Source organism: Pseudoduganella sp. RAF19, assembly GCF_052114165.1.
In the GTDB taxonomy this organism is placed as follows: Bacteria; Pseudomonadota; Gammaproteobacteria; order Burkholderiales; family Burkholderiaceae_D; genus Rugamonas.
Genome location: NZ_JBFREF010000005.1, coordinates 455883 through 565336, shown reverse-complemented (window position 1 = coordinate 565336; position 109454 = coordinate 455883). Strand labels below are relative to the sequence as shown.

General features: G+C 60.1%; 126 protein-coding genes, 2 tRNA genes and 1 pseudogene (2 of these 129 cut by a window edge). 42 read left to right on the top strand and 87 right to left on the bottom strand.

The genetic code is table 11. The annotated features are described in order from the left end of the window. The 26 genes from AB4Z19_RS15840 to AB4Z19_RS15715 all read right to left on the bottom strand — a co-directional run. Nucleotides 1–169 carry the 5' portion of a phage baseplate assembly protein V gene (locus AB4Z19_RS15840; RefSeq protein ID WP_442035585.1) on the bottom strand. It extends 449 nt beyond the left edge of the window, so the window shows 169 of its 618 coding nt (coding positions 1–169); its start codon is at nt 167–169; its stop codon lies beyond the left edge, outside the window. Continuing rightward, on the bottom strand, nt 166–1227 hold the full coding sequence (locus tag AB4Z19_RS15835; RefSeq protein WP_442025772.1) for a phage baseplate assembly protein: 1062 nt from the start codon (nt 1225–1227) through the stop codon (nt 166–168). The genes AB4Z19_RS15840 and AB4Z19_RS15835 overlap by 4 nt, the downstream gene beginning before the upstream one ends. Nucleotides 1228–1243: 16 nt before the next feature. Further along, complete coding sequence (locus tag AB4Z19_RS15830) at nt 1244–2746, bottom strand: DNA circularization protein (RefSeq protein ID WP_442025771.1); 1503 nt, start codon at nt 2744–2746, stop codon at nt 1244–1246. Further along, nucleotides 2743–5034: a hypothetical protein gene (locus AB4Z19_RS15825; protein WP_442035584.1), complete on the bottom strand. Its 2292-nt coding sequence runs from the start codon at nt 5032–5034 to the stop codon at nt 2743–2745. Before AB4Z19_RS15825 ends, AB4Z19_RS15830 begins: the two co-directional genes overlap by 4 nt. 120 nt (nt 5035–5154) lie before the next feature. After that, the gene (locus AB4Z19_RS15820) at nt 5155–5745 is read right to left on the bottom strand and encodes a phage tail assembly protein (protein ID WP_442025769.1); all 591 of its coding nucleotides are present in this window, start codon (nt 5743–5745) and stop codon (nt 5155–5157) included. A 1-nt stretch (nt 5746) separates the two neighbouring features. Continuing rightward, nucleotides 5747–6115 carry a phage tail tube protein gene (locus tag AB4Z19_RS15815; RefSeq protein ID WP_090189591.1) on the bottom strand — a complete coding sequence of 123 codons (369 nt, stop codon included), beginning with the start codon at nt 6113–6115 and terminating at the stop codon, nt 5747–5749. Between the two features lie 12 nt (nt 6116–6127). Beyond that, nucleotides 6128–7612, bottom strand: a complete 1485-nt coding sequence (locus AB4Z19_RS15810) for a phage tail sheath subtilisin-like domain-containing protein (protein WP_442025768.1) — start codon at nt 7610–7612, stop codon at nt 6128–6130. Next, complete coding sequence (locus tag AB4Z19_RS15805) at nt 7612–7797, bottom strand: DUF2635 domain-containing protein (protein ID WP_090189587.1); 186 nt, start codon at nt 7795–7797, stop codon at nt 7612–7614. The genes AB4Z19_RS15810 and AB4Z19_RS15805 overlap by 1 nt, the downstream gene beginning before the upstream one ends. 8 nt (nt 7798–7805) lie before the next feature. Continuing rightward, on the bottom strand, nt 7806–8441 hold the full coding sequence (locus AB4Z19_RS15800; protein WP_442025767.1) for a hypothetical protein: 636 nt from the start codon (nt 8439–8441) through the stop codon (nt 7806–7808). After that, nucleotides 8434–8763: a head-tail joining protein gene (locus AB4Z19_RS15795; protein WP_442025766.1), complete on the bottom strand. Its 330-nt coding sequence runs from the start codon at nt 8761–8763 to the stop codon at nt 8434–8436. The genes AB4Z19_RS15800 and AB4Z19_RS15795 overlap by 8 nt, the downstream gene beginning before the upstream one ends. After that, a complete protein-coding gene (locus AB4Z19_RS15790; RefSeq protein WP_090189581.1) occupies nt 8760–8963 on the bottom strand; it encodes a hypothetical protein in 204 nt (67 codons plus the stop codon). The genes AB4Z19_RS15795 and AB4Z19_RS15790 overlap by 4 nt, the downstream gene beginning before the upstream one ends. Then, on the bottom strand, nt 8964–10016 hold the full coding sequence (locus AB4Z19_RS15785; protein ID WP_090189579.1) for a major capsid protein: 1053 nt from the start codon (nt 10014–10016) through the stop codon (nt 8964–8966). A gap of 70 nt (nt 10017–10086) precedes the next feature. Continuing rightward, nucleotides 10087–10500 (bottom strand): head decoration protein, encoded by a 414-nt coding sequence (locus tag AB4Z19_RS15780; RefSeq protein WP_442026567.1) that lies wholly within the window; start codon nt 10498–10500, stop codon nt 10087–10089. Nucleotides 10501–10530: 30 nt separating this feature from the next. Further along, nucleotides 10531–11106 carry a hypothetical protein gene (locus AB4Z19_RS15775; RefSeq protein WP_090189575.1) on the bottom strand — a complete coding sequence of 192 codons (576 nt, stop codon included), beginning with the start codon at nt 11104–11106 and terminating at the stop codon, nt 10531–10533. A 20-nt stretch (nt 11107–11126) separates the two neighbouring features. Continuing rightward, nucleotides 11127–11987 (bottom strand): S49 family peptidase, encoded by an 861-nt coding sequence (locus tag AB4Z19_RS15770; protein WP_090189573.1) that lies wholly within the window; start codon nt 11985–11987, stop codon nt 11127–11129. Further along, nucleotides 11984–13612, bottom strand: coding sequence for a phage portal protein (locus AB4Z19_RS15765; protein WP_442035583.1), 1629 nt, complete (start codon nt 13610–13612; stop codon nt 11984–11986). Before AB4Z19_RS15765 ends, AB4Z19_RS15770 begins: the two co-directional genes overlap by 4 nt. Beyond that, nucleotides 13612–13875 (bottom strand): gpW family head-tail joining protein, encoded by a 264-nt coding sequence (gene gpW / locus AB4Z19_RS15760; protein ID WP_090189566.1) that lies wholly within the window; start codon nt 13873–13875, stop codon nt 13612–13614. The genes AB4Z19_RS15765 and gpW overlap by 1 nt, the downstream gene beginning before the upstream one ends. 10 nt (nt 13876–13885) lie before the next feature. Further along, the gene (locus tag AB4Z19_RS15755; RefSeq protein WP_442035582.1) at nt 13886–15961 is read right to left on the bottom strand and encodes a phage terminase large subunit family protein; all 2076 of its coding nucleotides are present in this window, start codon (nt 15959–15961) and stop codon (nt 13886–13888) included. Next, nucleotides 15909–16427 carry a terminase small subunit gene (locus tag AB4Z19_RS15750; protein WP_442035581.1) on the bottom strand — a complete coding sequence of 173 codons (519 nt, stop codon included), beginning with the start codon at nt 16425–16427 and terminating at the stop codon, nt 15909–15911. The genes AB4Z19_RS15755 and AB4Z19_RS15750 overlap by 53 nt, the downstream gene beginning before the upstream one ends. Nucleotides 16428–16518: 91 nt before the next feature. Beyond that, nucleotides 16519–17178, bottom strand: coding sequence for a hypothetical protein (locus AB4Z19_RS15745; protein ID WP_442035580.1), 660 nt, complete (start codon nt 17176–17178; stop codon nt 16519–16521). 312 nt (nt 17179–17490) lie between these two features. Beyond that, nucleotides 17491–18297: a hypothetical protein gene (locus AB4Z19_RS15740; protein ID WP_442029339.1), complete on the bottom strand. Its 807-nt coding sequence runs from the start codon at nt 18295–18297 to the stop codon at nt 17491–17493. A gap of 470 nt (nt 18298–18767) precedes the next feature. Next, complete coding sequence (locus tag AB4Z19_RS15735) at nt 18768–19226, bottom strand: hypothetical protein (RefSeq protein WP_442029340.1); 459 nt, start codon at nt 19224–19226, stop codon at nt 18768–18770. Between the two features lie 334 nt (nt 19227–19560). Beyond that, nucleotides 19561–22299: a DUF5906 domain-containing protein gene (locus AB4Z19_RS15730; protein WP_442035579.1), complete on the bottom strand. Its 2739-nt coding sequence runs from the start codon at nt 22297–22299 to the stop codon at nt 19561–19563. After that, complete coding sequence (locus AB4Z19_RS15725; protein WP_442028892.1) at nt 22300–22719, bottom strand: hypothetical protein; 420 nt, start codon at nt 22717–22719, stop codon at nt 22300–22302. Next, nucleotides 22719–23201, bottom strand: coding sequence for a YmfL family putative regulatory protein (locus tag AB4Z19_RS15720; RefSeq protein ID WP_442028891.1), 483 nt, complete (start codon nt 23199–23201; stop codon nt 22719–22721). Before AB4Z19_RS15720 ends, AB4Z19_RS15725 begins: the two co-directional genes overlap by 1 nt. Before the next feature lie 58 nt (nt 23202–23259). Then, nucleotides 23260–23502, bottom strand: coding sequence for a transcriptional regulator (locus AB4Z19_RS15715; protein ID WP_442028890.1), 243 nt, complete (start codon nt 23500–23502; stop codon nt 23260–23262). Between the two features lie 16 nt (nt 23503–23518). Between AB4Z19_RS15715 and AB4Z19_RS15710 the strand changes: the two genes are divergently transcribed. Next, nucleotides 23519–24010 carry a helix-turn-helix transcriptional regulator gene (locus tag AB4Z19_RS15710; RefSeq protein ID WP_442028889.1) on the top strand — a complete coding sequence of 164 codons (492 nt, stop codon included), beginning with the start codon at nt 23519–23521 and terminating at the stop codon, nt 24008–24010. A 4-nt stretch (nt 24011–24014) separates the two neighbouring features. Here AB4Z19_RS15710 and AB4Z19_RS15705 read toward each other — a convergent pair whose 3' ends face one another. Continuing rightward, nucleotides 24015–24263: an Arc family DNA-binding protein gene (locus AB4Z19_RS15705; RefSeq protein WP_442028893.1), complete on the bottom strand. Its 249-nt coding sequence runs from the start codon at nt 24261–24263 to the stop codon at nt 24015–24017. A 100-nt stretch (nt 24264–24363) separates the two neighbouring features. Here AB4Z19_RS15705 and AB4Z19_RS15700 point away from each other — a divergent pair, with 100 nt between their 5' ends. The 6 genes from AB4Z19_RS15700 (at nt 24364) to AB4Z19_RS15675 (ending at nt 29678) form a co-directional block, all read left to right on the top strand. Then, nucleotides 24364–24639 (top strand): hypothetical protein, encoded by a 276-nt coding sequence (locus AB4Z19_RS15700; RefSeq protein WP_442035578.1) that lies wholly within the window; start codon nt 24364–24366, stop codon nt 24637–24639. A 288-nt stretch (nt 24640–24927) separates the two neighbouring features. Next, a complete protein-coding gene (locus AB4Z19_RS15695; RefSeq protein WP_442026873.1) occupies nt 24928–25443 on the top strand; it encodes a hypothetical protein in 516 nt (171 codons plus the stop codon). 14 nt (nt 25444–25457) lie between these two features. Then, nucleotides 25458–27701 (top strand): ParB/RepB/Spo0J family partition protein, encoded by a 2244-nt coding sequence (locus tag AB4Z19_RS15690; RefSeq protein ID WP_442035577.1) that lies wholly within the window; start codon nt 25458–25460, stop codon nt 27699–27701. Nucleotides 27702–27817: 116 nt separating this feature from the next. Beyond that, nucleotides 27818–28327, top strand: a complete 510-nt coding sequence (locus AB4Z19_RS15685; RefSeq protein ID WP_442026871.1) for a hypothetical protein — start codon at nt 27818–27820, stop codon at nt 28325–28327. Beyond that, nucleotides 28324–28536 carry an excisionase gene (locus AB4Z19_RS15680; RefSeq protein ID WP_442026869.1) on the top strand — a complete coding sequence of 71 codons (213 nt, stop codon included), beginning with the start codon at nt 28324–28326 and terminating at the stop codon, nt 28534–28536. The genes AB4Z19_RS15685 and AB4Z19_RS15680 overlap by 4 nt, the downstream gene beginning before the upstream one ends. After that, on the top strand, nt 28515–29678 hold the full coding sequence (locus AB4Z19_RS15675; RefSeq protein ID WP_442026867.1) for an Arm DNA-binding domain-containing protein: 1164 nt from the start codon (nt 28515–28517) through the stop codon (nt 29676–29678). The genes AB4Z19_RS15680 and AB4Z19_RS15675 overlap by 22 nt, the downstream gene beginning before the upstream one ends. Nucleotides 29679–29728: 50 nt before the next feature. Here AB4Z19_RS15675 and AB4Z19_RS15670 read toward each other — a convergent pair whose 3' ends face one another. After that, on the bottom strand, nt 29729–31045 hold the full coding sequence (locus AB4Z19_RS15670) for a HEPN/Toprim-associated domain-containing protein (protein ID WP_442026866.1): 1317 nt from the start codon (nt 31043–31045) through the stop codon (nt 29729–29731). Nucleotides 31046–31153: 108 nt separating this feature from the next. Here AB4Z19_RS15670 and AB4Z19_RS15665 point away from each other — a divergent pair, with 108 nt between their 5' ends. The 3 genes from AB4Z19_RS15665 (at nt 31154) to AB4Z19_RS15655 (ending at nt 32935) form a co-directional block, all read left to right on the top strand. Beyond that, entirely contained in the window at nt 31154–31921 is a 768-nt protein-coding gene (locus AB4Z19_RS15665) for a hypothetical protein (RefSeq protein ID WP_442035576.1), read from the top strand. Next, nucleotides 31918–32169, top strand: coding sequence for a hypothetical protein (locus AB4Z19_RS15660; RefSeq protein WP_442030301.1), 252 nt, complete (start codon nt 31918–31920; stop codon nt 32167–32169). Before AB4Z19_RS15665 ends, AB4Z19_RS15660 begins: the two co-directional genes overlap by 4 nt. A 496-nt stretch (nt 32170–32665) precedes the next feature. Then, nucleotides 32666–32935 carry a hypothetical protein gene (locus AB4Z19_RS15655; protein WP_441928316.1) on the top strand — a complete coding sequence of 90 codons (270 nt, stop codon included), beginning with the start codon at nt 32666–32668 and terminating at the stop codon, nt 32933–32935. A gap of 12 nt (nt 32936–32947) precedes the next feature. Here the strand turns inward: AB4Z19_RS15655 and AB4Z19_RS15650 are convergent, their stop codons facing one another. From AB4Z19_RS15650 to AB4Z19_RS15455, 40 genes and pseudogenes are all read right to left on the bottom strand, one after another. Then, nucleotides 32948–33427, bottom strand: a complete 480-nt coding sequence (locus AB4Z19_RS15650; protein ID WP_441928315.1) for a hypothetical protein — start codon at nt 33425–33427, stop codon at nt 32948–32950. Further along, nucleotides 33424–33861 (bottom strand): D-Ala-D-Ala carboxypeptidase family metallohydrolase, encoded by a 438-nt coding sequence (locus tag AB4Z19_RS15645; RefSeq protein ID WP_441928313.1) that lies wholly within the window; start codon nt 33859–33861, stop codon nt 33424–33426. The genes AB4Z19_RS15650 and AB4Z19_RS15645 overlap by 4 nt, the downstream gene beginning before the upstream one ends. Beyond that, nucleotides 33858–34283 carry a hypothetical protein gene (locus tag AB4Z19_RS15640; protein ID WP_441928312.1) on the bottom strand — a complete coding sequence of 142 codons (426 nt, stop codon included), beginning with the start codon at nt 34281–34283 and terminating at the stop codon, nt 33858–33860. Before AB4Z19_RS15640 ends, AB4Z19_RS15645 begins: the two co-directional genes overlap by 4 nt. Before the next feature lie 8 nt (nt 34284–34291). Further along, entirely contained in the window at nt 34292–34774 is a 483-nt protein-coding gene (locus tag AB4Z19_RS15635) for a hypothetical protein (RefSeq protein ID WP_441928311.1), read from the bottom strand. Next, a complete protein-coding gene (locus tag AB4Z19_RS15630; protein ID WP_441928310.1) occupies nt 34774–35118 on the bottom strand; it encodes a hypothetical protein in 345 nt (114 codons plus the stop codon). The genes AB4Z19_RS15635 and AB4Z19_RS15630 overlap by 1 nt, the downstream gene beginning before the upstream one ends. Continuing rightward, on the bottom strand, nt 35115–37076 hold the full coding sequence (locus AB4Z19_RS15625; protein ID WP_441928308.1) for a hypothetical protein: 1962 nt from the start codon (nt 37074–37076) through the stop codon (nt 35115–35117). Before AB4Z19_RS15625 ends, AB4Z19_RS15630 begins: the two co-directional genes overlap by 4 nt. Then, on the bottom strand, nt 37076–38017 hold the full coding sequence (locus tag AB4Z19_RS15620; RefSeq protein ID WP_441928307.1) for a hypothetical protein: 942 nt from the start codon (nt 38015–38017) through the stop codon (nt 37076–37078). Before AB4Z19_RS15620 ends, AB4Z19_RS15625 begins: the two co-directional genes overlap by 1 nt. An 11-nt stretch (nt 38018–38028) precedes the next feature. Continuing rightward, nucleotides 38029–42735, bottom strand: a complete 4707-nt coding sequence (locus tag AB4Z19_RS15615; protein ID WP_441928305.1) for a phage tail length tape measure family protein — start codon at nt 42733–42735, stop codon at nt 38029–38031. A gap of 2 nt (nt 42736–42737) precedes the next feature. Then, complete coding sequence (locus AB4Z19_RS15610; RefSeq protein ID WP_441928303.1) at nt 42738–42989, bottom strand: DUF1799 domain-containing protein; 252 nt, start codon at nt 42987–42989, stop codon at nt 42738–42740. A 65-nt stretch (nt 42990–43054) separates the two neighbouring features. Continuing rightward, on the bottom strand, nt 43055–43495 hold the full coding sequence (locus tag AB4Z19_RS15605) for a phage tail assembly chaperone (RefSeq protein ID WP_441928302.1): 441 nt from the start codon (nt 43493–43495) through the stop codon (nt 43055–43057). A gap of 101 nt (nt 43496–43596) precedes the next feature. Then, a complete protein-coding gene (locus tag AB4Z19_RS15600) occupies nt 43597–44238 on the bottom strand; it encodes a phage tail tube protein (protein WP_441928300.1) in 642 nt (213 codons plus the stop codon). Between the two features lie 98 nt (nt 44239–44336). Next, nucleotides 44337–44696, bottom strand: a complete 360-nt coding sequence (gene gp17 / locus AB4Z19_RS15595; RefSeq protein WP_441928299.1) for a tail completion protein gp17 — start codon at nt 44694–44696, stop codon at nt 44337–44339. Next, nucleotides 44680–45216, bottom strand: a complete 537-nt coding sequence (locus AB4Z19_RS15590; RefSeq protein ID WP_441928297.1) for an HK97 gp10 family phage protein — start codon at nt 45214–45216, stop codon at nt 44680–44682. The genes gp17 and AB4Z19_RS15590 overlap by 17 nt, the downstream gene beginning before the upstream one ends. Further along, complete coding sequence (locus AB4Z19_RS15585) at nt 45213–45533, bottom strand: phage head closure protein (protein WP_441928295.1); 321 nt, start codon at nt 45531–45533, stop codon at nt 45213–45215. The genes AB4Z19_RS15590 and AB4Z19_RS15585 overlap by 4 nt, the downstream gene beginning before the upstream one ends. After that, entirely contained in the window at nt 45530–46090 is a 561-nt protein-coding gene (locus AB4Z19_RS15580; protein WP_441928294.1) for a head-tail connector protein, read from the bottom strand. The genes AB4Z19_RS15585 and AB4Z19_RS15580 overlap by 4 nt, the downstream gene beginning before the upstream one ends. Continuing rightward, nucleotides 46087–47376, bottom strand: coding sequence for a hypothetical protein (locus tag AB4Z19_RS15575; protein ID WP_441928292.1), 1290 nt, complete (start codon nt 47374–47376; stop codon nt 46087–46089). Before AB4Z19_RS15575 ends, AB4Z19_RS15580 begins: the two co-directional genes overlap by 4 nt. A gap of 2 nt (nt 47377–47378) precedes the next feature. Beyond that, a complete protein-coding gene (locus tag AB4Z19_RS15570) occupies nt 47379–47855 on the bottom strand; it encodes a hypothetical protein (RefSeq protein ID WP_441928290.1) in 477 nt (158 codons plus the stop codon). Next, nucleotides 47855–48304 (bottom strand): hypothetical protein, encoded by a 450-nt coding sequence (locus AB4Z19_RS15565; RefSeq protein ID WP_441928288.1) that lies wholly within the window; start codon nt 48302–48304, stop codon nt 47855–47857. Before AB4Z19_RS15565 ends, AB4Z19_RS15570 begins: the two co-directional genes overlap by 1 nt. Before the next feature lie 4 nt (nt 48305–48308). Beyond that, nucleotides 48309–48773 carry a hypothetical protein gene (locus AB4Z19_RS15560; RefSeq protein WP_441928286.1) on the bottom strand — a complete coding sequence of 155 codons (465 nt, stop codon included), beginning with the start codon at nt 48771–48773 and terminating at the stop codon, nt 48309–48311. Between the two features lie 15 nt (nt 48774–48788). Next, entirely contained in the window at nt 48789–48983 is a 195-nt protein-coding gene (locus tag AB4Z19_RS15555; protein ID WP_441928284.1) for a hypothetical protein, read from the bottom strand. 58 nt (nt 48984–49041) lie between these two features. Continuing rightward, on the bottom strand, nt 49042–50289 hold the full coding sequence (locus tag AB4Z19_RS15550) for a phage major capsid protein (protein ID WP_441928282.1): 1248 nt from the start codon (nt 50287–50289) through the stop codon (nt 49042–49044). A gap of 96 nt (nt 50290–50385) precedes the next feature. Next, nucleotides 50386–51150, bottom strand: coding sequence for a head maturation protease, ClpP-related (locus AB4Z19_RS15545; protein ID WP_441928280.1), 765 nt, complete (start codon nt 51148–51150; stop codon nt 50386–50388). After that, nucleotides 51119–52420 carry a phage portal protein gene (locus AB4Z19_RS15540; protein WP_441928278.1) on the bottom strand — a complete coding sequence of 434 codons (1302 nt, stop codon included), beginning with the start codon at nt 52418–52420 and terminating at the stop codon, nt 51119–51121. Before AB4Z19_RS15540 ends, AB4Z19_RS15545 begins: the two co-directional genes overlap by 32 nt. After that, a complete protein-coding gene (locus AB4Z19_RS15535) occupies nt 52421–54091 on the bottom strand; it encodes a terminase large subunit (RefSeq protein WP_441928276.1) in 1671 nt (556 codons plus the stop codon). It lies immediately after the preceding gene. Beyond that, a complete protein-coding gene (locus AB4Z19_RS15530) occupies nt 54088–54540 on the bottom strand; it encodes a terminase small subunit (RefSeq protein ID WP_441928275.1) in 453 nt (150 codons plus the stop codon). Before AB4Z19_RS15530 ends, AB4Z19_RS15535 begins: the two co-directional genes overlap by 4 nt. Before the next feature lie 144 nt (nt 54541–54684). Beyond that, entirely contained in the window at nt 54685–55005 is a 321-nt protein-coding gene (locus tag AB4Z19_RS15525; protein ID WP_442035575.1) for an HNH endonuclease, read from the bottom strand. Next, on the bottom strand, nt 55002–55202 hold the full coding sequence (locus tag AB4Z19_RS15520) for a hypothetical protein (protein WP_441928273.1): 201 nt from the start codon (nt 55200–55202) through the stop codon (nt 55002–55004). Before AB4Z19_RS15520 ends, AB4Z19_RS15525 begins: the two co-directional genes overlap by 4 nt. 94 nt (nt 55203–55296) lie before the next feature. Then, on the bottom strand, nt 55297–55590 hold the full coding sequence (locus tag AB4Z19_RS15515; RefSeq protein ID WP_441928271.1) for a hypothetical protein: 294 nt from the start codon (nt 55588–55590) through the stop codon (nt 55297–55299). A 17-nt stretch (nt 55591–55607) separates the two neighbouring features. Then, nucleotides 55608–55772: a hypothetical protein gene (locus AB4Z19_RS15510; RefSeq protein ID WP_442035574.1), complete on the bottom strand. Its 165-nt coding sequence runs from the start codon at nt 55770–55772 to the stop codon at nt 55608–55610. A 136-nt stretch (nt 55773–55908) separates the two neighbouring features. Then, the gene (locus AB4Z19_RS15505; RefSeq protein ID WP_441928269.1) at nt 55909–56403 is read right to left on the bottom strand and encodes a hypothetical protein; all 495 of its coding nucleotides are present in this window, start codon (nt 56401–56403) and stop codon (nt 55909–55911) included. A gap of 94 nt (nt 56404–56497) precedes the next feature. Further along, nucleotides 56498–57565, bottom strand: a complete 1068-nt coding sequence (locus AB4Z19_RS15500; RefSeq protein WP_441928267.1) for a tyrosine-type recombinase/integrase — start codon at nt 57563–57565, stop codon at nt 56498–56500. After that, nucleotides 57565–57939 (bottom strand): hypothetical protein, encoded by a 375-nt coding sequence (locus AB4Z19_RS15495; protein WP_441928265.1) that lies wholly within the window; start codon nt 57937–57939, stop codon nt 57565–57567. The genes AB4Z19_RS15500 and AB4Z19_RS15495 overlap by 1 nt, the downstream gene beginning before the upstream one ends. Continuing rightward, nucleotides 57936–58697 (bottom strand): ATP-binding protein, encoded by a 762-nt coding sequence (locus AB4Z19_RS15490; RefSeq protein ID WP_442035573.1) that lies wholly within the window; start codon nt 58695–58697, stop codon nt 57936–57938. The genes AB4Z19_RS15495 and AB4Z19_RS15490 overlap by 4 nt, the downstream gene beginning before the upstream one ends. 11 nt (nt 58698–58708) lie before the next feature. After that, entirely contained in the window at nt 58709–59575 is an 867-nt protein-coding gene (locus AB4Z19_RS15485) for a hypothetical protein (protein ID WP_441928261.1), read from the bottom strand. Continuing rightward, nucleotides 59575–60801: a phosphoadenosine phosphosulfate reductase domain-containing protein gene (locus AB4Z19_RS15480; RefSeq protein ID WP_441928259.1), complete on the bottom strand. Its 1227-nt coding sequence runs from the start codon at nt 60799–60801 to the stop codon at nt 59575–59577. Before AB4Z19_RS15480 ends, AB4Z19_RS15485 begins: the two co-directional genes overlap by 1 nt. Further along, nucleotides 60798–61187, bottom strand: a complete 390-nt coding sequence (locus AB4Z19_RS15475) for a hypothetical protein (protein WP_442035572.1) — start codon at nt 61185–61187, stop codon at nt 60798–60800. Before AB4Z19_RS15475 ends, AB4Z19_RS15480 begins: the two co-directional genes overlap by 4 nt. Nucleotides 61188–61239: 52 nt before the next feature. Beyond that, nucleotides 61240–61371 (bottom strand): hypothetical protein, encoded by a 132-nt coding sequence (locus tag AB4Z19_RS15470; protein WP_441928255.1) that lies wholly within the window; start codon nt 61369–61371, stop codon nt 61240–61242. 9 nt (nt 61372–61380) lie between these two features. After that, the gene (locus AB4Z19_RS15465; RefSeq protein WP_441928253.1) at nt 61381–61824 is read right to left on the bottom strand and encodes a phage regulatory CII family protein; all 444 of its coding nucleotides are present in this window, start codon (nt 61822–61824) and stop codon (nt 61381–61383) included. 552 nt (nt 61825–62376) lie between these two features. Next, on the bottom strand, nt 62377–62514 hold the full coding sequence (locus AB4Z19_RS15460; protein WP_442035664.1) for a hypothetical protein: 138 nt from the start codon (nt 62512–62514) through the stop codon (nt 62377–62379). A gap of 30 nt (nt 62515–62544) precedes the next feature. Next, nucleotides 62545–62730 (bottom strand): annotated as a pseudogene (locus tag AB4Z19_RS15455) (transcriptional regulator); the annotation flags it as partial. 70 nt (nt 62731–62800) lie between these two features. On the opposite strand from AB4Z19_RS15455, the gene AB4Z19_RS15450 reads away from it, so the two are divergent. After that, on the top strand, nt 62801–63484 hold the full coding sequence (locus AB4Z19_RS15450; protein ID WP_441928249.1) for a S24 family peptidase: 684 nt from the start codon (nt 62801–62803) through the stop codon (nt 63482–63484). A gap of 35 nt (nt 63485–63519) precedes the next feature. On the opposite strand, the gene AB4Z19_RS15445 is transcribed toward AB4Z19_RS15450, so the two are convergent. Continuing rightward, a complete protein-coding gene (locus AB4Z19_RS15445) occupies nt 63520–63891 on the bottom strand; it encodes a zinc ribbon domain-containing protein (protein WP_442035571.1) in 372 nt (123 codons plus the stop codon). 229 nt (nt 63892–64120) lie between these two features. Between AB4Z19_RS15445 and AB4Z19_RS15440 the strand changes: the two genes are divergently transcribed. From AB4Z19_RS15440 to AB4Z19_RS15425, 4 genes are all read left to right on the top strand, one after another. Next, nucleotides 64121–64522 carry a hypothetical protein gene (locus AB4Z19_RS15440; protein WP_441928245.1) on the top strand — a complete coding sequence of 134 codons (402 nt, stop codon included), beginning with the start codon at nt 64121–64123 and terminating at the stop codon, nt 64520–64522. 64 nt (nt 64523–64586) lie between these two features. Then, the gene (locus AB4Z19_RS15435; RefSeq protein WP_441928243.1) at nt 64587–65309 is read left to right on the top strand and encodes a hypothetical protein; all 723 of its coding nucleotides are present in this window, start codon (nt 64587–64589) and stop codon (nt 65307–65309) included. Then, on the top strand, nt 65306–65446 hold the full coding sequence (locus AB4Z19_RS15430; protein ID WP_441928241.1) for a hypothetical protein: 141 nt from the start codon (nt 65306–65308) through the stop codon (nt 65444–65446). The genes AB4Z19_RS15435 and AB4Z19_RS15430 overlap by 4 nt, the downstream gene beginning before the upstream one ends. Next, entirely contained in the window at nt 65443–65571 is a 129-nt protein-coding gene (locus tag AB4Z19_RS15425; RefSeq protein WP_441928240.1) for a hypothetical protein, read from the top strand. The genes AB4Z19_RS15430 and AB4Z19_RS15425 overlap by 4 nt, the downstream gene beginning before the upstream one ends. 2 nt (nt 65572–65573) lie before the next feature. On the opposite strand, the gene AB4Z19_RS15420 is transcribed toward AB4Z19_RS15425, so the two are convergent. Next, nucleotides 65574–65786, bottom strand: coding sequence for a hypothetical protein (locus tag AB4Z19_RS15420; RefSeq protein WP_441928238.1), 213 nt, complete (start codon nt 65784–65786; stop codon nt 65574–65576). Nucleotides 65787–65805: 19 nt separating this feature from the next. On the opposite strand from AB4Z19_RS15420, the gene AB4Z19_RS15415 reads away from it, so the two are divergent. The 9 genes from AB4Z19_RS15415 to AB4Z19_RS15375 all read left to right on the top strand — a co-directional run bounded on the left by AB4Z19_RS15415 (nt 65806) and on the right by AB4Z19_RS15375 (nt 71025). Next, complete coding sequence (locus AB4Z19_RS15415; RefSeq protein ID WP_441928236.1) at nt 65806–66390, top strand: hypothetical protein; 585 nt, start codon at nt 65806–65808, stop codon at nt 66388–66390. Nucleotides 66391–66519: 129 nt separating this feature from the next. Next, the gene (locus tag AB4Z19_RS15410) at nt 66520–67119 is read left to right on the top strand and encodes a DUF1566 domain-containing protein (protein WP_441928234.1); all 600 of its coding nucleotides are present in this window, start codon (nt 66520–66522) and stop codon (nt 67117–67119) included. 30 nt (nt 67120–67149) lie between these two features. Further along, nucleotides 67150–67518 carry a DUF1566 domain-containing protein gene (locus AB4Z19_RS15405; RefSeq protein ID WP_442035570.1) on the top strand — a complete coding sequence of 123 codons (369 nt, stop codon included), beginning with the start codon at nt 67150–67152 and terminating at the stop codon, nt 67516–67518. 15 nt (nt 67519–67533) lie between these two features. Then, the gene (locus tag AB4Z19_RS15400; protein WP_441928230.1) at nt 67534–67908 is read left to right on the top strand and encodes a four helix bundle protein; all 375 of its coding nucleotides are present in this window, start codon (nt 67534–67536) and stop codon (nt 67906–67908) included. Further along, nucleotides 67901–69271, top strand: coding sequence for an RNA-directed DNA polymerase (locus tag AB4Z19_RS15395; protein WP_442035569.1), 1371 nt, complete (start codon nt 67901–67903; stop codon nt 69269–69271). Before AB4Z19_RS15400 ends, AB4Z19_RS15395 begins: the two co-directional genes overlap by 8 nt. Then, nucleotides 69268–69567 (top strand): hypothetical protein, encoded by a 300-nt coding sequence (locus tag AB4Z19_RS15390; RefSeq protein ID WP_441928226.1) that lies wholly within the window; start codon nt 69268–69270, stop codon nt 69565–69567. Before AB4Z19_RS15395 ends, AB4Z19_RS15390 begins: the two co-directional genes overlap by 4 nt. Next, nucleotides 69564–69887 carry a hypothetical protein gene (locus AB4Z19_RS15385; RefSeq protein ID WP_441928224.1) on the top strand — a complete coding sequence of 108 codons (324 nt, stop codon included), beginning with the start codon at nt 69564–69566 and terminating at the stop codon, nt 69885–69887. Before AB4Z19_RS15390 ends, AB4Z19_RS15385 begins: the two co-directional genes overlap by 4 nt. Before the next feature lie 27 nt (nt 69888–69914). Continuing rightward, nucleotides 69915–70472, top strand: a complete 558-nt coding sequence (locus AB4Z19_RS15380) for a hypothetical protein (protein WP_441928222.1) — start codon at nt 69915–69917, stop codon at nt 70470–70472. A gap of 13 nt (nt 70473–70485) precedes the next feature. Then, nucleotides 70486–71025 (top strand): hypothetical protein, encoded by a 540-nt coding sequence (locus AB4Z19_RS15375; RefSeq protein WP_442035568.1) that lies wholly within the window; start codon nt 70486–70488, stop codon nt 71023–71025. A 5-nt stretch (nt 71026–71030) separates the two neighbouring features. Here AB4Z19_RS15375 and AB4Z19_RS15370 read toward each other — a convergent pair whose 3' ends face one another. Next, the gene (locus tag AB4Z19_RS15370; RefSeq protein ID WP_441928326.1) at nt 71031–71366 is read right to left on the bottom strand and encodes a hypothetical protein; all 336 of its coding nucleotides are present in this window, start codon (nt 71364–71366) and stop codon (nt 71031–71033) included. An 80-nt stretch (nt 71367–71446) separates the two neighbouring features. Here AB4Z19_RS15370 and AB4Z19_RS15365 point away from each other — a divergent pair, with 80 nt between their 5' ends. Both AB4Z19_RS15365 and AB4Z19_RS15360 read left to right on the top strand, forming a co-directional pair. Further along, a complete protein-coding gene (locus tag AB4Z19_RS15365; RefSeq protein ID WP_441928324.1) occupies nt 71447–71680 on the top strand; it encodes a DUF4224 domain-containing protein in 234 nt (77 codons plus the stop codon). A gap of 37 nt (nt 71681–71717) precedes the next feature. Further along, a complete protein-coding gene (locus AB4Z19_RS15360) occupies nt 71718–72716 on the top strand; it encodes a tyrosine-type recombinase/integrase (protein ID WP_441928322.1) in 999 nt (332 codons plus the stop codon). 21 nt (nt 72717–72737) lie between these two features. Here the strand turns inward: AB4Z19_RS15360 and AB4Z19_RS15355 are convergent, their stop codons facing one another. The 6 genes from AB4Z19_RS15355 to acs all read right to left on the bottom strand — a co-directional run bounded on the left by AB4Z19_RS15355 (nt 72738) and on the right by acs (nt 79767). After that, entirely contained in the window at nt 72738–73439 is a 702-nt protein-coding gene (locus tag AB4Z19_RS15355; RefSeq protein ID WP_441928320.1) for a Fic family protein, read from the bottom strand. Continuing rightward, nucleotides 73436–73633, bottom strand: coding sequence for a hypothetical protein (locus tag AB4Z19_RS15350; RefSeq protein WP_441928318.1), 198 nt, complete (start codon nt 73631–73633; stop codon nt 73436–73438). Before AB4Z19_RS15350 ends, AB4Z19_RS15355 begins: the two co-directional genes overlap by 4 nt. Nucleotides 73634–73845: 212 nt before the next feature. Next, nucleotides 73846–73936 (bottom strand) — tRNA-Ser (locus AB4Z19_RS15345). Between the two features lie 80 nt (nt 73937–74016). Beyond that, a complete protein-coding gene (locus AB4Z19_RS15340) occupies nt 74017–75375 on the bottom strand; it encodes a metallophosphoesterase family protein (RefSeq protein ID WP_442027189.1) in 1359 nt (452 codons plus the stop codon). A 3-nt stretch (nt 75376–75378) separates the two neighbouring features. Further along, on the bottom strand, nt 75379–77637 hold the full coding sequence (locus AB4Z19_RS15335) for a TonB-dependent receptor (RefSeq protein WP_442027190.1): 2259 nt from the start codon (nt 77635–77637) through the stop codon (nt 75379–75381). A gap of 138 nt (nt 77638–77775) precedes the next feature. Next, nucleotides 77776–79767 (bottom strand): acetate--CoA ligase, encoded by a 1992-nt coding sequence (gene acs, locus AB4Z19_RS15330; protein ID WP_442035567.1) that lies wholly within the window; start codon nt 79765–79767, stop codon nt 77776–77778. Nucleotides 79768–79969: 202 nt separating this feature from the next. Here acs and AB4Z19_RS15325 point away from each other — a divergent pair, with 202 nt between their 5' ends. From AB4Z19_RS15325 to AB4Z19_RS15290, 8 genes are all read left to right on the top strand, one after another. Beyond that, nucleotides 79970–80575 carry a YqhA family protein gene (locus AB4Z19_RS15325; protein WP_442035661.1) on the top strand — a complete coding sequence of 202 codons (606 nt, stop codon included), beginning with the start codon at nt 79970–79972 and terminating at the stop codon, nt 80573–80575. 21 nt (nt 80576–80596) lie between these two features. After that, the gene (locus AB4Z19_RS15320; RefSeq protein WP_442025569.1) at nt 80597–82123 is read left to right on the top strand and encodes a fumarate hydratase; all 1527 of its coding nucleotides are present in this window, start codon (nt 80597–80599) and stop codon (nt 82121–82123) included. Beyond that, nucleotides 82123–82968 (top strand): glutamate racemase, encoded by an 846-nt coding sequence (murI, locus tag AB4Z19_RS15315; protein WP_442025568.1) that lies wholly within the window; start codon nt 82123–82125, stop codon nt 82966–82968. Before AB4Z19_RS15320 ends, murI begins: the two co-directional genes overlap by 1 nt. A 93-nt stretch (nt 82969–83061) precedes the next feature. Beyond that, a tRNA-His gene (locus AB4Z19_RS15310) sits at nt 83062–83137 on the top strand. A 165-nt stretch (nt 83138–83302) separates the two neighbouring features. Next, nucleotides 83303–84187, top strand: a complete 885-nt coding sequence (locus tag AB4Z19_RS15305; protein ID WP_442035566.1) for a protein kinase family protein — start codon at nt 83303–83305, stop codon at nt 84185–84187. 18 nt (nt 84188–84205) lie between these two features. After that, entirely contained in the window at nt 84206–85177 is a 972-nt protein-coding gene (locus AB4Z19_RS15300; RefSeq protein ID WP_442025566.1) for a VWA domain-containing protein, read from the top strand. Beyond that, complete coding sequence (locus tag AB4Z19_RS15295) at nt 85170–86477, top strand: adenylosuccinate synthetase (RefSeq protein WP_442025565.1); 1308 nt, start codon at nt 85170–85172, stop codon at nt 86475–86477. Before AB4Z19_RS15300 ends, AB4Z19_RS15295 begins: the two co-directional genes overlap by 8 nt. A gap of 88 nt (nt 86478–86565) precedes the next feature. Continuing rightward, entirely contained in the window at nt 86566–87354 is a 789-nt protein-coding gene (locus tag AB4Z19_RS15290; protein WP_442025564.1) for a sterol desaturase family protein, read from the top strand. A gap of 6 nt (nt 87355–87360) precedes the next feature. Here AB4Z19_RS15290 and AB4Z19_RS15285 read toward each other — a convergent pair whose 3' ends face one another. Continuing rightward, a complete protein-coding gene (locus tag AB4Z19_RS15285) occupies nt 87361–87666 on the bottom strand; it encodes a hypothetical protein (protein ID WP_442035565.1) in 306 nt (101 codons plus the stop codon). 147 nt (nt 87667–87813) lie between these two features. Between AB4Z19_RS15285 and AB4Z19_RS15280 the strand changes: the two genes are divergently transcribed. Beyond that, on the top strand, nt 87814–88515 hold the full coding sequence (locus AB4Z19_RS15280; protein WP_442025562.1) for a hypothetical protein: 702 nt from the start codon (nt 87814–87816) through the stop codon (nt 88513–88515). Here AB4Z19_RS15280 and AB4Z19_RS15275 read toward each other — a convergent pair. Further along, the gene (locus AB4Z19_RS15275; RefSeq protein ID WP_442025561.1) at nt 88469–89407 is read right to left on the bottom strand and encodes a LysR family transcriptional regulator; all 939 of its coding nucleotides are present in this window, start codon (nt 89405–89407) and stop codon (nt 88469–88471) included. The two genes, AB4Z19_RS15280 and AB4Z19_RS15275, sit on opposite strands and share 47 nt — an antisense overlap. Nucleotides 89408–89499: 92 nt before the next feature. Here AB4Z19_RS15275 and AB4Z19_RS15270 point away from each other — a divergent pair, with 92 nt between their 5' ends. Both AB4Z19_RS15270 and AB4Z19_RS15265 read left to right on the top strand, forming a co-directional pair. Continuing rightward, nucleotides 89500–90576, top strand: coding sequence for a quinone oxidoreductase family protein (locus AB4Z19_RS15270; RefSeq protein ID WP_442035564.1), 1077 nt, complete (start codon nt 89500–89502; stop codon nt 90574–90576). A gap of 71 nt (nt 90577–90647) precedes the next feature. Then, nucleotides 90648–91097, top strand: a complete 450-nt coding sequence (locus AB4Z19_RS15265) for a hypothetical protein (RefSeq protein ID WP_442029346.1) — start codon at nt 90648–90650, stop codon at nt 91095–91097. 231 nt (nt 91098–91328) lie between these two features. Here the strand turns inward: AB4Z19_RS15265 and AB4Z19_RS15260 are convergent, their stop codons facing one another. The 7 genes from AB4Z19_RS15260 to AB4Z19_RS15230 form a co-directional block, all read right to left on the bottom strand. Further along, a complete protein-coding gene (locus AB4Z19_RS15260; RefSeq protein WP_442029345.1) occupies nt 91329–91706 on the bottom strand; it encodes a hypothetical protein in 378 nt (125 codons plus the stop codon). Nucleotides 91707–91788: 82 nt separating this feature from the next. After that, nucleotides 91789–92352, bottom strand: coding sequence for a hypothetical protein (locus AB4Z19_RS15255; RefSeq protein WP_442035563.1), 564 nt, complete (start codon nt 92350–92352; stop codon nt 91789–91791). 108 nt (nt 92353–92460) lie between these two features. Beyond that, a complete protein-coding gene (locus tag AB4Z19_RS15250; RefSeq protein WP_442035562.1) occupies nt 92461–92760 on the bottom strand; it encodes an energy transducer TonB in 300 nt (99 codons plus the stop codon). Nucleotides 92761–92838: 78 nt separating this feature from the next. After that, nucleotides 92839–93171 carry an energy transducer TonB gene (locus tag AB4Z19_RS15245; protein ID WP_442035561.1) on the bottom strand — a complete coding sequence of 111 codons (333 nt, stop codon included), beginning with the start codon at nt 93169–93171 and terminating at the stop codon, nt 92839–92841. A gap of 82 nt (nt 93172–93253) precedes the next feature. Then, a complete protein-coding gene (locus AB4Z19_RS15240) occupies nt 93254–95020 on the bottom strand; it encodes a methyl-accepting chemotaxis protein (protein ID WP_442035560.1) in 1767 nt (588 codons plus the stop codon). Nucleotides 95021–95335: 315 nt separating this feature from the next. Further along, the gene (gene dusA, locus AB4Z19_RS15235; protein ID WP_442025637.1) at nt 95336–96340 is read right to left on the bottom strand and encodes a tRNA dihydrouridine(20/20a) synthase DusA; all 1005 of its coding nucleotides are present in this window, start codon (nt 96338–96340) and stop codon (nt 95336–95338) included. A gap of 20 nt (nt 96341–96360) precedes the next feature. Continuing rightward, nucleotides 96361–96963, bottom strand: a complete 603-nt coding sequence (locus AB4Z19_RS15230) for a hypothetical protein (RefSeq protein WP_442025638.1) — start codon at nt 96961–96963, stop codon at nt 96361–96363. 163 nt (nt 96964–97126) lie between these two features. Between AB4Z19_RS15230 and AB4Z19_RS15225 the strand changes: the two genes are divergently transcribed. The 5 genes from AB4Z19_RS15225 to AB4Z19_RS15205 are packed head-to-tail and all read left to right on the top strand — an operon-like array spanning nt 97127 to nt 108949. Beyond that, nucleotides 97127–98320, top strand: a complete 1194-nt coding sequence (locus tag AB4Z19_RS15225) for a DUF4861 family protein (RefSeq protein ID WP_442025639.1) — start codon at nt 97127–97129, stop codon at nt 98318–98320. A gap of 3 nt (nt 98321–98323) precedes the next feature. Continuing rightward, nucleotides 98324–100648: a glycoside hydrolase family 2 TIM barrel-domain containing protein gene (locus tag AB4Z19_RS15220; protein ID WP_442035559.1), complete on the top strand. Its 2325-nt coding sequence runs from the start codon at nt 98324–98326 to the stop codon at nt 100646–100648. Next, nucleotides 100645–103707 carry a GDSL-type esterase/lipase family protein gene (locus AB4Z19_RS15215; protein WP_442025641.1) on the top strand — a complete coding sequence of 1021 codons (3063 nt, stop codon included), beginning with the start codon at nt 100645–100647 and terminating at the stop codon, nt 103705–103707. Before AB4Z19_RS15220 ends, AB4Z19_RS15215 begins: the two co-directional genes overlap by 4 nt. 2 nt (nt 103708–103709) lie before the next feature. Next, entirely contained in the window at nt 103710–106667 is a 2958-nt protein-coding gene (locus AB4Z19_RS15210) for a DUF4982 domain-containing protein (protein WP_442035558.1), read from the top strand. A gap of 2 nt (nt 106668–106669) precedes the next feature. Further along, complete coding sequence (locus AB4Z19_RS15205) at nt 106670–108949, top strand: TonB-dependent receptor domain-containing protein (RefSeq protein WP_442027178.1); 2280 nt, start codon at nt 106670–106672, stop codon at nt 108947–108949. 69 nt (nt 108950–109018) lie between these two features. Here AB4Z19_RS15205 and AB4Z19_RS15200 read toward each other — a convergent pair whose 3' ends face one another. Beyond that, nucleotides 109019–109454: the end of a glycosyl hydrolase 115 family protein gene (locus tag AB4Z19_RS15200; protein WP_442035557.1), read on the bottom strand. It continues 2036 nt past the right edge of the window; the window shows 436 of its 2472 coding nt (coding positions 2037–2472); its start codon lies off the right edge, out of view; it ends in the stop codon at nt 109019–109021.

The window sequence follows — 109454 nt, the reverse complement described above, 5'->3', positions numbered from 1 at the left end:
AGCCGTACTCGGCCAGGCGTGGCACGTTGTCCACGGTGTCCATCCGCCCGAGGCGCACTTGCTGCAGCTGGACAGCGCCGTCGTCGGACCCGGTTTGTGTGCGGCCACGCCCGACGATCAGCAGAATGCGGCGGTACATGCGCTCGATGGCGCCACTAACGTCGCTCATTGACCACCTCCAATCGGGATATCCGCCGGCCCCTGCTGCAGCAGGATCGGCTGCGGCCGGAAGGCATCCGGGTGCATGATCACCAGGTCGGCGCCCGTCCCGCGCATATCGCGCCGGAACGTCACCTCACTAATCAGCCAGGTCTTGCCGGTAGCCTTCAGCGTGGGCAGCTCAAGGTCCACCAACTTGTTAGGCCAATACAGCAGGCCAGCACTATCACGCCAGCCATCCGTAGACAGGCGCAGCTGGGCCGATCGACCGAAGCGACGATTGGCCTCCCAGACCGCGCGCTGCTCGGCAACCTGCGAGCCTGCGTCCCCCCCTTCGGCGACAATGATCCGGCGCCGGTGACGCTTCACGTTCGGGTTCACGACCTTGGCCACGACGTTGCCACCGTCGCCCAGATCCTGCAGCACGTCCATCGCCATCCGGACGACCAGGTATTCCGAGAATTGCTGGTCCGCCGTGTAGGCGATCGCCGCGCGCTCGACATTCACGCCCTCCTTGAAGCCGCTTGCGGTCTTGTCCGTTCCGACACGGGACAACACCAGATTGCCATCCGGCCCCTCGTAGGCCAGCAGGGCAGCAAAACGGCACACACGCTCGATGACTTCGAACGCCGTCTCGCCACTGTTCAGGATCAGTTGCGGAATTGGCTGGCCGGGGTCCGTGGCGCAGGACGCCGACAGACCGTAGGGCTCGCACAGCTTCTGCGCGATCGACAGCGCCGAGGCGGAACTGATCTGTCCACCCGGCCACTCGGCGGCGCAATCGACCAGGTCGGCACACCGGCCGCGTCCGGACACCTGAATACTGTGCTCTTCCGGGCCGATGGCCGGGTCGAATCGGTCGATATAGCCCTTAATGACTGGATCAGGCCCCAGATACACCTCGCACGGATCACCAGGGAACACTGCGAAGTCGGCGGCGCCGGGATAGCGCTCCGTCAACGTCAGGTCGAAATCGTTGGGACAGCGCTCCATGCCCGCCGTCACGCGGATCGTGTCCCAGCCGGACAAGCGCTGCCCTCTCACGACCAGCGTAAGATCATCATTCATTGCGTTCCTTGAAAAGCTATCGCGCCAGGGCGCTGAAATTGCGAGGCATAAACGCAGGGTGAACAGGATCTGCTGCCGTGATTAGCTCGTCCGACCGCCCCGCATCGCGGTAGATGCGCTGCGCGATCGCCGGCGCCGGCAACGGTCCCGCCAGCTGCACGGTGACGATGGCGGCCAGGCTTTCGGAGCGCGCGGCCATGTCCTGCACCATCGCACTGCGAAGGGTGCGCAGCGTGTTGAACGATTCGTCCTCTCCACGGTCGCCCGCGACGACAATCTCTTCGTCCAGATCCGCCAGCACCAGAGCCTGCACGCTTTGCGCATCCTCGCGCGAGGACGGTTGATACTGCGCGGCCAGCTGCACCTGGGCGATGGCACACGCGCGGCGCAACAGCGACGACGTGCTGACCTCTATCAGCTGCAGCGCCTGCACCGCCGTGGGAGCCGCCGCCGGGTACGGCTGCGGGACGATCCCGGCAGTGGGCGCAGGCACCGTCGCCGCCCTGCGTAGTTGAGCCAACAGCCGCAGGCCATCGGCCGGCGTGGGTGCCACCGCTGCCATCGCCGCAGGCAGCGCGTGCACCGCCTGAGCGAACGACGTCATGCTGGCAGTGGCCACGGGCTCAGAGACAGCCAGCCCTGCTGCGCGCTGCAGCGCGACGCCGGATTGCGCTACGGCCGTCGATGCCACGGCCACCTTGGTGCGCGCTACAGCACCCTGTGCAAGCATCGCTTGCACAGGCGTGGCTGCACCGCTGGAGCGCACCGTGCCATGCCCGAACAGCCGCCCGAAGTCGCCGCGCAGGGATTGCACGTAGTGGTGCAGGTTGGTTGCATCGTTCACCAGCCCCTGAGCTTTCGCCGCCCATCCCTGGACGAGCGAAGTGGCTTTCAGCGCCGTGGCGACGCCCGACTTGATGGATTCGGCAGCACCTTGCAGGAAGCTCTTGGTGGACGCCGATTTCGCAGCGTCCGCAGCCGCCCCGACCGCGTCCTTGGTGGACAGGTCGGACGACGGGAATTTTCGCTCGCCCTGCTCGATGAAGGAGAACCCGATCTCGAACATGCGCCCGCGATCCCAGCGCTCCGTGCACGTCACTTCCTCGGCCAGGCTGACCTTGATGCGCCCCAGCGTCGGGTGCACCAACTCCCCGCCCTCGATGGCAGCAGCCTCTTCGCACGCCTTCAGCAGCTTTTCGCGCTGGGCAATGCAGTCAGCCCCCACCAGGAAGCCCGAGAAGCTGTAGCGCCGTGCTGAGCGCCCCAGATCCTCGACCCACACGGTATCCCGATACGGATACTGGTGAATCGAAATCTTGCGCCCGAATCGCATTTGCGACTCCAGCACGCCGAAGCCCACGCCCCGGAAAGACGCCGGCCGCAGCTGGTCGATCCAATACGCGGCCTTCTGGCCCGAGCCCACGCCCAGATCGGAGAACACGCGGTTGGTTGCGTTGGACAGGCCCGAAACGCTGTTGCCCAGCGTTCGGGTCCCGCCCGATAGGTTGGAAAGGCTCATGGTGTCAATCCTGTTGGCATGGTGTAAGCCACTCGCACCGGCATGTTCTCGCCGCCGCGCGTGCGCGCCGTGGCGGACGTGCCGGCTGGAAGGCCGTGCAGCGTGAGCGCCACTTCCATCTTTTGGGCGCCGCCCTGGCCACCCTGACCGCCACTCAACTGCGCGGCCACAACACGGTTGATCATTTCCTCGGTGACGCCGCTGCTGTTACCCTCATGGCGCACGATGCCCGAAATCAGCGGCGCCACCACTTTCGGATCGTCCAGGTTCAGCGCCTGGTTCGGCGCATACCCTGTACGGCGCGACAGATCGGAGATGTATGCCGTCGTGTTGTTTTCACTCGGCGGCGCCCATTTGCCGATAATCCCGGAGATCGTGTTCAGCCCATGCACCTTCTGCTGCGCCACCAGGTTGCGCACCGCAGCGTTCAGCCCCGCCTCCATCGTCGGGAATACCGCATAACCACCCGCGTCCCTAGGCGTATTGCCCCAGCTGCGCAGATTGCCGGGATTATTGTTGCGCACCCCAAGCGGCTGTGCAGACGTCTGCACAGCCCCCGCCGCCGCTGCAGTTGGTACAGACACCGCCTGAGACCGGGGCACGGCAGCCGCAGCAGCCGGAGCCGCAGTAGCCACCGACGCCTGCGCCCAGCCGTCGATCCCCAACGTGCGCTGCAACGACTTCGGCAGCAGCGACGCCACTGACTTGATGCCACGCACCAGGCCAGCGACGACGCGCTTGCCGGCATCGTACAGGTCGAAGTCGAACAGCCACTTGGACAGGCCGTTCATGGCGTCGCCGATGATCTTCACCGGACTGAACTCCCACAGCGCTTTGACCACCCCGCCGATCCAATCCTCCTCGAACACGTTACGCACGGCCTGGATCTTCTTGCTGAAATAGGCGCCGATAGCATCCCAGTTCTTGTAGATCGCGTACACGCCGAAGGCAATGGCCGCGATGCCTGCAATGAGCCAGCCAATAGGCGTGGCAGCGATTGCCGCGCCGGTAGCCAGGAACGCCGCCGACAAACCGCTCAGCACCGTGCTGAGGACCGGCACGCCCGCCGTGGCCACCGCAAGACTCTCCATGTACAGCCCCATCTTCAGCGTTGCCTTGAGGATGGCCGGAACCAGCGTTGCATCCGCCGCCGCAGCCAGCAGCGCGAACGACCGGATAGCCAGCGGAACCGCGCTCGCACCCAGCGACCCCATCGCCAGACCGAGATTGATCACGCTGGCGATCAGGCTGCCGTTCATCACCACCACCAGGCCGATGGCGGCATTCTTCCAGCCGCCCACCGACTCCACCGCATCATCCACGGCGGTAACGAAGCCGTGCACATCGTCGCTGATGCGCTGGAAGTCCAGCTCGTTCAGACGCTGTACCAGACCGCCGACGAAGTCCCCGACCTTGGTAGCGATCAGCTCGCGGTTGGCCGCGATCCAGACCGTGAAGCGCTCGATCAGCGGTTGCAGGACTGGCAGCAGCTGCGCGCCGATGCTGTTCTTCACGCCCTGAGTGGCCACCGACAGATAGTTCAGGGAAAGCTCGAAGTCTTCGGCGGCGTGCAGGGCGCTTCCGCCCATGACGCCACCCAGCTCAGCGACCTTACGCTCGTATGCCGCGATTGCGACTGGCCCTTGCCGTAGCAGCGGCAGGACCGATTCAAGCCCGAAGGTGCGGGCAATAACCCCTTGCACCTGGACATTCTTGATTCCTACGATCGAAGCCGATAGGTCGCGCATGGCGCGTGCGGCGTCGATCGAGCCGTCCCTGGTGTGATGGATGCCCACACCAAGGCGGTTAAGCACCACCAGGGCCTGCTGGTTGCGCCCGAACAGCGCGTCCTCCAGCGTATCGCCCAGGCTCTTCAGCCCGCCCGAAAGCTCCTGCGAACCGACGCCGGCCGCAGCCGCCGCCCCGCGCAGGGATTGCAGCTCGGTGGCGGAGATATCGAGCGATCGCGCGGTACGGTCAACTTCCGCGCCAAGCCGGCCCCATTCCAGCGTCAGGGCTACGATGCCGGCGAGGATGCTGCCACCCACCAGGATTCCCAGCGGACCAGCGATCCCCCCGAGCTTGCCCGTCACATCGACAGCAGCCCGGCCAACGCCCATCAGGCGCTGGCCGAACTTGTCGATGCCCGCTTCGCGCACCAGGTTGCGCACCGACTTGCCGACCTCAACCACAGGCCGCGTCAGGCGCGACATCGACGCATTGACGCGCCGGACAACGCCGGTAGCGCGGTCAACCGCCGAGATCGTGATTTGAAACTTATTTGCCATTGGCAGCCCTCTCCTGATTGGTCATGCGGATGGCCTGGTCGTTCCACCAACGCATCTGCGTCCAGGTGAGCGCCCAGATTTCATCGGGCGACCACCTGTAGAAGCGCGTCAGTTCTGCCGCTACATCGCGCCAGTTTTCGGGCCAACCACGTTGCAGCTGCCCAAAAAATTGCACGCCTCCTCGAAGTCGCGGCGGCACAGGCGGCCCACCACAGCACGCGGCACCTTGGCCACCAGCGAGATCAGCACGATGGCCGCACGCGTGTCGTTCGGCTCGCGTGCAGCCTGCTCCTTCTGCCCGCCGGTCGGCTCCGCCATCGCCAGCGTCTCGTAGGTCGTCGCCGCGTCAGCCTTGCCCAGTGATACCGGCTTGCGGAGGCTGATTTCCAGCTGGTCCACGAAGTCGTCACCGTCGCCCGTCTCTTGAGGCGGGACGGTAAAGCCATTGAAGAAGGCGTCCGCCTCGGCCAGGTCGCGGCTGCACATGGCCTTGGCCACGCCCGCTGGTACTTGCGCGGTGCTGGCGATCAGCGACATCAAGGCGCCGACGCCCGACACAGCGCGGGATGCAGCTTCCAGTTCATCTGCGATAGGCTCGCGCAGCGTGACGGCCGAGTAGTCCTTGCCGGCGAAGGACACCGGCTTGCGCAGGGTCAGCACCAGCGTATCGGCCACCGAGGCGGCCTGTTCGTTTTGTTGATTGACTTGCATATCACACCTCCTCGACGCTAAAGCCGTTCCACTTCACTTCGAAGGTGGCTTCGGTCGTTTCTACAGTTTGGTCATCGACGGTCCACATGTTGCGGCCAACAACGGTCTTACCGTTGGCCAGCTCCAGGGTGACGGTCACGTTGGTCATGGCGTTGAAGTCCGCCACGGTCAGGCCGCCGGCATCGCGCAACTTTGCCGTGATTTCGCCAGCGACGGGCTTCTCGGAGTAGCCGTGGACACGGTCTTGGCCGGTCAGCGTCTCGCGGGCAACCTTGGATACCTTGTAGCCGAGGTCGCCGGCGAGCATGTAAGTCTTGCCGTCCACGTTCAGGTACGCGATACCGGCGAGGCGATTGGTAGTGTCTGCCATTGAAGTTGCTCCTTATTGCAGGCGGAACTGGGCCAGCAGCGCGAAGATGCGCAGCTGGTTGATCAGGGTGCCGGGCCACAGAATGTCCACGCGGTTCGGGTTCTGCGTGTTCTTCTGCACAATCAGGCCGTCTTTGAACGCATCACCGTTTTGCACCAGGCCGGCGTCCTCCAAGGTGCGGTAGGCGGCGATCAGGTCGGCGCGGATCATGTTCGGCGTGACGACGTTGGCACCAGGGCCGAAGCGCGTGCCGTTGGCGGCCAGCTTCACGCGCGCATACTTCGACGTGATTACGCCTTTCAGCGAGCGCAGTACCAGCGCCAGGGTGAACAGCGTCTCGATCTGCAGATAGCTGTTGTCCGGGGCGCCGGCCGCATTCTTCTGGTACGTCGTAATCAGGTTCTCGATCGCCACGGCGCCATCGTCGGCGACGGTGAAGGTCGAGATACCGTCGAACAGCAGCGTGTTGCGGTCGGTCAGCTGGAAGCGCGAAGCCAGCGGCGGCGCCAGCACGCCGGCCACGCGCACGGTCTGCAGCGGCATTGCCGGGTCCACGCGCACGCTCGAAGCCGCCGCGCCAGCAACCGCAGCGGCCCACTGCCAGCTCGGCGTCGGGCTGTCATTGAAACCCATCACAGAGACGTGCTGGTCGTTGCGGCCGACGCCGAAGGTCGTCAGCGAGCCTACGGTGCCACGCTGCGCGGCGAAGGCGTGGCCGTACAGCTGCGAAGCCCACGACCAGCGGCCGTTTACATCGTTCAGCAGCGCGCCGACGGCGTTCAGGCTTGCCGCGTCGGTGTACGGGCAGACGATAAAGTCAAACATGGTGTCGCCCAGGTTGGCCAACGCCGCCGCCAGTGCCGGCACGCCAGTGCCATTTGCCATCGGAACGATCGTCACGGCCAAGCCGGTCGGCGTGGCCTCGCTACCGCGCGTGCCCAGGTAGTTCAGGCGCACGTCGATGTCGTTGCCCACCGTACCCTTGTTCAGCGCGGTCAGGGTAACAACGCCTGCAGCAGCAGCGGCGGACACCGGCAGGTTTGGCGTAGCGGTAATCGCCGCGACCAGCGCGGTGGCCAGCTGYGCGACGGTCTGCGTCGGCAGCACGGCCATCTGCACCAGCGCGCCTGCCACGTACAGCGACAGCGTGCCTGCGACCGTGGCGGCGGCAGTGAACGTCACCGTGCCAGTTGCAGCCGTGGCGCCGCCGGCATCCTGCACCGGCAGGCACCATACTTCGCCGAACGTGTCGTTCTGGCGATATGCCTGCACCGCCAGGTGCAGCATCGAACCCGCACCGCCCAAGGCAGCAGCATCGGCCGGGCTCTGGCAGATGACAGGCACGTTCGGCTGGGCAACGCCAGCAGCGAGCATCTGGCCGATGACCAGGGCGCGCTGATTGAACTCGCCGCTGTTGGCCAGCGAGTTGTCAACCTCGGCGTAGAACAGCGGCACGCGCACGTTGGCCGGCAGCTGCTTGAATGGAATTTTGCTCATCAGTCAGTGCTCCCCTTTGCGGATTGTTTGACGGGTGCAGCGGCCGGTTCGACCAGGACGACGTCCTTGTCGCGCAAGCGGCGCATCCAGTAGTCGGTTTCCGGCACTTCGCGGCCAGTCTCCGGGATCAGGTCCAGCAGGTCCGGGTCACGAATGACCAGGCCGTTGGCAGGCTTTACGAGCATGTGCTCTCCTATGAATTGAGGGTTATTTCGAGGCCACCTTCATCGCGGCCGTCTGGGCCGCTCGTGCGGGGCGCGGCAGGTACGGCGCCAGCGAACTGGGATTCGTACACGCCGTTGGCGTCGAATGGCGCAGCCAGGTCGACGTGCAGCGCCACACCTTCCAGCGGCGGTGCGACCGGCTGCAGCGCGTCCGGCGCGTCGTAGATCGGATCAAAGGCTTCGAACGCCTCGCAGCGCAGCTGCATCCGCGTTCCGCCCACGTGGTTACGGCCTTCGGAGTTGATCTCGCTTTCCGCTTCCATGCCGAAGCGCTGCACCAGCCGGATCAGCTCCGTATTGGTGAACAGCGCTTGCTCGACTTTGGCGTCCAACTCGTCCAGCTCGTCCTGCGCCGTGGCCGCCGAATTGGCGGACACGCGCGTTTCCAGCTCAACCAGCACCACCGTGGTGAAGTTCGTCGGGCCGGTCGCTTGTGGCTCCTTGGTGGCTTTCGTGACGCGCACCAGGATCGCCGGCACGCGTTCAGGCTGTGTCACCCAGTCACCAGGCGACGACAGGCTCTTCGCCGGGACGACGCCCGCGCCTTGCAGCGCAGCGATGACGGCCTGGCGGATCTGGCGCCGGGCGAGAATCGGATTAGTCATCGCTGACCTCCGCCTCGTTCAGGGACAGCGTTAAGCCGCCCTTGCCGTCGTCGTTGATGTCCTTGACTTCGAAGAGGTCGCCCGTTCGGGTGATCCGCAGCAGGTCACCCTGCAGCGGATACGCCTTCATTTCAGCGACGCGCACGCCGACGATCGGGTTCGAGGAATTAAAGCCCGTGCCGCCCCCCAGATGCAGGTCGCGGTTACCTTCGTCATACACGCCGGTGATGGGATAAGCCTCGCCCTCCGCCGGCATGTAAATGACTTCCTCGCCGAAGACGCCGACAGTCGGCGCCAGGACCATCTTGTCCCAGTCGATCATTCGGACTTGACGCCCGGCCCCTCGACGGCTTCTGGCTCATCTTTCGGATCGACCACGAAGCCCTTTTCAAACAGATCCTTCGCATCTTCCAGCGACAGCTCGATCACGCTGTCGGGGCCGTACAGCTTGCCCTCCACGTCGACAGATTTGCGCTTTGCCACCTTAACGGTGACGATCTCGTTTTTGTCGTTCTTTGCCATTTAGATCACCTGTGCGGACATGCACGCGTTGGCGCGTGCGGGAATTACGATCGGGGAGGATTGGAGCAGCAGCAGGCGCTGCGCGGGGTCTTTCTCAACCCAGGTCTTCGGCGCATACGGCAGCGCCTGGTAGTTGTGCTCCGGGTCGAGGACCTGGCCGAAGGCACGAGTGCCTTGCAGCTCGCCGCCGGTCATGATCAGCGCACCGTCCGGGATCATCGGCTGTTCGACGTTGTTATCGTCCACGTACCAGTCGTTGTAGACCCACAGGTCATACTGGCCCCAGCGACCTTGGTACTGCGCACCGGGCTTGATCATTGCCGCCGGGTTGATAGCATTGCCCGAATCGCTCAGCTTCGGATACACGATCGCGCCCTGCAGGGCCGGGTCCAGCTTGAAGCCGTTCCACGCGCTGGTGGAGAACACGATATCGGTTGGCGCCGCCCCCGACTTCTTCAGCATCTGCTGGGCCCATGCAGACACGTCGTTGGTAGGCGATGCCGTACCGGCATCGATGTTCGCCTTGATCCAACGGCCGGTGCCGGACTTGGCCACGGTCAGCGAGGCGTCGCGGCCGAAGTCAACGACCACAGTTGGGAAGCCTTCGCCGGTGATCGTTACGGTGCCATTGATCAGCGCGGACGCGGCCATCCATTCCAGACGGCGGTCCAGCATGTCCAACTGGTCGGTCAGCTCCAGCTCCAGATTTGCGGCCTCGCGCTCAGCACCCGTCAGGGAGCCGCCGATCTGTTCGCCGATCGCGCGGCGCACTGGCTTACGCAAGTCGGGTGCGCGCTTGTCCTTGATGTAGGCAGGCTTGAACATATTGGTCTGGGTGCGGCGGCTTTCCACCAGCTTGCCACCGACCAGCGGCGAGACGAAGGGCGACATGCGGCGCTTGCCGACGTCCACGTCGATCGAGACGTACTCGCTATCGCTCATCTCGACATTCGGGAAGAAGCGGTCCAGCAGGAACTTCTGCGGACGCTTCAGGTTGGGCACCACCGCAATCAGCGTATTGGTGTCGAAAACAAAGTTGGTATTCAACGACATTGCGATTCCTTCACGGAAGTAGGAAAAAAAAATCCCGCCAGAAGCGGGATCTCATGTGCATCAGGTGCGGTTAAGTAGGATCAGCCGCGCCAACCACGTTCTTGACGAAAATCGACAGCGAGCGAGCTGCGGCCTTGACCTGCGCGGCAGTCCACGACGCGTCGAAGATCAGCGCGTTGACGTTGAACTCGCCGGTCAGGTAGGCGCCCGCTGGCACGGCACCGCCGGAAGCATCAGCAGCGTCGGCCAGGATCGCGCTCGGGATCTGGCTGCCGTCGTTGGCCGTCTTCACGCACAGGATGTAGTTGCCGGTGGCGGTCACTTGCCCCAGCACGGCGCCGCGCTGCAGATTGCCAGCACCCAGGACGATGGCGTCCGTGACGGGCTTCAGGTGGCCGGCGAACAGCTGGTCCGGCACGTAGACCTGGGCGACCGCGCCGGGGGCTTGGGGGTTTGCACCCACGTTGGTAGTTGCGAGAGGCATGATGTCCCTTTCTGTTGATGAAACTGTGGATTACTGCTCGCCGCGGCGCTTTTTGCCGGCGGCGAGGATCATGGCGGCAGCCGCATTGGCGCCGGTCGGAGCTGCGGCGCCGGCGCCGGTGCCAGTGTTCACCTGCTTGACACCCGACATACGCGATGCCAGCGAGCTGCGCTTCGGTGCGCCAGCCGCAAAGGTCGTCAGCATGCCGATCGCTTCGCTGGCCTTCATGCCAGTCTGGAACGCCAGGTGAGCCGCAAAGTCCGGGCGGGAAGCGGCGGCCGGGCTGGAGAAGATCGCCGCGCAACGGGCGCGCTCGCGTTCACGCGCGGCCTTCTCGCCTTCGGTTTCGTCTTCTGCGTCCGCGTCGTCGTCCTGCTCGTCGTCGCCTTCTTTCTTGTCCAGCTCTTCCATGCGCTTGGCGTAGTCCTCGTCGGACTCGTCATCGCGCTGCTTGCGCTCTTCCTCTTCCATGCGCTTGGCGTAGTCCTCGTCGGACTCATCCTCGCGCTGCTTGTTCGGGTCTTCGCCGCCATCTGCTGCGGCCATGCCGATCAGGTGAGCGAAGGAGAATGCCTTGGCAAGGCCGCCTGCTTTTGCTTTCTTCATTTAGGTTCTTCCTTGGGTGATTAATCAAGCTCGGCCAGCAGCGCCCTGAAAGCCGCGTCTGGAGCCATAACGCTGTCAGCCAGGCCCTGGGCAACGCCTGCCGCGCCCAGGAAGGTGCCAGCCTGTGTATCCCGCACCTTGGCGGCGGGGATATTCCGGTTGCGGGCGACCGTTTCGACAAACAGTTCGCCCATCGTGTTGATGTCCGCCTGGAAGCGCGCACGCGCCTCGTCGGATAGTTCAATTTCTGGCCGGCCCTCAGCCTTCAAGTCGCCGTAGGTGATAAAGGTAACTTTGAATCCAGCCTCGGTCAGCGCCTTGGACCAGTCCATGTGCGCCCAGATGACACCAACGCTGCCCACGCCACCTGTACGCGGCACCAGTACCTTGTCGGCGGCGCTGGCGATCGCGTAACCGGCGCTATAGGCCGACTCGTTCAGAATCGACCAGATCGGCTTGGTGCCGCGTGCACGGTAGATCGTGTCAACCAGGTCGAAGCAGCCGGCCACCTCGCCGCCAGGACTGTCGATATCGAGCACGATGGCCTTCACGCTGGAGTCGGCCAGGGCGGTCAGCACGTTCTGCCGAATCCCGTCATAGCCCGTCATGCCCGAGTACGGGCGCAACGTGCCGAGTTTCTGCACCAGCGTTCCCTGAATCGGAATCACCGCCACGCCGGCGACAGTGTCGTAACCGCTGCGCGGGTTCTGGCCGGGATCGGCATAGCCGTACTCGTCGTCGTCCATCATCTGCGCGCCGGAGCGGGCGATGTGGGAGACCCCCATGCGCTCGGCCAGCGCCGCCATGACCACTTCGGCCTTGCGCGGCGTGATTGCCAGCGGCGTGTTGAACAGCCGCTGGGCCAGGAATGCGAATTTCATTCGACACCATCCTTTTCGTTTGTTTCTGGTTGATCACCGCCAGCTGCCCACTGCGGCAGCGGCACTCCCAGCTCCTGGAATCGCTTGATCTCGATCGCACGCTGCGCGACCGTTTCTCGCCAATCCTTGCCGTCCAGCTCGGCCGCCTCGTCTTCCAGCGTCGAGAGCGCCGCATCCATCCCGAGCACTGAGCCCTGGCGCTCTTTCAGCGGATCGACAATCCCGCGCCCCGGCCCCATCCACTTCGCCCGCGCATATGCCGCGCGATACTCGGCAAACTCCGGTGCACCGGCTGGCAAAGGCAGGTCGTCTACTTCCATCGCTTCTTCGGCAAAGCCACACACGATGGGCTGTGCAAAGCCGATGGCAAAGTCATTTCGCCGCCGCGAAAGGGTCTTCCACGCTTCGAGCATGGCGCCGCGCGCCGAGCTGTAGTTCACATCCGACCAGTTGTTGCTGATCTGCTGTGCCGATAGGCCGGTCGCCGATGCCACATTGCGCAGCACCGCCGCCTCGAAGGCATCAAAGTTGGCGTTCGGCCGGGTGGCCATCACCGTGTTCAGCTTCTCCCCTGGATAGAGGATCGGCATGCGCGCGCCGTTCAGTTTCAGGCGCTGCTCGCCGTGGTAGGCCATCCGATCCTTCTGGTAGGCACCAACGTCGTCGTCACCGGCCAGCGCGCCTTCGACCATCGAGTGGTCATATGGCGATTCGATATAGGCTGCAAAGATCGCATTTAGCAGCGCCGCGTCCAGCTCGGCGCTGTCGTACTTGATCAGCATTTTGAGGCGCTGAATTACAGGGGTAAAAATGCCCGCACCGCCTCGGTGCTGACCAGCACGCTCCTGCTCGAAGTCGTGCACGATGATCGGGCGGCCCCACTCAGTTTCCCGCTCGATGCGGTCCCAGGTGTACGCACGCCCTGCAGCAAAGTAGTCGCCCTGGTGCGCGCGCCGGATGTGGTACGCCAGCGCCGCGCCGTACTGATCGATCTCGACGCCACCGCGCAGCTGTTCGGTGTCGATTTGCAACTGCGGGTTGGACAGCCGATCAGGGTCAATCAGTTGTACCGCCGTGGCATATCGCGCCCGCCCTACGCCCACTCGTTCTGGCAGCCAATGCAGCTGCGCGATCGCATCGCCATCGATCAACTTGTGGCGGAAGCCGACACGGATCATTTGCGCCATCGTCAGGTTGCGCTGGGTGTCGCAATAGCGCCCGATGTCGGTTGCCCACAAGCGATAGCTCGCCTCCAGGCCCCGACCGAATTCGTCAGCCCAAACGTGGTCGAAAGCCTTGATGCCCGTGTGGGCTTGCAGGGCCTGCCAATCCGGCTTGAAGATCGGCCGGAAATTGGCTCCGATCGCATTGTCGAGAATCCGCGTGACAGTGCCCGAGGCCCAGCCATCATTGCGCACCAGGTCGCGGACGCGGGCGACGATGGTGTCGCGGAAACCGTTCAGCTCACCGTCCGGTGACGGCAAGGTGGGCGACCAGCTCGCCATGTGGTCGCTGCTACGGTCGGCGGCGTCGTAAGGCACGCCAGGACTGCCGTGCAGCATGGATGTACGCGCCGGCGCCAGTGGTTGGCCGTTCGCGCCCAGGATCGTGACTGGAGTATTCATCAGAATCGGAACCTCACGGCGCGGCGCGGACGGGGCACGATGCCCAGCTGCGCTTGCAGGGTTTGAATAAGAACGGCCAGGTCGGCGATGTTCGCCTTGCTGTACGTCACCGAGCGCGATCCGTCGCCTTGGGTGTACGAGTAGGACTCGCCTTTGGCGCCAGTGGACAGGTCGATATATGCCTGCTGCGCATTGGTCAGCGCCGTGCGCAGTGCAGACGTCTGCATACCTGCCAGCAGGCTGGCATTGGGATTGAATCGCATTGGAACTCCTCTATTTCTGTATCAACGCCGCCAACCGGCTGCGCGGGGCCTGACCGCCTTGGCCGAGTGTGGTGACCTTGACAGCAGGTTCGGCCTTGGCGGCCTCCCTCAGCTGCTTCAGCGATTCGCCGAGCTTGACCGCGAGTTCGCCAACGGCCAGCCCTTGCACGCCCGCTTCCTCGGGCTCCACTGGCGCATCGAACAGATCGGCCATTGGCGGATTGACCGCAGCTTCCAGCTTTGCCCAAAGCCGGTCGGTGTACTTATGCAGATCCAGCGACTGGGCCGAGAACAGCGCGTACACACTGCAGTCCAGCACCTCGTTGCGGCGTCCGCCGACCTTGACCCAGCGATGTTGCTCACCAGTCGCCGTTTTCTGCAGCACCCGCACCTCAGCGGTAAGCTGCTGGTAGAACTCCACCGGCATCGCCTTGGGGAAGTGGACGTAGCCGGGGCCGGGTTGCGTGACCTGCAGGCGACCGTGGATCAAGTCCTTGGCCGTATCGGTCCCGACCATCCACAGCTTTACGCCACGCTTGATCACCTTGCCCTGGTGATTCACGTCCTGCATGCTGCTGCGGCCTTTGACCGGCTGGCCCTGGCGGCTATCACCCTTGACCGCATAAATGCGGCGACGGGCGCGAACGCGGCAGAAGTTGTACGCCTGGTGCGTAAAGTGGCCGCCGGTGTCGATCGCAGCCGCCTCAATCGGGAGGTACTGTCCACCGACGTGCTTGAACCGCATTTGCAGGTATGGGTCGAGCTTTTCTTCCCACTCCCGCTCATCGGCCGGGTTGGCATCGATCACCTGGTAGTCCACGGCCCACATTTCCTCGCCGCGCCCGATGGCCCAGACCACGACCTCGAAGCGGTTGGCCTGTACGTCCACGCCGGCCACCAACACCAGGCCACCCCTCGGCACCTCGCGCAGCGGGTAATCCTCCGCGCGCTGGATCAGTGCGTCCGCCTCGGTCTTCTCGACCTCTTCCTCCCAGGTTTCACCCAGCGTCGTATTGACGAAGGTTTTCAGCTCGCTGGTGTCGCCCGCGCGGGCCTTATCAACCGCCGCCAGGTAGTCGCGCACGATTTGCGCCCATGTCGCCTGCGGGCTGTACGCCGTCCACACATGGAAGGCGATCGAGCGCGGCGCCGGGACCAGCTCGTCGGCAGCGTTTCGGAAGCGGGACTCACCATCGATCCAGGTTCCGTCCGGAGCCTCCCAGCGCCCCTGCGTCCACACCGACAGGTATTCGGCCTGCGTGTACAGCGTCGCGCAGTGTGGACAAACATGGCCGACCGTTTCCGGGTCGCGGTTGATCCACTTGAAGCCGTGCCGCTTATCCTTACCGCCAAACGTGATTTCGTGCCGGTCGCCGCAATGCGGGCATGGCACTTTGAACCGCATCTGCAGGTCGCACTGTTCTTCGCGCGCCTCGGTGCGGCTGAAGCCTTTCAGCTTCGGCGTAGAGCCAAGGATCTCTTTCGGGAACAGCGCGCCCTCAACCCGCTTACCCGCCAGCTTGTCAGGACTGCCTTCCTTCTCGATGTCGAGGTCGAATCCGTCCAGCTCATCAAGAATGGAGTAGTCAACCGAAATACGGCGGTAGCTGCGGGCGGCCTTGCCGCCTTTGGTGTACAGCCGAGATCCCAAGAACTGCTTGCCTTTGAGCGTGTCGTTCTTGCCTTTGCCTTTACCCTGGCGGAACACCTCGCGCATGACCTTTACGTCACGCAGCATGCTGTCCAACTCGGTTTTCACAAACTCGTCTGAGTCCTCATCCGTGGGTTGCCACACCGCCTGGTTGCGGCGCTTGTGATGGGCCACGTAGGCGATCAAAGCCACCAGCATCTTGGTGTAGCCGACGCGCGCCGATTTCTTGACTACAACGACCTGAATGTCGTCGTTGGAGAAGGCGTCCATGATGGCTGGCTGGAACGGATATGCGCTCCATGCGCCCTCGACATAGGATGACTCCGCCGACAGGTAAAAATGCTTCTCAGCCCACTGCGACAACCGCATGGGCTCAGGCACCTCAAGCGTCTTCAGGCCACTCCTGATCGCCTTCTGAATCTCCGATAGATCCATCCTCGTCCTCGTCTTCCAGCTGCGCGGACGCCGCTATGTTTCGCGCCTTCGCAATTTCCGTCGTGATGATTTCGAAGTCGGCTGCGGTCAGGCCGGGCGACCGGCGCTTGATGCTGACGGGAATCGACTCCAGAACCCTGGCGATCTTCCGCCCCATCGTTGCCATCGCCATCTCCAGCGTGGCGACCGGAGCGCTTTCCTTCCGGGTGAGGGCATTCGCCATTTCAAGGCGGATGCGCTGTTCGCGCGCCAACGCAGCGCGCTCGGTTGCGAGATCCAGGTCGCCAGCAGCGGCACGGCCAGCGGCGTGCTCTCGCAGATGCGCGCAGTACCGTTGCAGCCACATTCCCGCAGGCTCGCCGGCAATCAGCACCTCGCGCTTGACCAGGTCGCTGACCGCCTGCTGGCTGACTCCCACCAGGTCGCCGAACTCAGCCTGTTTCATGGGCGAGGTAAGGTCCACCATACAACCCCCTAGCAAAAATTTTGGAAGTAGCGAACGATCGCGGCGCGCAATGCCCGTGGGTCCCGAATCCCCAGGAGGGACCCGTTGGCATTTATGGGCGAGCGTTCGCCAGGGCTTTCGCCATCGCTGCGCTGAACTCCCGGTCAAACTGCGCAGCTATCAGGCGTTTTGCACGCTCCCTGTAGTTCAAGCGCTGCGTGACCGGCTCGGGATCAGTGAAGCGAATCAGCAGCTTCAGCCGTCCCGTGTCATTCGAGCCACGCGCCAACCGGCGCCCCCTCATCGCGACGGGCACTGATGGTCGTTGCCACACGCCGTTTATGGTTTCACCGCTTTTTGTCTTTACGGCGCCGATGAAGACGTCGCCCCTGCTCTTTAGACGCGCAATCATCGTTCTTGGCAGATTGCCGTACTGATTGACCCCTGCGGCCTTTGGATTCGCCAAGCCTCGCGCGCTCAACTTGTGAGTGCCACCGAACTCGAAGGGCTCCAGGTACGTGGCCGCAACATCTTTGATGAAGACTGTCGCCGTGGGGTCGGTCTTCCTGGCCGCCCTCACGCCGACCGAATTGATCGTGAACGGTGTCGGCCGGTCCAGCACCCTACGCATCCCGGTCTGCTCTGCCGCCTTCACTCGCTTTGCCAAGGATGTCAACGCGCTAGCCGTGGCAAATGGAACCTGCCGCCGAGCGACTGCGTCGAATGAACGCTGTAACTCCCTCAAGTTGGAGCGGATTGAAATACCCAGCATGGACTGACCTCAAGTGCAGACGTCTGCACGGAATAAAAAAGCCCGGGCGTACCGGGCCAAGAACGAAACGCCAACCTGTATCCCCCGCTCTTCAGCGGATCGAGACAAGATCACCCACCTTTCGTCGTTGATAATTGGACGCGCTTTACGTTATCGCCCAACGCCGCCATGCTATGCAATGGCCGAAAATTGAAACGCCCAGCTCTACTTGCATAGGCTGGGCGTCAAAAGAAAAGGGCCTGCATTTCGCAGGCCCAATTACACAATGCTCTGTCAAACAATCGCGCACAATTAGCGCTTTTTGCCAGCCAACTATAGCTGTCTGTTCCATACCCCCATAAGCGGCAACCAAAACAGTCGAGGTTGGCAGTAGTGCTTCGTAATGTACTCGCCGCCGTGGTCGGTAACCTGAAGCCGGCTTCTACATTCAGCACCTATGAGGTCTAATTCAAACTGAATAGTCTGCTGCGGGGTGAACTTTTCTAGCACCTTTTGGTCGAACTGGAGTTCTGCGACCAGTCTGTATGTCACTTGCTCCGTTGCCTGCGACTTCACCGCAAATGGCTGTTGCCCAGAGGGCTTATATCGGAGCGGCATTATCGTGTTTGACTGTTGACCTTTCGCGTCGGTTATGTCCGCGATCACCCAAACTGTCAGGTCCGAAACGAGCCCCATCTCTGGTCCGTAATTCGTAACCAACAGCGTCACGGTGTCGAACGTGGACGACGTCATCGTATAGCTGATCTGGGAGTGACTCGACTGAAAAGCACTTTTGATGTTCGGGGCCACTGCGCCAAGCACCGCCACGAACGCCGTGACGAGCGCAAGTGACGTCTGGCCAATCTGTAGATGGCGGCGCCAGCTCAAGTCGGTTTTACAATGCTTGCAAATCAGCGCGCCTGGCTTAATTTCCTCTTTACAAGCGAGGCATACGATTTCGCCAGCACTGCTGTCCAGGCCACCAATAGCCGCTGCAAAACGACGGGACAGGATCTTGCCCGCAATGCCGATGAATAAATCGGCCATCGCGGCAATTCCTGCCGCGCCAATGATGACCCAACTGATGTCGAGAACCAGCGCACCGGCTTTAGCTGTGAATAGTACGCGGTACTTGATCACGCCTATCCAAGAATACAGAAGTATGTGAAGTGCTGGTGCCGTAGCAACAGACATCCAAACAAGTCTTAGTACCTTTCGATTCGCAGAGCTCCGGTGCGAGCCGCACCACAGCTTCGGAAAGGCGAGCAAGAGATCCGCTGTAGCCGCCATGCTTGCTATCGTGAGCACAAGGGCACACCCAACGTGAACAGACTTCCAAACCTCCCAAGAGAACCAGACGTGATACCTTCCGACGTAAGGCCCGTAGTACAACTGAAAGTGAACAATGGCCATCGCTGCGACAGTAATCCAGAACCCTCGTAAGGCCCTTCTAAATCGCGTGGCAAATTTGAAGCTCACCGTCCATATCCCTTTATAACTAGCAGGGTGATCGATTACTAATCCACTTCCGGCGCTTCAGCAATACAAAAAAGCCCCGCATATTGCGAGGCTTCGAGATGGTATGGACGAGCGCCGTCCTGAACGAGATTCTACGCAAAGAAAACGCGCGTTGCAAGATTCTTTCGCAGCAAGGTCGTCAGGGCCGCCTCCGCCTCGGGCAGCACATCGGCGAATACCAGGGACGGGAAGCGCCACACGGTCGCCAAGCGGCAGCGTTGACGGATCGCCCAATCGAGATGGCGTGGCATGCTGACTACCATCGCCTCAACGGCCTCGGCAACGCGGTCGTCCATGTTTCCGTACAGGGCATCCGAGTCCGCCTCGTTTTCACTTTCGATAATCGCGCAACGGCCCCGGAAGCCAAGACGCAGATCATCACGGCGCTGCCAATCCGTCCACAGGTCCAGGCAGTAGTCCAGCGGCCCCACTTCCTGCTTGTCAGCCACCGGGATCACCCGCATGGCTGGCGCCGCCACAGCCGCCGCACGTCGCTCTTCCACAAAGACCACACCGTCCACTTCGATTTTCGCCACCGCTGTCATCTGCATATCCCTATCGTTTTCCATTTGCCCTGAAACCCTGCCCGGTTTCTACCCTGAACCAACCCTGTAATTCTTCGATCAGACCCTTTACACGCTTTTCGTTGACCCTGTTACGCTGAAACCCGCATGAATGCTTGCTTACACAGGGTTAACAGGGTTAACAGGGTATGACTACACACACATATAGATTTCTTCGATGCCTTCTAATTCATCAAACACACACGCGCACGCGGAAGCGGCCCTGCAAACCCTGTTAACCCTGTTAACACCGCATGAACACTGGCTTTGCGCGTAGCAGGGTATGTGCAAGCCCTGTTCATAACCTTGAAATTGTCCACATTCATATCGGGGCCTTGATGTCAGCCAGATCGCGGAAGCGTTCACACCGCTTGCTCAGGCTTTCCTTCGCGTCGTCACCCTCCTGATCCGGCACGTGCAGCACGGTTAAGAGCTTCTTCTTCGTGCCGATCGTGACCCACTGGCGGTCTTTCTTGAGGCGATTCCCCATCAGCTCGGCAAATTTGGTGAGGGACTGGCCGCGCAAGCCGAAGCGGGAGCAGTAGCGGTCATAGACCAGGTACAGGTCATTCGACAGGCAGGAGCAATACGGCGCATCCAGCTCGCCTGCAGCCCAAGCCAGGTAAAACGCCTCCCAGTCCGGCCGGCCAAAGCTGATTACGCGCTCTTTGGCCGCAGTCATCGGCGGCCAGGTGTGCGGGTTGAAGTCGCCCAGCGGATACTCCAGCAGGAATGCGTAGAACGCCTCGATCAGACCGTCATCCAACACGGCCTTGATCTTCTTCAGCAGCTCGGGGTCCAGCTCGGCGCGCACATCGGCAACGCAGAACCGGCGGTCGTGAGGCTCCAGCGGCACAGCCTGGAACTCGTTGGACAGCATTACCGTGTTCATGTGGTTGGCCTCGTCGCGGTCGTCCTTGAACTTCTGGCTGATCGGCTGCGTGCGGCCAGTGATCATGTGCTTAATCAGGCCAATGGAGCTGTACTTGTCCTGGCGCGACAGGATTTCCTCGAAGAGGACGAACAGCTTCTGCGAACGCCACACCGTGTAGGTGGAATCCAGCTGGTTCTGGCCACCAGTCGCGCCATACTCGCCATAGATTGGCTTGACGATGCCTTCGAAGAACAGGCTCTTGCCGGTGCCCTGCTTCTCGCCGAAGAACAGGAGTGCCGTCTGCATCTTGGCGCCAGGATGCTGCAGCGGATAGGCCAGCCAGCGTAGCACCCACTGGAACAGCTCGTCGCGCCCCGGCTCCGATGCGCAAAGGCTGTACAGCAGCTCCAGGGCCAACTGCGCTTTCTCCTCGTCCTTTTTCGGCTTGAGCGGGAAGCCTTCGAACATGTTGATGTGCGTTTTCAGGTCCACCGTCTGGGTCGGATCGAACACCAGGTTCTCCAGGTCGATCTCGCGCCGCATTGAATGCTCCAGCCAACGCTCCGCCAAGTTCGAGCCGCGCGAGAGTGCCATTGCGTCGTATCCAATGATCTTGCGCCGGTCGTGATCCCACACCGTCTTCGTCCCGTACAGCAGCGTGTAGCGCTCCAGCATCATCAGCAGGGAGTCATCCCCCGCCCCCCCGCCAGTTGCTGCGACGCCGCGCACGGTAACCGGGAGATTGCGAGGACTGATCGAGCGGCGCTGTGGGCTGTTTTCCCATTGCTTCGCGCTTTCCTTACCGACCATTGTGACGAACGCCTTGCTCTTCATGCGCAGCTTGTTCACCGAGTCCCACACATCGGTCGAACCCTGGATCAGCGCGCAATGCGACAACGCCCACTCCAGCGGAACGAGGCCAATTGCCTCGGGCTCGGCATTCTCTACGGAGGGGGCCGGGGGAGCGTCGTCCGCCGCGACGGCTGGCGCCAGAGGCGCGCATTCCACATGAGAGGGTGCGGGAGACGGCAGGTCAGCGGCAGGCCGATTCTCAATGGCCGCCATCACCTGGGCGCGCGCCACGTCGAGCGATTCCTGAACGTGCAGATCGTTAAAGTCCGTCCACTTGTTCTCGCCGCGATCTGCGAACGCCGGCCATACCACACGGGCGTTCTCTACCTCACGGGCGGCGGCGCGAGCGCTGGCGATGCCGGCGTTCTCAAACTTCCAAATGTGGAAGCGACGACCGGAGCGGACATCTGCCTCGATGTAGTCCGTGCCAGTCGCATCCTTGCGCCAGGTTGCGCGCACGGTCACGTCGTGGCCAGCCGGGCTCTGCAGGACGTGGTCCACGCCGTCGATGGCCGGCGCCACCACGTCAAACTCCTCCAGGACGTCGCGGGCGTATCGCTGCACCAGTTGCCAGTCGTCGTCTGCGAAGAAGATCAGCTCAGCGTCGGGAAAATCGGCGCGGAGCTTGCGGGCGACCGGAAGCAGGTTCCCGGCGCTGAACGTGACCATTACGGGCAACGCACTGGCGCACCCCATACGGACGGACTGGCCGCTCGCATAGCCTTCTGCCACGCCGATCTGGCGAACAGCTGCCGACACGGAACCGAGCAGGCAGCTTGCACCAACCATATCGGCGCCCGTGTTGAACCGCTTCTCGCCATCCGGGGCAATCTTCTGCACGCAGGCCAGCTCCGCGCCGGATCGCGTGTAGTGCCGCGCAGGGACCAGCAGGCTGCCATCCTCATGCACGCGGGCATATTCACCGACGATTTGCTTGCGCACCAGATAGGCGTGGTCAGCGACAAGCGTGGCGTCCTTGGCCTGACGCCATTGACGGCGTGCACGGCCAGCGGCGAGGCCAGCGACGTGCTGGCGCCGTTCCTCCTCTTGCTTCTGCTTTTCTTCCTGTCGGCGCTTGATCGCCGCCAGGTCAGCATCGCTCAGGCTGGCCCGTCCAATCTCGACTTTGACGGTGCCGGGATCGCGCCCCTGGAAGCGACCAAACGCCCCCGCGACGACAAACCGGCCGTCGTCCAGCTTGATTTCGGAGAGCTTGTACCAGGACTTCTTACCCTCCCCAAACTTCTTGAACTTGGCATTGAGATCCAGTGGCGTCGGCGGCAGCGCGGGAAGGTGCGCAGCCATCTGTGCCAGTACGTCGTTGACTGTCGCCATTTACTCGCTTTCCGGGCGTACCGAAGACTTGTAGGGAACCTGCACACCACCCATCATCGAAGGGATGTCGCGGTAGTCCAAGGCGCCGGCGCGGATCACCATTGTGCTGCGGCTGCGCAGTGGGCGGAAACCCGAACCGACGCGCGGGGCTGCGGGGATTCCCTCGTACTCGGGCTCCGCATCTTTCGGCCCGACGAACTTGCTGCCCGCCCTGGTAATTTCGATGCCCTTTGGGGTAATGCTGGCCAGGCCAACCGCGCACAGGGCGCCGATCACTTCGTCCTCGAATTGGACAGCGCCACGCTTCCACCCGGAGCGTGCGGCCAGCGTGGCAGCCGAGAGAGGGGCTCCGGCCGCATAGAGCGTCACCAGTGCGTTGTATGCTGCCGTGCCGCGACGCGGCATATTGAAGGCCGCCATTACGCCACCTCGCGCAGCGGCTCGGCGCGAACAGCGTTGGCGCGCGGGCAGTACACGCTGAACATGACAGCCAGCAGGGTTTCGGTCTTGCGATGCAGTTGCGCACCCAGCGCTTCGAGCTTCTGGCGCTCGCTTGCGTCGATCTTGTTATCTTCGATCGCGCCGATGAACGTGTTGAACAGTTTGCCCAGCTCGGCGTAGTTCTCGTTAAACAGCAGCTGGATGGATTCATTTTCGATTTCGCCCACCTCAGGCAGCTTCACAAAGGTGCCGCCGCTGGCAACCGCAATCGCTTCGGCAAAATCAGTGGCACCGGTCAGCTGCTGCAGAGCAAGTGCGTGATCCGTCGAGAGCGATTGGCCCTTGGTTTCGTATGCCCGGTTACGGAGCGAATTTTCCGTCATGCCCAGGTGAGCTGCTGCCACGACCCATTTCCCAGGAATCGCGTTGATCAGGTTCAAGATAGCGCTGCGAACATCCATACAAACTCCTAAATATTATGGTTTTGCTACTGCTCTTTCGGCTCTACACTTCGAACCGTCAATGAAGGGGTTGCACCTGCCCGGTGCCCCTCAGATACGCCCAGTCCACGTCCGGTCGAAGTGCCTCACACCTGACCCTGCCCTGAACCAGTCTTTCGATCGTTGGGCAATGCTCTGCTGGGACACGACGACCAGGGAGTTTCCACTGCCCTGCCGCCCCCTTCGTGACACCCAAGTGCCTCGCCAGCGCTTGGAGCGAACCTAAAATCGCGACTACTTCGTCAATTGGAGAGGAGTTCATTGTGTTGAGAGAAAGTATGCCAAGCCCGAAGTCTAGTTTTTCTATACCTTTAAGTCAAGTTTTTCTATCCCATAAAGGTTTAGAAAACCTATACGATGACGGAATGGAAATTAAAGATGAAATCGCAGCTTGGGTTCGCACCGCGCGCAAGCACGCTGGCCTGTCCGGCGAAGCGCTCGGCGCCAAACTGGCGCTCGAACTCCGGACGACCCGAGGAAACACTAAGGGGAATATTTCGCACTGGGAGCTGGGCAAGCATCAACCCAGCCTGGCGCAAATGCTGGCCATCAGCAAGATTACCGGGTATCCCCTGCCGGCGTCAGTGGAGCAGAATGTGGATGCCACGCGCTCGGCGAATGCCGGCGACAAGGTACGACTTGCATCTGCACCTGGCTATGAGTTTTTTCTGAATCACATCAATACAGTGCTGGCAGAGCGCGAAGTCCCGCCACACATTCAAAGCGCCGTGATGGCGCTCCTGGACACTTGCCCGCCCAAGGCAAGGTAAGTAGCTACGCCCCGTCGTCTGGCCGTCCAATACGGATAGACACCATCCCCCGCTCATAGCGGTCAGTCAGCTCCCTAATCAATTCACCGTCCGAATAGCTGCGCAGCGGCCGTTGCGCAGCATCCACGCTTTCGTTTAAACGTCCTACGATCTCTGAATTTAGAGAACGGGCATTCCTACGGGCAAATTTTTCGAGAAGAGCCTTCAAATCGGCAGGCATACGAAGGCCAAATGGGGAAATGTCTCTACTCATAGAGGCGCAGTGTAGAGAATAGGCTAACGCTGTGATAGCTACACGGTGAAGCCATCCCACTATAATGGCGGACTCCGTAATTATTTCTTGGAAACTCTCAATGCAAAATGACAACACAATCCCCAGCCAACCCATAGCTTCCTTCACGATTTCCGTAATGCCAGGTGTTGATATTGTGGTCGCGAAGGAGAGCATCGGCGACTATCTGGAGACACGCGCGGCCCAGCTCGCAGCGCTAAACCATCTGCTTATGTCCGGCGACTTCGAAGGATGGGACGAAAACATCAAGTCCGATGCCAAATGGCTGGCCGCTTCGCTCGCGTCGGAGGTCGCGAAGCTCGCAAGTGTTGTGACAATTCGAGAGAATTTAGAGTAACTTTACATTAAAGTATAGTTTTTCTTTACTTCAAAGAATAGATTATCTATACTCCGCTCGTATCAATTCTTTGATAGGAGCAAACATGGTCTCACCCGAATCCCACCCACGCGGTTTCAACGAGCAAGCACTCGCCGAAAATCCAGTAGTTCGGATTCGCGCGAGCCGGCCCGATCCCTTCGCGGGACTCAAGGGCCATGACTACATCAAGGCGCGCAACCTTGCCCCATCGGTACAGCGTGTGCAGACGTCTGCACACGGCTCGCCCACGATGCAGGAGGTGTGCAAGTGAGCGCGCCTCTCCCATCTATCGCCGCCAACGACAACTTCAGCGATCATGCCGCAGCACTGGTCGCCAGCATGAAGAATTTGCAGATCGCCGCGGCGAACGCCACTGAGTTGCTGGTAGAAGCCGGCTTTGCAGGCATGCGCGGCGACACCGCCGACGACTTGCGCGTCGCCCTTGCAGCCCACGATCAGCTCGTGCATGAGTTCAACGTGAAAGTCCGCACCAGCGCCGGCATAACGATGTTCCAGACGCACGCATCCGACGCAGCCAGTGCAGCCGATGCCGCTGCGCAGCGCGCCGGGGACGCCCCTTGCGGCATCACGGTTATGCCAGCAGAACCCGACCGCCCCACCTTAGTCGCCGCTCACCGCGCTCTGCAGATAGCCAAGCCGCTGGACGCCGCCCTGGATGACCCGCGCCTTGGTCGAGCCTTGCGCTCGTATGCCCGCAAGCATCCAGTTCGCCGCATTGCAACCACTGATTTCAAATCCCTCGCGGCGAACGACCGCGATTAATCGAGAGCCCCACCATGTCTAAACTCGTCGCACTCGCACCACCCGTTGTCCCTATGCCCGCCGACCGCGTCATCGTGGTCGACGAGCTGGTTATCGAAGGCCACCAGGAAGTCGATACCTGGGACATTCGCATTTCGCTCACGAACCGGAAGCGCTTCAATGAGGAAGCTCTGCAGCGCCTGGCCGAGAACGTCAACCAATACGGCATTCTCCAGCACCTGCTGATCCGCCCTGTAAAGCCCACTGCCGATCAGCCACAGCGCTTCGAAATCGTCGCCGGCGAGCGCCGATATCGCGCGGCCGTCATAGCCGGCCTGTCCCGCGTTCCTGTGCGCGTCAAAGCGCTGTCGGACGAGCAGGCGGCCGTTATCCAGCTATTGGAGAACATCCAACGTGAAGACCCTCACCCACTGGAAGAAGCAGAGGGCTATCAGGGCCTGATGCACAACCACGGATACACCATCGATCAGTTGATCGAGCACACGAAGAAGAGCCGCACCTACATCTATAACCGGCTCAAGTTGTGCCGCCTTTCGCTCAAGCTCCGCGACATGTTCCTGGACGACAAATTCGAGGAATCCGTCGCTGAACAGCTGGCACGATTGCCAACGCCGGCAATGCAGCTCAAAGCTGCCGAGGAAGTCAGCAAGCCGGATTACTACGGCAACAGGATGTCCGTGCGAGCTGTCCGCGAACACCTGCGCACCAACTACACGGTTGAGTTGAAAGGCGCCGTGTTCTCGATCAAGGACTCCAACCTGGTCAACATCGCTGGATCGTGCGTTGAGTGCCCAAAGCGCTCCGGCAATCAACCTGATTTCGACGGCGGCGACAAGAATGCAAACGTCTGCACAGATCCGTCCTGCTTCCGTGAAAAGGAAGCAGCGCATGCAGCGAACGCACGCAAAAAAGCCGAGGACGCCGGCAAGACCGTAGTTACCGGCGACGCGGCGAAGAAGATCAAGACCAGCTCCTGGAACGACTCCCTCAGCGCTGGCTACAGCGCCCTGGATGCCAAGTTCTATGTTGGCGGAAAAGAGACCACCTACCGCAAGCTGCTGGGCAAGAACCTGCCGGAAACCGTGCTGGTGGAAGATCCAAACAAACCCGGCAAGCTGATCGAAGCTGCAAAGACGAAAGACCTTGAGGAACGCGCCCAGGAGTCCGACGCTGCAGGGAAGACGCCGGCAGCCGAGGCTGCCAAAGCGAAGGCCAAAGAAAAGCAGCAGGAGCGGGATGCAGCGATCGAACGCCAATACCGCCGCGACCTGTTTACCGCCCTGCGTGGCCACTACCAAGAGCACGGCCCAGCACCCTACGATAAGCACGAAATCGCCGTCCTTCTGTTCAGCGGCTGCCCGAATGAGGCCGATGGCTTCATCCGCAAAACCTATGGCTGGACCGGCAGCGAGTTCGAGAGCGGCTACTTCAACAAAAAGTGGGTGAACGGGTCGGACAAGATCAAGGACGTCATCCGCCAAATGCCGATCGACGACGTGCACCAGCTCATCATCGACCTGACCTTCGCCCGCGACTTGATCGTCAACACGTACAGCGGTCACGGGGAAAAGCCGACCCGCATGCTTAAGGCGGCCGTGGAAGCCGGCATTGACGCCCCAGCAATCCGCGCCGGCTTGGTGCAAGCTGCCAAGGAAAAGGAGGCGGCGAAATCTAAGCCGAAGGCGAAGAAGACAAAGGCGAAGGCACCAGCGCAGAAGGAGATCAACCTTGCGCCGGCGGCACCAGCGGCAAAGCGCGCCAAGGCCAAGCCGAAGAACGAGCCAGCACCTGCCGCCAGCAGTTCGACACAGGAGGGGGCGGAGGAATTGGTAGGCATCGACCTCACGACGCTGCAAACGGAAGATGCTCTCACGGCCTACATCAAGGCCAACCCTGGCCGCCTGGATGATCTGGCCGACCTGATTATCGATCAGGCTCCGCACCTGGTAGCAACGCTGGAAGCCGCAGGCGACCGCGCAGGCTATATGTACCGTGGCGGCTGGCATATCAAGCCGATCGAAGCGACCGCACTGCAAGCCGAGGATACCTCTGCGCCGGAAACAGCAGAAAGCGAAGCCCAGGAGCCAGCTGGCAACCGCAAGACCCTCTCACTCAAGCCAAAGGCAGTAGCAGGCGAGGACGCGGCATCCGACGCTAGCGGCCCCACCATCAAGGTGAGGAAGAACCGAGCAGCACAGATCGCGACTGACCTGAGGCCGGCAGCTGCGTGGCCGTTCCCGACTCCGAACCGCCCATGACCATGAAAGAAGGCTTCGTCCTCGACCTGGTGATGTTCGCCATTCTCGCCGCCGGCAGCACCTACCTGGTGTTGCTGGTGACCGCATAGCCCGCCAAGAACCAACACAGCCAAAACATGAACGCTTTTAAAAATCACACCAACGTATCGACCAGCTCGCTGTCTGCTCCACTGGTCATCCGCAACCTCATCGCTGAACTAACGGCCGGCGATCAAATCATCCGCACTCTGCATCGCTATATGCCAATGCACCAGCTAGTCCACGCCAAGCTCGATCTAAAGGAACGGGGCGTGGTTGATCAGAACCTGCAGCGAATTGATGAACGCGCGGCGGTCATTGCACTCGCTACTTCCTTTGCGGCGGACCTAACAGCGCCCCCTGCACCAAGCTCCACACTAGCGAACCATACGCCACCATGCGCTGACGAATTCATGCGCGGCGTGATTGCCGCACTCGGCGCACTGGCCCCGCACAGCGCGCATGGCGACGTCATGCACGACGAAATCGTCAAGTCAGTGGGCAAGGATGCGCTGTATCGCATAGCCGAAGTCGAGGACGTGGAATGGGCCGGGCTCGACCCCGTCCACTACGCTGCAGTTCACGCGAAGAACCAGGTGACCGCATGACCACCATGACACAAAACGCGGAATCGATCGGCCTGCAGTGGATGCTGATCCCAATGTTTTCCGCCCTCACCGGCTATACCGAGAAAGCCGTGCGCCGCAAAGTGGAAGACGGCGTATGGATCAACGGCAAGCACTACCGCAAGGCCCCTGACGGCCGCATCACCATGAACCTCCAGGAGTATTACAAGTGGGTCGAGCAGCAAAACTGAGCGGCGTTGAAGTCCGCGACAACAGCATCCGCGTGTACTTCACGTTCGACGGCAGACAGTGCAAGGAAACCGTACGCATGGACGGCTCCATGCTGGAGCCCACGCCGGCAAACGTGAAGTACGCTTCACGCCTGGTCGCCGAGGTGCGCGACCAGATCCGCTTGGGCACCTTCGATTACAGGGCCACGTTCCCAGACTCCACCACCGCGCCAGCACCGAAGGCGAAGACGGGGGACGAGCCGTTCTTCGATCTTATCGACCGTTGGTGCGACCTGCTCGAGCACAAGCCTTCCACGAAGAAGATGTACCGCCAGCAGAAGGACAACTTCTGGAAGAAGCATATCCCGAACAAGCCAATCAAGCTGATCGTCCATTCCGACATTAAGCACGCCCTGAAGCAAGGCACCTGGAAGAGCAACAAGAGTCGCAACAACCAGCTGTCGATCATCCGCAGCGTGTTTGACCTCGCCGTGCGCGACAAGCAGATCAAGGACAACCCGTGCAGTGGGCTAGAGTATGCGTTGGTGCAGGCCGCCGATCCCGATCCGTTCTCACTACGCGAGGTGCAGAAGATCCTGACCAGCATCGGCGAGCACTACAGCGTGCAAGTCCTGAACTATGTCCAGTTCCAATTCTTCTCGGGCTTGCGCACGTCAGAAGCGATCGCGCTGGACTGGTCGAACGTGGACCTGAACAAAGGCGAAGTTCTGGTCGAAGTAGTTGTCGTGTACGACGAGGAGCAGGACTCGACCAAGACATCGACGCGCCGCATCGTCAAGCTCACGCACGAAGCGCTGGCAGCATTGATCGCCCAGCGCAAGTTCACGACCAGCGGCAAGGTGTTCCACGACCCGTACTACAACGAGCCCTGGTTGTATCACCGCATCACCGGCGCCACTTGGTGGACGACCACGCTCAAGCGCCTCGGCATCCGCCATCGCCGCGCATACAACTCGCGCCACACCTACGCCACCATCGGGCTCATGGCCGGCGCCAACCCGGCATTCATGGCCCGCCAGCTGGGCCACAGCCTGGAGATGTTCTTCCGGGTCTACGCCAAGTGGATCGACGGCCAGAACGACGATCGGGAGATGGCAAAAATACAGGCTGCGATCAAGAGCGCCTTGCCGCTCGCCGCGTAACTTACGCCCCCGGCCGCCTACCAACTCAGCGGCCGGGGCAGTGTAGCGAATCAGCTGTAGCTCTGTACGACTGGCAGCATCTGCTCGGCTAGCTGTACGCACTGGCGCTCAAGTGCGCTCAGCACGACCCTCAGCTTGCCAACGTCGTATTCATTCGAGGCAATGGCCTCTGCTGTTGCAGCGTAGAACGCATCCGAGTAGCTTTCCTTGAAATCTAGCGCCCCGTGGTATCTGTCCAGCTTGTCTTTGTAGTTGGTCCAAGTCACCTGCGCTGGCTTGCGATTATGCAACCGCAGGTCCAAGTAGCACTCGATCGCAGCAGCCCGCCCGTTGATGTCGGCGTTCACAACACCTTCCGGCCCCCGCGCCGGAAAGAAGCGGAAGTCATCAATATCAGGAAGCACCATAGCGCGCATATTCGCGGGGAATGAGAAACGCTTTAGACTAAGGTAAGCATCAAGCCCCTCCGCATCATTATCGAAGAGAAACACGACACGATTGTGAACGTCGATCTTGACGAGCCCCTCTGCAAACTTAGCCAAGTTGCCGGTTCCCGAGAACGGGTGTCGGTCTTCAATATCCATAAATCGGAAGAAGTCCTGAATTTCCGGCCGGAGTAGCGCAATGGCCCGCTTCAAAATATGCGTGTCCGATTTACCTTCAGTCGCGATGAGGTACGTTTGAGTGCGACGCGCACCGGCGACGAAGTCGTCATTCTTAGCCCAGCCTGCGTCGACGAAGTTGCCATAGTCCCACACTACCTCCAGGTCTAAGTTGGCTGGGTTTTCGGCAAGGACCCGCAGTATTGAGTACGGATTCAGAAATCCGATCAGATTCCCGAAGTGACTGCGCTCTGAATATCCGCCGCGCTCACGAAAGACACTCCCGACTGGCAGCTGTTCAAGTTCAGGCTCGCTCGCGAAAACCCCACTCTTCGCGAGGTGCCCGACGTCGTAGTCCTCAATGTACTTGTCGCTAAGCTCACTTACCGCGTATTTCCGGATGAACGCCAAGAACCTGTCGAAATCCATAGGAACCGACCTAACCGGCCCACCCACCTCTTCGATTCCCGCGCTTTCTTCAAGATCGGTCGCCACGACGCGGTTGAAGTCGGCCCTAACTGCATCTAGCGTATACCCGAGCATTTCCAAACGCTGAACCATTAAGCGCAAAGGCCGACAGAAACACATTTCGCTTTGCGACACATCTAGGTCAGGATGTTGCTCGTAGTAGTCGTAGTTGATGCAGGGATGCGGTCTTCGCTGTCGATCCACCTCCTGGAAGAGCTCGCCATGATCCCAGCCGATGTAATGTGCGTTTTCCGTCAGCGTCATTTCGCCGACCGTCAATGTAATTGGGGTGCTCATAGCGCTCTATTATTCGGCATCTCGACCTCGACCGCTAGTCTGGACGATTGCCATTCTACAAGCTGCCTGTATGATTGCCATTTTCAACCCCAAGAATCCACGACATTGATGACGCCAGAGCAGACTGATTACTACGACCGCGTTGTTCGCCCCCTGGAAATGAAGCTGTTGGCCCTACCTTTGGGCGACCTATTCACCGGAGCGCTGTACGACTTGCAAGGCAACCCGATCGAAGGTCTGTTGCTGCCGGACATGGGCGAGAATGGTCTGCGGTTGTCCGCTGCCGAAGTGGGACGCCTGTTCATGGCGCCGGACTACTCAACCGTTTCGTTTGACAGACTCGCCGCGCGCCAAGATGGCACGCCGGCGGGCATGCACGTTCGATCGACCAATGACTTCGTCCAGCAGGACGAGCAAGTTGATGTAGTTGCCTATCGAGACGTGATGGGCGACGGCGTCCGCATCGACGCCCTGTATTTCAGCAGAATTATGCTGGCGCACGATGCGCCGGAGCGCTTGTGTACGGTTGGGTTTGCGCTGCTGGCCTGTACAGCCTACCGCTTGGGCTTCGCAGAGGTCACGCTCTTCGCCGCCGGCCGGGGCTATGGCCCAGCTGAACTGGATGAGGATGACTTAGTCGGCTACCAGGTGTGGCCGAAGTTTGGCTTTGACGCTCAGCTGGCCGAGGGGGACCTGAACCGCGATGCTCGCTTCCGCTATTGCCGCTCGGTCTTGGACGTCGTCGCTCTCGATCCGGCGTGGTGGGAAGCTCATGGGCGCCCAACCGAAATGCGCTTTGACTTGACGGCAAACAGCCGCAGCTGGCAGGTTCTGGTAGACTATTTGGACAACACGTTTGGCGAGGAGTGGCAATGAATGACAAAAACGCAAAAGATGCACGCTGGGTACTAAGGTACAAGAGCGATGCTGCGTCGCGCCGCGCCAAGAGCAGCGATGAGCTGAAAACTGCGGACTCGTCTGCTGCGCCAGTCAAAACCACCGGCCGCACGGTCGTCGTGCGCTTTGAAAAGGATGCCAAGCCCGTTTCCGAACTGGGAGGCGTAAGCAAAGTCTTCGGCCAATCGCGCATCCGCATTCCTGAATATAAGCTCCATCGACGCTGAGCAGCGACATCCTCAAAAAAGCCGGCGAAAGTCGGCTTTTTTATTGCCTGAGAAGCAAGGAGGGAACGAAGGGGAAGCGAGGGGAAAACGTGATTTATCCCCAAAGTATCCCTGCGCGAGAAAAGGTGGGGCGAAAAAGTAAAAAAGCCAGCTATCTAAGCTGGCTTTTTCTGTAAGCGAATCAATCACTTACGCGTATCTTGGCGGAGAGAGGGGGATTCGAACCCCCGATAGGCTATGAACCGGTACTCTTCTGAGACACAAAAGCCAAAGAAATCAAATGGTTATGTACATCTATGTGTACTATAGATCAGGCCACTGAAGCTCTGTAACCCGTTGATTTGATTGAGACAGGCAACTTTCAATAGTACATGTCATGAGACATATCGCCGTTCAATATCGACTTGGCTTCCGTATCTGTCGGCACTGCCGGTGCGCGGCCCTTGGCGCAACCCTTTACGGAAGATATACTGTGCATACATACAGTAAAACTACCATGAGCCAAACCTTCAAGCCATCCCTCACTCGCACCGAACTGAGTGAGATCAAAGCACGTCGCGACGCCGCTGACATTCCGCTGCTGTTGTGGGAAATCGCGAGGCTCCGCGCGGTCGCTTTACGTGCAGACCAGTTCTTGCGGGCTGTAGGGCCGCTTGGAGGTGGTCCCGGCATCATTGGCGACGCGATGCGGCGTGAATTGGATGAGTTGGCATGCATCAGGGAGTTTGATGCGATCAGGGTTGATATCGAGCGCCCTGGAGGCTAACCCGCACGCACTTCATTGCGGCCAAGCGTCATCTAAGGTTTTTGCGTCATTGGCGTGGCGATCAGCCTTTTCTGCCAGTCCTCGATATCTTGCTTGGCACTCGTTGAGTACGGTACTGAGGGTTGCGGTTGACTGACGGAGGGTTTCGATGGTGGCCGTGGGCACGCCGGTATTGATGGCGTTGAGGGTGTCGCGCAGGCTGAGAGAAGCAGCGCTAGAGCCAGCGGCCAGATTGCGGATAGTGATTTCACGTTCATCCCTTTTTGCGACAGCGTCGTCGCGTTGCTTGAGTAATTCGGTCTCGCGGATTCGGCTTGCCTCTTTTGCGGCAACTTCCTGCTCTTTCCACTCTTTGCGCACTTCCGCGCGGCCGATCTCGCGCTCATGTTCGAGAAATTCGTGGATACCCCAAACAACGCCGATTGCGAGTGCGCCGAAGACGATGATCTCGGCGACCAGCTTGTAACGTGACAACGTAGCCATGAACATCATGCAATCCCCCGCGAATAGACCACACCGCCAGGATTGAAGTTCGCCGTCAGCACCTCGCGGCGCGGCTTGTCTTCCGACAGGCCGATGTGCACCCAAGTGCCTTCATAGATCAGCTGGTCGAACAGGATATTGCTGGCCAGGATCATCTTGGCCAGCGCCTTCGGGGCCATGCCCGGCACATTGATGTCGGCGGCCAATCCCAGCAAGTGTGCGCTGTTCGCGGCGCCGCCCACAGCCTGGTTGACCGCTTTCGAGCGGAAGCCGCTGGAGACGGTGACCGGCGCCCCAACGAGTGCTCGCACCTCCTCAAGTACCACACACACGCGTTTCAGGTTGGCCAGCTCCTGTGGACCTGGGCGATTATCCAGGCGGCGGCGCGTCGCAATTTGCGAGGCGACCATCTCTTCGAGAGTGAAGTGTTCCGAGAGGTTCATAGCCCGCTCCGCACGTTTTTGACGACCGCGGCTGCATCCTCCGCCATTTCGCCGATATCCTTGCCGCGGCGCTTCTCAAGCCACAGCACAATGGCTCCCAGTACCCACCACGCTGGCAACCCTGCTAAAACCATGATCGGCGCGGAAACAAACAGCATGCCGAGAGCCTGATCGATGCCATACATCACGGCCATTTCCTTCGCGGACGTAAATAGCGTCGGCCACCAAGCATGCAACGCGATCACCAGCACCGGCCCGAGAATGGCCGATGTCAGGATCGTAGACAGGAAGCGCACGAATGCTTCGCGACGACTGTTCGGCCACATGAACAGGAACGTCAGCGCCACCGCCGCCGAGCCGGCCAAGACGGGTAGCCCAAAAATTTTGATCCCGGCTCCGACGCCGGCAGTTTCGATTGCCATATTTGCTTTCATGGTTTGGTGAATTGGACATTGACGAAAGTGGGACCGCACTGGACGAGCATGCGACTGGAAAGCATGGCGAATGCGTCCGCCGGGCTGAAGCGGAAGCCTTGACCAACTGCCACGCCGCACGCCTCTACGCCGCCTTCGGAGCAAAAGATCTTGCGCACCGCGCCACGAATCGGCGACCACACGAAATGTAGATTGCCAAACAGGTCATAGCCCCAGCCGACGCGATCTTCGAAATACTTGCGGGCGTCCGGCTCCATCCATTCAGGGAGATCAATAAAGTCCCAGTTGGTGTCCGTGGTGTAGTTGATTTGCTTGAACCTTACCCCACCGTCCATGTATGAGGCGGAGGCGGATAAACCATCGGAGAACTGAAGCTCCATGTGCGAATAAATGGAATTGGTCCACCACTGCACTACACGGTTATAGATGCCAGGGAGGCCTGCGTGCACCCCCTTGTAGAAGCAAGCGCGGAAGGCCATTACGGTCCCTTTGGCCTTTCTTCGTCTGCGATCGCTGCGTCTAGAATCTCCTGCGCGCGACCCATGGCGAGAATGCCTCCGTCCTCCAACGCTTGCACGCCAGCACGGGTATCCGTGCGGTTCAAGTCAATGTAACTGGCCGCCGCTGAATCCGCCAGGCTCGCACGGATCGCAGCGGACTGCTGGCGCGCTGGCAGAGAGGCTGATGGATCATCTAGAGCAGCCATCTCTATGGCTACTTTTTCAGCCTGGGTAAAGCGATTGCGAAACGCCAGCTTCGTGATATGGCGCGGCAGCGTCGAAGGATCGACGTAGCCTACCGGATAAATTATTTCATCGGTCATGAGTAATTCCCATAAGAGCGTAGTACGTTGGAGGAAACGTTCGCGAATTTGGTGGTGCTGATCGGGAAGAACAGTGCTGGCACGCCAGACCAGCTGTACCAGGTGCCGCCATAATTGACTGCCTTGTCCGATAATGAGTCGGAAAACACCGCAAGCGCTTGGGACGCCAAGGTGTACGCAGTCGAGATAGTTGTTCCTGTAATCGACAACTTGGAATAGGTTGCCGTTCCCGTTGAATATAGGTTCAGTCCAGTTGTGATATCGGTCAGAATTCCCTGCGGCGAGCCAGAGGAAAACACTGCGCCAAACGTCAGCGTCGTACCAGAGATGGACACCGCTATCAGCGATCCGCCAGTACCCAGCAAACCCAATACAGTGGTGCTGTTGACCAGTGCGCCGTAGAGCCAGTTCGATCCGCCAGCACCGATCGTCCCATGGCGATAGATGAAGGTGGAACGCTGATAGCGGGTCCAGAGAACACTGGTTTGCACTGATACAGTGCCGATCGTGACGGTTGTTCCTGACACCGTAATGCCGTACCAACTACCATCACTTGAGCTCGTGCTATTCGTGGCGCAGAAGATGTAACTCGCGCCAGCCGACACGGTAAACAAGCTTGCAAATGGGCTTGTGTTACCCTGAATTACGCTCGTTGCCGACACAGCCGCAGTGTTGAGCGTCAACGTGGTGCCGCTAATAGAAACTACTCGTGCAGTGAGCGAAGTAGGCGAAGTTCCAGCCGTGGCATACGCAATGATCGCAGCTGTTGGCGATATCGGCGCCAGCCGAACGCCGGCATTTGCTGCTGACTGCGCTGTGACTGCCGTACCGAGTGAAATAGTCGTGCCACTCACGGATAGAACAAACAGGTTGTTTGTCGCGGCACCGACCGATACCAGATATGTCGTTGCCGTAAGCTGTATTGGCGCGTCAGTCGGGTTCGCGCTAAGCGCTTGGCTTGCTCCCAGGGTGATGGTTGTTCCAGAGAGGCTTCCAGCTCGGGCGAACTGTCCGCCTGCCCCCACGTAAACGAACGACGTGGAAGAGACCGCATAAATCCAGCCCGATCCGCTAGTTGCGGCAAGCGTTACTGGAGCGCCCCACAATCCGGTCGTAGGATCGACCGCGATCGCATACATCCCTGGCGTGACAGACTCAAGCAGCACATAGACATGGCAGGTTGCCGACAGCGCAACAGACGCTATGACCGACAACGATCCAGAGCCGACCGCCGCCGATGTCCCGTTGAGAGGCGGCGTCATAGTCAGACTTCCCCACCACCCGTGAGGTGACCCGAACGCCAATGGTGCCGCTGTCTTGGTTGACCCGGCTGAGAATCCGAGATTAACCGTCCACCCATCCGAAGTGGTCGGGTTGTTGGTGAGCGTCGGGAGGTTGCTCGGCGTGGTCAACGAAAACTGCTTCGCCACCGAGAAATCTGGCATCGTTACCGACACATCGGCGCTGTAAATATAATGATTCTCCGCCAATGTACCTGTTGCAGTAATCAGCGTGGTACCAGGGACGGCTGGTGACCAATTAGTCGGATCGATAGCGGGATCGGTCGGACTGCTGCCTGCGGTGTTGCGACGATAGGTCCGAAGATTCAGCAAAGAGAGCGCCGCCCCATATTGGGCATAGTTCGTGGCAGCATTGAAAGGCAGCGCATTCGCGGTGGACGAGGCCGCGTTCGCTGCCGCCTGTGCCAATGCGACTTGTGCTGCTGCCGCCGTAACCGATGCCGCTGCGGCCGCCGCGCTTGCACTGGCAGCCCCTGCATCCGTGTTTGCGCCACCTGCCATCGCGTTCACCTGCCCGGCTAACACATTGAACTGGTCCTGTGCATTGCCTTCAGCGTCTACCCAGGCATCAGCCCGATCGGGGAAAGTAGCCGGATCGGTGCGCGATGGCTTGGTCAGGCCCGTAAAGGCGGTAACGGGGGTCAATGGGTAGGTCATCAAATCAGCCCTTGCACTTTAAGATTGAAGAAGGACCCCGCCGACGAATCGAGCACGTGATCGAAGTCATTTTTGAAGCCAAGTATGTTCATGGATGGGTACTTGTCGCCCTGGAACGACCAGGTGACAATCTGGCCAGTCAAATCGGCCATCTGCCGGTTCACATCGTCAAACGAGCCATTGAGGCGAGGCACAAAGACCTTTGCTTGCACCACCAGCGCTGGAACACGCGGCGTGATCTTGATGTTGCCGAACGTGTCCTGCTTGTAGGTGGAGAAGTCCAGATGCCGGACGCTCGGTTGCCATTGGACTTCGCCCATCTCGCGTGACAATCCGCACTGAACCGTCCCTACCGTCATCGTCCCGCCGCCGTGAAACGTCAGCGTCACCCTCGCGACACCAATCGGCGGAAGGTCGAACAAGGCCATGGAGTTCTGCATCAGGATCGGTTCGAACCAGTAGTCATACCAATCCACGACATTGGATGATGCGAGACTTACGGTGCGGCTATATACCGTAGTTGCTCCCTGCGACACGGCTACATCGATGCTGGTCACCCCATCGATATTTCCGATGAAGATGGAGTTGATGCGTCCCGGATCGAAAACAACGGATTTTGCGGATGGCCCAGTCGCAGTGCTCACACTGGAATTGACCGTATCGAACATCCGGTAGGGGTTCGTATAGGTCACCTCAGCCCAGTAAATTGTTCCTGTCGTAGCACCCGCAATAGTGCTCGGCGGATTCTGGTTCGTATTCGCGACCAGGCACTCATAAAGTTTGTGCACGCTCCCTGAAACATAGGCGCGCTGCCCTACCGCGTATGCAACGGCATTGCTCCACAGCGCGCCATCAAACGTCTCCACAAAATCCGACGAAACAAGTTTTGGAAATACAGCCTCCACGTTTGCGAAGGCTGGCCGGATAACGCGCAAAGTCATACTTGGGTTCCTTATCGCTCGGCAGGCAAGCCTTGCAGGTTGAACTGGTCGAGCGTATCGGCCGTGCTCTTCGTATGCGCGGCAATATTCATCATTCCGCTGGTCAGAGCTTGTTCCAACGAATCGAGGCGCTTCTCTACACCCTGCATCGTGTTCGACACTTCAGGACTAACCGCCCGCGACGGCGCACTGACAATCGCTCCTCCAATGGCGCCGTTGCGAGCGAAATCAAGCGCAGTGTTCTCCCAGAACGATGTGACGAAACTATCTGGATTCGCTGCTTTTGCTGGAGTTGTGCTCGTACTTGCGATCCCGGAGGCCGCACCGCCACCACCAACCGCTGACTGTGCTGAAACGGCGTTACTGATGGATGACGCAAAGGCCGTGAGTGCGTCGCGTACAGTGAGCACCGAAGTGTTCACGCCGTTAATCGCGTCAATCTGCGCCTGCGCTCGCTCCAGCTGGCTGTTCAGCGCATCCAGCTCCGCCGTCTGCTGTGTCTCGTACTCAGATTTCCATTGCTGCACCACCGCGAGCGAATGCTCTTCACCAGTGAGTTGACGGCCTGCAGAGTCTTGAATAGCCAGCAGATCATTGCGGGTTTGCGACGTCGCCTTGACCAGATCAAACTGACTGGCGAAGTCCTCCGGATTAACCTGCGTGGCACCCGCAATCGCCTGCCGGATAACATCGATATCGGGAAGGGAGGAGCCATGGGCGATGTCCGCAAGGCGCCGGCGGGCATCAGTCCCAACTTGTGTTTCTTGACCTGGCAGTGCAAAGGTCTGGATAGCATCCTTGGTGAGAGCAATAATGTCCTTGGTGCGCGATATCGACTGCCCCAATCCGTCTATAGCAGTGGACAACGATCCAACTATTCCGCTATAGCGGCTGGCGATCGCTGCTCGTTCTCGATCCACCGCACTACTGAGGGCGCTGAATGCATTCTGAGCCACCGATTTCGCAGCGCTGAACGCATCGGCCAACTGCTGGGCCAATTGCACAGCCTGCTGTGCCTGCTGCGCAGCCAAGTCGTCCGCAGATTTCTTGACCTGATCCAGGTAGTCCGCCACCTGCTTAAACTGCGGCGCAATAGCGAGTAGCCCCTCATAAGCCTTCTGGCCCGCTTCGGTCGCCAGTGCGCCGGAACTCGTCAGGTCCAGCACCGCGTCGCGGAACTGGTCCACCGTCGTCAGACTGGAGTAGCCCAGTGCCGCGAGCGCGTCCGTCACTTGCTTCTGTACGGGCGCAATCCGCTGAGCGTCGGTAAGGAAATTCTGAGCAAAGTACGCAGTCTGGTTGACCAGACTGTCAATCCCGCCCGCCAAAGCAATCAGCTTTTCGCGAGCGGATAGAGATGCGACACCGACGGCGCCGAAGGCCTTGTCCGCGTCCACACCAATCGCGGCCAGGGATGCGCCGACCGCCACAAAATCGCCAGTAACGCGCTGTAACGTTACGCTAGCTGCTTCTCCAGCCTGACTAAACTCTGACAGGTTTGGAACGAGCGCATTCGCCAACTCGTTGCCAATGCCAGCGAACATGTCTGCGATCAGCTTTTCATTTTCAGCCTGGTCCTGCGTCAGGGTCAGCTTGATCTGCTTGCTGTAGCCAGTGATGACGTCGGTGGACACACCCAAAGCTTCAGCGTAGGACTTGGTGGAATCCTTGATAGCCTTGAAGGCGGTATCGAAGGCCGTTTGCTGGTCCGCAGTCAGGCTAGAAACGTCGGTACCGGTCTTGTCCGAACGGAACCAGCCGCCCTTTTGAATCCAGTCTGCGAACTGCTGGCCGGTGAAAGTATCGCCGCTGAAGGTGCCAGTAACGCCGCTGGCGGTCGTCTCTTTCGGGCCGCGACCAAATGCACGGTTCACCAGGCCGCCAATAGCGCCGCCAACAATGCTCCCAAGGCCGGGCAGCAGGAACGTGCCGATTGCAGTACCGATGGCGGTTGCGGTAAGGCTGTTATTGCCAATCGCCGAATAGCGGCCGGAAATCAACTGACCGATACCGACGCCACCTGCAATGCCCAGCGCAGGGCCGAGATAGGGAGCGATTGCGGCGCCGGAGCTGAAGCCAGGCAGCAGAGCCGATCCTTGTGCGGCGATACCGCCTCCGCCGGACAGCCCCATACCAAAGCCTTGCAACGACTGAATGCCCAACGTAGAACCAATCGATGCGATGCCGCCGCCGATCGTAGTTCCCACGCCAGCAGTGATCAGGCTGTACAGGTTCTTCGCGCTGTTGGCGATACTAGCAATCGAGCCGATCTGGCCAAGCGCACTGCCGCCATCGGCTCCAGGGATGACGTTGGCTGCATTTGCGGTACTGCCGAAGACGCCAGCGGGAACGCCCAGGCTCGTGCCGATATTAATGATCCACTTCTTGACCGTCATCTGATACAGCCAGTCGAAGAAAATGCTCTTGAAGCTGTCGCGCAGCCGCTGGGCGACCGACTTGCCGCCTTCGCCGATTGATAGGAACGCCTGGCGTGCAGCGTCATCAACAGAGGTCCAGAACGTTTTTTGGCGATCGAAATCTTCCTGCTTCAGCAGGCCATCGCGTTGGGCCTTTGCAAGCTCCCGGATGCGAGAGGCCGTCAGGCGAAGCTTATCTGCCTCCTGTTCGCGACCAGCGGTGGTGTCCAGAATTGCCGCTTGCACGTCCTCGCGGCGCGCAGCCTCCTCCGCCAAAGCAACGTTCAGATCGGCTATTTGCTGGCTCGACATGCCAATCTGAGCATTCGAGTCCTGCTGACCACGAATCTGCTTAAGTAGGCTTTCGTTGTAATCGTCCCGCTTAGCAATCAGATCGGCGTAGTTATTTGCCGCCTGGCGTGTTTCCTTCACTTCCAGGGCAAATAGCTCGTTCTCATACTGTAGGCGGCGGCTCAGTGATTTCTCGTCCAAAGCTGCAATTTGCCCGCGAAGTGCAGCCTGGTCCTTCTGACTGTTCTGCTTGCCTGCCGTTAGTTTCAGCTCTTCTTGCAGGCGAGCTTTCTCCCTGGCGAAAGCGGCTTGATCCAATTCCTCCGTGGCTTGGATGTATTCGCGCTCATTCGTGATGCCAGCGGTCTTATAGGTATTGAGAGCATCCAGCGAGCGCTTTGCCACCTCGTCCTCAACAGCACCTCGGCGCTTGATCGCTTCAATCTGGCTATTAATGCCATCATTGAAGATGTCGGAATATTTTTGGCGAGCCTTGTTTTGTTCTGTGAGAATTTCTGCTTTTTCTTTACCCGCAGCTATCCCTTTGTTCTCGATGGCCTCAAGTTCCCTCTCCATCAGGGTTCGCCGAGTTAGATTACCCTCGACAACCTTGTCCCATTCCGTCTTGGCCTGTTGCGACTTCACTTCGTTGGCCTCGATCATCGCCAGGATCTGTTGCGACGCAATGCGCTTGGAAAGGTCAGATGCATCCGTGCGTAGATCGTCCAACCCCTGCGAGGCTGACAGGTTCGAAGCGCTGGAATCAAAGCCTGTACCGCCACCAAATAGCGACTTTTGCGTCGCCTTAGGCGTGCGCGCAGCAATACGCGCTTGCACCTTGTCCAGCTTTTCCTGCATCGTGTCTTCGCGACCGACATCCAGCATGGCATCCCATGCGGACTTCGCCCAGTCTTTAACCCCGGCCCAGGATTTTTCTAACGTCCCTAGGCTCGCTTTGATCCTGTCGGCGCGGCTGGCAAGCGCGTCTGCATAGGCTTTCTGAGCCACTTCTCCAGCTTCATCCTGCTTGCCGAGGTCCTGAAGGGTCTTGATCTGCTTATACGTGGACTCCGTCAAGTAATTCAGTTGCTCGTTGAGTTTTTCTGTAGCGCGAAGGGGCGAATTATTCAGCTCCGCGAAGTCCTTTGCGGTGTCCTGTACGCTCTGGCCGATTGATTTTTGCACCTTGACGGCTACGGTGGCGAAGTTTTGAAGATTATCGGAGCCGACCTTTCCGGTGCCAGCCAGAGCCGCCAGTGCTTCAGCCGCAGCGCCGCGCGTGGACACACCCGATGCGCGAATCTGTCGGGACATCTCCGACAACTGATCTGCGGTAGATCCCGCCGCGTTTCCGGTCAAAATCAGCGCTTTGGCATAAGCATCCGCCTCTTTGCTACCCTCGTGATATGCGACCGCCAGAGCAGCAGCTGCCGCTGCAGCGAGCGTGAACGGATTGATTAGTCCGACAACGTAGCCGCCGAGAGCGCGCGCGGCCGCACCGGCGGAGCCGAACATATCGCGCAGCTGGCCGCCCTGCTGGAGAATGACGGTAAGCGGGTTCTGACCGCCTTGCAAGGATGTGATGATGTCGGTGAACTGCGCCGGCACGCCGCGTAATGCTGCTGCAGTCTGGGCTGCAGATACACCAACGCTACGCGTCTGGGATTCGATCGCGCGCAGCTGATTCAGGTACGGCGTCAGGGCCGCAGGATCAACGCCGCGTTGGCGAGCGAGCGTTTCATAGTATTCGGCACTGGTCCGGCTGCCGGCCTGCATTGCGGCCGTCGTGCGCTGAATCGAGCCAATCAGGTTGCGCTGAGCGGCTTCCACCTTCTCCGCAGACTGGTCAGCGCCACTGCCGATAGAGCTGACCGCGCGCTGTGCACGTTCACCCGCCGAAGAAACGGCGTTGGCCATGGTGCTGGCTTGCTGGCCGATTTCCTGAAAGCCTTCGCGCGTGCGCGTCGTATCAAGTTCAGCAACGAGTTGGACGCGCCGTTCTTCGTTCATGCCTACTCCCTTTGTTCCTGCATCGCTTCAAGTGCGGCGAATTCCATGGCACATACATCCGCCTCCCACTGTTCGTACTCAGTAAGAGGAAGATCCATGCGATCTAACTTGTGATAGAGGACGTTGTAGTCGAGCCCCAGTAACCCACTCGATCCGGCTCGCCATTGGGTCTGAAGCTGGCAAAACAGGTGAAAGACTGGCCAGTTTTCTGGCCACACCTCGAACCCGCTTGCGTCGGCCTGGGCGGCGGCCATGGCCGCGAGGAATGGGTTAGCTTCCTTCGGCTTGGCCGGTTCGTAGAACGTCGCCGCCGCCTGCTTTAGTTTCCCAAACGGCCTTCGGTCATCGCCTCGCGGTATGCCGCGATAATGGTGGTGGCTGCGAGCGGCAGTTCATCGACCAGCTGCTCCACGGCTTCGAGGTCAAACGGGATGTCGAGATTCCACTCTTCTACGCAGCCCATGATGAAGTCAGCTTGGCGTTGCGCCTTCTTGGCGTTGATTTCGGTTTCCGACACGCCCAGGTCGATCGACTGCACGGCGTCGTCCGCCTTGTCCTTCGCCTTTTCGCGTGCGGCCGCAATGGCCGCTTCGCTTTCCTGTTTGATGACGTCGATCATGCTGTCAACGAAGGTACCAAACTCGGTGCGGGTCCGGTATTTATACGTGACCTTAATGCTGCCCGTGGTGCCGTCGAGCATTGGGAATGTCAGCTCTTTGGAGATTGCTTTGGGTGGTTTGCCAAGGATGACTTTTGCCATGATGTGTTCCTTTCGCGGGAGGATATAAATGCCCGTGCCAGCCGCCGCGCCCGCGAAGGCGACAGCAGCCGGCCGGTGCTCTGGTAGTGGCTTGCGCCGGTTTAGTAGGAGATCGTGCGGCCCAGGAAGGAGAAGGCCGCGTCAACGGTGTTGACCTGGTTGTTATTCAGCTTCGGTTGCTCGGAAACGCTCATATAGCCGTAGCCATACTGAACGGCGCCGCCGGAGATGATCTGTTTGAATGCAACCGTGGACAGTGTGCGACTGATGCCGACCATCGACTTGTAGTTGGCGTTCTGAGCATCGTGTGCCAGCGACAGCGTGAGACTGGTCGCATTGAATCCGGTTGGGATCTTGATAGCGTTGCGCTTGGCGAGCGGCGCCACGTCGGTGAAGCGTGGGTCACCGCCAGATCCACCAATAGTCAGCACCTGCGGGATCGTCGTCCAGCCGGTGATTTTCTGGGCGCTACCCGTGCCACTCCCCGACGGGAAGAAGCTGGTGTTGGAAGCATCCAGGCCGTTGATGCTGAACGAGTTTGCGTCAATGACGGTCACCGTCCATACCGTGTTGGTTGCATCTTCCCAGCCGGACGTCAGCAGAATCTCGTCGCCGGTTGTGTAACCGTGCGCGTTGCTGGTCGCCACGGCTGGATTTGCATTGGTCAGCGCGGTGATGGTTTTTGCCGAAGCAAAGGTATTGGAGAACTGCTGTTGACTGCCCTCCGCGAAGTAGTACGCCATGGGTGGCCCTTTCTATGGACGAAAAAAAAGCCGCACATGGCGGCTGGTGACGCCCTGTTACGGGCAGAAAGATTGGTTCGCTCGGCGAACCGGGTAAATCAGGTGCTCTTGTCGCACCAAATCGTGAAGTCTTGCCTGCTGCAATAGATCGGGATATTGCTATCGAAGTCCGAAGCTGGTGCTGCGCGCGGCTTGGCCGTGAATTCGGAGGCCAGGATCAGAGCAGATTCAATTTGCTGAATTGTCGCCTTCGCTTCCGCGCAAGTGTTCGACCAGACATTGATCTGGATTTCGGCGTTCTCAACATTAGGGACCGCGCGTCCAAGCAGGACGATAACGTCGCCGCCGATCTGCTGGTACGTCACATACGGTCGCGCAGTTCCGGCGTCAGCAAAGTTGGGGAAAGTGCGCGGGCAGATCCCCTTAAGAATTGCCGTGAGCTTAGCTTCGAGTGCCACGATTGATGATCTCCAAGAGCTTCGCCTCCGCTACCGCCATGGCAGCGGGGAATTTCGATTGAGCCGCGCGCAAAAATGATCTGGCTGGTACCTGCCTGGGCGTCGCGAGCGGGACGTAGTACGCGTCCTTGACTTCTTGCGATGCTCTTCGCGATGGTTTCCGTTGACCTCGCATCGATCGCCGAATGGCTGTATGCCACCTTCCGTCTTTGCCGATGTAGGCCTTGTATCGCTGGATGTACCCGAATTCGATCAAATAACCGTGGGGTGCCTTACGAGGATTCCAGCTGACGTGATATGTCGCATGGCCAGGACCACTGTTGGCTTGGGAGAACGCCTGATAAATAGCATTATCCAAGTTGCCTGTCTTGCGGCCGATAGACTGGACGTTGCGCTTTACCTCGTCGTATAAGACTTGGGCGACAGCCTGAGCTACCGGGCGGGCTGCCGCTATTGATGCATCGCCCATTTCATCCAGCATGCTACGAAGGCCGCCAAGATCAACCTTGAGGAAGCTCACTCGATCACCTCGCACGCTAAATCCAGAAAGACCCTGCCCTGCTCCTCAGGAAGCACCGCGTTGATCTGGTACGTCGTTGCTCCGTGCACTACACGCATCGCAGCGGACAAGCCCGTCCGGTACCGGATGCGGATCGAGGCCCGTACCACGGATGTGTCGGCGCCACCCTTGACCGTCTCCAGACCGTTCAAGTTCCGGATATCAGCCCATGGACTGGCGATGGTGTTCCAGCTTTCCAGCGGCTGCCCAAAATCGTCTGTACTGGCGGAGCGCTCCTGGATCTGCACTTTATGGCGCAACTGCATCGGCAAGTTCATGCGTACACCACATATCTGTCCAAAAGACGGTCGATGTAACAGCCTTGTATCGTTACCTGCTCCGCGCGAATCGCAGGGTCATACTGCTCGCGCAACTTGGCAATCAGGTACAACTTGATCCCGGCCGGAACCGCCGTATCATCGGCGCCATACCCGCAGGTGTAGTCCACGGATACAGTGTTGATTTCGGCATACGTAGCAGGCCAAGCCTTGCCGCGCGCAGGCACGACATAACCCGGTTCGCTGGAAGCGTCCAGCACATAGTCAGCTGGATCGAGCGTCTGCATGGTGCCCGAAGTAGGCATAAACCGAAGCTGCGTGACAGTAGCGATGGGGGGATGAGGAAGCTCGATCGCATCAGGGAAGCTGTCGAGGGTGACACGCCAGGCCTGGTTAATGAATGCCCGTCCCGTATAGTGCTCGGCATGCGCGACGATACCCGCCACCCATGCCGCAACCATTGGATCTTGATCATCCGTGTCGATCTTCAGAGCGTCCTTCGCGTCAGCGAGGCTCAGGGCCAGCGCTGCAGGAGGTGTGATCAGCCGTACCGTCATCGTTGATTCCTTTGTGTTGCGGCTTGCCGTCCGCCACCTGATGCCTCTGGTCGGCTGGTGGCCTCGTCGCGGCCAGGCGAATAGCCAGCACCTGCTGGCGCGCGGGCGTATTGCGAACTTTGCGTAATCGTCGGAGCGTAGCCGGTCAACATCAGCACAGCAGCGCCGGGCGAAACATACTGCGCCGCAGTTTGCGTGATCGATGGTGCGAAGCCGGACAGGGTCAGGCTGGCCGCGCCGGGCGAAATCGTCTTCGGTTGGGCAAAGGTGGGGGCGTACCCAGCAATCGATAACGTCGCTGTGCCAGGTGTAATCGTGACACCGCCGCTTTGCGTGATGCTCGGCGCGAAGCCAACAATATTCAACGCAGCCGCGCCCGGTGCAACGATTTGATTACTTGTCTGTCCGAACGACGGTGCATAACCCGTAAGGGTTAGGCCTGCCGGCGCGGGAGTCACTACCCTGTTATCCGTTTGAGTAAGACTTGGCGCGTAGCCCGTCAAGGCCAGCACAGCGACACCAGGTGAGATATTTGTGTTCGTGCCAGCCGCGGACAGTTGCAAGCGCATGGACTGAAGACGGAATAGCTGCCAAGGATTGTCGGCGAGCGACTGCATTTCCGTGTCGGACAGCGTGCGATTCCAGCCAAGAACAAGGTTAAGTCCGCCAGTTCCCCACGAGGAGCCGCCCGACCCTTTGTGTCCTCCGAGACGGAAGCTGCCCGACGGCACCCTCTGAGTACCGGCCGCCGTATTGGCGGTCTTCGTCCCGCCCTGATAAACAGCGATACTGTTACCAGCTACCGCTGCCCCGATCACAAAACCACTCGCCAGCTTTGTCGCAGACATCGCTGGTGCAGTAGCGAAATACGGGTTGGAGCTTGTATCGAACGTAATCAGTTCGGCCTTGCCGGCATTGACACGGAACTGGAAACAGCGTGGCGAGCCTGTATCGACGTCATCATCGACCGCGTTCTGAATTGCCGATGTGCTGGTGCAATTACCTACTACAAGCAGCGAATAATTGTTGCCGACAATCCCGGTGGCGCCAGTGTCGTAAAGATAGTTGGTGGCTTGGCTGGCAACACCCTGACTATTAACGACCTGACTGCTGCCCGATGCATACGGAAAGGTAACCTGTTTGCCACCGATAACACCAAGGGCCGATAGGTTCTGTCCGTTGAGCGCAACAAGACACAGCCCTTGCGCAATGGGATTTCCCCAATCGACCTGCAATGCACCTTGCGGCTGGCGCCAGGCCCGCCGCTTCAACAGAAGATCTGTCACGATCAGGTGTAATAAATTTCGCGATACTGCGCTGTGACGGTGGCGCCCAATGCGGTGCCAGCGTCATTGAACAGAACGACGCCCCATTTGGGCGGCACGCAACCAAACGGGCCAGAAAGCTCGAGCTCGCCACGAATAGTACGCGAATTGGCACCCTGATTAAGTTGAATCGTGCCGAGTTGGACGAGATTCGAAGGCGAACCCAACGCTGTGAGCGCCTTGTCGGTGCCGTCCACATCGTCAGCCGTGCCCGAAGCACCACTGAAATTTGTTCCGTCAGTCGATTTATAGCCGTACACCACGACCTGCTTGTTCCCCGAAGGCGCGGTGGCGGTGGTCAGAATCGACACCTCAAGCATGATGCCGACGACATTTTTCGTTGTGTCGGTCGAAACCGCAGCTGACGATCGGCTAGCGCCCACGCCGAGGGAACCGGCAGTCATGGTCAGCGCGGTTGCTGCTCCGTATTGAATTGCCATTATTGTCCCTCCTGAACATCAGGGATGGTTACAAACGGAAGACCAAGCATTTCGGCGCGGCTGGCCGCCTGCGTCGCACGCGCCATCAGGTCGTCGTGCTGGGCCGGCGTAATAAGGCTCGCGGTTACCCAGCCTGCAAACATCTCCTGCATTTCCGGCAGTTCGACGTGAATCATGTCGCCGGCCATGAACGCGTCTCGGATTACCAAACACGACGCGCGGCAGGGGTGATTGGGGCTGTTCGAAGCGTCCACGATTGCCGCATACGGGCCGGTAGCAGCCCAAGCCTTTGCGGTAGTCGTGCGAAGCGCTTTCACCATGCTTTGCGTCTGCGCATTCAGCAGATCAGCAACGGTACCGGGCGAGGCAGGCAACCACTGCGCATACCCGATGCCATTGGGATCGGTGTGCAGCTCAGTGCGAAGGGTGTTCAGCTGTTCCGGGCTCATTCGCTTACACCAGAGTCAGGATGCCGGAGGCGTTCGGGGCGAACGTCAAGGTATTGGTTGCAGTGGTCGCGGGGACATCGGCTGGCGTGGCATCGCCCAGGGCGTGCGCCAACAATGGATTGACCTTGCCGTTCACGGTGCCAAGGTAGTACAACACCAACCGGCGCCAGGCGGGAATAGAACCGCCCGACGCCGTCCAAATGAAATTACTGCACGTGAACTTGACTGTTCCGCCCGACTGGTTGAGCGTCACGCCTGTCAGCGCGCCGCCGCCAGTGCTGTAACCGTTGCCATTGGCGATTTCGTTGGCGGAGACATCTGCCCACACTTCGTCGGTACTGTTGGCCGGTGTCCACGCCGAGGAAACCAGAGCGGCGCGGAAGTTGGCAGTGTTCAGGGACAGGATCGCCGTGGCGTTGGCGATATTCAGTTTAGCTTTGTCAGGAATAATGAAAACGCCTGCGGCCATGGCCAGCTCCTGTGGTTAAACGATGTCTGCTGGCTTGGCCAGCGATTCGGCATAGGCCACGGCGGCCTCGTCAGCATCAACCACGCCGGTCAAAGAGTCGAGCTGCTCGGCATCGACTTCGACCACGTCGTTGACCTTGCCGAAAGCACCATCGACCAGCACGCGGGCGCGCACCTTGGTACCAGGCTGGGCGTTTTTCGGTTTTGCCATGTTTTGCTCCTATGTGTGAGGAAAACGGCCGGAGCAATCGCCGGCCGTCTTGGGTGGATTAGGTGGCCGAATTGGCGTAATACTTCACCGCGCCGCCCACGTCGATCAGGTTGCCGCCAGTGCGCATGAAGGCTACAAAGCCGATCTGCCCCAGCAAGGTGAAGGCCGAGTCGGTCATGCGGAACATGGTCAGATCCATCACGTCACGGACGATGTATTTGTTGAACTGACCAAACAGGATCGATTTGGCATTGGCAGCCATCACTGGCATGTCCTGATTGATGGCGATCGGACGGCCCATCAGGGTATCCGGCGCGCCGCCATTGATCATCGCGTTGGCTTCGTAACCAGGCACGAAGATCGGGCGATTCTGGCCGTCTTTGATCTTGCGGATTGCCTTCACGGTGGTGTCGTGCATCATGTAGCCGACGCCCGCCTGATTGCGGTACGCGGGGTCTACGGAGTGCTCCAGATCTACCAGGTCGTCATAGATCACACTGGTGGTCTGGCCGGTAGTGCCGACCTTGCCGGAACCAGCAGCGGTGACCAGGCCGCGCGGCTGACCGGTACCGGTGCCAACGGTGTAATGGGTATTCTGGATACGACCGAGGCGCATCGCCAACACGGACTGGATATAGGCTTCGATATCGATAAACGAGTCCTGCACCAGTTCGAATGGCAGCGCGATCTTCTTGGACGAGTATTTGTAAACGTCCAGGGTGATGTTACCAAACGTAGTATCCAGGCCGGTGACAGCGGAGTTCTGGCCGACGATTTCACCGATTTCCGACGTGGCATCGGACGTCGGGAAGTTCATGGTGATACCGGTGCCGGTGCGGATATTGGTGGCCACGCCGCGCATGCCGCCATACGCCTTCATTGCCGACTCCAGCTTGTGCTGGTATTCCAGCGCCGTGGTGTAGCCACCCTCGGTCGTGGTGGTGGTGGACATGGCGGCACGGATATCGGCGTTCTGGCGCGCGTGCATGCGCTGGCGATCCGCTTCGCCCATGTTCATGACACCGCCGGCGAGGAAGGCGCGTAGCGCTTTCGATTCATCCGATTGCTTGGATGGATCGACGGTGTGGTCGTTGCGCATTGCTTCTTCAGTCTGACCGGCGAGCTGGGTAACCTTCTGCTCACGGGCGATCTCTGCATCGACCTTGGCGACTTCGTCCAGGATCTTGTCGATCTTTTCCGCATCCTCCGACGACATGCGTTTGTCGCTTGGCGTCTTGGCGTTCAGTTCGTGAATCTGTTTGGCCAGAACATCGCGCTGTTCGCGCAGTAGGGCAAGCTTGCTCATAAAGTCCTTTCTATCAGGGTCCGCTCTCGCGGCCCGGTTACGGGGCATAAAAAAACCGCCTCTAGGGCGGTCGGTTTAGTGGCGCGAGAGCGTCAACTAAGGGGTAACGCGCGCCATCAGCGCAATGCGCTGTTGCTGGCGGGCGCGATGTTCTTCAGTGGCCAGGTTGGTGTTTGTTTCGTCGTTTGCTTCCGGCGCGATTTTGGGTGCCTTGGCATAAGCCGCCAGATTCCATTGGCCTTGATTCTTCGCCTTGGAGCCTTCCGCCACTTTGTCCACCAAACCGTTCTTGACCGCTTCGTCAGCCGTGTACCAGGTTTCAACATCCATGGCTGCCTTCACGTCGTCGATGGCCATTCCTGATTTCTTCGCGTATTGCGCAGCTAGCACGCCATCGACCTTGTCCAGCAACTCAGCGCAGGCCTTCATATCCGAGGCATTACCCATCGCAAAGGTCCAGGCGTTATGGATCATGAAAAAGGCACCATCTGCCATCTCCGACTCGTCAGCTGCAACGGCAATCACGGTTGCGGCCGACGCCGCATAGCCGTCGATATGGGCGATAACCTTGGCGCCGGTGTCCTTGATTGCTTGCGCGATCGTCTGAGCGGCAAAAACATCGCCGCCGGGCGAGTTAATGCGCAAATGGACCGTTCCGGACTTGATTCCTCGGATTTGCGGCACAAGGGTTTCCGCCGACACGCCGCCCCACCATTCGGCAGTGATGTCGTCAGCCACGATGGCGTCATACAAATAGATGGTCGTATCAGAACCATCGGCACTTGCTTCGATCCGCGACTGCGGCAGCTTGGCGGGACGGGCTTTGTTATTAGCCAGCAGTTGGATCAGTTGCTTTGGCATTCGTGCCTCCATTCATTTGCAAATTGGCGTCTGGCGCCAGGTTTTCCTTGGCCCGGACTTCGTCCACCGACATAAATGGCATCTCGCCTGCGCGACCGAGAGCAATGCGATAGGATTCGTATCGCGCCTTCATGTCTGCCGCGATCAGCGCGTCGGTAACGTGCTCCACGAAGTATTTCTGACGTACCGGCCATAGCTTCGCGTTCAGCTCTTGCTTGATCGGTGTCATGTGCCGCTGCAGTGTGTAGCGGACAAAGGCGGTTGACTGCTGCTCGATGCCGGTGCCGAACGAGGTAGATTTGCTGGTGTGGCCAATCATGTGCGGCGGAACGCCGAGAATGGCGCAGATTTCTTCCACCGTGAACAGGCGAGTCGCCAGCACTTCAGCATCCTTGGCGTTCACGGACAACTGCGCCGGCTCAAGGCCGCCTGTCAGAATCAGTGGGCCGCGGCCGCCGTTCTGCACACGCCCCAGGAGCGAAGCTTTCAGCTGCTCAAGCTGCGCTTTGTCCAGTCGGGCCGCGGTCTTCAGCGCGTAGTCGAATGCGCCACCGCCGGCGAAGAACTTGCCGGTGAATTCCTGTGCTGACAGCGCGTTGCCCACCGCTTCTCTTGCTGCATACGTGATCGGTGACGGACTGCACAAGCCGTCATAGCCCGGACTGGTCAAGTGGATTACATCTGCCCTGTCCAACACATATGAACCGGTGCCGTCCAGCGGGGTGACTTGATACAGCACTTGGGACCGATTGTTCGGATTGCGGAACGACTGCCACTCCTGACGCAGCAATGGCTTCCATCCGATTACGCGATTGCTGTAAGGACTCGGACGTATCCACTCTCCCAGGGCATCGCCCGTGAGCAGCTTTGAGCTGATCATCTGACTCCAGGCATCGGCTGCCGTCCAGCCATCTGTAGCCAACTCGTTCAGCATCCACCAATAATCGTGCTCCACTGCCGAACGCTCGAAACCATTTCTCTGAAAGACTCCGAGCGGCAGAGAGGATATGGCGCCAGAAATCAGCGATACACACCCGTACACGGTTGACACCCGCATTGCGGTATCTTCAGTCACCGATGCCCCCGAGGTGGAGCGATACGCGGCGCCAAGCAGGTTGGCCAGTTCGCTCATCGTGAGCTGCTGGGTGGAATTTTCACCAAACGCCTGCACGCCGACGCGGGAGGATCGGCCTTCGTCTCCAGCCACCCATGCATTCAGGACACGAGACTCATGGCGCGCAGCGGTCAGGTCGAGGAGCTTTGCGGTCATTTACAGGTCCAGTACGATAATTTCTGGGGCGGCTTCGGACTCAGGGTTCAGCGCCATCAGCGATACAGCATTCAAAAGGGCCATCAATGGGTCGATCTTTGCCGAGCCGCTGGCCTGCTTGGTGATGATCACGCCATTGCCTCGCGGCTCGATGCGGGCATTCCCCACGCTCCAGGTGAGTAGTGCTTGGCCGCCATGCACCAGCACGCCTTCGGCCAGCTTGCGTTCAGCTGTTTTGATTGCACCGGTCATCTTCCAGCCCTGGGAGATACCAACGATCTTCTCTTCCGGTATTCCCGCTTCGATCAAGCCGTCGAGGATGCCGCCCAGCCCGGATGGGTCCACGCCAATCTTGTCCAGCTTTCCCGACTCTTCCATCTGAGCGCAGAGGGCGGCCACCTCGTCAACGTCGTCGCCAATGCGCTTGACCAGCACCAGTTGCCCGGCGTTGGCGAAATCGATTAGGCGAGAAGCCACTTCTTTGCGGCGCTCAAGAACAGAGGGATGCGCCCATGCGCGCGCCCAGGTCAGCCAGCGGCGTGTCTCTCGGCACCGACCAATGGCCGTCAGCGCCAGTAAGTCATCCAGACCGCCACCGTCGATACCGACATCGATCACGTCGGACCGTTCGATCAACTCTTCCAGGGTGAAGACCGGGATGGCCTGTTGCTCCCAAAAGTCGGCGCCCGCCCAGCGGTTTGATAGCAGGGCCAGACCAATTTCCACGTTAAGGTGCTTTGCGAGGAAGCCGCGGAATTCAGCTTCGCCTTTTTCCTGCGCTTGCCTGAAACCGCGTGCGATGAATTCCTCATCGACCGACAAGCCCATGTTGGGATTCGTCACGTAAGCATTCTTCGCGTCCCGGTGCGCGTCAGCATCGAGCATGTGCTTCGGGAATTCGTACAGAATCGGATAGAAGGCCGGATCGTTGATCTTTCCGTCCCGCACGCCGCGCGCATACAGCAGGCGACTCAGAAACGCGCCGGCGGGCGGCTCGTCCGACTGCGTGGTCGCGTAAATGATGAAGCCCTCGGGGCGCGACGCCAGGCCACCTGTCGCTTCAAGCAGCATTGCATCTGCGCGCGGATTCTTACCGAACAACCACAATTCATCGATGAAAACGCCGATCGCCTTCTTACCGGAGACCGTCTCGCCGTCCGCAGCTACCACTTTCAGCGTGGCGTTCGTGGTCATGTGCGTGATGGTGCGGATATGGTCCTGCACCTTCAACAGCACTTCCAGCTCCTCGTCGGCGCGGATCATTGCTGCCATCGGCTTGTAGCTGTTATCCGCCACCTCCTTGGTTGGCGCCAGGACGATGTATTCACCCTCCAGGCGCCAGTTCATCAGCAGGGCCGTCAGCATAATGCCAGCTGCGATGGTGGACTTGCCGTTCTTCTTGCTGATCAGGAGCATGAACTCCTTGATCAGACGCCGGCCGGTATCTGGGTCGTACGCGCCAAAGATCGCCTCAACGAACTCGCGAACCCACAGTTCGACCACCTCGCCCATCTTCGGGCTACCCGGCGCGTCCACCATCCGCAGCTCGGCGAATATCGCCCACGCGGCTGCGGCTTGGTCCGGGTACAGCGGCGGGCAAGGCGTGAGCGTCTCGCGTGCGACAATCCTGCGCTCCCAATCGGGGCAGGACGTCGTCCAGCTGAAACTCATTTTTTACCGCCCGCCACCAGTCGAGGAGGTGGTGGTGGCGCGCCAAACCGTCCAGTCGCCACATTCGCGGCGGCGTCCTTCTTCGCCTCTTTCTTGCCGCCCTCGCCTTTGCGCTGGTGCACGAACGGCATCAACGCCTTGGCCGCCTCCACCCGCAGCTTCTCCGGCAACTCGCCATCGTTCATGGCAGCGGTCAAAAATGCTTTTGGATCGCTGAACAGAACCGGGTTGGTCGGATCGAACGGTTTTGGCGGCGCCGGCACCGGATATTCCTTGGTAGCGGCGCGGCACGCTGCAATGTATGCCGCGACCGGCGGTTCCTTTACCAGGCGCGATCCGGCCGGGCCGGCGGTCTTCGCGCTGTACCCAGCGGCGATTGCGGCCTCCTTATGGGATTTGCCGGCCAACACGGCGTCGGCAAACCGGCGTCTCTTGCCTGTCAGTGCCATTAACAAAACCCTCCAGGGGGGAATAAAATCTGCGCGTGGGGTACAGTGCGGTGTCCGCCGGGGCGGCGTAGCCTTTTGCCCCCCCCCATGCCTCGGCGAAGCCATCAGGACTGACCAGGATTGCGTCAGTGCCCTTTTTGCGGCTCAGTAGCCTCGATTGCGCTGCGCCGCCTCGCGCGCCGTCTTGGCGTCGTGATGCTCTTTGCACAGCAGCTGTTTATTGCTAGCGTCGTCTGAACCGCCATCCCAAAGCGGCTTGATGTGATCCACCAACCAGCCAGGACCGGGACGACCAATTCGTATACATTCAGCGCAGAGATCCGCATCGCGCTCTCTGATCGCACGTCTTTCTCGCACGCCAGCGCGTCCACGCTTTCGCTCCACCCGATCAGGTTGAGTCTGCAAGGTGGGCACGCGGGCGGTACTGACCGCCTGTATTCGCGGCTGGAGGCGTTTCAGTTTCACTTCTGTTCACGATTCGGGACGAGCGCCGCAAGTCTGGTCATGCTTGACCAGGCGCTGCCATACCCTTTGACCTGCAAAATCTGTTTTGCCTGAGCCGCATCGTCCATGTGCGCCGCCAGCAGATCGAGCGATACGCCGCCTTCCTTGACCGCACGAATAATCATGTCGCGATAGTGATCAAGGCGGAGCTGTGTCATTCGACACCTCGAAAAGAAAAGCCGCCGAAGCGCAACGCTAGGGCGGCAAACACTTGGCGGTTCACCAAGTGAGGAGACAGGTTGTACCGGTCAGCTAGTCGGCCGGCGTGAAGTCAACGTAGAACTTATCGCCAACCTTGAACTTATCCCACAACTCAGGGTTGGCAATGTTGATGCTCAGGTTTGCGCCAGGGCTCCATTTCGCATAGGTGTTGTCTTCATCGCTACCATCAGCCGGGTAGGACTTCGCGCAAACAGCGTTCATCTGCAGCGTTTCCATGGACTTGGTGGGCTCGGCGTTCGGGTCGTATTTGCCCTCGGCGTTGATGCGTTGCGTGTGTACTTGTACAAAGCCTACTTGCAGCTTCGCGCGCATGGTCGTGGTCATGTGTATCTCCAGAAGGGTCAATCTCGATCAACCTGGTCAGGTTGACGCAGCTCAGGCAGCAAGTGCCATCCCAGTTCGCGCCGAATCTCTTCAGGCGACGGCGGCGGCTCAACTTGCTGGTGCGTGCGACGCTCCAAATATTCGCGCACCAAGTGCTTCGGTGGATGCGTCGTCTTGGTCATAGCGACCTCACGATTCAGCAGCGGAAAATAAAAAAGCCACCTCATGGTGGCTTGGTTTGCTCCCGCGACTATCGGTGCACAGTGAGCGGTCTTACTTTTTTCTGGGCGAGCGAAACCACCCAGTGCCCGAATAGTATCAAAACAAAACCGCCGTGCAAATATTTTTTCGCAACTTTTTTTCAAGCTCGTTGCGGGCCTCACACACAACATCTTCCCAATTTGCGTTCGGGAAGCGCCAAACCGTCGCCAGGCTGCAGGCGCGATAGATGGCCCAAACGTGAATACGCGACAGGCTGCTGATCATCGCGTCAGTCGCCTCGGCCATGCGCATATCACTGGCGCGTTGTGCGTCATGCACGTCCACACCGTGGCCGTCTCCCTCCCCGCTTAGACCGCGCATCGTCTGCGCGCCCAAGTCCCGGTCATTCGCAGTAGCCATCCATGACTTCCACATCTGCAAGCACAAATCGACTGGGTCTTCCTCGACGTTGGCCGCGTGCTGGACGACGTGCAGTGTGGGCGTGATTACGCGCACCGATGGCGCCGCCGCCGGCACTTCCTCCACGAAGACCACTTCAGGAACGCGCGCCGTGTTGCCGCGCCAGGCCAGCGTCAGTTTTTCTCGTTTCATAGGGTTCCCTTTGCCGCAGTTTTCGTGAGATGTTCGGACGCTTCAGGACGCGCCTCGTATGCGTTTGTCTGATGACTGTTGATAATCATGTGTTTCAGGTTTCACTAAGTTCGCTTTGCTGCATCGCGCCACTTTCGCGCCTTAACATTCCGGTTTTTTCGGCGATACGTTGCTGCGCCGCCACGACCGTCTCCATATTCGACTCGATGTACTCCATCGTGGTCAGCGGGCTCTTGTGTCGCATGACCTCCTGGACGGTGCGTAAGGTGGCTCCTGCTTCAAGTAGCAGCGTCGCAAAGCTGCCACGCAGGCGGTGTGGCGTAATGCCGTTGACGCTGCTTTTCTGGTTCGCGATATGGATAACGCGCCGGGCAAACCCACTGCCAAAGCGGTTGCCATCCGCGCGAGGGGCGATCAGTCCCGAGTCTTTTCGCAGTGGCGCCAGATGTTCAAGCAGCCATGCCGGCAGCGGGACCGGCACGGCTTCCCGCCCTTTCGTTTCGCCAGGGGTGTAAGTGCCGCGCTCCCAGTCCATCCATTCCCAGCGCGCGCCAGCGGCCTCTGCTTCGCGCAGACCGGCGCCGAACATCATGCGGATTGCCGTCCCCATCGACTTGTTGCTGGCCGCCGCGTCCACTTCGGCCAACCAGACGGTGACGACCTGCATTGGCATGATGGACCGCGGCTTCTTCTGCACTTTCATCATCTTCACCTTCCACGGCAGGCGTGGAAGAATCTCGCGGGCGACCGCCCAGTTAACGACCAGTTTGATCACGCGCAACCAGTGATTGACCGTCGATGGTGCATGAGTCTCAAGGTGCCTGTTGCGGGCGGATTCGATTGTCTCCGTGGTCAACAGATTCAGCGGTTTATCGCCCAGATCATATAAATGAAGGCGGCGGACAACATCGACTGATCGCCGATGATGACAGCTTGCGACCGGTGCGCGCAGGACCGTCCACTGGTCGAACATCTCACGGAGGGTCGGTATTGGCTGGCCGCCGTTCGCGATGATGAGCGCATTTGCGTACTCTTTGGCGGCCAGATCTTCCGCTGGTGCGCGAAGGCGAAGTCGGGTGCTACGCTGAATGCGCTTGCCATTCACCTGGAACCGGTAATGGAAGACCGCGCTCAGCTTGTGGCGCCAGACCGTCACCCCCATCAGGCCACCATTCCTTTCAGCTGCGCCAAAGTCTTGAGCCGCATGATCACGGCGTAGACCACCGCAGTGCGCACGGCATGGTCAAGGCTCGGGAAATCACCGACGACGAGATGCCCAAGCGGCTTACCGTCGCGCTGCACATAAATCAGGTTACGATCCACCAGTCCTAATTCCGGGAAGCAGCGGTGTTCGACCATCAGAGGACCGCAGGCATTCCAGCTGCCGCACCAGTCAGGCACCGCGGCTTGACCACGGCATGCGGGCTCACCGCTGGGCGGGCGGCCAAGCAGCATGCCGTCGCCGACAGCGACGATCTCGGTCCAACCCAGGAGGGAGGCCAAAGCGAGGTTCGCGCTTTCGCAGGCCGACTTCATGCTGCCCTCCGTTCGTCTGCCCAGGTGTGCGCGCACTGATACATGTTCTGGTTAATGCGGCTAAAGATGCGATCACCCAGAAAATGGTTCAGAGTCTCGAATAGCTGATTGCTGATCGTAACGGTGGCGCGACCGTTACTGTAACGGCGGTTGTATATCTCATTCATCAGAAGCAGCGCGTTCGCGCTGGGTGCGCCGTCCTTCTGCGGTATCGCATCGGCCTCGTCCACGATGAGCAGGTCGTAAGCGCTGAACTTCGCAATCTCCTCTTCCTGGCTGCGCGTATCAGAACTGTACGTGGCCTGAATTTCGGAAATCATGCCGCCAGCCGTGACATATCGCCCCGACACTGCACGCTTCCTGATCATGCTCTCCAGAAGTTCGCACGCCAGCAACGACTTACCGGTTCCGGTTATACCGGTGAGTACGAGCGAGGCCCAGCCGCCCTGCTGAACAACGAAGTCGCGGAATGCGGCTACCTGATGCTTGACGGCCGCGTGCTCTTCCGAGCGGACCATGAATCGCTGCCCGAAGAAGCGGCTCGGAATCTTGGCGCCTTCCAGCATCCACCCCACTCGCTGGTTCTTGAGGTAATTTTCCTCTTCCTCCTTCGTCTTCCGATCCAGGCAAACCGGGCAATACCAATCCGGGCGATCGAGACGAACCAGCACATCAGCCTCACCGTGCTCTTCGCAGCTGCCTTTGACCATCTTCATGCGCCCCGCTACGGAGGCGAGAAAATCCCCTGCCTTTTGCATGTCGCCTCCCATCAACCCAGATTCACATCAACATCGACGGCGCCACCACGCGCGGCAATGCTTGCGTTCATGGCCGCGCGCGCGCCGCTATGGTCATTGCCAGCCACGAGCATCAGTGCCTTCGTCCCGGTCTTGCCACGAGAGATCGCGTACGCTTCGAGGTAGCGCTTGCCTGGCCCGAAGAACGTCGCAGCCTGCAGCACGTAGCGCGAGCCGATCTTTCCGTCTGCCGCGACATAGGCCTTGTAGCGCTCCAGGCCAGCCAGCATGACTTCGGCAGTTTCGCCTTCGCGCAGGCGAGCGCTCCAGGCTGCCAGCGCTTCCTTCTTCGGATTTCCGCCCTCGCGCGCCGGATACATCGCCCATGCTTTCTCAAAGTCGGCATCAGCAGGCTTACCAGCCCTTGGTGCTTTTGCCTTGACCTCTGGCGGCGGCTCAAAGCCTGGCAACTCTCCCGGCGCGGATGCGCCAAGAGGTTTACCTTCTTCTCTGTTCTGTTCTGTTCTGTTCTGGGCCGATTCGGTAACGTTACCGATACGTCTCGCCATCGCTTCCGCTTGCGCTTTCAGCTTCGCGCGGTGCTTGGCGACCCGTGGCGCACTGGAGTCAGAAGCCATCTGGCGCTTGTCCCAGTTCGCCAATTGCCAGCCTGTGGCCTCCCCGTCAAGGAAACCCTTCTGCACGAACAATGCACGGGTGGCAGTCAAATCATCTGCGCTGATGCGCAGGGCGAAAGCTAGTTCGTCATCAAGTAACGTTCCGAGGGTGTTACTGCAACGCAGGCAGAACAACATTACAAGACGTCGCTGCATCACTTCCGGCAGGCTCTGCACTTTCGGATCAGCGGCAAACTCGCTGTACATACGGAACCAGTCCATTAATCAGTCTCCGAGAACAGGCGCGGCTGCACCGCACCATTTTGATAAACCACGTCCATGATGGTTGTCGCCAACGGCTCGCTGCCATCCCATCTGTCCGGCCAAGTGTTTAGGCTGATCAGTTCACGAATGCGCGCTTCTTCTTCAGCATTGATAATGTCCACCAGCGGCCGGCGCAACAATGCGGCGGAGGTATTCACTTCGGCCTGGATAGCAAGAAGACGTTCCAGCCCCATCAACCGGGCCTCCAACGTGAGTGGACCCATGCGTTGCGGGTTCTTACCGATACTGCCGTCCTTGAGGCGTTCGATGCCGGACTTGCGCAGGCGATGCTGCGGTTCGCGAAGCTCCCGCCAAAGGACTTTGATTCCCTTCATGGGTGCCAGGTAGGTCCACGAAGCGTTCAGCAGCACCGTATCGAGTGCGCTGTCCTCTTGAGCAAGAGGACAGCCGACGCAGCCGGTGCGCGCGTTGATTTCCTCCGCCTCATCGCCGCCATAGGCGTCAGCGATGGCGGCTGTGCTCCAGTCACCGAATTCTTCTGTCGGCGCCCAGTGCTTCAACCATTCCCACACATGGCACACTCGCCAATGAAGGAGCGGGGCCAGCGTTGCGATGCGGCCCCGAAGGCCGGTAGCATTCGGCAGAACTTGCTGATACCAGCCCTGTCCGCACTCCGCACCGTCCTTACTGCAGCTCATCTCAATGCGGCGATCGCGAATCGCGCTCTCGCCCTGACGTACGCCGGTAATCATCAGGATCTGGCCGTCCAGTTGATCAAGGCGTCGGCGCAAAGCATCTTCCATCGGCTCGATCTTGATCTGGCCAGTGCACCACCTAAGCGTATTGTTGTTCGGGGGCGGCACGCCGCGACCGAGGATGTACACCATGAAGCGGTCGTCCATTGGCGCCATGACCACCTCCACGGCGAGGCCGCGCTCGCGCAGCTCGTCCATGATCTGCTGTGCAGCATGCGCGAGCGGCAGCAGCTCTTGGCGAGTGTCAGCGTAGAACACGGTCAGTGTTTTCGGTTTCGGGATCTTGCCCGAGTCGATAAGATAAATGAGCAGAGTGAGCGTCGCACTGGAGTCCTTGCCGCCGGACCACGCCACACCCCAATGCTCATGGGTCGATCCGTATGCGAGCAGTGACTGGATCGTCAGCTCAATCGATTCGGTCATTTGCAGGCGTCGAGCGCCGGCGGCGAACAAATCAATCTGATTCACTGGGCGACTCCTGCTGAAGCAGCAGGCCCGAACAGCGCTGCCACCAACGGATCACGCTCCATACCGATCTGCACCGCACGCGACCATACGCCTCCGATTGCGAAGCCGAGCATATCGCTGTCGCCCAACTCCCAGAGCAGATTAGGAGCGCGCTTGCCCGGCACCTTCCGCGAAGTGCAAGGGCGCGCCGCGCCTTCAGCACGAAGGATATCCAGGTGATGGCGGACGCAATCTGGAGTGAGACCAAAATCTTTCGCCATCACGCCAGCCGTATCGCTTTGCCGCTCAAGGCGCTCGAGGATGGCCGCCTGGATCATGCCAGAGCGAGCCGCGCGTACCGTACGACTCATTCCTTGCGGGAGCTGTAACTTTTGCTGTGTTATCATGTCTACCTCTTGTTGTTGATCTACCTAAGGCCCGCCTGCATGCGGGCCTTTCCTATTTCTGGTTCGCTTCCGCTGCTTCGCGAGCCAGGCGCTCGTAATGCTCGCGGGCCATAACATGACCCGGATCGAACGGCGCGCCGCCAACGGCGCTTTGTTCCTGCTGTTGATTCGATTGCTGATTCACTTCTTCTCCTTATTTTTCGGCCATGCCTTTAAGGCGGCCTACCATTTGACTCAGGCTCTGGTTGACGCGATACACCGCCTCTTCCACTCGCTGAACTTCGTGCTTGTCAACGACGCCGTCTTCCAGCGTCGCGTGTACTTCCTTACCTACCTCACCACTCGCTACCCACACCTTGGCCACCAGTTCCAACACAGCCAGGTCGGAGGCGGTCGCGTCGCTGTGCACCTTCACGCACACAAAGCCGTGATTGCGCGCCAGCGCGTGCAGAACTTCGTAGTCCTCGGTCAGAGCCATCACACGGTCAGCCTCTTCGAGGTGGACTTTGTTGGCCGTGATGTTCGGATTCGCCTTGTTGCGCAGAATCTGTGCAGAAATGCCCAGGCGTACTGCCAGCGCCTCGACGCCACCTTTCGCGTCGTGCACGGTTTTATGGAAGGCGTCGAGGATGTGCATGTGATGACCTATCAAAAAAATGAAGAAATTGATTATTTGCAAAGCGATACTTCTTAAAACCTAAAATGGGGTGAGGCTTGCCAAATGCGCTACTATTTCCGTTCCACAACTTCGATAACAGAACAAAGGCAGCCTCATGGGAAACGCAAAACTAGCCTTCAAAGTCACCGTTCACACGCAGTCGATTGCTGGACTAGAGTGGCCGGACGAGTTACCTGTGCCAAACATCGGTGATGACGTGATGTGGCAACATGACGATCAAACGTTTGAATTCCGGGTCACAAATCGCCAATGGCAAATCGGAACAGACCTCGCAGGTGCGCCGCTGGCCATCCTGGCTATCACTGGGGAATCTCCACAACCGGTTGTGCGCGGACGAGCGACTGTCGGCCCTCTTCGCATTTGATTGCGAACACCGGCAGTCCCACGATTTGCGCGCCATGGGCTACGTACACAGCCTTGCCTCCACGCGGACGGACATGCACCATGAATCCATCTTCGACAGGCCACACTGTTACTTCGGGCATGTAGCAAGTGTTCGTATCTGTCATGTCAGTCTTTCTTGGTGGGTGTGGGCGATACCACGGCGTTTTCTGGAATCGTGTCGAGGACGTTGTGCGGATTCGGTGGCTGGCGGCCACCACGTCCAGTGGCCGGCTTAGGGTCGGCCGCGCGACGACACTGAGGCATTGCCAACTCAGGCCAGATCTTGTGCCAGTCATCTGGTCTAAGATCCTTTCTCGTAACGACTCCCCGTGTTGCGACCTCAATATCCACACAACGCTCGGCGGAAATAGGAGACGTGCCAGCGACCATCTGGGAAAAATATGAAGCGGAGACACCCAGCGCTGTGGCCAGCTGAGTGGCGCGTCCCCGTTCGGATGAGATGTAAGTTTTGAGGTCCATGGCACGAGTTTAGTGTTTGCTAAACCTCATGTCAAGTGAATGCTACTTTAGAAAAAGCTAAACTACTGCAATGGATATCGTTGACCGCCGCCGAGAAAACTTGAAACGCTGGATTGCGCTTCATGGCACACCACAGAAAGAAAAGAGTCTGTTTTCCCAGCTCAAGGGGACTGGCTCATTTGGCGAGAAAGTAGCGCGCCGTCTCGAGGTCGAATATCAGATGGGTGATCTATACCTTGACCAAGAGCCGGAACTCGAATCAAGCGACGATAGCCTGCCGTATATGCATAATGTGAGCAGGGTTGCGGTCGGCTCTTCGGCCCGCGACACAGTTCCGATTAAGATGGTGTCTATGCGGTTGCAAGCAGGGATTATGGGATTCGAAGTTCAGCAGAATTTTGAAGATGGAGGCACTCTGGACGTGCCGCTCGAATGGATTGAACAAAACGATTACGTTCCGCACTGCTTATACGCGATCAAAGTCCGTGGCGAGAGCATGCAACCGCTTATGTATGACGGCGACATCGCAGTAGTGAATGTAGCTGACACAAAGCGCGTGAGCGGCGGTGTTTATGCCATCAACTTTGACGGGGAAGCAGTAATTAAGCGGTTAAAATACGAGGGCCGTGAATGGTATCTGACTTCCGAGAATCGAGCGCCAGGCTTTGAGCGACGAATGTTCCGAGCAGGAGAATGCATCATCGTCGGCCGCGTGGTGCGTTTCGAGCCTAGAAACTTCAAAGACAGGCTGTGAGCTAGTTCTCGGCGGTTTCCCGCAGGTCACTTAGGTTACGATGTCGAAGTTAGATTTGACTGGCAGTGACGACATTTGATTGCTTCGCGCCGCACAGATTCTGCGCAAAATGGACACTTCCTATAGTCCCCGAACTCACCTTGGGCGACAGCCGCTTGCTCGGCATTGTCACTCATTAAGGCAATCACAAAACCTATAATGGGGCAAAGGAACGCCCCTAACCACATCGCAAATGACTTGTGCTCCATGTCATCGCCGAAGATGCCTGAGATCAGAATCATTAAGGGCACCGGCACGATCAGGAGCACGACAAAAAAAGCGCCTCCAGATCTACCTTTTTTGGATGCGATCAGAGCAACGATCACGGCAAGCACGAGATACATAATTGCCCATCCAGCTGGTCCCATAAATTCCCCTCTTTTTAATTGTCATAACATCATCGCGATAATATTTCGCCTTCGCGCGCCCTATTGTAAGCAGTAAACAGTACAACAATCTCACCAATTATCACCATCCGTGCGGCGCTGGAGCCTCGCGCCACAACGGGTTAAATGAAAGTTTAGTTTTTACTTGACTAAATCGTTTAGCACATACTAAACTCTACTCCATCGCATCATTTTTCTGATGGAGGTTCACATGAACGATGTCGCAGTAGCAATCGAGTCCACCCAAGCTGTAATCCCTGTCGCCGTCGGCGCGGCCTTCGCTGGCGGCATCTACGCCGGCATCATCCGTGGCGTCAACGGCGCTCCTGATCAACACCTGATCCTGTTGGACGGCGACGAAGGCCGCTTCGACTGGAACGAAGCTATCGCCCGCGCCGCGTCCCTTGGCGGCGAACTCCCAACCCGCCGCGAGCAGGCGCTCCTGTTCGCCAATCTGCCGGAACACTTCCAGCAAGCCTGGTACTGGTCGGGCGAGCAGCACGCCGACTATTCCGACTATGCGTGGGACCAGTACTTCGACGATGGCTACCAGGACAACGGCCACAGTTCGTACGCCGGCCGCGCTCGCGCCGTCCGCAGATTGCCAATTTAGTCCTTCATCAATTTGAACCGGGCCGCAACACGCGGCTTCACCTTCATTCGTCCAGGGAGCTTTGATGAGCACCACCGCGTCCACCGCCGACAAATCGGCGGGCCAACAAAAGATCAATCACGACCAGCTGCGCCTGTCGGCGATGCTCGTCGCTATGGTTGCGCCGTTCATGGGCAAGTCCGATCCGCGTCACTATCTGAACGGCATCAATGTGCGCCCGCACCCGAACGGCGGAGCAATCATCGCCGCCTCGAATGGCCATGTTCTGGGTGCGGTGCACGACAAGCTCGCCACGTGCGAGCACGAAGTAACGTTACATCTGGCATCCGGTATCGTTACAGCATGCCGTGCGCATCAGGGCGACAAACGCGAACTGGTGCTACTCAAGGGCCGCTTAGCCGTCGTGCATGGTCATCAGGAAGTTTGCATTCAAGCGGGTGATCCTCTGATCGAGGGCGGCACTTTCCCAAACTATGAGTCACTCATCCCCGACCCGAAGTCCCTTAAGCCCGGACTGTCAGGCCACTTCCAGGCGAAGTACATCGCCAAGCTGCAGGACGCGATCAAAGTAATAAAGAAGGCCGGCTACACACATTGCCCGGTCACCTTCTATCACGTGCCGGGTAACGAAAGCTCATACGGCATCGCACGTACCCCGGCGCTCGAAGAGTTCATCGCCATCCTCATGCAATGCCGCGAAGAGCAGCCAGAAAGCGGTGTGCCGCGCTGGGTGGCTGGCGTCGCAAAGAAAGCACATTCGAATGCTCAATCGAAGGAGGCAGCGTGACCACGACCACCAACCCACCGAAGGAACAGGTGCGCCACTGGATGCATCTGCGCCAGCTCTCCAGCCTTCCTCCAGCTAAGCCTGAGGAGATTCGTCGCCAGCTTGGCTGGAACTTGATCCACCGGGTGCCACGATGAAGTACCGCATCACAGTGAAAACTGAGGGTGGCTCGCGCACCTACTCCGCTATCGGCGATCTCGGCCTGCTGGTCGATGCCGAATATGACGCCGGCGCGCTTGGCGTAACCGTGATGGTGTTGTGATGTCAGTACAGAACGCCATCACTGCACTGATGAACGCTGTTGCGTGCATTGCGCGTCCAGTGCAGAAGGCCTGGCTGCGTACGCAACACCAGCACGCCGAACAAAGGCTTGATGCCCTTCAGGCCCAACTGAAGGCGCTCCGCGGTGATGAGCAGCGCGCCATTGTCGCCGTCGTCGCATCGCGCAACCGGTTGCAGGCCTTTCAGGCCAAACATCAACGATAGGAGTCCATGAATGAATGCCCGTCTTCACAGCATCGCGGCGCCAGCCATGAGCCCGGAAATCTTCACCCAATCCGGCCGCTATTTCAGCTTTACCAATCCATCGGAGTCCGACTTCGACATCGGCGATATCGCTCACGCACTGTCCAACATCTGCCGCTTCACGGGCCATGTACGCGAGTTCTATTCGGTGGCTCAGCATAGCGTGTTGGTGAGCCTGGCCGTGCCGCCGAAGTACGCGATGGCGGGGCTTCTGCACGACGCAACCGAGGCCTTCATTGGTGACGTTGCCAGCCCTCTCAAGGCCATTCTGCCCGACTACAAAGCCATCGAGAAACGGATTGAAGAGGCGGTACTGACTCGCTTTGGCGTCGATCCGCTCTTGCCGCCGGAAGTGAAGCAGGCGGACATGGTTTTACTTGCGACAGAGCGTCGCGATTTGATGCCGGAGGGCGCCGGGTACTGGCCTTGCCTGACTGGCGTTACGCCGCTCGACTTCGAAATCGTGCCGCTTACTCCAGAACAGGCGAAGGCGGCGTTTCTGAAACGTTACACCCTGCTGCAAAAAGTCGCGGACCTTGGGGGCGAGGATGAATAAGCCCTGCAAGCCGACCAAGGTCGAACACCTCGAGGCTGCGTTTTACGGCGGCTTGCTGGCCCTACTTCTTCTGAGCTGGTTTTCGTAATACCCGTCCCGAAAGGGCATTCACCCAACCTGAGAGAGATCATGAACCAAGACACTCATATCACCCTGGTCGCGATTGGCGCGGCCTTCGCTGGCGGCTATTACGTCGGCCAGATCAAATCTGGCGACAAGACCTACGCGCTGATCATGGCTGGCGCCGAAGGCGAACTGAGCGGCCGGTGGCATCCTGAAGCAGTGAACGTGCCCGACGCCATGAGCGCTCACGACGGCTTTGCCAACACCGAAGCCATGGTGGCTGCAGGAAGCAAGCTGGCGCAGCGCGTGCGCGCCCTGAACATCGCTGGCTTCGCTGACTGGTACATCCCGTCCAAGGACGAACTTGAACTGTGCTATCGCAATGCCAAGCCTTCCAAGCGCACCAATTGGGAGGACGAAGGCGTCAACGAGAACAGTGTGCCGGTTGGCGCGGCTTACACCCCTGAGAATCCGGCCCAAACCACCATCCCGGCTTTGCAGGAAGACGAGCCAGATGCACTGGTGCCGGCCTGGTATTGGTCGTCTACGCAGCACGCCGACGGTTCCGACTATGCGTGGAACCAGGGCTTCGGCAGTGGCGACCAGTACTACTACCACAAGTCGTACGCCGGCCGCGCTCGCGCCGTCCGCAGATTGCCAATTTAGTCCTTCATCAATTCAACTTCGGAGAAACCGATGAGTAAGCAAGATTTCATGACTCAGCACCTTCGTCCAGGCGAAGTCTATGCCGGCCTTCTACTGGGCGAGAACGGCGCACCCGATGCGCACCTGTTCCTGCTGCCCGGTGATGTGAGCGGGGTTACATGGGACGCAGCGAAGGCATGGGCAGTAAAGGCCGGTGGCGAGTTGCCGACGCGCCGCGAACAACGCATCCTTTTCGCGAATGCCAAGCTATGCTTCCAAGCAGCCTGGTACTGGTCGGGCGAGCAGCACGCCGACGGTTCCGACTTTGCGTGGGGCCAGAACTTCGGCAATGGCGACCAGTACTACGACCACAAGTCGTACGCCGGCCACGCTCGCGCCGTCCGCAGATTAGCAATTTAGTCCTTCAGTAATTTCATGGCCATCCATACCAGTCTGCCGATCTATAAGCTTGCGTATGACCTGCTCAGCCTCTCAGCTGATCTGGTCAAGAACATGCCTCGGGACTTCAAGAGCTCGTTCGGGCGCAAGATCAACGACGAATGCGTTGACATCACGGTTCTGATCGCACGCGCGAACGCGGCGCAGCACAAGTTCCGCTATCTGCAAGAGCTCCTAGAGCGTCTGCAGGTTGCGGAATTGTTGATCCGCCTGGCGCACGACAAGCGCTTCATTTCGCAACCGCAGTACGCGAAAGCGATCGAGGTGACACAGCAGATCGGCAGGCAGGCTACAGGATGGAAGAAGAGCTCCGCACGCCCGCAGCACGGTGGTCAAGGCCATCATGCCTGAGCGTCTTTTTAATCTGGTCGTGCCGCTGGCTCACGAGGCCACCGCTATGCGCACCACAGGAACCGGCCAGCGGCGTCCGGCGAGGCCTGGCGCAGTTTCCCCGTTGATCGGCTTCAGCCTTCTCCAGGGCGACGTAGATAGCACGATGGGACGCAGCACGCCGACAATTCCGACTATGCGTGGAACCAGAACTTCGACAATGGCAACCAGAACAACAACCACAAGTCGTACGCCGGCCGCGCTCGCGCCGTCCGCAGATCAAAACGGAGACGAGTTCACTTTCGAGGACTTGGTGGTAGCATACTTCGACTGCCGCCGCAATAAGCGCAACACCCCGAGCGCCCTGGCCTTCGAGCAACACCTTGAACGCAACCTCATGCAGCTGCACGAAGAGTTGTGTGATGGGTCTTACACACCAGGGCGCTCGATCTGTTTCGTTGTGACGCACCCGAAGGCACGCGAAGTCTGGGCAGCCGGCTTCCGCGACCGCGTCGTGCATCACCTGTTATACAATCGCGTAGCGCCGCGCTTCTACGCTTCGTTCATCGCGAACAGCTGCGCGTGCATTCCAGGTCGTGGCACGCTGTACGGCCTGAATCGGTTGGAAGGGATGGTCCGCAGTCAGACACAGAACTGGTCCCGGCCCGCGTGGTACCTGAAATGCGATCTCGCAAATTTCTTCGTCAGCATCAACAAGCAGGTGCTGCATGGCCTGCTGACCGCGCGCATTCACGAGGCATGGTGGCTTCGTTTAGCCGAAACTATCCTGTTCCATGATCCGCGTCAGAACTACGAATTGCGCAGTGCCGCACGCCTGTTGGAGCGCGTTCCGCCGCACAAGCGGCTCGTCAACCAGCCGTCGCACCTTGGCCTGCCGATTGGGAACCTGAGTTCGCAGTTCTTCGCCAACGTGTTTCTGGACGTGCTGGATCAATACGCGAAGCATAAGCTGAAGGCGCGCCACTATATCCGCTATGTGGATGACTTCATCCTGCTGCACGAGTCCCGCGACTGGCTGGTGAGCGCACACGATAGCGTCGCTGCGTTTCTGCCAACGCGCCTTGGTGTTCAGCTTAATCCGCGCAAGACGATCCTGCAGCCGATAGCACGCGGCGTTGACTTCGTCGGCCATGTGGTTAAGCCATGGCACACCCACACGCGGCGCAAGACCGTGTGCCGCGCTGTCGTGAGGCTGGCTGACATTGACGCCAATCGCGTTCACGCAACGGCCAACAGCTATTTCGGTCTGCTGCGCCAGTCAAATAGCAGCCACCATGACCGCGCCGTTCTGGCCAGGGCGCTACTGCGCCGCGGCCACGCCGTGAACCAGGCGCTTACGAAAACCTACCAGAGGAGCATATGAACTACCGCGACCAAGGACCATCGTACGCCCAGCAGCTTCGCGAGGCGACGGAGAAGCACGAATTGATGCTGCTGCGCGCCGCCCAGACCGGGCGCCAGGTCATCCACGAAGCAAAGTACCAATTCATCCACACAATCCACGGCCAGCAATCGGGTGGCAGCTTCGAGGTGGAGATTTACTTGACAGGCATCGCCAAGCCTGTCCGTCCCGACCAACTGCAACTTGCACCGGCCCCGGCCGCACACGAGAAAGAAGCAGATCCTCTTAACAAGGATGGGGAAGAGGTCGCGTCATGAGCTGCGAATATGTACGCGAACACTACGAAGTCCCGGCTGAAATCGGGCGGCGCGTCGTCATCAACGGCAAGCCCGGCATCATCGCGGCTGACAGAGGCCACTACATCGGCGTGAACTTTGACGAAGACAAGCCCGGCGTGATCGCCAATGCTCACCCCACCTGGGAAGTCGTCTATGGCGACATGGGCAACGTCCGCAAGCCAGGCCGCCACGCAGCACGCTATCAGCGCTGGCTCGAATATGGCGATTGCTTCGACACCTTCATCGACTTTTGCCGCTGGGACGCCCAGCCAGAGCGCAGCTGGAACCGTGGCTATTGAGCCGCCCACCCCACTCGGAGAGAGAGCATGAAAGACTTCACCCCAACCAAGGAAACAATCAGCCTGCACGGCCTGGGCTTCATCCAGCTTGTGCTGGGCGGGAATCAGCGCATGCACGTATGGCATCCCGATCTGCCGCGCCGCGAATGTTTTGAGCATTCGCAAATCCATAATCATCGCTTTGGCTTCAGGTCACTGGTGTTGAAAGGTGTGCAGGTAAATCAGCGCGTCGATCTGGAGATTGTGAAGCCGGGAAGTGGAACGCATGACTTGATCAGTCACAACGGGCCGCGCAGCGAGAAAGGTGGCCGCGAAAGTTACCCTGTAGCGGATGTGACAGTGTGCACGCGGGTGCGCGGACTTGAAGAATACGCGGCAGGCGAGGAGTACAGGATGCCAGCAGGCGAATACCACTACACACCCAACAGCGGCATTGTCGTAACGCTGATGACTAAGTTGGAAGAATCGAGCATTCACGCAAATAGCGTGTGCCGCAAGGGTATCGGGTTCCACTACGACTTCGACCGCTTCCAGCTCTCGCCGGAGCAGCTGTTTGCCTATGTCGTTGATGCGCTGCGCAGCTAATCAGGGAGATACCATGGTACATAGCAAACCCTCTACCGTGCTGGATGTTCAGGAGTGGATTGACCGCGTACGTCAGCAAGTGCGCGAAGACAACGCTGAATTGGAACGCACCGGCAAGGACGAGAAGTTCTACACCTTCACGCTGAACGAGATGAATCACCTGATGCTACTCTTGGCACCGAAGGCAAGCGCAGTACAGGAAGGCTGGAAGCTGGTGCCGGTGACGATCACCGAGGCCATGCATATCGCAGCGGTGAAGGCAATCCTCCGCAGCACCGGCAACGACGATTGCCCGCCGAGCGTATGGAATGCCATGCTCACAGCCGCTCCATCTGCGCCACAGGCAGAGGATGTGTTGGTCGATCTGCATCGCCTTTTCGCTTCAGCACCGGCGCAGGAAAGCTGCAACGGCCGCCCCACCTTCGAAGCACTCTATCGCAAGCTTACCCGCATGCCTGAAGGTGAATGCCTGAATTGGCGTGCGGCGCAGGTGATGACCGCGTTTGAGTGGTGGCAGCGGGGTATGCGCTGCGCGGCCGAGGTCGCAGCGTGAATCGCCTATTCATCATCCAGCGGGGTCGTCATTGGCGCGGCAAGGTGCTGGATCGTTCCGATAAAGCGGTCAGTGTCATGGTCGCACACCAAGTAGACCGGCTCAATCGACACTCCGGAAAGCTTGAGCCTGTGCTCAATTGCGACGCGCGCCGCGTCGTCGCATTTGACGACGTCTTCCATACCTTCTGGCCAGACACCATCGCGGAACTGAAGAAAATATTTTTGCTCGGATGCTTCGGCCGGCTCACCAGTCCAGACAGTTACATGGGCAACGGAACCAAGCACTGTCACATCGAGCAGGCCACTGCCCACAGGGCGAGCGAAAAAGTTGATACGCATGTTGTCTCCTTGTTGGCGTCCAATCGTACCACCACTCAACAGTAGAGACACAGCAAGACAAGTTTGTAGGAGAATGAATTATGAAGATGTTTCTTGACTCGGACGAAGTGCGGGAGCTCACTGATCGAATTCAGCGGGCCGCGCAAGCGAAGGTGCTGAGATCCATGGGGATCGAGCATCGCGCGCGCCCGGATGGCAGCCTGGCTGTGCTCCGCGCGCACGTGGAACAGGTGCTGGGTGTGGGCGCTACTACGTCCCGGAAGAAGCAATCGTCTGAACCGAATTGGGGTGCATTGGATGCCGCGCGCTCGTAAGCCAGAGAATCAAGGCCTGCCAGCCAGGTGGCGGCATGTGCATGGTGCGTACTATTATCAGGTACCGCCTGGGCAGGAATCTGCCTGGGACGACAAGAAGCTATTTCGCCTCGGCGCCACATTGCCAGCGGCATACGCCGAGTGGGCCGAACGCATCAAGGTGACCGACGACGCGCGGAATATTGGCCAGCTCTTAGACCGGTACACCCTCCAGGTCATCCCAACTAAGGCGGTCACAACACAAAACCACAACCGCACCGCAATGAAGCGGCTACGCGCAATCTTCGGAGCCATGGGCCTGAATGATATCAAGCCTCGCCACGTCTACCAGTATGTCGACAAGAGCAAGGCCAAGACGGCCGCGCACCGCGAAGTCGAAGTCCTGTCGCATGCGCTGACGAAAGCCGTCGAGTGGGGTTACATTGATCGCCACCCTTTCAAGGGCGAGGTGCGACTGAAATCAGAGAAAGCCCGGACACGCTACATCGAAGATTGGGAAATCGTGGAATGCCTGTCCCTGGAATCGAAGCGCAAGGCCGGCAGCGTGCTGGCGGTCCAGGCGTACATCCGCATCGCCCTGCTCACCGGCCTGCGCCGCGGCGACTTGCTGCGCCTGACCATGAGCGATCTGCAGGATGACGGCATCCATGTCACGCCGCGCAAGACCGCCAACACGACCGGCAAGAGCATCATCATCGACTGGACCGATGAACTGCGTTCGGCCGTGGCCAGCGCCAAGGCAGCCCGCCCCGTGAAACTGGCGAAATATCTTTTTTGTAATAGGGATGGCGAATGTTATTTCGATGAAGAGACTGGCCGCGCCGGCGGTTGGGAATCGATGTGGCGAGGATTCGCGCAGCGCGTAATCGCAGAAACCGAGGTCAGAGAGCGGTTCACGGAGCACGATATCAGGGCTAAGTGCGGCAGTGACGCCGAGAGCCTGGAGCATGCCCAGCAGCTGCTTTCTCACGCAAACAGCGCTATCACACAGCGCGTTTACCGGCGGAAGGCTGAGCGAGTCAAACCACTGAGGTAGTTAATAGGTTCGCTCTTTTCATTAAGCGCCTGGTGGCGGCAACGCGGGCAAATCCGGGACAGCCCCGTGATTATCTGGTCCGCGCGCCGCCGCGCCGATGTCAATCCCTGCGGACTTCAGTTGTATGGCCAGCAGTTCAGCTAAGTAGTTGTGGAGCGGGGTCAAATCCAACGCGCCGGCTTTGAGCGAATTGTCCACCGCTTTTAGTGCTTGCACGTATTCATCTCGGTAAAGCCTGATCAATTCGGGCAAGATAGTCTCGCCTGGAAGCCAGTCTCCGGCCTTTACACACAAAACAAAGTAACACGCGGCCCTAGCTGTCCTACCATTGCCATTGATGAACGGATGAATGTAGTTCAAGCGCCATAATGTGTATGCGGCTAGACCCACCGGATCACCACCCGTCCACTGGCTGTTGACCAGATTGACGAAGTCATCCATAAGTGCCTGAACTTGGTAATGCTGAGGCGGGAGGAAATCGTCCTCACTTCCATTCCCAACGCGCACCGGACATGGCCGGTATTCGCCGGGATTGGTATGCAGGCATGTGATCGCTTGGAAGTTGAGCGCTTTTATTATGTGTTGAGACAGAAACCGGCGTTCAGCGCCGATTACTATGGAAACGATCGAGCGCAGAAAATCGTACTGACGCGCGCCATTAGATACTTCGAGCGCTTGGTACAGTGGATCATTCTCCGTCCCAGTCAGCTCGAAAAGGATCATTTCCCAGTACGTCCCTCGTGTTGATCCAATACGACTTGAATGCTTTCACGAGGCAGCTCACTGTTCTTGTCGAGTGACCCGTAGATGAACGAGATCTTTTGTTTCCGCAGCTCGTCTTCTGTAGGTTTGTGGTGGATTGCGCGCTGCATGGCTGCGAGTAAATTCGGGCTCGTTTTGATAAGTACGTTGTCCATCGCGATCTCCTAGCAAGGCATGCCTTGCATTCACATTCGTTAGCCTATCCGGCTTATCGGCGCCAAGCGCCAGGGCGAACAGCTCGCGTTAAGTTAACACGTGCTAACAATTTAATCAACAAGGATTCGTGTAGGAAACAAGAATCAATAGTACAAATGGGATCAATAGTACAAATGCAAAGGGCTACTTGAAAGTAGCCCTTATGTATCCTTGGCGGAGAGAGGGGGATTCGAACCCCCGATAGGCTATGAACCTATACACGCTTTCCAGGCGTGCGACTTAAACCACTCATCCATCTCTCCTGCATCTCTCACGAATCGCGAGAGGCCCGAATTATAGCAGGGATTTTTTGTTTGTCCAAGAAATCTTGCTACTGGGTAGTTCACTCACTTGTGGCGTTTTTGCAGCTCAGGTTTTTGCCTTCGAGTTGACAGTTGAACAATGCCCGTCCGTTGACGTCGAATTCCGTAACCGTCCAGCCAGCGCCGGCTGCCCTCTCCAGCATCGCGAAACCGAAGCCGCTGCGGGTTGTATAGTTTTTGATCACGGTATCGGCATACGGCAGGTGGCGGTCTTCCAGTGTCGTCGGCAAGGCACCTTCGGTGGCGGAGGAGCTGTTACCAACGACGAGCGTGGCCGGCAGGCTGCCTTCGAAGGAGAGCGCTTCGAACAGGTGGACGTGGCCGTGCAATGCGAGGTCGAATCCAGGCAGGAAGTGCGTGCCGGGATTCAGTCCGCGCATGACCGAAGCCAGCCCCTGCACCGACGCTTTGGGCACCGCATTCGCGCCGGGCGCCAGTCCGAGCACGGGATGATGGCTGACAAAGATGCTGCGCGGCGCAGTTTGCGCCAGCGACTCGGCTCGGCGCAGCAGCGGTGCGTAGGACTGGTAATCGGCGTCAGTCTCGCTATATGCCTGGCCGCGCGAGTGCGAGGAATCGAATACGACTAGCTGCGTGCCGCCGCCCAGTGGCACCGCGTATGGCGTGGAGAAATCGGCATCGCGGTCGAACCTAGGATCGTCGCAGGAGCGTGTTGCGGTCCACGGTGCGGCGTCCAGGAAGCGGAACCAGCCCTGCCCTGCGCGTTCGCAGGTTTCGTGATTCCCGCGCGTAAAGACCCATGGCGCAGCCGTCAGCAAAGGACGCAAGGGATCGAACACGTCGGCGCGCCAGGTGTCGAAGCCATAGCCCCATGGACTGTTGGCGCAGCCGGGTTGGCTCGACGCACATCGGCTTTCGCGGTAGTGGTAATCGCCAACGTGTACCACCAGATCAGGATGCAGAGCTGCCGCGCTGCGTGCGACGCGGGCCAGCGGCCATGCCGGGCCGTCCTCACAGGACTGGAAGTAGTCTTCGCTCTGCTTCATACGGCAACCCGTGTCGCCGATCAGCACGATGCGCTGCGGCTGCGCGGACGGCACAGGAACGTCGCGGCCGTCGATCGATGCGCGGCGCGCGCCGGCAGGCAGCGCGGCCTCGCAAACCTGCAGCGGGAACGCGGAGGGCTTGGTCTCTGCCTGCTTGCCGCCGGTGCGCGCCGGCACGGTGCCGGCGGCGGCGCGCAAGGACATCGGCAGCGCAGCGCCATCAACCAGCAATGACGGGCAAACACCCGGCTCCGCGATAGCGCGCACGATGGCGCGGCCGCCATCACCAAGCAGGCTGTAGGTAATCGTCTCAGCCTGCGCAGGGGCGGCGCTGAAGGCCAGCGCCGCCATGATCATGAGGGCGCGGGCCATGGATCAGAAGTCCGCTTTCATGGACACCTGATAGCTACGCGGCGCCTGGAAAGTGTACTGATCGAAGGCCGCCGTCTTGCCGGTCGAGATCGCGGTCACCTTTTTCTGATTGAACATATTGAAGCAGTTGAACTGCAGCTTCAGCGCCTTGAGGCTCATACCCGGATGATCGAAGCGGTAGGCTAGCGACAGGTCGGTGTTCGTATAAGCAGGCGTCTCGTACTGGTCGTAGGCCGCCGGCTTGCTCGCGTCGTAATCGACCTGGTGCACTTTACCGGTACGCTTGCTGATCAGCGATGCCGCCCACGGACCATTGTTGTACAAGGCGCCGATGGCCGCAGTCATATCAGGCGAGCCGGAGATGGTCTTGTCGGTGTCTTTAGCCTTCGCTTCGTTGGAGGAACCATTGGCATACAGCGCGATGCCGTTGCCCAGCGCCCAGGTCACCTGCCCTTCAACGCCCTTGTAAGTCACGCCGCCCAGGTTGACGTATGCCGCTGCTGTGCCGCCCTGGCCGTTGGACACATATTTGTTCTTGAAGTCGATCTTGTAGACATCAGCGTCCCAGGTCAGCTTGTCCGATTTACCGACAATGCCCGCCTGGTAGTTGGTGGACAGTTGTGGTTCCGTGCTGTTATGCGTTGGATCGGCAATGTAGAAGGACTTCAGATCAGGAATCTGGAAGCCTTTCGCGTACTGCGCATACACGGCCAGGCCCTGATTGATGCGATAGTTCGCAGTCATGAACGGCAGCGTGGTGTGATAGTCCACGGAAGTGTGCTGCGGCAGGCGTGTGGTCTGGTTCACGTCAGCGTCCACCGAACGCGTGATGCTCACGTATTTCACGCCCGGGGTGACGGTCAGCTCATTGGTCGCATGCCATTCGAATTCAGCGAACGGCTGGAAGTTACGGATGGTGGACTGCTGGTCGAACAGCACGCTTGGGAAGGTCACAGGCGTCGGCTTGGTTTCGCGCGGATCGCGGATATTGCCGAGGGTGAGGTCGATATCGTACTGATGACGGTCGGTGTCCGAGTATTCATACCAGAAGCCCGCACGCGCCAGGCCGGCTTGCATCTCCTTGCTGACCTTGAAGATGTCGCCGTACACGCGGTACTTGTTCTGTTTGTCGATACCCGGAATGTCCTTGTTACCGGCCGGGCCAGCCTTGGTACCGGGCGCGGTGGCGCCGGTAGGGTCGCTTGACGAGATGGTCTGGTTGTTGTACGAGTAGGTGTACAGGTTGTTGTCCGTGTTCCAGCCATTTCCCCACGCGGTTTCCAGGCGAATGTAATTGAAGTCGGTGTCCTTCGTCGTGTGGTTGTAGCCCGCGTAGTTGAAGCTCGTTGGGTCGTCGTTCAGGCTGTAGTTCTCGCCGAACTGCGCCACTTGTGCCAGCGTTGGACCTTTGTTGTTGTCGGGCTGGGTGTAGTGGATGCGGTTGACGGTGGACAGCACGGTCAGCACGGTGTCGCTGCCGATATTGCGCTGCAACTTGGCGAAGTAGTTATCGCTGCGGATCTTGTTCAGCGTGAGATAGCCGTCCGATTTCAGGTGCTGGTAATTCAGCTGCACCGTGGCGTTGCCGAAGTCCTGCAGTCGGCCGGACTCGAACGAAGCGCCTGCCAGGGCTGTGCTCCAGCGGCCTACCGATGCGAACACACTGGCCGCCTGTTCGCGGCTGGCCTGCTTGGAGAACAGGTTGATCGAACCGCCAAAGGTGGCGTAACCGAGATTGCTTGCGGTGCCTGGGCCGCGCTCCACGATGGCGCCGCCGATCACAGAGCCAGGGAAGAAGGAGGTCGAGTGGTGCGCCGGGTTGTTGGTATCGCCCCACGGGATGCCGTCGAACGTGATGTTGTACTGGTCGTCGCCGAAGCCGCGCATGGTGGTCTTGGTTTCGGACAGGCCCGGTCCATTGGCGGAATCGCCCGATACGCTTGGCGCGATGTTGACGATGCGGCTGTATTCGGCAGTCGGTGCGACCGACAACTCAATGAACTCGCGCGTGATGATGGACTGCGGCTGCGTGGCTTCCAGCGCGGACTGGGTCGGCGCTACCGAGCTGGCAGTACCTTTGGCCGACTCGTCGCGGCGGTAGGCGCCAGTGGAGGCGGAAACGATCACGGTGGCGATGTTGCCTTCTGCGGCCGCATCAGCTGCCGGGGAAGCGGCGTCGGGAACGTCAGCGGCGAAGGCGTGCAGACTGGCTAGGCCAAGAGCAATGCTCAGGGCCATTGGCTTGAGTGCGGGAGAGGTCATGTTTGTCGGTCAAGTGGGTAAAGCCACTGACTTTAGGTGACAAACATGACATATTGATGATAAAGCAATGACACTTTTATGACAAAACCCACTGCGACTGCTGGTGTCAGCCACGATGTGGCTGACACCTTGGGGGACTTACGAGGTTTCTTTCAGTTGCTCGAGGATGGCGGGGTTTTCCAGGGTGGAGACGTCTTGGGTGATCGTCTCGCCTTTGGCCAGCACGCGCAGCAGGCGGCGCATGATTTTGCCGGAGCGGGTCTTCGGCAGGTTGTCGCCGAATCGGATTTCTTTCGGCTTGGCGATCGGACCGATCTCCTTCCCGACCCAGTTACGCAGCTCGGTCGCGATGCGCTTGGCGTCGTCGCCGGTTGGGCGGGCCTGCTTCAGCACCACGAAGGCACAGATGGATTCGCCGGTGGTTTCATCCGGCTTGCCCACCACCGCAGCTTCGGCAACCAGCGGATTGGCGACCAGCGCCGACTCGATTTCCATGGTGCCCATGCGGTGGCCGGACACGTTCAGCACGTCGTCGATGCGGCCGGTGATGGTGAAGTAGCCCGTTTCGGCATTGCGGATGGCGCCGTCGCCGGCCAGATAATATTTACCGCCCAGTTCCTCAGGGAAGTAGCCCGCCTTGAAGCGGTCCGGATTGCCCCAGATGGTGCGGATCATCGATGGCCATGGGCGCTTCACGACCAGGATGCCACCGCTGCCATTCGGGACGTCTTGCCCTGCTTCGTCCACGATGGCCGCCATGATGCCCGGCAGCGGCAGCGTGCAGGAGCCCGGAACCATTGGCGTTGCGCCCGGCAGCGGGGTGATCATGTGGCCACCGGTTTCGGTCTGCCAGAAAGTATCGACGATCGGGCAGCGTTCCTGGCCCACGTTCTTGTAGTACCACATCCAGGCTTCCGGATTGATCGGTTCACCCACGGTGCCCAGCAGGCGCAGCGAGGAAATATCGAAATTCTTCGGATGCACTTTCGGATCGACGTCCGATGCCTTGATCAGCGAGCGGATCGCGGTCGGTGCAGTATAGAAGATGTTGACCTTGTGCTTGGCGATGGTTTCCCAGAAGCGGCCCGCATGCGGGAAGGTCGGGATGCCTTCGAAGACCACTTGCGTTGCGCCGACAGCGGTCGGGCCGTAAGCGATATAAGTATGGCCAGTCACCCAGCCGATATCGGCGGTACACCAGTAGGTATCGGACGGCTTGATATCGAACGACCACTTCATCGTCAGCGCAGCCCACAGCAGATAGCCGCCGGTGGAATGCTGCACGCCTTTCGGCGTGCCGGTGGAGCCGGAGGTGTACAGGATGAACAGCGGATGTTCCGCATCCACCCATTCCGGTTCGCAGGTCGAAGCCTGGTCCTTCAACAGATCATGCAGCCAGATGTCGCGGCCTTGCTGGAAGTTGACGTTGCCGCCGGTGCGCTTGTACACCACCACGTTCTTGATGGTTTCGCAGCCGCCCATGGCCAGCGCTTCGTCCACGATGGCCTTCAGTGGCAGCTGTTTGCCGCCGCGCAGCTGCTCGTCGCCGGTGATCACGGCCACGGCGCCCGCGTCGATGATGCGCTCCTGCAGGGACTTGGCGGAGAAGCCGCCAAACACAACGGAGTGCGTTGCGCCGATACGTGCGCAAGCCTGCATGGCGGCCACGCCTTCCACCGACATGGACATGTAAATGATGACGCGGTCGCCCTTCCTGATGCCCAGCGATTTCAGGCCGTTGGCGAACTGGCAGGTCTTGTCGTGCAGTTGCTGGTAGCTGACTTTGGTGACGGCGCCGTCGTCCGCTTCAAAAATGATGGCGGTCTTGTCGGCGTTACCGTTCTTCAGATTGCGGTCCAGGCAGTTGTAGGACACATTCAGCTTGCCGTCTTCGAACCATTTGTAGAACGGCGCATTGTCTTCGTTCAGGGTGCGCTTGAATGGCTCTTTCCATTCAACGTGCTCGCGCGCCAGGCGCGCCCAGAAACCTTCGTAGTCGCGCTCTGCCTCGTCGCACAGCGCTTTATACGCCTCCATGCCGGACACGGTGGCCTGCTTCACGAATTCTGCGGATGGCGCAAAGATGCGGGATTCCATTGGACCTTGCTGGTCGGCGCCTTGAGTCGTCATGCTTGTCTCCAGTTTAGTGATGATTTGCAAACAACAATAGAGATTGTCGCTTACTGTGGCCTTACAGTAGGGATAACACCACTTTGGCATTCCCGGCAATTTGGCCGTTTACACAATTCTACTCACTTTCCCGGATGAGCAGGCAGCCATGCGGGAGTGTAGAATGTCGGGTGTTTCCGACCATCCCTCCAGAATTCAGCCGATGACCGAACACCAGAATCCAAACGGCAAACGCCTCCGCCCCATCCCCGCTTTCATTTTCATGTCCCGCTGGTTGCAGCTGCCGCTGTACCTCGGCCTGATACTGGCGCAGTGCGTTTACGTTTTCCATTTCTGGGTCGAGCTGAAGGACCTGATCGGCGCTGCCATGGGCAATGAAGCCGCGCTGGATCACATTCTGCAGGCCGTCGCCGTTCCTGGCGCCGCCATGCCCACCAAGCTGACCGAAACCACCATCATGCTGGTGGTGCTGGGCCTGATTGACGTGGTCATGATTTCCAACCTGCTGATCATGGTCATCGTGGGCGGCTATGAAACCTTTGTCTCGCGCATGGACCTGGAAGGCCATCCGGACCAGCCGGAATGGCTGTCGCACGTGAATGCCTCCGTACTGAAGACCAAGCTGGCCATGGCCATCATCGGCATTTCCTCGATCCACCTGCTGAAGACCTTCATCAACGCCTCGGCCTACGATGCCAAGGTATTGATTGCGCAGACCACCATCCACGTCGTATTCCTGCTGTCGGCAATGGCGATTGCCTACACAGACCGCATCACCACAGTTACGCAAAACGAATCGAAGCACTAATTAGCCAACCGAGCCAACATCATGACCATCATCAAGCAAGACGACCTGATTGAATCCGTCGCAGCCGCGCTGCAGTACATCAGCTACTACCACCCGGCCGACTACATCCAGCACCTGGCACGCGCTTATGAAGCCGAGCAAAGCCCGGCCGCCAAAGATGCGATCGCGCAGATCCTGACCAACTCGCGCATGTGCGCCGAGGGCAAGCGTCCGATCTGCCAGGACACAGGTATCGTCAACGTCTTCCTGAAAATCGGTATGGGCGTTCGCTTCGAAGGCTTCAGCGGCACCGTGACCGACGCCGTGAACGAAGGCGTGCGCCGCGCATACAACTTCGCCGACAACAAGCTGCGCGCCTCCATCGTGGCCGACCCGCACTTCGAGCGCAAGAACACCAAAGACAACACCCCGGCCGTGGTGCACATGGAACTGGTCGAAGGCAATACCGTTGACGTGAGCGTTGCTGCCAAAGGCGGCGGCTCCGAGAACAAGACCAAGTTCGTGATGCTGAATCCGTCCGACTCGCTGGTGGACTGGGTATTGAAGACCGTGCCGCTGATGGGCGCCGGCTGGTGCCCGCCAGGCATGCTGGGTATCGGTATCGGCGGCTCCGCCGAGAAAGCGATGCTGATGGCAAAAGAGTCGCTGATGGAAGACATCGATATGTACGAGCTGAAAAAGCGCGGCCCGCAGAACAAGCTGGAAGAACTGCGTATCGAACTGTGCGACAAGATCAATGCTCTGGGCATCGGCGCGCAAGGCCTGGGCGGCCTGACCACCGTGCTGGACGTGAAGATCAATATGTACCCGACCCACGCTGCATCCAAGCCGGTCGCCATGATCCCGAACTGCGCTGCGACCCGTCACGCTCACTTCGTACTGGATGGTTCCGGCCCGGCATACATCGAGCCACCGAAGCTGTCCGACTGGCCTGATGTCTCCTGGGCTCCGGACACCGAGAAGTCCAAACGCGTTGATCTGAACACTCTGACCAAGGAAGAAGTGGCGTCCTGGAAGCCAGGCCAGACTCTGCTCCTGAACGGCAAAATGCTGACCGGCCGCGATGCAGCGCACAAGCGCATCCAGGACATGCTGGCCAAGGGCGAGAAGCTGCCAGTGGACTTCACCAACCGCGTGATCTACTACGTTGGCCCGGTCGATCCGGTGCGCGACGAAGTCGTTGGCCCTGCCGGCCCGACCACCGCTACCCGCATGGACAAGTTCACCGACATGATGCTGGAGAAGACCGGCCTGATCTCCATGATCGGTAAAGCCGAACGTGGCCCGGCTGCGATCGAATCGATCCAGAAGCACAAGTCGGCTTACCTGATGGCGGTTGGCGGCTCGGCCTACTTGGTGTCCAAGGCGATCAAGAGCGCCAAAGTGGTCGGCTTCGAAGATCTGGGCATGGAAGCGATCTATGAGTTCGACGTGGTCGACATGCCTGTGACCGTGGCTGTGGATTCCTCCGGCACCTCCGTGCACAACACCGGCCCGAAAGAGTGGGCGGTGAAGATCGAGTCGCTGAAAGCGGCTGTTCCGGCTTAATGTCCCACCACGCGCCCCTGCCCTCCGCCGACGGACCTGTCGGCATTTTCGATTCCGGCGTCGGAGGGTTGTCGGTGCTGCGCCATATCCACGCGCAGCTGCCGCAGGAACACCTGATGTACTTCGCGGACTCCGGCTTCGCGCCCTATGGCGAAAAGACGGAGGACTGGCTGGTGCGGCGTTCGCTTGCCATCACGGACTTCCTGCTGTCGCGTGGCGCCAAGGCGCTCGTCGTGGCCTGCAATACGGCCACGGTGGCGGCCATCAAAGCCATGCGCGCAGCCCATCCCGGTCTGGCTATCGTTGGCGTGGAGCCGGGCCTGAAGCCGGGCGCCGCGGCCACGCGCAATGGCAAGGTGGCCGTGCTGGCGACCGAAAGCACACTGAAAGGCGAGAAATTCCTGGCCCTGCGCGACCAGATTTCCGCTTCGTCGAAAGCCGAATTCCTGCTGCAGCCTTGCGGCGGTCTGGTGGAGCGCATCGAAATGGGCGAGCTGTCTTCCGAGGCCACACTGGCCATGCTGGGCGGCTTCCTGTCTCCCCTGCTGGATCAAGGCGCGGACACCGTCGTTCTGGGCTGCACCCACTATCCTTTCGTGCGCGAAGCCATTGCGCAGGTCGTGGCGGCGCATGGCGGCAGCGAAGTGACCCTGATCGACACCGGCGACGCCGTGGCACGTCAATTGGCCCGCCTTCTGGAAAGCGCCGGCTTGCAGCGCCCGGGCGGCACGCCAGCCCACTTGCACTGCTACACCAGCGGCAGTCCGGAAGCCATTGCCAAGGCATTTTCCGACCTGCTGGGACTGCGCCCGGTGATCGAACCGGTGCAAATCGGGCAATTTTGAAGAAATCCTGCATTTGCATTTGCCAAGTGCCAGTCAAGCCAGTATAATTCCGGCTCTGTCGCGCTGATGGCGTGTCAGAAAGCAGTTTCAGTGGTGGCTGTAGCTCAGTTGGTAGAGTCCAGGATTGTGATTCCTGTTGTCGTGGGTTCGAGCCCCATCAGCCACCCCAAGAATTTTAAAAGCCCAGCCTCGCGCTGGGCTTTTTCATTTCCGCCTTTCGGCCACGGCCAACATTTGCAATTTGGCATCCCTGAAATATAATCGACGCGTACTACTGTCGACTTTCAGGAGTTGCGTGGACTTCCAATCATTGAATTGCCCGCAGTGCGGGGGCATGCTTCCACGCCAGGCCATCTGGCGCACAGTCGATTGCCCTTTTTGTGGCGCGACCGTTACGCGTACCGACAACGTGGTCGACACTGCCCGCTATCGCGAGGCCCTGCGGCGCTTCCAGGGTGAACCGGACAGCCAGCAAATCGGCTGCGGCAGCCGCCGCTATCTTCCCATCCGCCAGCTTTATCAGGGCGCCACATCGCGCGTGCTGCTGGCGCGGCGCTGCGGCCGCCTGGGCGAGCACGTGGTCCTGAAGTTCGCGGACGCAGGCAAACTGCAAGGCGAACATCACATCCTGCGGCAGCTGCAGGCCGATGGCTCGACCGGCTCCGCTTATTTTTCCCAGCGCTTGCCAGAGCCCGTGGCCCTGGGGCCGGACGGCGAAGGCAGCACGGTACTCGCTTTACGCCATCCTCCCGGATATTGGGGCAGTCTGGCCGAAGTGCACCGCGCCTACGCGTCCGGACTCGATCCACGCCATGTCGTGTGGATGTGGCGGCGCGTGCTGGAAGTGCTGACGCACGTGCATGGCATAGGCTGGCGTCATGGCCGCGTGAGCCTGGAGCACATGCTGGTGCATCCTGACGACCATGGCGTGCTGTTGATCGGCTGGTCGGGCGCAAGCCGCGGCGGCGATGCGACGCGCGACCTGATGCAATCCGCCTGGAGCATGCGCGCCCTGCTCGCCGGGTCCAGCGCCAGCGGCCACGAACCGGATCTGCCCCGATCCGTTCCCGCGCCCCTGGCCGAACTGCTGTCCCTCGCCTGCACCGACACGCGCTGGCTGCGCTCCCAGGGTGCACAAGGACTTTACCAGCAGCTCACGGCAGCAGCGGCGGCGGCCTTCGGCGCACCGCGCTTTCTACCCTTTCAACCAACACCATAACCAATCACTGGAGAAGCCATGGGGCACGGTAACTACTCCCACGCGGCGCACGCTGCACTGGTCGCCGATCGCGCATCCGCATCGCGCAACGAAGTGTTCAAGCAGACCAATTGCCATCCGCTGATGAACCCACACGGCATCAAGATGCGCGAGTCGCGCGACAATGCCGACCACCCGCATTCGCTGGGCATTGTCTTCGCGCTCGATGTAACCGGATCAATGGGAAATATTCCGCACCAGCTGGCGACCCGGGAGCTGCCAACCTTTATGAGCCTGTTGACGGCCTGCGGCATCGCCGATCCGCAAATTCAGTTCATGGCAATCGGTGACGCGACTTCCGACCGTGCGGCCTTGCAGGTCGGACAGTTCGAATCAACGGCGGAGCTGATGGACCAGTGGCTGACCTGGAGTTTCATCGAGGGCGGCGGTGGCGGTTCCGGCGAAGAGAGCTACGAGCTGGCCTTCTACATGGCAGCCCAGCACACCGATCTCGATTGCTGGGTCAAGCGCCGCAAGAAAGGCTACCTGTTCCTGACTGGCGATGAACGCCCCTACCCTGCAGTGTCGCGCCACCAGATCGAAGCGCTGGTCGGCGAGCGGCTGGATCACGACCTGCCGATTGAGGAAGTGATCGCCGCGGCGTCCGAGACTTTCCACCTGTTCTTCCTGATCCCGGACCTGCACCGCCGCCGCAATTGCGAGGCACGCTGGCGCGAGCTGCTCGGCGATCATGTGATTTGCATGGAGTCGCCGGACGATACCTGCGCGGTCGCGGCATCGATTGTCGCCCTGACCGAAGGCGCCAAGCTAAACACCTTGCCGGACACGCTTACCGCCCAAGGCATTCGATCCGAGCGCATCTCGGCCATCATGCGCGCCCTGCGCCCATATGCCGCGCTGCTGGACCCGACGATCGCCAAAGATGTGCCAACTTCGTCGTCCGCAGCGGCAGTCGGTGAACGCTCGTGGTGGAAGCGCCTCTTTGGTTGAGGGCCGCGTCACGTCCGTCATCGGACTTGGATTTGGCGACTGCGGCAAAGGCCTGTTCACGGATTATCTGTGCCGCGCGCAATCAGCACACACGGTCGTGCGCTTCAACGGCGGCGCCCAGGCTGGCCATAACGTAGTGCTGCCTGATGGGCGCCAGCACACTTTCTCGCAGTTCGGCGCAGGCACGTTCAATCCCGGCGTTGCTACCATTTTGTCGGCGCCCGTCGTCGTGCATCCGACCGCGCTCTTGGTGGAAGAGAGCTTTCTGCAACGCGCCGGCGTCAGCGATGCGTTCAACCGCCTGCTGATCGATGCGCGCTGTCTGGTCACAACGCCCTATCACGAAGCCGCCGGGCGCTTGCGCGAACGCGCGCGCGGCACGGGTGCGCACGGAAGCTGCGGCGTGGGTTTTGGCGAAACGGTTGGCCATGCACTGCGCCATCCGGATCAGGCGATCCGCTACGTAGACCTCTTGCATGCACCGCAAGCCCTCGACAAGCTGGAGGCCCTGCGCTTAAACCTGCTCGGAGCGCTGCCCGATGGCGCGCTCGCACTGAGCCCGCAGGATGCCGGCATTCTCAATGATCCTGGCTTCGGCAGGCTGTGGCTTGAGCACGCCCAGCGCCTGACCGCGCTGGTGCGTCCTGCGCAGCCGGAGCAAATCAGCGCGCAACTGCGACGGCCAGGCAGCGTCGTCATGGAAGGCGCGCAGGGCATGCTGCTCGACGAGTGGCATGGCTTTCATCCGCACACCACCTGGAGCAGCACCGGGCCTGCCAGCGCAGACGCGGTGCTGGCGTCCTATGGCCTGAACGAGCGCATCGTCCATCTCGGCGCCATGCGCAGCTACCTGACGCGCCACGGACAAGGCCCCTTGCCGACCGAGGATCGCGCCCTGGATCAATTGGCGGAGCCGCATAACCAGGACAGTGGCTGGCAGGGCGCGTTCCGGCGCGGGCACCCGGACGCCGTGCTGCTGCGCTACGCGCTGGCCGTCGCGCAGCGAATCGACGGCCTGCTGGCCAGCCATCTCGACGTGTTCGCGCGCGGGGCAAAGCTGCACTGGGCGCACAGCTATGGCATCGCGGGGCGCGAGGTCCGCGAGCTGACGCTCCCAACCTGTCGCGATCTTGCGCATCAGGAGGTGCTGTGCGCCCAGCTTGGTGCAGCGGTGCCGAGCTATTCGCACGCGCCCATTGCCGGCGCGGCTGCCTTTATCGATGAATTGCAGTCCGTGGCCAAGCTGCCCGTCGTCTCAGGCTCGTTCGGGCCAACGCACCGCCACGTTGGTCTGCCGTGACGCGTAAAAGCAGCACTGCGCCTTAAAAAGCTTGTTGCCACGCGCCCTTGCGCCATAAGATGGGCCAGGAGCAGAGAGGACGCAGGCTATGGATTTTGTATCCACATTGGTCGGTGTGCTGGTTTTCCTGGCTATCATCATTGTCGCATTGGCCATCGAGCGTCTGGCGCCTGCGCAAAAACAGCCGGCTGGGGCCAGCGCATTCAATCTGATTTACACGGCGCTGTATATGCTGGCGCAGGCGCTGATTGCCCCTGGCGTGTCTATCGTGACGGTCGCTGCGGTCAACGCGGCTGGCGGCGGCTGGATCGCGCTACCCGGCTCCGGCTGGGGATTGGCCCTGAGCTTTATCGCCTACACACTGGCTGCGGATCTGATGGAGTACCTTTTCCATCGAGCCCAGCACCGCTTCCCCGCCATGTGGGCCATGCACTCCTTCCACCACAGCGATACGGCGCTGAACGCATCTACCACCAACCGCCATTTCTGGCTGGAGGAGGCTTTAAAGATGGTGACCATTCACCTGCTCATCGGCCTGCTGTTCAAAACACCGCGCGTAGTTCTGGGCATGTACGCCGTGGCCAGCATCTACAACGTCTTCCTGCACATGAATATCCGCATCGGCTTCGGCCGCGGATCGGGCATCATCAACTCGCCGCAGTACCACCGCGTGCATCACTCCTGCCTGCCCGAGCATTTCGACTGTAACTTCGCGGCGATATTCACCATCTGGGACGTCATCTTCGGCACTTATCACAAACCTCAGCCCGACGAATACCCGCCCACCGGACTCGATACCAGTGACGAACCAAAAGGGTTTGCCGATGCTGTGATCTGGCCCCTGCGCAGCCTGCGTGCAACAAGAGTGACGCAATGAGCTAAGTCAGGCCAGCGCGTCGAGGTGCAGCGAGAGGTCGGGTTCCAGGTCTTCGATGCGCAGATGCGTAATTTCGGCCACTGCCATGCCGCCCGCGCGATTGAAGTGGGACAGCGCCCGGTGCGCTATATGACGTGCCGGATCGGTCGACGTGGTTGGCACTTTGATTGGCCCTGCGAAGCGATACTCGATCTGGCGGGCGCCGCCTTGTCCGGCGCTGGCCGTCCATTCGATGCGGACCGACGCACCGTCGGCGGGATGACTCACGACAGCCAGTACGTCGCCATGATTCGTCTTGCAGTTGAAACGCATGTACACCTCACTGCTGGTTTGGCTAGTTAATTAACCAACAATACTAGCACGGTTCAGCTGCGCCAGCCCGCGACGTTCGTGTTCAATCAGGGCAGAAACTGTCCGCATGCTCCCGTATGCTGGCCGCATTCCACTTACGAGGGCATCATGAGCGATTTTCCAGTCATTGAATTCCGGCGCTACACCATCGTGCCGGGCCAGCGCACCGCGTTTGCGCGCTATTTCGAAACCTTGTTCCCTGAGGCCTTCCAGCAGCTGCGCGCGATGGCGCTGGGCCAGTTCGCGGAGCGCGACAATCCGGACGGCTTTATCTGGCTGCGCGGCTTCCGCAGCTATGAGGACCGTGCCATCGTCAATTCGGCTTTCTATTACGGCGAGGTGTGGAAGGAGCACAAATCCACGCTGAACGGTCTGATGACGGACAGCGATAACGTCCTGCTGCTGCGCCCCCTGCATCCCGAGCGCGGCGTGCCAGTGCTGCCGGCTGTCGATCCAGTCAAGGAGTCCGGTGCTGCGCAGGGCGTGGCGGTTGCCATCATCTGCACACCCAAGCCGGGCGCGATGGACAAGTTCACGCAGCTGGCCGATCCCAGCTTCCGCCGCTACCGCGAGGCAGGTGTGCGCGAATGCGGTGTGCTGGGGACGCTGGACGTGGCCAACAACTTCCCCCAGCTGCCCGTGCGCACGGACGGTCCGCACCTGGTGTGGCTGGGCGTAGCGGAAAGCGATGCGGCGCTGGCTGCGGCGCGCGATACACGGGCACTGGTGGCGACCGACCTGCTGCGCGCCGCGCCGGAAGTGATCACCCTCGATCCGACGCCGCGTTCGCGCCTGCGCTGGCTACGCTGAGCAAGGCCTGCCGCAGCCAGATGCTGGCCGGGTCGGCGTGATAGCGCGGATGCCAGCCGGCGGACAAACTGAAGCCGCCCGCTTCGAATGGCAGCGGGAAGCTGTCCAGCCGGTCCGCGTGGCGCGCGGCGAGTCTGCTGGGAAGCGTGGCTACGTAATCGCTCTCGCTCACCAGTTGCGCCGCCAGCAGAAAGCTGGACACCGACAGCGCCACGCGCCGCGCCTTGCCCTGCCGCGCCAGCTGCTCGTCCATGTAGCCGAGAAAGCTGCCGCCGCTGGTCGACACCAGCACATGCTCCAGCGCGCAGTAGGCCTTCAGCGTCGGCTTGCGGTCGCCACGTGGATGGCCTTTGCGCTGCACCAGTACGAAATGTTCATCCACCAGTTTGCGCGCCCTCATGGTGTGCGGCAGCATGCGTTCGGAGCCGATCAGGAGGTCCACCTCTCCCCGTTCCAGCTGGCCTGCGATCAGTTGTGCGTCCGCCGGCACGAAGGCCAGCCGCACACCGGGACCGGCCAGCACCGGCAGCTTCGCCATCAAAGCCGCACCCAGGGTGGTCGCTGCATTGTCCGACGCGGCGATGCGGAAATCACGCTCGACCCGCATGGGATCGAAGCCCGGTGCGGCGGATACTACCGCCTCGATCTGCACCAGCAGCTTGCGCAGCTCGGGCAACAGCGCCAGCGCACGCACCGTCGGCACCATGCCACGGCCGGTATCGGACGCCAGCAGCAGCGGATCGCCAAACATCTCCCGCAAGCGCGCCAGCTGCGAGGACAGCGCGGACTGCCCCAGATGCAGCCGCTGCGCCGCGCGCGTTACATTGCACTCTTCCAGCAGCACTTGCAGCGACAGCAGCAGGTTCAGGTCCACCTTACGCATATTGACCATATCGATAGCTCGTGTTGATAGAATCGATTTCAACTATACGTCCCGCTTCGCTAAAGTTCAATCAACGCCAACCACTCAACGGAGCAAACGACATGAAAGCCTGGATCTTCAATCAGCAAGCCAAAACCCTGCAACTGCAGGACATCGAACAGCCGACGCCACGCCCCGGCGCTGTGCTGGTGCGGATGGACGCCGTGCCTCTGCTTAGCTACACGGAAGCCTATCTGGAAGGCGAACTGCCCTACGGCTACCCGCAGGGCGACTTCACGCCGGGCACCAACGGCGTAGGCCATGTGCTGGCGGTCGGCGATGGCGTGTATCACCTGAAGCCGGGCCAGCGCGTCGCCGTGCATCCGCTGTGGCAGGCGCCGGATGCGGTGGCGGAACCGGCCCGCATCCTGATCGGACTCACCGCCATCGACGCCGACAGCGGTCCACTCCAGCAAACCTTCCCGCACGGCACGTTGCGCGAGGTGGCTGAGATGCCGGCCTCCACCGTGCTGCCGCTGGATGGCCTGGGCGATATGTCAGCCGAACGCCTGGCTGTCCTCGGAAAATTCCTGGTGCCGTTCGGCGGCCTGCGCCGCGGACGCCTGGCGGCCGGCGAAACGGTCGCCATCAATGGCGCCAGCGGCTATTTCGGCTCGGCAGCCGTACTGGCTGCGCTGGCCATGGGCGCGGGCAAGGTGCTGGCGGTCGGCCGCCGCGCAGAAGCCTTGCGTCCGCTGGTTGCGCTGGGTAAGGGCCGCGTGGTGGCCGCCGTCCTCACCGGCGACGTCGAGCATGATGCAGCCATGCTGCGTGAAGTGGCCGGGCCGGCCGGCGTGCACATGGCGCTGGATATGATCGGCCAGGCTGCCAGCGCCGACAGCACCCTCGCCGTGCTGCACAGCCTGGCCCGCAACGGCCGCCTGGTGCTGATGGGCAGCATGAACGTGCCACTCGCCCTGCCCTACGGCGCGCTGATGCTGAACAACTGGGAAATCATGGGCAATTTCATGTATCAGCCTGAAGATGCCCAGGCCCTGATCGCCCTGTTGCGCGGAAAGCAGCTCGATTTGTCGCCCGTGACAGTGCGCAGTTTTGCGCTGGCAGCCCTGCCGGAAGCCGCCCGCGCAGCTAGCGATATGCAAGGCTTGCAGGCGACCGTGGTGCAGTTACAAAATTAATTTCAAGCGTTGTCATACGACATCTATTTCCCGCTAGAATGTTCATATTGTTTGCAACAGGAATTAAGCATATGTCAGCGGAAAATGTTGTCGGTAGCATTACGACCTATAGCAAGGACACGCCGGTCGGCCGTCCCAACCAGGATGGCCGCGCCGCCGTGTTCGTCCCCACCGAAGAATTCGACCTGCCCAACTCGACCACCATTCGCAAAGGCGCCGGCATTGTGGGCTTCGGCAATCCGGATGGCTCGCTGATGGTGTATTTCGAAGCCAACCGCTTCGATGAAAGCGGCCTGCACAAGTGGGAAAACAAGGCGCGCAAGGCGTACGACCGCATGGTCATGGCTGCGCCGACCGTGTCCAAAGCCAAGATGGATGCCAAGTATCTGGAACAGATCGGCTATATCGACGGCACCGGCATCACCCTGCGCCTGCCGGAAAAACTCCAGGCGTGGCTGGAGCTGGCGGACGCCATGGATACTGCGCCGGAAAGCGCTATCGTTCTGTGGGGAAAAAAGTAAGCCGCGACGCGACTTAACGACGAGCAATTGTCCTACACGGGCTCGGACTTTTTACCGATGCCCGCCCAAGGCCCAGCCGCCTAAGATGGGAACATGACTAAGGAGAACATCATGTCCCATCATCCCATTGCAGGCAGCGCATTGCTGCTGGGCCTGGTGGCCACTTCCACCTTCCTGCTGTGCTCAGCGGACGTGCTTGGACACATTCCGCTGTTCTTTGCACACTAAGGCTTAGTGGCGCCGGCCACGGCAGCACCAGCCGCCGCGGTGTCCACCGCCGCCAAACCACACGAAGTCCAGGCCAAGCGTCACCGGCGGGTAGTAATACGCTGGTGCAGGTGCATAGTAGTATGGCGCCGGCACATAAACCGGGTCCGCCACATAAGCTGGCTGCTGGACATACGTCGGCTGCTGCACATAGGCCGGCGCAGCTTCAGTCGTGTACTCGACACGGCCCTGCTGCGACGCCACGGTGCCAGGCTGCACCGGCGTGACCGACACGGTATGCCATTGATAAGGATCGACGTTGCGCGTTGCATAGCGCGGTCCAGGTTCCGCGCAGCCTGCCAGGATCAGCGCGGCGATCGGCAGGATAAATAAGGTCTTCATAAAAATCTCCTTCCCATTGAATACTATAGGGAATTCGGACAGCGCCTGCCTCGGATTTACAACTCCTTACAGCGGGAAAACTCTAGATATATGGAATATCGCATTTGTCGACCGGCCGGCCTTCGGCGCTCATGCGCTGGGCGCAAATCGCATAGCTAATGCCGTATTCCAGATCCACCCGGTACACCTTGCCGTAAGGCAGGGCGATCGTCTGCAGCTGGGATTTCTGGTAGCTCAGGGCCGGCACATCGGACGGCACCGCCAGCGAGGTGTGGAAATTGCGGCGGCGGTCCTGCTGGCGGCGGTGCACGTCCACGTCCAGGCCGATATCGAGCGTAACGCCGCCCGGTGCATAAGCGTAGCGGGTGATATTGCGCGCCGCGCTCAGCACACCCCAGGCGCAGGGCAGGTTCTCGGGACAATGTTTGATCTGGGCCAGCGGGAATACTTCCTCATTATTGGCCAGCTGCACCAGCGGCCAGGCCGTGCGGGTGCCATCCTTCTTGCCGGACACAGGATTAACCCAGGTCAGCGAATTGACCACCACCACATACTGCTTATCCTTGGCGGGATCGTTCGAATCGCGAAACATGGCGCAGCCGGACAGCAGCGCACCAAGCATGGGAAGGAAGACCAAAACTCTCATTTATGTTACCCGAGCAAACAATAGTTGCAGATTAACAGAAGCCGGGACTCTCTGGCGCGAAAAAAAACCGGCCTTGTGAGCCGGTTTTTCTTGGTTTTGGGGACGAGTTCAGTCCAGTTTCCAGGCGTAATCCACTTTGGTCCAGGTTTCGGCCGGAGCGCCGTCCTTCGTGCCAGGCTTGAACTTGCAGGCACTGATCGCTTTGATCGCGGCCTTGTCCAGGTTCTTGAAGCCGGAAGATTTGTCCACTTTGGAATCCTTCACGTCGCCACCAGGGGAGACCAGGAAAGACATGGACACAGTACCCTGCTCTTCATTCATCAGGGAGGCCTTCGGATAATCCGCCTTGCAAGTCTTGGCGTCGAAGGAGGCTGGAACTTCGGCAGCGAAAGCGGCCGATGCACTCATAAACAGAGCTGCTGCAACAACACTAAGCTTCGTAGACATCTCGTTCCCCTAAAAAGTTTTGAAAACTTTACGTTCGGATTACAGGGCCCACGCGTAGTCAACACGCGTCCAGGTCTGCGCTACAGCGCCGTCCTTGGTGCCCGGCTTGAATTTGCAAGCGCTGATTGCCTTGATGGCGGCCTTGTCCAGGTTCTTGAAGCCGGACGACTTTTCGATCTTGGAATCCACTACTTCGCCGCCGGCGGAGATCAGGAAAGACATGGACACGGTGCCCTGTTCTTCGTTCAGCAGGGAGGCCTTCGGGTATTCAGCCTTGCAGTTCTTGGCGTCGAATACGGCTGGGGTCTCGCCAGCGAAAGCGGCGGTAGACAGGACGGAGGCGGCGATAAAACCAATCAGATGCTTGTTCATACAAATTCCCAAAAAGCGATAATTAAAAAACTTGTTATTAAAGCCGCCGCGCGGCGAGGCCCGGCGGCGGGTACAGCTCAGATCAGAATTCTTCCCACTCGTCGCTGCTGGTTGCGGCGACGACTTTCTTCGATGCGGCAGAAGAGGCGGAGGCCGACGCTGCAGGTGCGGCAGCAGCAGCTGGCTTCTTCTTAGGTGCTGGACGCGGCGCCTTCGGCACCACGGCCACAGCGTGCTTGGTGGACGGAACTGCGGCAACCACCGGAGCCATTGCGCGCTCTTCACCGATTTCCAGTTTGAAGATCGATACAACGCGTGCCAGCTCGGTCGCCTGGTCTTGCAGTGCCTGTGCGGCGGCTGCGGATTCTTCCACCAGCGCAGCGTTCTGCTGGGTCATGGAATCCATCTCGATGATGGACATGTTCACCTGCTCGATACCTGCGCTCTGTTCCTGCGAGGCGTTGGCGATTTCGCCCATGATGTCGGTCACGCGGCGTACGGAAGCCACCACTTCGTCCATGGTCACACCAGCCTGGCCCACCAGCTTCGAACCGCGCTCCACTTTCTCAACCGAGTCACCGATCAGGGACTTGATTTCCTTGGCGGCGTTAGCGGAACGCTGCGCCAGGTTACGCACTTCGGATGCCACCACGGCGAAGCCGCGGCCCTGTTCACCGGCACGTGCCGCTTCAACCGCAGCGTTCAGTGCCAGGATGTTGGTCTGGAAGGCGATACCATCGATCACGCCGATGATGTCCACGATCTTGTTGGCGGACTCGTTGATCGAGGTCATGGTCTCAACCACTTGCGACACCACGGTGCCGCCCTTGCGTGCTACTTCGGACGCGGAAGCCGCCAGCTGGTTGGCTTCACGTGCGTTGTCGGCGTTCTGCTTCACGGTGGAGGTCAGTTCTTCCATCGCGGAAGCGGTCTTCTCCAGCGAAGAAGCCTGCAGTTCGGTACGGGACGACAGGTCGATGTTACCGGCAGCGATTTCGCGGGACGCGGTGCCGATGGTTTCGGTACCGGTGCGCACCTGGCCAACGATGCCCACCAGGCTGTTACGCATTTCCTTCATTTCGACCAGCAGCGAATCCTTGTCATTCGAAGCGGTGTCGATATGCACAGACAGGTCGCCGTTAGCGATGGAGCCGGCGATGGCCGCGGTGTAGTCAGGCTCGCCACCCAGTTGCTTCAGCAGGCCGCGGGTGATAACCCATGCAGCGGTCACGGACAGGATCACCGCCAGGGCGCCCATGCCGATCATGAACAGACGGGCGCTGGCGAAACCGGCAGCGGCGTCGGTCTTCACTTGTTCGTTCAGCTTGTCTTCCAGGCTGGCCAGCTGGTCCAGGGAGTCCATCCACTTCTTCTGCGCAGGACGGATTTCCTTGATCAGGATCTTGGTAGCGGAAACAGCATCGTTAGCCAGCCACAGTTCGGAGGCCTTGGCGATAGCCGGCATGGCCACGCCTTCATGTTCTTTCACCTGTGCCAGCAGCGCCTTCTCTTCAGGAGTGGCGTTGGCTGCGTACAGGGCGCTCAGCTTCTTGCTGGCTTCTTCGTACTTCTTGGTCTGTTCCTTGATGCGATTCATTTCCGGCTCCATATCGCCGGCATCGGTCATCAGGGTCAGAATACGCAGGGAGGTGATGCGGTCCGCAACGTTGTTGCGCATATCGACCACCAGGCGGGTAGCAACCGAGTTCACACTCACAACGTGATCCAGGCGGTCCTGGATCTGAGCCATCCGGAAGATACCCACGACAGTGACTGCTACCAGGAACGCCAGTACCAGTGCAAATCCAAGACCCAGACGAGTCCCCACTTTCATTTTGCTCAAATTCATTTCGGCTCTTTATTTATTAATGGCAAACGTTGTAGATTGAACAGGGATGCGATGTTGTCTGCACCCACTGACCCTTGCTGCTACGCAAGTATCCACAGTAGCAAACAATGACTGCGAATGCAAAAGAAGCATTCGCCAAGAGCAGAAACCTGTCGTATTTCGACCGCAAAACACATTGTTAAACGGTTGAAGTTATGTGGATATCAAGAAATTATAATTGCGTGTCTTGCCGCAAGGCAAGCAGAATCTGCTTAAAAACTACGCAAACATTATTTCTTCGGTGCAAATAGTGTTGCACCGAATGAACTTCTGAACTCAAGCGGCAAGCGGGGTCCGGTTGAGGGCTTCCAGCAACAGCTGTGGATCGCCGGCGGCGAGCTTTCTGGAATCCGACAAAGTCTGCCGGAATTGGCGTGCGCCCGGCATGCCGGCCAGCAGGCCCAGCATGTGACGGGTAATACTGTTCAGCTTTAAGCCCTTGGGGCCATCGGCTGCCAGTTGCGCAGCAATATAAGGAATCATGGCGCGCAGCACTTCTTCCCGCGATTTCTGCGGGGCGCTGCTGTCGTAGTAGCGCTGGTCGAAGGACGCCATCAGATAAGGATTGTGGTACGCCTCGCGGCCCAGCATCACGCCGTCCACGTATTGCAAGTGCTCGTCGATTTCCTCGACAGTCTTGATGCCCCCATTGATCAGGATTTCGAATTGCGGGAAATCCTTCTTCAATTGATAGGCGTATTCATATTTGAGCGGCGGGATCTCGCGGTTCTCCTTGGGCGACAGGCCTTTCAGGATCGCATTGCGGGCGTGGACGATGAACGTCGTGCAGCCGGCTTCCGCCACTGTGCCCACGAAGTCGCGCACGAAATCGTAGCTCTCTTCATAGTCGATGCCGATGCGGTGCTTGACGGTGACGTCGATGTCCACCGCATCCTTCATGGCCTTCACGCAATCGCGCACCAGCTCCGGTTCGGACATCAGGCAGGCGCCGAAAGCGCCCTTCTGCACGCGCTCGGACGGGCAGCCGCAATTCAGATTGATCTCGTCATAGCCCCACTTCTCGCCCAGCCTGGCGCTGGTGGCCAGATCGGCGGGATCGGAGCCGCCCAGCTGCAAGGCAACGGGATGCTCTTCCTCATTGAAGCGCAGATGGCGTTCCACATCGCCATACACCAGGGCGCCCGTGGTCACCATCTCCGTGTACAGCCAGGTGTGCTGGGAGATGATGCGGTGGAAGTGACGGCAGTGACGGTCCGTCCAGTCCATCATGGGGGCAACGCTGATTTTGCGGCCGGTTGGGGCGATGCTATTGTCGGTCATGCTGAGTAATGCGTTCTTGCTTATTTAATGGCGGCGGCCAGCTTGGCCCATACGGCTTCGCCGATATCCGGGCGGCCGTCCGGGGCGCGGAAGGACAGGAAGAAGACATCGTTCTTCACGCCGGTCGCCATATACATGAAGTAGGCGCGCTGGCCCGTGGTGCCGCTGGTCATGGACAGCATCACAGCCGGATTTTTGGCATCCTTGAACTGTTTGACGTCGATATTGGTGGCCGCCGTCTTCAGCTTGTTGATCGAACCCGGATCGTCGATGCCATAGAAAACATGGTGGCGCGCGTCATACGTGACATTGGTCGCGGTCGAACCATACATATAGCCATTACGGTTCGGCAGGTTCTCGGCGGTGGCCGTTGCGGCATCGGCCGGGCGCATCCAGAAGGAGTAGCCGATTCTCTTCACTTTGGACTGCTCGTACTCCGCCGGCACTGGAATATTCAGCGCGATCGGCAGCGGCAGGCGGCCCTGCATGAACTGGTTGACCGGCACGTCACGCGTCTGCACAGCGACTGGCGCTACGGGCGCCGCGGGTGCTTTCTGTGCTGCGGGAGCGGCCCAGGCCGCAGTACCGATGGCCAGGCTGGCCGCAAAGAGAATTGATTTCACTTAAGACTCCAATGTCCCACGATTGGGCTGCATATTATACAGGCAGCTGTCCGGGGCGTGTTTCTGCTCATTTACATGATTAATGCATGCTTCTCCGTTGACTGTCCATGCATGAAATTCAATACTCGAAACGCTTCTATGATTACAACAAAGAGACAACCGGATGAAAGCCATCTTCCTCGCCCTCGCGGCCATCGGCAGCGCTCAAGCTGCTGATCGTTTGACCATCACCGCCAGTCATGACCTTGCGCAGGCCCGTCCTGCCGAAACCATCACCGTGCCCTGGGCGGAGGTGAACCGTGCCCTGCCCGGCGCCATGCTCCAGCACATCGTCGTGCGCGACGCGGCGGGCAAGCCGTTGCCTTATCAAGTCACTAACGTACTGCCGGAGGCGAAAGACCCCCAGGGCAAAGGCATCGCTTACGGCGAGCTGATTTTCCAGCACGACTTCGCGGCCGGTGAGCACAGCGCCACCTTCACCGTCGAAAAGAGCGATGCGCTGACGCCGCCCTTCCCGTCCAAAGTGTTCGCCCGCTACGTGCCGGAGCGCCTGGACGATTTCGCATGGGAGAACGACAAGGTCGGCCACCGTACCTACGGCCCTGCCCTCGCCGCTCCCGCCGCGCCGGGCAGCGGCAAGGAGGTGCTGGTCACCAGCGGCCTCGATATCTGGTTCAAGCGCGTGGACTATCCCATCGTCGACCGCTGGTACAACAAGGGCCATGACCATTATCACAAGGACGAGGGTGAAGGCATGGACATGTACAACGTGGGCCGTTCGCGCGGCGCCGGTGGTGTCGGCATCTGGGATGGCAAGCAGCTTTACACAGGCCGCAACTACGCTGCCTGGAAGGTGCTGGCCAATGGTCCGGTGCGCGCCATCTTCGAGCTGTCGTACGAAGGCTGGGATGCAGGCGGTTTTCGCGTCTCCGAGGTTAAACGTTTCACTGTCGATGCCGGCCACTATCTCGACCAGATCGACAGCACCTTTACCTTCAGCGGCCCCGCGCAGCTGACCGCCGCCGTGGGCCTGAACAAGGACCCGACCGACAAAGGCCAGTCGCCTGTCGTCACGCCCGGCCGCGCAGCCGGCTCCCTAAGTCAGTGGGTGGAGCAGAAGAGTAACGGCGCCTTTGGCGTCGCCGTGATTTTGCCGACGGCATCAGGCTATGCGGATGATTCGCTGAATGAGCTGATCACCGCGCCGGTCGTATCCGGCAAAGCACTGCGCTACTACGTTGGCGCCGCGTGGACGCGCGGCGGGGAGTTCGCCAGCAAAGCGGAGTGGGACAAATACATCGCCGCCGAAACCGCGCGTGTCCGCTTGCCTTTGAAGATCAACCTGTCCAGCCAATAAACGATGAAAACCAGACTGCTTGCGGCCCTGCTGGCTGCCGTCTTCTCTTCCCACGCCCTGGCCGACGGCCGCCAGACCTTGAACTTCGACGCCGACTGGCGCTTCCTCAAAGCTGAAGCGAAAGGCGCCGAACAACCAGGCTTCAACGACGCCAGGTGGCGCAAGCTCTCCGTGCCGCATGACTGGAGCATCGAAGGTCCGTACGATCAGGCCAGTCCCGTCGGCCGCGGCGGCGGCTATCTGCCTGCGGGCGTGGGCTGGTATCGCAAGCAATTCACGCTGCCTGCCACCGATGCCAAGCGCCGCGTGCGCATCGAATTCGACGGTGTGATGGCCAACAGCGAAGTCTGGATCAACGGTAAGCTGCTGGGCAAGCGCCCTTACGGCTACAGCAGCTTCAGCTACGACCTCACCGGCAATCTCAAGTTCGGCAAGGGCCAGGTGAATACGATTGCCGTTCGCGCGGACAACTCAGTGCAGCCGGCATCGCGCTACTACACCGGCTCCGGCATTTATCGCCACGTGCGCCTGGTCAGCACCGAGGCCGTGCAGTTCGGCGAAGGCGGCGTGTTCGTCACCACGCCGGAACTATCCGCCGATAGCGCGCGTGTGCATCTGCAATCGGACGTGCGCAACAAATCAGGTGCGGGCGGCGAGTACACGCTGCAGGTCACGATCTACGACCCGAGCGGCAAAGCAGTACAGACTTCCGAATCGCGCCAAGCCATCGGCGCCGGACAGTCTGCCGTCATGGCGCAGGACATCGCGGTGGCTGCGCCGCAGCGCTGGTCCATCGAAACGCCTGCGCTGTACCGCGCCGTGGCCACGCTGCGCCAGGGCAGCACCGTACTGGACGAGCAGACCACGACCTTCGGCATCCGCGATTTCAAGTTCGATGCCGACACGGGCTTCTGGCTGAACGGCGTGAACCTCAAGATCAAAGGCGTCTGTCTGCACCACGACGCAGGCGCGCTGGGTGCTGCCGTGCCGCTGGATGCGTGGCGCCGCCGTTTCGAGCTGCTGCGCGAAATGGGCGTGAACGCCATCCGCACTGCCCACAATCCGGTCGCACCGGAATTCCTCGACCTCGCCGACCAGATGGGCTTCCTGGTCATGGACGAAAACTTCGACACCTGGAACGAGGCCAAACAGCATGCCGAGCAAGGCTACAACCGCCTGTTCACCGATTGGTGGGAAGCCGACACGCGCGCCATAATCCTGCGCGACCGCAATCATCCGAGCGTGATTTTATACAGCGTCGGCAATGAGATTCATGACAATCTGAATAATCCTGAAGGCTTCCGCAAATACAAGCAGCAGCAGGATCTGGCGCATCAGCTGGACCCGACGCGGCCCGTGACCATGGCACTGTTCCGCCCTGGATTGTCCAAGGTGTATGAGAACGGCTTTGCCGACATGATGGATATCGTCGGCCAGAACTACCGCGAAAACGAACTAGTGGCGGCGCACAAGGCCAATCCGAAGCGCAAGGTGCTCGGCACCGAGAACAATCACGCGCTGTCGGCCTGGCTGGCCTTGCGCGATAACGCCTTCATGTCCGGGCAGTTCATCTGGGTTGGCTTCGATTATCTGGGCGAGGCTGATTGGCCAATGACTACGTACGACCAGGGCCTGTTCGACCGCGCCGGCAACTGGAAGCCGCGCGGCTATCAGCGCCAGAGCTGGTGGTCGTTGAAGCCGGTCGTGCACATCGTCCGCAAGCAGGACAACGGCGGCGTCGGCAGCTGGCGCGCCGACTGGACGCCGACCGACATGCAGACCTACGACGACGCCAAGGTGGAGGTGTACAGCAATGCCGACGAAGTGGAACTGTTCCTGAATGGGACTTCGCTCGGCGCCAAGCCCAAGCCAAAGAACGACAGCCCGCGCGGCTGGGACGTCACTTTCGCTCCCGGCACCTTGCGCGCGGTGGCCCGCAACAGCGGCAAGGAAGTGGCGGTCGACGAGCTGAAAACCGCCGGCGCTCCGGCGCGCATCGCACTGTCCTCCAGCCGACCAGCGTTGACGCCGGACTTCGACGATGCCGCCTTCGTCTGGGCGCAAGTGGTCGACGCCAACGGCATCCCGAACCCGAACGCCACCGCACCTATCACCTTCAGCATCAACGGCCCCGGCGTGCTGGCCGCCGTCGACAGCGGCAACAACACCAGCCACGAGGCCTACCAGTCCACGCAGTGCAAGCCGCAATACGGTCGCTGCCTCGCCATCGTCAAAGCCAGCGCCGCCGGCGGCGCCATCACCCTCAAAGCCGCCGCCCCCGGCATCGCCGACGCCAGCATCAACATCCCCACAGGGAAGAAGCCATGACACTCCGCCGCGTCTCAGCCGCCGTGCCCCACCCGCCCCACCGCGACGCGCCCAGTATGGCCAGCGCCGCCATCGCCCCACCGACCGCAGCCGCCACGGCCGCCCACGCGCCGCATGTCACCCGCACCGCAGCGCGATTCGCGTCGCTTCGCGCGATCGACATCCCAGCCGTCCTTCGCACCGCATGCATGGCAGCGTCGTCCGCACCGCCAGGTGCAAGCGCCAACCTGGCCGCCCGGAGCAGCGCGGCGCGGTTCCCGTGGCGTGGTGCGATCGCCTTCCTGGCCGTCATGAGCGCTGCGAGTGCGTATGCGGCGCCGGTGACGGACACCTGGCACTTTGACCTCGTCTCGGCCGCCACTGGCCATGCAGCGGCAGGCCGCACAGCCGTTCTGCCGAGCATGACTTACACCACCGACCGCGGATTCGGATTCGAACCCGGCGCCGCCCCGCATGACGGCAAGCCATTCTACTTCTCTGCCGACCTCCCCGAAGGCAACTACGAAGTAACGGTAAAACTCGGAGGCCCTGTCGCAGCGACAACGACAGTGAAGGCCGAGCTGCGCCGGCTGATGCTGGAAAACGTCCAGACCGCAGCAGGCCAAACGCTGACACGCACATTTACGGTCAACATCCGTACCCCGCATATCACCGCAACCAACAACATCCCCTCAGGCGAAGTCAAACTGAAAGCCCCGCGCGAAACCGTGCAGGAAGCCTGGGCCTGGGACAATCGCCTGACGCTCGAATTCAATGGCAACAACCCGTCGGTGCAATCCATCGACATCAAGCCCGCGCACGTGCCAACGATCTACCTGCTCGGCGACTCCACCGTCTGTGACCAGCCACAGGAACCCTACAACAGCTGGGGCCAGATGCTGCCCCGCTTCTTCAAGCCAGGCGTGGCCGTGGCCAATCACGGCGAGTCCGGCGAAACCTACCGCGACTCCATCAACCGCCTGCGCCTGAACAAGATCCTCAGCCTGCTGCAGACCGGCGACACGGTGCTCATGCAATTCGGCCACAACGACCAGAAGCAAATCAAGGAAGGCAAAGGCGGCCCGTTCACGACCTACAAAAACGAAATCCGCGTCCACGCCGAACAAATCCGCGTGCGGGGCGGCATCCCCGTCATCGTCTCGTCCATGGAACGGCGCGCCTTCGACGCCAACGGCAAGATCGTTCCCTCACTGATTGACTACGCCACCGCCGCGCACCAATCGGCCGACGAACTGCATATCCCGTTCATCGATCTGAACGCCATGAGCAAACCGTTCTACGAAGCGCTCGGACCTGAACGTTCCAAGCTCGCCTTCGCCGAACCTTCACCCGGAAAGATCGACAACACCCATCACAACAGCTACGGCAGCTACGAGTTGGCCAAGCTGGTCATCAAGGGCATCCGCGAAGCCGGGCTGCCGGTTGCACGCTATATCGACGACAGCGTTCCGGCACTAGATCCGGGACATCCCGATCTCGCAGAAAAATTCGCCGTTCCCGCCAGTCCCAACGCCACCACGCAACGACCGCTGGGTGACGACGCCAACGCAGCAGAAGCCTGGCTGTTCGCCTACTTCACCGGCAACGGAGAAGACGGCCTGCACTTCGCCACCAGCACCGACGCCTACCACTGGGACAAAGTCGCCAACGGCCGCAGCTTCCTGACGCCGCAAGTCGGCAAATCCAGATTGATGCGCGATCCCTGCATCGTGCGCGGCCCGGACGGCATCTGGCACATGGTCTGGACTTCCGGCTGGAACGATAGCGGCATCGGCTACGCATCTTCGAAAGACCTGATCAACTGGTCCGCGCAGCAGGAACTGCCCGTGATGGCGCAGGAAAAAGGCGTGCTGAATGCCTGGGCGCCCGAAGTCGCTTACGACGAAAAGCGCGGCGAATTCCTGATCTTCTGGTCCTCCACCATCGAAGGCAAATATCCAACGCCGAAAGACTCGCCTGAAGGCAAATACAACCACCGCATCTACTACACGACCACGAAAGACTTCGTCAGCTTCGCGCCGACAAAGCTGTTCTACGATCCCGGCTTCAGCGTCATCGACGCCACCTTCCTGCGCGCGGATGGCCACAACTATCTGCTCGTCAAAGACGAAACTCGTGTTCCGGCCCACAAATACCTGCAACTGGCCAACGCGCCCGACCTGCAAGGCCCCTTCGGCAAGTTGGGCAAGCCCTTTACACCGCAAGGCGTATGGGCCGAAGGACCGACTGCAATCAAAGCAGGCAATGCATACCTGATCTACTTCGACGCCTACAAGGACAAGCACTATGGCGCCATGCGCTCGCGTGATCTGGTCAGCTGGGAAAACGTCAGCGACAAGATGCACTTTCCGGACGAAGGCACGGCCCAGCGCATGCGCCATGGCACCGTGTTCGCCGCGTCCAACGCCACCGTCGCGCGCCTGCAATCTTCGGGACCGGTGTCCACCACGCCCAGCTCGCAGAACTACGATTCGCACCTGAATTACCAGACCTACTTCGCCGACTATCTGGCTGCGCGCCAGGGCAAAACGGCAGACCTCATCTTCATTGGCGACTCGATCACCGAACAATGGCGCTGGGGCGCAGGCACCGAAGTATGGAAGCAGAAATTCGAAGAGCGCGCCTTCGACTTCGGCCTGGGCGCAGACAGAACCCAGCACGTGCTGTGGCGCCTGCAGCATTTCGACCTTTCCTTCCTGAAGCCGAAAGTCGCGGTAATCATGATCGGCACCAACAACACCAGCGAGACGCCGGAAGAAATTGCCGCCGGTGTGAGCGCGGTGGTAGCCGCCACACAAAGCAAATTCCCCGGTGTGAAGGTCGTCCTGTGCAGCATCCTTCCCAACGCCCGTGCAACCGAGAAAATGGCGGCAACAAACAAGCTGCTTACACCGCTGGCCGACAACAGAAAAGTGTTCTATCTCGACCTCGCATCGAAATTCACGCCCGAAGGCGATAACTGGAAAGGCCTGAGCCGCGACAAGCTGCATTTGACGGGAGAAGGCTACGCCACCTGGGCGGCCGAACTGGAAGCGCTGCTGCCAACCGTACTCAAATGACCATGAACCTTTACTACCTCCCTGCCGCAGCGCTGTTCGCCGCCTGCGCCACCGCTGCACACGCAGCCCCCGCGCAGCGCGCCGCCTACGACTTCAACCCTGGCTGGCGCCTGTTCGTCGGCGACCCGGCCGGGGCCAGCCAGCCCGGCTTCGACGACTCAGCGTGGAAGCCCGTCACCCTGCCCCGTGCCTGGAATGAGGATGACGCGTTCAAGAAAGATATCGCAGACCTCAGCACCGGCATCGCCTGGTATCGCAAGCATTTCCGCCTGCCCGCCGGAGCATTGAACGGCAAAGTCCTTCTCGAATTCGAGGGCGTGCGGCAGGCTGGCGAAGTTTTCGTCAACGGCAAATCGCTGATCCTGAGCGAAAACGGCATCAACGCATTCGGTGTGGACATCAGCAATGCAGCCAAAGCCGGCGACAACGTCATCGCCGTCCGCACCGACAATGCCTGGGACTATCACGAGAAAGCCACCGGCCAGCGTTTCCAGTGGTCGGACAAAAACTTCAACGCCAACTACGGCGGCATCCCGAAAAACGTGCGCCTGCACCTCACCGGCAAGCTGTATCAGACCCTGCCCCTGTATTCCTCGCTCGGTACAACCGGCATCTACGTCTACGCCAAAGGCATCGACATCGCATCGCGCACTGCCACCATCCACGCCGAATCGCAAGTCAGGAACGAATACGCCCAGCCGCGCACTTTCAGTTACGAGGTGCAGATCCGCGACCGCGAAGGCAAGAACGTGGCCACATTCACGGGGCCCAAACAGACCCTGGCCGCAGGCGCTACCGGCACAATCGCAGCCAGCAGCCATGTCGACAAGCTGAATTTCTGGAGCTGGGGCTACGGCTATCTCTATGACGTCGACACCACGCTGAAAATCGACGGCAAAGCGGTGGACACCGTCCGCACCCGCACCGGCTTCCGCAAAACGGAATTCGACAACGGCATGGTCAAGCTGAACGACCGCGTGATCCAGGTGCACGGCTATGCGCAGCGCACGTCCAACGAATGGCCCGCTATCGGCATGTCCGTACCACCATGGCTCAGCGACTACAGCAACCGGCTGATTGTGGAAGGCAACGGCAATCTGGTGCGCTGGATGCACATCACGCCATGGAAGCAGGACGTCGAGTCTTTCGACCGCCTCGGCATCATGGAAGCCATGCCGGCCGGAGACTCCGAAGCTGACGTAACGGGCCGCCGCTGGGAGCAGCGCATTGCCGTCATGCGCGACGCCATCATCTACAACCGCAATAGCCCCAGCATCCTGTTCTACGAATCCGGCAATCGCGGCATCTCGGATGAACACATGCAGGAGATGAAAGCACTGCGCGACCAGTTCGATCCGCATGGCGGGCGCGCGTCCGGCAGCCGCGACATGCTGAGCAGCCGTTTCAACGAATACGGCGGCGAAATGCTGTACGTGAACAAGAGCGCGCGCCAGCCTTTCTGGGCCATGGAATATTCGCGCGACGAAGCACTGCGCAAAAACTGGGACGAATTCTCCCCTCCTTTCCACAAGAATGGCGACGGCCCTCAGCACAAGGGGCAGGATGCGAGCGCGTACAACCGCAACCAGGATACGCAGGCCATCGAAGACGTGCTGCGCTGGTACGACTACTACGCCGAACGTCCCGGCACCGGGCGCCGTGTCAGCAGCGGCGGCGTCAACATCATCTTCTCCGACTCGAACACCCACCATCGCGGCGCTGAAAACTACCGCCGCAGCGGCGAAGTGGACGCCATGCGCATTCCGAAGGACGGCTACTTTGCCCATCAGGTGATGTGGGACGGCTGGGTGGATGTGGACCAGCCCCGCATCCACATTATCGGCCACTGGAATTACGCTGCTGGTACACACAAGCCGATCAACGTCGTCTCCAGCGCCAGCTCGGTGGAACTGCGCATCAATGGCCGCTCGCTGGGCCGGGGTACACAGAGCGCTGGCTTCCTGTATACCTTCGCCGACGTGGCATACGAGCCCGGCGAGCTGAAGGCCATCGGCTACGATGCGAGCGGCAAAGCAGTCACCGAAACCTCGCTGCGCACTGCCGGAGAGCCCGTTGCACTGCGCCTGAAGGCCATTACCGCCTCCTCCGGCTTGCGCGCCGACGGCGCCGATCTGGCGCTGTTCGAAGTCGAAGCAGTCGATGCCAAAGGCCAGCGCAATCCGATCGCGCTCAATATGGTCAACTTCAAGCTGGAAGGTCCGGCGGAATGGCGTGGCGGCATCGCACAAGGTCCCGATAATTACATCCTCGCCACCACCCTGCCAGTCGAAGGCGGCGTGAATCGCGTTCTTGTTCGCAGCACCGCGCAGGCAGGGGAAATCACGCTGCGCGCTACCGCCGAGGGCCTGCAGCCTGCGACCGTCACGCTGCGTTCGCACGCTGTGTCGCAGAACGGCGGGCTAGCACCGACATCGGCGGCGGATGGCCTGCCGGCATACCTGAAACGCGGGCCGACACCAGCCGGATCGTCCTACCGTGTTTCGCGCGTATCCGTCGGCATCGCGAGCACGTCCGCAGGCAGCAACGACAATGCGGCGGTGAAGACCATAGACGACGACGAAACAACCGCCTGGACCAGCAGCGCCGAAGCAGGCAAGCGCTGGATTTCCTATGAACTGGAGCACCCGGCCACGCTGACTGCGGCCAGTTTCAAGCTGTCCGGCTGGCGTGAACGCAGCTACCCGATCCGCATCACGGTGGACGGTCAGGAAGTATGGACTGGTGACACACCAAAAAGCCTGGGTTACGTTACACTGCCGCTCAAACCCGTCCAGGGCAGCAGCGTCAAGGTCGAACTGACTGGCGCCACGGTGGACAGCGACGCGCTGAAACTCACCGAGGTGAAACCGAACGCCGTGCCGGATACGGGGGCCAATCGCGCGCCGCGCGGCGTACTGTCGATCGTTGAAGCAGAGTTTTACGAAGCGCCCGGAAAATAATCATGAAGAAGGAAATCGGTCTTGGCCTGCTGATGCTGGCCAGCGCAGCATCAGCCCAGACCAACAGCGGTCCCGTTGTGCCGGTTCCAGCAACGGTAAAGAAGGAAGAGCCCAAGCCCGCGCCGCCACCGGCGCCCTCCTCCTCTGCGGCCGATAACGATATGGCCAGCGTGACCGTATCGGCGGAACGCCCCACCAATCGCATCGACCGCCAGGTCTACGATGTGAAGTCGGACGTTTCGAGCACCAATGGTTCGGCCGCCGATGCGCTGAACAACGTGCCATCGGTAGCCGTCGATCCCGACGGCACGGTTTCCCTGCGCGGAAGCACCCATGTGCAGATTCTCATCGACGGCAAGCCCTCGGCCATGCTGCAGGGCGATAACCGCGGCGCCGCGCTGAATGCTATTCCGGCCGAAGATATCGACTCGGTGGAGGTGATCAACAACCCCGGCGCCCAGTTCGGCAACGAGGCGGGCGGTGGTCCAATCATCAATCTCGTCATGCGCCGCAATCGCCGTCCGGGCGGCTATGGCGTGGTCAACGCAAACACGGGCATCGCCGGCCGCAAGAATGCCGCGGTCAACGGCAGCTATAACGAAGGGCTTTGGGGCTTTCAGGGCGGCGTGAACTTCCGCCGTGATGGACGAAACTCGGTTGGCGAAGCGGTCCGCGATCGCATCGATCCAGCAGACGGCAGCACCAGCCACAGTACCCAGGATTCGATTGCCAAAGGGCTGAACGATTCGAAGGGCGTGAATGGTAGCGTCAACTACAACATCGGGCAGAACGACACGCTGGGCGCCAGTGCCTCTTACCAGCACCGCAGCAACGACCAGCACTCGCAGGACCGCTACCGCACTTTCGACGAAGCGGAAGCACTCGTTGGCGACTACGTGCGCAATACTCAGCGCGATGGCAACAGCCGCAATTACGGCTGGGGAGCGCGCTGGGACCACAAGGGCAAGATCCCCGGCGAGAGTCTGAAACTGGACTTGCGCGTGACCGGTTCCGACAACGACAGCAATAGCGACTACACCAACGTCTACGCCGTGATGAATCCGGGCGTGGTGAACACGCACAGCATGCAGGCGTATGACGCCAGTACGCGCATCTCCGATTTCACGGGCGATTACGAACGTCCCGATGATGAGGGTTTGCTGAAACTGGGTTACAAAATTTCCGGGAATCGTAACAGCTTCAATACGCAGTACACCAATATTGATCCATACACCTTATACGAATCGCTCAACACTCAGCGCAGCAACCGCTTTGTGCTGAATGAGAAGGTGTATGCGCTGTATGCATCCTACCAGCTGAGGCTGGGCGAACGCTGGGGCGTGCTGGGCGGCCTGCGCACCGAATACACGGATATGGACATCAATCAGCTGACGACCAATGTCCTGGCCACCAATCGCTATATCAACTATATTCCGAGCTTCTTCGCCAGCTACAAGGCAGGAGAAGAAACCAATCTCCGCTTCGCTTATGCGCATCGTATCAAGCGCCCGGCGGCCAACGATCTGAATCCGTTTGTGGTGTACCGCGACGAATTCAACGTCTCGTCAGGCAACCCACGCCTGAAGCCGACCCAGACCGATTCCGTGGAACTGGGCTACGAGACCAAGCTCGCCGGGCTGGAAACCAATCTGCGCGCCTACTTCAGCCGCGATACGGATTCCATCCTGGACCGCAAATACTTCATTAGCGATACAGTGCTGCTGACCACGCGCGAGAACGTCGGCAATAGCCATGCGGGCGGACTGGAATTCACCATGAGCGGCAAGGTCATGCCGGGGCTTTCGCTAAACTTCAGCAGCAACCTGTCGCAGCGCGAAAACCGCTTCCTCGATCAGGATGGCTCGCTGGTGCAGCGCACTGCTTCTTCGCTGAGCGGCAAATTGCGCGTCAATTATCAGGTAGCCGATGCAGACCTGATGCAGGTCACGCTGCAGGCACAGGGACGCACACTGTCCGGCCAGGGCTACCGCAAGCCCAATTCGACGGTGAACTTCACTCTGCGCCATACGCTGACGCCAGCCCTGAACATGGTGCTGAACGTGACCGATCTGTTCGACCAGAACCGCATTGAAACCGTCACGCAAACCAGCATCCTCGACGAAACCATCTCCCGCCGCTCCGACGGCCGCCTGATCTACTTCGGCCTCTCCTACCGCTTCGGCAGCAACGCCGCCGGCAGCGGACGCGCGCCCCGCGCCGGCCGTGGTCCCGGTGGTCCCGTTGGCGGTCCCGGAAGCGGCCCGCCGGGCGGCGCCGCCTGACCGCCGCCTGACCGCCGCTCCGCAGCCAATCACTTACCGCGTCAACGCTGGCGACAGCGCCTTCCGCGCTCACCTTTCTGGCCCATGCGCGTCATTACGCGCCGGGACAAATTCCAGGCTATCGATCACCAGCCCCACATCGGCACCACATACGCTGATGGTATGCCGCCCCGCCGCGGCGATGTGCAGCTTCACGCTGGCGACACGGTCATTATTGAGCACCCCCTGCGTCCACGCCGCGCCGCCATCGGGCGCCTCGACGCCAACAAATTGCGGCTGCTGCCCATCCATCGCCACGCCAACACGCATCTGTCCAGCAGCTGGAAACGTCGGCAACATGTGAATGCGCACCTCGACTTCGCCCGCAGGCAAATCGGCCTCATATTCCAGCCGCGCATTTGCCTCGGCAGCGTGCGCCGCGTCGGACCGAAGTATGGCGACCGCCGCCCCGCCCGTCTTTCCAAGCCCCTGCACACGCCCCCACGCCACACCTTCGCCGTCAGCC

What these genes read in the sequence shown, in the direction of transcription:
- AB4Z19_RS15835 (WP_442025772.1), bottom strand. Translation starts at nt 1,227, where the DNA reads ATGAATGATGATCTTACGCTGGTCGTGAGAGGGCAGCGCTTGTCCGGC.
- AB4Z19_RS15830 (WP_442025771.1), bottom strand. Translation starts at nt 2,746, where the DNA reads ATGAGCCTTTCCAACCTATCGGGCGGGACCCGAACGCTGGGCAACAGC.
- AB4Z19_RS15825 (WP_442035584.1), bottom strand. Translation starts at nt 5,034, where the DNA reads ATGGCAAATAAGTTTCAAATCACGATCTCGGCGGTTGACCGCGCTACC.
- AB4Z19_RS15820 (WP_442025769.1), bottom strand. Translation starts at nt 5,745, where the DNA reads ATGCAAGTCAATCAACAAAACGAACAGGCCGCCTCGGTGGCCGATACG.
- AB4Z19_RS15815 (WP_090189591.1), bottom strand. Translation starts at nt 6,115, where the DNA reads ATGGCAGACACTACCAATCGCCTCGCCGGTATCGCGTACCTGAACGTG.
- AB4Z19_RS15805 (WP_090189587.1), bottom strand. Translation starts at nt 7,797, where the DNA reads ATGCTCGTAAAGCCTGCCAACGGCCTGGTCATTCGTGACCCGGACCTG.
- AB4Z19_RS15800 (WP_442025767.1), bottom strand. Translation starts at nt 8,441, where the DNA reads ATGACTAATCCGATTCTCGCCCGGCGCCAGATCCGCCAGGCCGTCATC.
- AB4Z19_RS15795 (WP_442025766.1), bottom strand. Translation starts at nt 8,763, where the DNA reads ATGATCGACTGGGACAAGATGGTCCTGGCGCCGACTGTCGGCGTCTTC.
- AB4Z19_RS15790 (WP_090189581.1), bottom strand. Translation starts at nt 8,963, where the DNA reads ATGGCAAAGAACGACAAAAACGAGATCGTCACCGTTAAGGTGGCAAAG.
- AB4Z19_RS15785 (WP_090189579.1), bottom strand. Translation starts at nt 10,016, where the DNA reads ATGTCGTTGAATACCAACTTTGTTTTCGACACCAATACGCTGATTGCG.
- AB4Z19_RS15780 (WP_442026567.1), bottom strand. Translation starts at nt 10,500, where the DNA reads ATGCCTCTCGCAACTACCAACGTGGGTGCAAACCCCCAAGCCCCCGGC.
- AB4Z19_RS15775 (WP_090189575.1), bottom strand. Translation starts at nt 11,106, where the DNA reads ATGAAGAAAGCAAAAGCAGGCGGCCTTGCCAAGGCATTCTCCTTCGCT.
- AB4Z19_RS15770 (WP_090189573.1), bottom strand. Translation starts at nt 11,987, where the DNA reads ATGAAATTCGCATTCCTGGCCCAGCGGCTGTTCAACACGCCGCTGGCA.
- AB4Z19_RS15765 (WP_442035583.1), bottom strand. Translation starts at nt 13,612, where the DNA reads ATGAATACTCCAGTCACGATCCTGGGCGCGAACGGCCAACCACTGGCG.
- gpW (WP_090189566.1), bottom strand. Translation starts at nt 13,875, where the DNA reads ATGCGATTCAATCCCAATGCCAGCCTGCTGGCAGGTATGCAGACGTCT.
- AB4Z19_RS15755 (WP_442035582.1), bottom strand. Translation starts at nt 15,961, where the DNA reads ATGGATCTATCGGAGATTCAGAAGGCGATCAGGAGTGGCCTGAAGACG.
- AB4Z19_RS15750 (WP_442035581.1), bottom strand. Translation starts at nt 16,427, where the DNA reads ATGGTGGACCTTACCTCGCCCATGAAACAGGCTGAGTTCGGCGACCTG.
- AB4Z19_RS15745 (WP_442035580.1), bottom strand. Translation starts at nt 17,178, where the DNA reads ATGCTGGGTATTTCAATCCGCTCCAACTTGAGGGAGTTACAGCGTTCA.
- AB4Z19_RS15735 (WP_442029340.1), bottom strand. Translation starts at nt 19,226, where the DNA reads ATGCAGATGACAGCGGTGGCGAAAATCGAAGTGGACGGTGTGGTCTTT.
- AB4Z19_RS15730 (WP_442035579.1), bottom strand. Translation starts at nt 22,299, where the DNA reads ATGGCGACAGTCAACGACGTACTGGCACAGATGGCTGCGCACCTTCCC.
- AB4Z19_RS15725 (WP_442028892.1), bottom strand. Translation starts at nt 22,719, where the DNA reads ATGGCGGCCTTCAATATGCCGCGTCGCGGCACGGCAGCATACAACGCA.
- AB4Z19_RS15720 (WP_442028891.1), bottom strand. Translation starts at nt 23,201, where the DNA reads ATGGATGTTCGCAGCGCTATCTTGAACCTGATCAACGCGATTCCTGGG.
- AB4Z19_RS15715 (WP_442028890.1), bottom strand. Translation starts at nt 23,502, where the DNA reads ATGAACTCCTCTCCAATTGACGAAGTAGTCGCGATTTTAGGTTCGCTC.
- AB4Z19_RS15710 (WP_442028889.1), top strand. Translation starts at nt 23,519, where the DNA reads ATGCCAAGCCCGAAGTCTAGTTTTTCTATACCTTTAAGTCAAGTTTTT.
- AB4Z19_RS15705 (WP_442028893.1), bottom strand. Translation starts at nt 24,263, where the DNA reads ATGAGTAGAGACATTTCCCCATTTGGCCTTCGTATGCCTGCCGATTTG.
- AB4Z19_RS15700 (WP_442035578.1), top strand. Translation starts at nt 24,364, where the DNA reads ATGCAAAATGACAACACAATCCCCAGCCAACCCATAGCTTCCTTCACG.
- AB4Z19_RS15690 (WP_442035577.1), top strand. Translation starts at nt 25,458, where the DNA reads ATGTCTAAACTCGTCGCACTCGCACCACCCGTTGTCCCTATGCCCGCC.
- AB4Z19_RS15685 (WP_442026871.1), top strand. Translation starts at nt 27,818, where the DNA reads ATGAACGCTTTTAAAAATCACACCAACGTATCGACCAGCTCGCTGTCT.
- AB4Z19_RS15680 (WP_442026869.1), top strand. Translation starts at nt 28,324, where the DNA reads ATGACCACCATGACACAAAACGCGGAATCGATCGGCCTGCAGTGGATG.
- AB4Z19_RS15670 (WP_442026866.1), bottom strand. Translation starts at nt 31,045, where the DNA reads ATGAGCACCCCAATTACATTGACGGTCGGCGAAATGACGCTGACGGAA.
- AB4Z19_RS15665 (WP_442035576.1), top strand. Translation starts at nt 31,154, where the DNA reads ATGACGCCAGAGCAGACTGATTACTACGACCGCGTTGTTCGCCCCCTG.
- AB4Z19_RS15660 (WP_442030301.1), top strand. Translation starts at nt 31,918, where the DNA reads ATGAATGACAAAAACGCAAAAGATGCACGCTGGGTACTAAGGTACAAG.
- AB4Z19_RS15655 (WP_441928316.1), top strand. Translation starts at nt 32,666, where the DNA reads ATGAGCCAAACCTTCAAGCCATCCCTCACTCGCACCGAACTGAGTGAG.
- AB4Z19_RS15650 (WP_441928315.1), bottom strand. Translation starts at nt 33,427, where the DNA reads ATGATGTTCATGGCTACGTTGTCACGTTACAAGCTGGTCGCCGAGATC.
- AB4Z19_RS15645 (WP_441928313.1), bottom strand. Translation starts at nt 33,861, where the DNA reads ATGAACCTCTCGGAACACTTCACTCTCGAAGAGATGGTCGCCTCGCAA.
- AB4Z19_RS15640 (WP_441928312.1), bottom strand. Translation starts at nt 34,283, where the DNA reads ATGGCAATCGAAACTGCCGGCGTCGGAGCCGGGATCAAAATTTTTGGG.
- AB4Z19_RS15635 (WP_441928311.1), bottom strand. Translation starts at nt 34,774, where the DNA reads ATGGCCTTCCGCGCTTGCTTCTACAAGGGGGTGCACGCAGGCCTCCCT.
- AB4Z19_RS15630 (WP_441928310.1), bottom strand. Translation starts at nt 35,118, where the DNA reads ATGACCGATGAAATAATTTATCCGGTAGGCTACGTCGATCCTTCGACG.
- AB4Z19_RS15625 (WP_441928308.1), bottom strand. Translation starts at nt 37,076, where the DNA reads ATGACCTACCCATTGACCCCCGTTACCGCCTTTACGGGCCTGACCAAG.
- AB4Z19_RS15620 (WP_441928307.1), bottom strand. Translation starts at nt 38,017, where the DNA reads ATGACTTTGCGCGTTATCCGGCCAGCCTTCGCAAACGTGGAGGCTGTA.
- AB4Z19_RS15615 (WP_441928305.1), bottom strand. Translation starts at nt 42,735, where the DNA reads ATGAACGAAGAACGGCGCGTCCAACTCGTTGCTGAACTTGATACGACG.
- AB4Z19_RS15610 (WP_441928303.1), bottom strand. Translation starts at nt 42,989, where the DNA reads ATGGCCGCCGCCCAGGCCGACGCAAGCGGGTTCGAGGTGTGGCCAGAA.
- AB4Z19_RS15605 (WP_441928302.1), bottom strand. Translation starts at nt 43,495, where the DNA reads ATGGCAAAAGTCATCCTTGGCAAACCACCCAAAGCAATCTCCAAAGAG.
- AB4Z19_RS15600 (WP_441928300.1), bottom strand. Translation starts at nt 44,238, where the DNA reads ATGGCGTACTACTTCGCGGAGGGCAGTCAACAGCAGTTCTCCAATACC.
- AB4Z19_RS15585 (WP_441928295.1), bottom strand. Translation starts at nt 45,533, where the DNA reads ATGAACTTGCCGATGCAGTTGCGCCATAAAGTGCAGATCCAGGAGCGC.
- AB4Z19_RS15580 (WP_441928294.1), bottom strand. Translation starts at nt 46,090, where the DNA reads ATGACGGTACGGCTGATCACACCTCCTGCAGCGCTGGCCCTGAGCCTC.
- AB4Z19_RS15570 (WP_441928290.1), bottom strand. Translation starts at nt 47,855, where the DNA reads ATGGCAATTCAATACGGAGCAGCAACCGCGCTGACCATGACTGCCGGT.
- AB4Z19_RS15565 (WP_441928288.1), bottom strand. Translation starts at nt 48,304, where the DNA reads ATGAGCCCGGAACAGCTGAACACCCTTCGCACTGAGCTGCACACCGAT.
- AB4Z19_RS15560 (WP_441928286.1), bottom strand. Translation starts at nt 48,773, where the DNA reads ATGGCCGCAGGCGTTTTCATTATTCCTGACAAAGCTAAACTGAATATC.
- AB4Z19_RS15555 (WP_441928284.1), bottom strand. Translation starts at nt 48,983, where the DNA reads ATGGCAAAACCGAAAAACGCCCAGCCTGGTACCAAGGTGCGCGCCCGC.
- AB4Z19_RS15550 (WP_441928282.1), bottom strand. Translation starts at nt 50,289, where the DNA reads ATGAGCAAGCTTGCCCTACTGCGCGAACAGCGCGATGTTCTGGCCAAA.
- AB4Z19_RS15545 (WP_441928280.1), bottom strand. Translation starts at nt 51,150, where the DNA reads ATGCCAAAGCAACTGATCCAACTGCTGGCTAATAACAAAGCCCGTCCC.
- AB4Z19_RS15540 (WP_441928278.1), bottom strand. Translation starts at nt 52,420, where the DNA reads ATGACCGCAAAGCTCCTCGACCTGACCGCTGCGCGCCATGAGTCTCGT.
- AB4Z19_RS15535 (WP_441928276.1), bottom strand. Translation starts at nt 54,091, where the DNA reads ATGAGTTTCAGCTGGACGACGTCCTGCCCCGATTGGGAGCGCAGGATT.
- AB4Z19_RS15530 (WP_441928275.1), bottom strand. Translation starts at nt 54,540, where the DNA reads ATGGCACTGACAGGCAAGAGACGCCGGTTTGCCGACGCCGTGTTGGCC.
- AB4Z19_RS15520 (WP_441928273.1), bottom strand. Translation starts at nt 55,202, where the DNA reads ATGACACAGCTCCGCCTTGATCACTATCGCGACATGATTATTCGTGCG.
- AB4Z19_RS15515 (WP_441928271.1), bottom strand. Translation starts at nt 55,590, where the DNA reads ATGACCACGACCATGCGCGCGAAGCTGCAAGTAGGCTTTGTACAAGTA.
- AB4Z19_RS15510 (WP_442035574.1), bottom strand. Translation starts at nt 55,772, where the DNA reads ATGACCAAGACGACGCATCCACCGAAGCACTTGGTGCGCGAATATTTG.
- AB4Z19_RS15505 (WP_441928269.1), bottom strand. Translation starts at nt 56,403, where the DNA reads ATGAAACGAGAAAAACTGACGCTGGCCTGGCGCGGCAACACGGCGCGC.
- AB4Z19_RS15500 (WP_441928267.1), bottom strand. Translation starts at nt 57,565, where the DNA reads ATGGGGGTGACGGTCTGGCGCCACAAGCTGAGCGCGGTCTTCCATTAC.
- AB4Z19_RS15495 (WP_441928265.1), bottom strand. Translation starts at nt 57,939, where the DNA reads ATGAAGTCGGCCTGCGAAAGCGCGAACCTCGCTTTGGCCTCCCTCCTG.
- AB4Z19_RS15490 (WP_442035573.1), bottom strand. Translation starts at nt 58,697, where the DNA reads ATGCAAAAGGCAGGGGATTTTCTCGCCTCCGTAGCGGGGCGCATGAAG.
- AB4Z19_RS15485 (WP_441928261.1), bottom strand. Translation starts at nt 59,575, where the DNA reads ATGGACTGGTTCCGTATGTACAGCGAGTTTGCCGCTGATCCGAAAGTG.
- AB4Z19_RS15475 (WP_442035572.1), bottom strand. Translation starts at nt 61,187, where the DNA reads ATGATAACACAGCAAAAGTTACAGCTCCCGCAAGGAATGAGTCGTACG.
- AB4Z19_RS15465 (WP_441928253.1), bottom strand. Translation starts at nt 61,824, where the DNA reads ATGCACATCCTCGACGCCTTCCATAAAACCGTGCACGACGCGAAAGGT.
- AB4Z19_RS15460 (WP_442035664.1), bottom strand. Translation starts at nt 62,514, where the DNA reads ATGCCTCAGTGTCGTCGCGCGGCCGACCCTAAGCCGGCCACTGGACGT.
- AB4Z19_RS15450 (WP_441928249.1), top strand. Translation starts at nt 62,801, where the DNA reads ATGGATATCGTTGACCGCCGCCGAGAAAACTTGAAACGCTGGATTGCG.
- AB4Z19_RS15445 (WP_442035571.1), bottom strand. Translation starts at nt 63,891, where the DNA reads ATGGGACCAGCTGGATGGGCAATTATGTATCTCGTGCTTGCCGTGATC.
- AB4Z19_RS15440 (WP_441928245.1), top strand. Translation starts at nt 64,121, where the DNA reads ATGAACGATGTCGCAGTAGCAATCGAGTCCACCCAAGCTGTAATCCCT.
- AB4Z19_RS15435 (WP_441928243.1), top strand. Translation starts at nt 64,587, where the DNA reads ATGAGCACCACCGCGTCCACCGCCGACAAATCGGCGGGCCAACAAAAG.
- AB4Z19_RS15425 (WP_441928240.1), top strand. Translation starts at nt 65,443, where the DNA reads ATGAAGTACCGCATCACAGTGAAAACTGAGGGTGGCTCGCGCACCTAC.
- AB4Z19_RS15420 (WP_441928238.1), bottom strand. Translation starts at nt 65,786, where the DNA reads ATGTTTGGCCTGAAAGGCCTGCAACCGGTTGCGCGATGCGACGACGGC.
- AB4Z19_RS15415 (WP_441928236.1), top strand. Translation starts at nt 65,806, where the DNA reads ATGAATGCCCGTCTTCACAGCATCGCGGCGCCAGCCATGAGCCCGGAA.
- AB4Z19_RS15410 (WP_441928234.1), top strand. Translation starts at nt 66,520, where the DNA reads ATGAACCAAGACACTCATATCACCCTGGTCGCGATTGGCGCGGCCTTC.
- AB4Z19_RS15405 (WP_442035570.1), top strand. Translation starts at nt 67,150, where the DNA reads ATGAGTAAGCAAGATTTCATGACTCAGCACCTTCGTCCAGGCGAAGTC.
- AB4Z19_RS15400 (WP_441928230.1), top strand. Translation starts at nt 67,534, where the DNA reads ATGGCCATCCATACCAGTCTGCCGATCTATAAGCTTGCGTATGACCTG.
- AB4Z19_RS15395 (WP_442035569.1), top strand. Translation starts at nt 67,901, where the DNA reads ATGCCTGAGCGTCTTTTTAATCTGGTCGTGCCGCTGGCTCACGAGGCC.
- AB4Z19_RS15390 (WP_441928226.1), top strand. Translation starts at nt 69,268, where the DNA reads ATGAACTACCGCGACCAAGGACCATCGTACGCCCAGCAGCTTCGCGAG.
- AB4Z19_RS15385 (WP_441928224.1), top strand. Translation starts at nt 69,564, where the DNA reads ATGAGCTGCGAATATGTACGCGAACACTACGAAGTCCCGGCTGAAATC.
- AB4Z19_RS15380 (WP_441928222.1), top strand. Translation starts at nt 69,915, where the DNA reads ATGAAAGACTTCACCCCAACCAAGGAAACAATCAGCCTGCACGGCCTG.
- AB4Z19_RS15375 (WP_442035568.1), top strand. Translation starts at nt 70,486, where the DNA reads ATGGTACATAGCAAACCCTCTACCGTGCTGGATGTTCAGGAGTGGATT.
- AB4Z19_RS15370 (WP_441928326.1), bottom strand. Translation starts at nt 71,366, where the DNA reads ATGCGTATCAACTTTTTCGCTCGCCCTGTGGGCAGTGGCCTGCTCGAT.
- AB4Z19_RS15365 (WP_441928324.1), top strand. Translation starts at nt 71,447, where the DNA reads ATGAAGATGTTTCTTGACTCGGACGAAGTGCGGGAGCTCACTGATCGA.
- AB4Z19_RS15355 (WP_441928320.1), bottom strand. Translation starts at nt 73,439, where the DNA reads ATGATCCTTTTCGAGCTGACTGGGACGGAGAATGATCCACTGTACCAA.
- AB4Z19_RS15350 (WP_441928318.1), bottom strand. Translation starts at nt 73,633, where the DNA reads ATGGACAACGTACTTATCAAAACGAGCCCGAATTTACTCGCAGCCATG.
- AB4Z19_RS15340 (WP_442027189.1), bottom strand. Translation starts at nt 75,375, where the DNA reads ATGGCCCGCGCCCTCATGATCATGGCGGCGCTGGCCTTCAGCGCCGCC.
- AB4Z19_RS15335 (WP_442027190.1), bottom strand. Translation starts at nt 77,637, where the DNA reads ATGACCTCTCCCGCACTCAAGCCAATGGCCCTGAGCATTGCTCTTGGC.
- acs (WP_442035567.1), bottom strand. Translation starts at nt 79,767, where the DNA reads ATGACGACTCAAGGCGCCGACCAGCAAGGTCCAATGGAATCCCGCATC.
- AB4Z19_RS15325 (WP_442035661.1), top strand. Translation starts at nt 79,970, where the DNA reads ATGACCGAACACCAGAATCCAAACGGCAAACGCCTCCGCCCCATCCCC.
- AB4Z19_RS15320 (WP_442025569.1), top strand. Translation starts at nt 80,597, where the DNA reads ATGACCATCATCAAGCAAGACGACCTGATTGAATCCGTCGCAGCCGCG.
- murI (WP_442025568.1), top strand. Translation starts at nt 82,123, where the DNA reads ATGTCCCACCACGCGCCCCTGCCCTCCGCCGACGGACCTGTCGGCATT.
- AB4Z19_RS15305 (WP_442035566.1), top strand. Translation starts at nt 83,303, where the DNA reads ATGCTTCCACGCCAGGCCATCTGGCGCACAGTCGATTGCCCTTTTTGT.
- AB4Z19_RS15300 (WP_442025566.1), top strand. Translation starts at nt 84,206, where the DNA reads ATGGGGCACGGTAACTACTCCCACGCGGCGCACGCTGCACTGGTCGCC.
- AB4Z19_RS15290 (WP_442025564.1), top strand. Translation starts at nt 86,566, where the DNA reads ATGGATTTTGTATCCACATTGGTCGGTGTGCTGGTTTTCCTGGCTATC.
- AB4Z19_RS15285 (WP_442035565.1), bottom strand. Translation starts at nt 87,666, where the DNA reads ATGCGTTTCAACTGCAAGACGAATCATGGCGACGTACTGGCTGTCGTG.
- AB4Z19_RS15280 (WP_442025562.1), top strand. Translation starts at nt 87,814, where the DNA reads ATGAGCGATTTTCCAGTCATTGAATTCCGGCGCTACACCATCGTGCCG.
- AB4Z19_RS15275 (WP_442025561.1), bottom strand. Translation starts at nt 89,407, where the DNA reads ATGGTCAATATGCGTAAGGTGGACCTGAACCTGCTGCTGTCGCTGCAA.
- AB4Z19_RS15270 (WP_442035564.1), top strand. Translation starts at nt 89,500, where the DNA reads ATGAAAGCCTGGATCTTCAATCAGCAAGCCAAAACCCTGCAACTGCAG.
- AB4Z19_RS15265 (WP_442029346.1), top strand. Translation starts at nt 90,648, where the DNA reads ATGTCAGCGGAAAATGTTGTCGGTAGCATTACGACCTATAGCAAGGAC.
- AB4Z19_RS15260 (WP_442029345.1), bottom strand. Translation starts at nt 91,706, where the DNA reads ATGAAGACCTTATTTATCCTGCCGATCGCCGCGCTGATCCTGGCAGGC.
- AB4Z19_RS15255 (WP_442035563.1), bottom strand. Translation starts at nt 92,352, where the DNA reads ATGAGAGTTTTGGTCTTCCTTCCCATGCTTGGTGCGCTGCTGTCCGGC.
- AB4Z19_RS15250 (WP_442035562.1), bottom strand. Translation starts at nt 92,760, where the DNA reads ATGAGTGCATCGGCCGCTTTCGCTGCCGAAGTTCCAGCCTCCTTCGAC.
- AB4Z19_RS15245 (WP_442035561.1), bottom strand. Translation starts at nt 93,171, where the DNA reads ATGAACAAGCATCTGATTGGTTTTATCGCCGCCTCCGTCCTGTCTACC.
- AB4Z19_RS15240 (WP_442035560.1), bottom strand. Translation starts at nt 95,020, where the DNA reads ATGAATTTGAGCAAAATGAAAGTGGGGACTCGTCTGGGTCTTGGATTT.
- dusA (WP_442025637.1), bottom strand. Translation starts at nt 96,340, where the DNA reads ATGACCGACAATAGCATCGCCCCAACCGGCCGCAAAATCAGCGTTGCC.
- AB4Z19_RS15225 (WP_442025639.1), top strand. Translation starts at nt 97,127, where the DNA reads ATGAAAGCCATCTTCCTCGCCCTCGCGGCCATCGGCAGCGCTCAAGCT.
- AB4Z19_RS15220 (WP_442035559.1), top strand. Translation starts at nt 98,324, where the DNA reads ATGAAAACCAGACTGCTTGCGGCCCTGCTGGCTGCCGTCTTCTCTTCC.
- AB4Z19_RS15215 (WP_442025641.1), top strand. Translation starts at nt 100,645, where the DNA reads ATGACACTCCGCCGCGTCTCAGCCGCCGTGCCCCACCCGCCCCACCGC.
- AB4Z19_RS15210 (WP_442035558.1), top strand. Translation starts at nt 103,710, where the DNA reads ATGAACCTTTACTACCTCCCTGCCGCAGCGCTGTTCGCCGCCTGCGCC.
- AB4Z19_RS15205 (WP_442027178.1), top strand. Translation starts at nt 106,670, where the DNA reads ATGAAGAAGGAAATCGGTCTTGGCCTGCTGATGCTGGCCAGCGCAGCA.